Consider the following 115,343-nt stretch of genomic DNA (forward strand, 5'->3'; position numbering starts at 1 on the left):
TTATCCAGTAAAGAATATGTAGCACCCCGTAATGAAACCGAAGCGCAGTTAGCTGCAATCTGGCAGGAATTATTAGGAGTTGATAAGGTTGGAATCCATGATAACTTTTTTGAATTAGGAGGCCATAGTTTGTTGATTATAAAATTAGTTTCCTTTATTAATGACATGTTCTCGACAGATGTCAGTATAAATCTGGTATTTGAATATACTACAATTTCTGAGTTTGTAGATAAGATGTACTCAGTAGATCATTTTAAAAAAAATATTATGGTTCCTTTACGGGAAAAAGGAAGTCGAAAAGCTTTATATCTAACCCCACCAGGAAGTGGAACGGTTAATTGTTTTATTGAACTAACAAAACAATTGGGAAAGGATCAACCTGTTTATGCATTTCAATGTTCAGGATTATATGGAGAATCTCCAATTTTAAAGTCTATCGAAGAAATGGCCTCAGTTTTCATTGCAGAAATGCAAAAAAAGGATCCATATGGTCCCTATCGACTTGGAGGATACTCATTCGGAGCAACCATAGCGTATGAAATGGCGTTGCAATTAAGAAATAACGGATTTGAAGTAGATGAGCTATTAATTTTTGATGGAAGAGTTTCATTTGAAGATAATAGTGAAATGGATGAAGATAAGATGTTTCGAGAATTTTTGAAAAAACAAACTGGAATATTTGGGGAAGACTTCAATTTTTCGGATTTAGCTATTGAAGATAAATCTAAGGAAGAACAACTTGAAACAGTGAGCAAATTGCTAAGGGAGTCAGAATTTAAAATAAGTGATCAGGAACTTAAAGGGCGTTTAGAAGTTAATTTCTACAATGAAAATTGTTCTTATTTAAATAAAGTTGAAGATAAACTGAATGCAAAAGTTATTTTATTTAAAACAACATATGCAAAAATGGATGGTAAAATAATTTTTACAGAGAATGATATTTATGAGTTTGACTACGGATGGAATAAATACACTAATAAAGAAGTATTAGTTCATTCAATAGCTACAACCCATGATGCCATTTTAGATAGAGAGAATGTTGAGCAAATTTGTAGTTTTTTAAATAGTAAGAATAATAGTTAAATTAAAGTAGTAAAATATATGGAATTTGGAATTATGTTTTTCGCGAGTAGTGAAGATTCTTTATCTGGAAATATTTATGATTTGGTAAAAAAGTGTGCCATTTATGGTGATGAAAATGATTTCTCATCAATATGGGTTCCAGAACGTCACTTTACCGAATTTGGTGGGATATTTAATAACCCAGCAGTGCTTCAAGCATCTCTGGCCAGTATAACTGAAAAAATACGACTCAATAGTGGAAGTGTGGTTATGGCACTTCACGATCCTATACGTGTAGCAGAAGAATGGGCAATGGTTGACAATTTATCCAATGGACGTGTTGGATTATCAGTAGCTTCAGGATGGAACCCAGATGACTTCGTTTTTTTTTCTCAAAATTATAAAGATAAACATAAGGTGATGTATGAAGGAATAGATACAGTCAAAAAGTTATGGAGAGGAGAATCTATAGAGCGATTAAGTGGTAATGGGAAAAAGGTAGCTGTTAAGATATATCCTGCTACAGTCCAAAAAGAAGTGCCATTTTATATAACGATAAGCGGAAGTTCTGAAGGATTTAAAAATGCCGGAAAGCTAGGGTTTAATATACTTACTTCAGTTTTAGATCAAACAGTAGAAGAGTTGGCTGAAAAAATAAAGCTCTATCGACAAGAACGCAGTGAGAATGGTTTTGATCCTAAAACAGGTAAAGTAACCTTGATGTTGCATACATTTATTGGATTGGATAATGATTACACAAAAGAGGAAGCAAGAAAACCGTACTGTAATTTTTTAAAGCGAAATAAAAAATTATTTGAGGGCATGGCTTACAATAGAGATAGTGGTTTTTCATTGGATTCTTTATCAGAAGAAGATTTGGATGATTTCTTGAATTTTCTATATGAAAGATTTGCGAATACCAAAGGACTAATAGGCAGTAAAGAATCTTGTATGGATATGGTGCGGAAGACAGAAGAAGCAGGAGTAGATGAAATAGCATGTTTACTTGATTTTGGACCACCTTCTACTAGAATATTGGAAAGCTTAAAACACATAAATGAACTAAAAAATATCTGTTAATTGTTTTTTATTATAGTTATTCAAAAAATTGTAAAAGTATAAAGCAAAGAAAATTCTCAAAATGTTAAATTGTATTTTACTTTGCGAAAACTGTTTGGAAAAATACTTTTTTTAATGCAACATTTAAGTAGCTTAAGTATTTTAAGAGCATTTGTTAGACTTTTGAATAATTGTAGTGAATTTTATTAAAAATTATAAATTTTTATAAATAATATTTCAATTTTAAGTTAAGGATAAAATTTAAATAAAATAATAATTTTGGCAAAATGAATAGAAAAAACGTGTTAAAAAAATTAGGTTTTATAAATGTTAATTGTTTTATTTGTAGGAGTATAAATAATACTTTTGTAAGTAAAAAAAAATGAAGAAAAGTCAAATTGAAAGTTACCATGAAAAAGGATATATTGTAGTTGATAACATGTTTACACTTGAAGAAGTAAATATGTATAAAAATGAAATATCTAATTTTGAAGACCAAAAAGAATTACCGAACGTTATTTGTGAGGATAATAAGATTCGTTCCATTTTTGCACCTCATATGCATTCACAAATATTTTCAGAATTATACAAAGATTTACGACTATTGTCTATAGCTCAAAAATTGGTTGAAGAAAACTTATATTTATATCAATATAAATTAAATCTTAAAGAGCCATTTTTAGGAAAATGGTGGGAGTGGCATCAAGATTATCCTTATTGGCACATAGATGATGGAGTTGCATCACCGGATATGATTTCAGCAATGATCTATTTAGATGATGCAAAATCGTTTCAAGGACCTTTAATGGTAATTCCTAGATCACATAAAGAGGGTATAGCAAAATTTAAAAAGAAGGATACTATTGATAAAAATGATATATTAAATTCACTAAATTCGAACTTGAAGTTTACTGTAGATAATAATATTGTTAAAGCATATGCTGACCTAAATGGAATTGAAGTTTTAGAGCTGACAGCTGGATCAGTTGTTTTTTTTCATCCAAATATGTTTCATGCTTCAACAGGTAATTTATCTCCCTACGAGAGAGATACTGTTATAGTAACATATAATAGTATTAATAATTTACCACTTTCAGAAAAAAAGAGACCGGAATATATTTGCTCTTCAGATCATACTATTTTAATTAAAAGTGATAAATCATATAGTTTATGATGCAATAAAGAACTGAAAAAATCAGCATAAAAAGAAGGCAATATGTTTTATTTAATTGGTTAATCCAAAAAACAAATATTTAAATGGCGAATAATGTAAAATATTTAAGGAATTGCATGTGCATCTTTTTGGAAAACAGATACGTTATAATGATTTGATTTTTAATTATTTATGCGCATTTATAGTTCATTTTTATTGGTTTTAAAATCTTTAAATTTATTGTAATACTTAGTGATGCGAAGAAATGTAAAATTTTATTTAAATATTCATTTGTTAAGATTAGTTTGCTTCACTAGAGACTTAAAGTATCTAGTGAAACAAACTCTCTGCACTTTTAGTGAAGAGTTAGTATCGACTTCCAGCCTCAATATAGGGATCTTGTATAATTGTTAATTATATTTTAAAAAATTTTGTGCAAATCATATATTTATTTTTTTAATAATAAATACTAAATGCTTTGTACTAAAAAAAAAATTTACTAATTAAAGTTTCAAAATGTATATAAAAAAAAACAAAATAAGAAAAATTTATACTTTAGCATTCCAAGGAAAAAAAACTAAGAAATCTATAGTAACTAAAATTCGAGATATGTTGAATTTACCTTTATTAATAAGAAGACATTATTAAGATTTATAATTGAGAATATATTTACTTATTCATTATCATGCGTTTCTAAATTATATTTCTTTAGATTAAATATCGCTTTTAATTTGTTAAAATAAAATTAACAACAAGCCCGCATGTAATAGCCTCGGGTTTTTTTGCATAAATAATATTTTTTGCTTTTAATGCTTTAGCGCCTATCAGTGAATACAGAAGGATCTAAAAAAGATTGGAGTAAAAAGAAATATTATTTTAAAAACATACAACAAATCAAAATGAATATAAATATAAATCAAAGTAGTAGTTGTAATACTTATATCTTTTGCTTTTACAAGTTGCAATAATTCAAAAAGCGAAAAAGAATTAGAACTTAAAGAGAAAGAATTGTCTATAAAAGAAATGCAAATTATTAGACATAAAATATCAACAAATGATGCAGTAAGACTTGCAGAAAAGCAATTCAAAAATTATTTTCCTAAAATTTTAGAATCGCACGATGCAATACTTGATATTCAAGAATCATATACAGGAGATTTTACAGGTGATGGTATTGAAGATGTTTTAATATACTTTTCTCTTTCTCCAAGCGGTGGAGGAAACGCACTTGTTGGGCAAGGTTTAACACTCTATCAAAATAACGGATATGATGTGAAGGTTATTGCTGGATATGAATCTCATAATTTGTTTCAATTTGACAAAATCAGTAATGGTAAGATTTATGTTGAAAAATTAGACTACGCAGAAAATGACGGTCACTATTGTCCTTCAATACATACAGAGCATATCCTTACAATTTCAGGAAGTAATGTCTACTAATTTTAAAATAATATTATCAAGAATTACTATAACGGATTTTCGGAATAAATTTAATGGAAAAAGTGGTTGGTTTCGGGATTTCTGGTTTAGAAGACACCTATTTTCCACGATTCTTCCATAAAACTTAGATGGGTGAAATAACTTTAAAAAACACCATAAGCTTTTTGGTAGAAAAGGTATCCGCTCCATGGATTTTTTGCCACGATTTTGCTACGAAACTCAAAACACCCCTTATACGTACTTTAAAAGTATGATTTATCGTTAAACTTGTTTATAATATATGTTATAATTCATGTTGTAAAAAAGTAAAATTAAGTAAAAAAAGAAAATCTACAAGTCTTAATGGGCTTGTTGGGCTTGGGACAGTATATGTATCCTATGGGGCTGGTAAGTATTTTGATTATTTAGTACCCAGTGGCGTTACTAATCTTGCAAATGACAAACTGGAGATGATTTTTGGAACGGCGCGTTTGCTTTATATATTTAGCAGACTTGCGCCTGGATTTATATTTAAGCAATTTAGTAAAGCCGGTGCTAAACGAATGGCGGGCTGAATCAATTTTTACTGACATCTTTCTATGGAGTGCAGGTGAATAATTGCGAAAGAGTAGCAATGATTCCATTCTGCTGCAATTCCTATAGTATTTGCCTTAAGTTTTTGTAGCAAAAAAAGGTATCCATTCCAAAAACCTAGTGCCAGGATTTTGCCACAAAATTTTAAACTTATTTATGGTACTATTTTAGTAGCGGGAACGGGACTCGAACCTAGTAACGAAATGGAATAAATAAAATAAAAACAGCCTAGTAATGTTTCGAACTTAAGTCTTCAAGTGATTGTAGAACAGTATTTTAAATTTGTTCTTAAAAGTGATGCACCGATTCTGCACCTAGATTCAAATATATCTTTTTTCAATATTTTTATCAGTCTAAAAATATTACACATTTGAACATGAGCATCTTAAGTATTATTTTTTTAGTTTTTTTTTCTAAATAAATTGTACAAGGATTTTATCACAAAATTTGGATGGTTTATTATCTTTAAAAAACGCTTTTGCTTTTTTTGAAATTGTAGACAACTCCAAATCCGGCTGCCTCGTCACGGATTAATACAGAAAATGACTTTTTAAGTTTAATACTAAGACAAGTACAAACAGCAGTAATATCTTTAAGAGCCTGAGAAACTTGTTTGTATTCACGCCATGCAGTAGTGTCCGGCATTTAATAAATTGTGTTGGTTGATAATTATTTCCAGCTTTCGAAATAACCCATTTCTTAAAGTTAAAACACTCCATTCACAATTCCGATTTTCTGCTATTTTTCTTTACCTAGGATTTTATTTTAATTTCTTTTAATTGTACTGCTGAATTTCCCTGTACTGTTTCAATAGCCATATCAGGGCTATTAACCTGTCTAGTTAAATATTCCCTTTCCAGTTTTAATTTTTCATTTAGATGATTATATTTGATTTCGAAGTCTGCAAAAATCTCGCTCCAGGTTTTTGCATAAACTTTTATCCTCCCTTCTTCTAAATGCATAATTAATGAACGGGTGCCATGAGGTTTGTTTGTAATTATCTGATTCTGAATAAAATTGGTGGAATCAAATTTGTTTCCAATAAGATAAAACTCCCAAGACATATTTGGCGCATTGAATTCCGGTTGTTTTTGAATTAACTCCAAATAGTTATAAACTTGACTATATTGGCTGTTTCCAAGATTGATCTGCGGATGTTTAAGCTCAACCACTATATTTTCTATTCGGTCCAATAGGGTATTCTGTCTGCAGGCAAAAATATCCATTTCCTTAAGTCTATGCGGATGATCTATTTCTACCGCAGTATCCTTATCAGTCAAAAGATAGATATATCTTCTCAAAGCTTCCTCAAATTTAGGTTCAGCGGCAGTAACTAAATGATATTGTTCTCCAAAGATCCAATAGTGGCTTTCAACTAATTTCTGTAAGTGATCGACCTCATTGGCTTTAAGGTCTTTATTATAGACAAGCTCTTTGAGAATATTGACTGTCTCGTATCTGTCCTGAATTAATTTGAGAGTTTCAATAACCCTGTTCAGTTTTGTGGTCTTGAAAATTTTTGCAAGATCCTCTCTTTCCTTGGCTGAAAGATCAAGAATTTCATCAAGCACTTTAAAGATATCTTCTCTTTCATTGGAGTCAAGCAGCAGGTCAAGAAACCTGACAAATGTTTTCTTTTGATTTATGCTAAGGCTGGTAAATAATTTCGGCTGGATTTCATACAGACTTTTCAGGGTCTCAATTAAATCTTCTTTTTTAAATCTCTCTTCCCATTCTGTCTTATAAACAGGAAGGATACCTGTTTCTTCATAGTTCTCAATAAGTTTATCGGCAAACTGTCTTAGGAAGGGTTTTCTTTTATCCCTTAATACCTGATTGATTATTTTTATTAAATAACGATATTCAGGAGATGATTTAGCTTTTCCAAATAACTTGCCCTGAGTTTCATTCTCTGAGCTGTTGAAGTCAAAATCATTAAAATAGCCGCTTTGTATATAAACGCTGTGAAAGAATTCATCTCCTTTTTTATTCAGTGTTGTATGATCTTTGTAGACCTCATTCTCTTTATCATTTAAAAAGTAATATTTTGAATATTCCTGGTGCAGCGATTCTTTCCACTGAATAAATTTAATATTAAATACTGTCTGCTTTCCGGATTTACTGTCCGAATAAGTAATTGATATTTTTTCATCTCTTTCGGCTACATTAAATTCGTAGTCTAAGGGGATATTGTTGATTTTGATCTGGAAATTTTTGTGCTTGTTTAATTCCAAGAACCAGCAGAACTCCCTGATAAGAAAAGGAATAATTACTTTGTCCATTTGATTCTCGGAAATCTGTAGATTGGTAAAAGTAACTATAGTGCCTGAAAAATCGGATTCATTACCAGCCTTTTCAACTTTATAATCAGTAAGCTCGCTGCTGTTTATTATTATAGTATTGGTTTCGAACTGTTTTCCATTCAAAAAAGTTGTCATCCATTTTGCACTTTTGGCAAAGGTGAAAAAAGTCAGCCTGCCGACCCCGTTTTTACCATGCATTGCAGATGTGTGTTTTGGAGCAGAAACTTTTACAGCTTTTTCAGATTCATAAAAAGGCTTAAATTTTGAGTTCAATTTATTTTGATTGATACCATAGCCATTATCAATTATTTCCAAGTATTCCAGTGATCCAAAGTTATCCACTGAGTAGTTTATGGCGACAGTATTTGCTTTTGCATCAAATCCATTCCAGATATATTCTGCAACAGCACTGGGAGTTTCATAATTACTGAGAATTTTTTTTATTCCGTTAGAAGTAACATTTACATTTCCTGCCATAAATTTCTTTGTTATACTTTTTTTGGTTGATACAATTGCACCGCTTTTAAGAATGTGTTGCCACTGACAAATCGGCGTAATTGTAAAGATAGTTTTTTTCCAGTTATTGTTGGAATAATTAAAATCGTACACTCTGCCTAAATATTATGTTTTAACATTACAGAGAATATGAGTAAAGGGCTAAATTGGTATATTTGACTACGGATTCATCAATAAACTAACCTGTAAATCTTTCACAATGGAAAAAGTAATACAATTAAAAGTTAGAAAAGATTTGGATGCCCGGCAGCAGCTCACAGTCATTAAACTCAAGGGAAGCCTGATTTCAAAAGGGTATACTGAGATTATTCATATTCTGGATCAGGATGACGAATTTCATATCAATACTTTTGAGACCGATTCGGATAAGCGTAATGAAGTCCAGCAGTATATCGCTGCGTTTATCGATCAGGAAAACCTTGTGGACACTATTATTGCCATTAAGTAATCCAATTTCCAAATTTATTTACAGCCAAGCCCGTCTGCTCAACAGCAGGCGGGCTTCTGAGGTTTATTTTTATAGAGGATATTGTGTCTTTAAGGTATTTAAAAAAGGTATTCAAATTCATTAAGAGCACTGTTCCAAGTAATTTCATGGATATCCCATGCACCTCTGTCTGCGGGGGCTTCCAGTTTTTGGGCAATAATAATCTTCTCGCCGTCGGTACGCACGTTTATCATTCCATAAACAGTTACCAGACGTTCTTTGGTAATAGGAGCAGATGTGTTGCTGTTTTGTGTCTTTTTTAAGAATTCAGGTGTAGACCGTGCCAGTTCGGTTGAAAATATGAGTGATCGCAGCCCTCTGCTGTATTTTCCGATAGTCCCCAGAGTATCCGGGCGGGGATGACAGTGCGGTTCCTCATCACCGCTTGAGATAACAGTGGCAATAGGGTTCAGGGCATCCATGAATTCACTGGTGAAATCAGAAGAGCCGTGGTGGCAGGATTTGGCTATATCGGTTTGGAAAACCGTCCTTGCCTGAAGGACAGCAGCCCGGATTGCATTGCCGGCATTAAGTCTTTTAACAGGATCAGCTGATTTTAATCCCTTTCGCAGCAGAGGCAGATCGGCTCCGGTGTAGTGCTTCATGAGATGGTCTTCGGCAGGTTCATTCAGGTCACCTCCAAGGAGCATTTTCACTTTTCCCACGGTAAGTTTTAAAATGACCGAATGTCCATTTTTAGTTTTTCCCTTATTGCTGCCAAATACAGGCAGCCCAGGCTTACCCAGTACGTCTTGTGTCACCGGCCCTAGAATTTCCATTTTGGTGCTGTCGGTATCCAGACCGGGAAGCCCTGCCCAGATACCTATTTTGTCCGCTGTGGTTTTTTGCAGCATTTTGATGTACTGTCCATGTTTCAGGGGCTGGGAGGTGACCCTGGCCTGATAATCGGCCTCTGACTGGCATAAATCGGTAATGTAAGATTTATTCTGGCTGGTTACCAGTGTACCGAGGGTGGAAGGATGGGTGCCGCTTTTTTCAACCATGCCATTGTGGTACACATTTTTGATATTGAAAGTTTTGCGGCCTTCTTTTGTATGCTCAAATATTTTAGTGAAGCCCGCATAATGGTCTTCGTCAGAATGCGAGATTACGACGTCCATCGGCGGAGGGAAATTACCTGCTTTATTGAGATTGAACCTCCATTTCAAATAACGGAACATGTTGTCGGAGGCGCCGGCATCAATGATGTAATGTTTGTTTTCGGGCGTCACTACGTGGCAGCCGTCCCCTTGTCCTACATCCACAAAATTAAGTTCAAGTATCCTGTTGGGCTGTATTTCATGCGGTTCTATAAGTCCGCTGCAGTTTCTGCCCCTGACACTGACATACTGGATATTATTGTGGACTTCGAAAACAGGCTGCCCGTCCGGTCCCAGATTAAGTCCTATCCAATCCCCGAAAATCAGGTGTTTGATCCATTTTAGTGTTTTGGTGCCATCATTGTCTGTGACAAAATTCATGATTTTCACGGATGGAAAAATGGCAAATCCATGCTTGTTGTCGATAATTTTCTGATTCATTGTTTTTGGGCGTTAGTTAGAATTATTGATTGCTTTATGAATTGCTGTTATTTTATCCTTACATGTTGGTCAGTACTTGATTAATATCATTTATCATTTTATCGGCTTGCGGGGTTTCAATATGCATCATCTTTTTGCGGTCGATTCCTCTTTGGATGAGTTCGTTGAAAATTGCTTTTTTGGCTTCGGCGGGAACCCTGACCCTTATCATCATATCTTTCCAGAATTCTTTTTGGTTCATCGGGATATGCAGATCGGCATCGGATGAGGCGAACAGTCTTCCGTGCTGGCGGAAAAGCCTGAATTGGTAAGTCCTTTGGTCAATATCGGTAATATAGGTCGGTACGTTGCAGATAAAACCGTTTTCCAATGCGAAAGGATCGAACTCAGGGTACAACAGTTTATCATAATCGGAAGTTTCGTTATAGATAAAATCGGAAGGCACCAGTATTCCCCAGAGCTGTCCCTCCGCCGCATCAAAGCGGGGGTCAGGTTCGCACATAAAAAAAGATGAAGAGATACTCGAGGTGGAGAGGTCTAAAAGGTTTGTTTTTAAGGCTGCATGCTGCGCCTGAAACAATAAGTCCCAAGTCTCACCATAGGGTTTTATGCTGTGTTTGAAGAGCTGGTTTTCCCCGTAATTTTCAATTACTTTTTCTTTGAAAATCTCTGCGCCTTTTTTCTCAATTTCCCTGGCTTTTTTCAAATCCATTGTTCCCGAAAAGGGAGGCCTGAATATTCCGGGAAGAATATCCCAGCCATAATTTTGTTCACCCCTGTAGTGCGGCATTACATCCAGTCCTACTTTGAATTTGATTTCTACCCTGATGCGGATCAGCTCATCATGAAATCGTTCTATATCACTTAAATTTTTGATTTCAAAAGTTTCCAAAGGTTTAAGGTAAGTTTGCTGAATGTGGGCGGCTGCCTGTTGGTAAGTCATAGAATGTTCCTGTATTTTATAATTGATATGAATTTGTATTTTTTTAATGTCCTGCATTAGATAGGCAGGTTGTGCTGTTTGAAAATTAGAATGTTAGGTTTTGATTTCTGCCAGATAAACAATGAAGTAAATTTATCTAAATTGATGCTTATGATACTAGGTATAATTACCTGAATGTCAGAATTTAAATCTAAATCAAACCAAATAAACTTCTTGGCCTCAAAAACATTTAAAGTTTGAAGTGTCTGCGCGGCGAAAAAAAAACCGGCAGTAATGCCGGCTTATGATAAAACTCTTGTTTTGTTTCTTTTTTTCATCCTGTCTTTAATCAGGGTGAGGTTTTGACTAAGCAGATTCAGAATCTGCCTGTGATGTTTTGACGGCTTGTTTTTTAAGCCCCTGCATTGCAGGATTTCCATTTTAGAGAGAGAGATTTCAATGGTTTCCACGGATTTTTCGCCGACTTTCGCCGAGAGTATAAGCGAATCCTTTCTGTCGTAGTATTCGTTTGTAAATACACAATGTCTTAAATCATAACCCTCCTGCATAAAATCCTTTACGTTTTCGATTACGGAGATAGTAAGTTCTTTTTCCTTAAAAAGCAGTCCGAAAAAGCGCTTTTTGTCGCTTTCGTATTTTTTCTGCGCTTTTTCGATTTCAAGGCGCAGGCCCTGGAGTTTTTTCTTTCTGAGCAGTTCCCTTTTTTTCTGTACCAAGTGGTCATGAGCTTCACTTAGATTTTTGGGACAGACGTAAAGAGGGCATGAAAGGTCTTTATTGATATAACGAAGCAGTTCGAGATAATCCTCACAAATCTGCACATCTGAAATCTTATAGCCATTTCTGATGACCGTTTTGACCGCCTGCCAGTTTCGGCGGATGTTCTGTCTTGAAGCGCCTATATAGTACTGCAATAGGTTCAGCTGACAAGATTTCAAAAGGGTTTCTGCGATGGGGTCGGATAAAAGTGATGAGAAGAGCAGGTGCGGTGCAATGTTATAGACCGAACTTTTAAAGCCATTTCTTTTTAAAATTGGAAGCACTTTAACCTGCGGATAGACTTTATAAGGATTGATAAAGTACTTGGCGTTACGAGAGAAATCCTTTGGTTTGATTTCAAGCGGGGAATAGAATTTCCATGCATCTAGCGTACTTGAAAACACATTGGTGCTGAGTGCGAGCGTTCGGACTTCGCCTTTGGGATTAATCCAATGCTGCATGACTTCCTTATGAAAATAGGTCGGCGTGAAATTCTTTTTCATGTGTTTGTGGCTAATTATCATGCGCACGACCTGAAACCCCTCACAGCTATCCACAACGGCAGAGTATTCAGTTTCTTTAAAATGCACCTGATTATAAGGCATCATTTTAAGTTTTCCTGCGCAGGCAGGGCAGGAAGTGAACTTAGCGCAGGTACTTTGGCAGGAGGGTTTCCAAACATGGGTGCACTGCAAACAGTAAAATTTGGAGCGTGACAATACGCCCCATTTGATTCCACTGTAGGCACTAGGAAACGGTGACTTTAAATTCCATAATTCTATCATGACAATAAATATAAATGATGTTGAAATTCTGCTGAGTTTGGCTGAGGAATTTGCAGAAGCGGGCTATGCCTATAGTGCCTTTGAAATGGATCGAATTTGTGATGCTGATAATATCGAGTTTTTTAGAAACACTTGGGACGCACAAGAATACTGTTTTATTATGACTAATGATGCAGACTATTTTAAGAGTATAACTACAGAGTCACTTATAAATGATTTACGGGTTGTTCTGCAGAGCGGAATCGATATTTCGCAGAATGAGGCATTTGATCTTACCGGATTTGCCAATCGGGAAAGGGAAAGAAAAGAATTGTTAGAAAATAACTTAAATATAAATATTATGAATCAGAAAAATTTAGAATACCTGAAAGACCAGTTGAAATATACTGGATTTGGAGAGACGTTCGATCAAGACCTGAAAGAAAAGATGATGCAGGGTGAGAAAGAATTTAAGATTATGAGAGAAGGAGTATACGGTTCAGATTCTATGAATACGGTGCTGAATTTTAAAAAGTCAGATCAGAGTGATATGTATTTTTTTAATTCGTACCATGTAAATCTTCAAAAAGAAAATTCAAAAGAATCTTTAGAACAAACCTTTTATATTAACGGCAGCGGTGGTAATATTACGCTCAAAGAGGCTTACAACTTAATGGAAGGCCGTTCTGTAAATAAAGATCTAAAAAATAAGGACGGAGAACTTTATAATTGTTGGATTCAAATAGATTTTAAAAATAGTGATGACGGCGGTAACTTCAAACTTAATCACTATCATCAAAATTACGGCTACGACTTAGAAGCCAGTGTTGCTAAGCATTCAATCAAGGAATTGGAAACCGCTAAGTATAAAGAGGATTTGCTGAATTCCCTTAAGAAAGGAAATCTTCAGTCAGTCACCTTTGTAGTCGGCGGTGTTGAAAGCAAGATGTACATCGAGGCAAATCCTCAATTTAAGACTGTAAAAGTTTTTGATGAAAACATGCAGAGAATAAATCACCGTGAAAGTAAAGACGAGAAGAAATCAATACTTGAAAATCAATCTGTTTCAAAAGAACAAAAAAAAAATCTTGATACTAATTCAGACTCGTCGGAATCTGATAATAAAAAAAACAGTAAAAAAAGTAAATCTCATTCAATATAAGAGTTATGGAAAGTTTAAAGCCATTGTATAATTTCTTTACTGCGATCGAAAATGATTTTCGTGTCAGTCCAACGCATATAGCAATTTTTGCGGCTTTATTACAATTCAGAAACAGTAATGGTTTTACAAATCCAATTGAAGCATACAGATATGAAATCACTCCAGTTGCTAAAGTATTATCAGCTTATACATATCATAAATGTATTCGAGAATTGAGTGAGTATGGTTATTTGAAATATGAGCCTTCATCAAAAAAGACTTTTAGAAGTAAAATTTACTTTTTCGATTAAACTAAAGTGAATCAAAAGCCCAATAAGGGCTTTTTTTATTAAATGAAATGAAATGGATAATGAAGATGAAATTAATAGAGGAAAAATTACTCCAGAGAAAGCAATGCAAATGTTAAACTCTGAGGGTATGAATGTTACGATTGAGGAAGCAACTGAAATTTTATTATTTTTACGAAAAATCGCGCATGCGGTTGTATCTAAATTTTTAGAATCATGAGTATTATTGCAGATTTATACATACGCGTAAGCACAGATGAGCAGGCTGAGAAAGGTTATTCCCAAAGAAATCAAGAAGAAGTTCTTCGTAAATATTGCTCGATAAATTATATCGAGGTTCGAAATGTTATTTATGAGGATCATTCTGCTAAGACTTTTAATAGACCACAGTGGAATAAGATTTTAATTAAGTTGAAAAAGGAAAAAAATAAAACGGATCTTATCTTGTTTACAAAATGGGATCGTTTCAGCAGAAATGCAGGTGACGCATATCAAATGATAAGCACTTTAAGAAAGTTAGGAGTGGAACCTCAGGCAATTGAGCAGCCTCTTGACTTGTCAGTTCCAGAAAACAAAATGATGCTTGCTTTTTATCTTGCAGTTCCTGAAGTTGAAAACGATAGAAGGGCGCTTAATACCTTTCATGGAATGAGAAGAGCAAAGAAAGAAGGAAGATATATGGGTACTGCACCATTTGGATATGCCAATAAGTCAAAAGAAGATGGCACAAAATATATTGCGTTGGTTGAACCCGAAGCTTCTGTTATGCGTTGGATATTTGAGGAGATTGCTAAGGGGATCTTTAATACTGAACAAATATATCATATGGCTAAGAGGAGAGGATTTAAAAGAACTAAAGCTAATATGTGGGGCTTGATACGAAATCCAATATACTACGGTAAAATTTTTGTTCCGAAATATAAGGACGAAGAAAGCATGTTGGTTAAGGGACTCCATGAACCGCTTATTTCTGAGGGATTATTTTATAATGTTCAGGATGTTTTAGATGGCAGAACACGTATTTACAGGCCTAAAATTAAGACCGTTGTAGATTTTCCTCTAAGAGGTTTTTTTATCTGTCCAAAGTGCCAGAAAAAACTACAGGGAAGTAAATGCAAAGGGCGACACAAGCACTATCACTATTATCATTGCGAGTCTATCTGTAAATTCAGAATAAACTCTGAAACAGCAAATAATTTGTTTGTTGAAAACCTTAAAAAGTATCAGACATTCCCTGAAATTAGAAAACTTTATAGTTCAATTTTGTACGAAACCCATCGGGAACTAGCTGATAATGCAGGTGAGCAGAAAAGAAGGCTTTTAGAACAAATTAAGGACTATGAATTACGATTAAGCAATGCGAGAGATTTATTGCTAACATCAAAAATTGACCCAGATGATTACAAGCTTATAAAAGAGGACTACGGTTTACGAATTACAAACCTTGAGAGAGAATTATCATCAGTAACAAAAGATAAACATAGTATCGAAGAGCTTTTAAATAAAGGAATTGACAATTTAATTAAGATGAACCAAGCATATGTAGACATGGATTTGTCAGAGGCTCGCAGCCTAATTGGTTTAGTTTATCCCGAAAATTTTACAATTCAAGAAAATAAAATACAAACCGCTAGAGTCAACTCAATTGTGGAGTCTATCTATTTGATTAATAAGGATTTAGAAGATAAAAAAAACGGAACAAAAGATGATTTTTATCTTTTGTCCCGTAGAGTGACCTCGACTGGATTCAAACCAGTAACCTTCTGAGCCGTAATCAGATGCGCTATTCAGTTGCGCCACGAGGCCTTGTATTTTTATTAAGCTTATTTTATTAAGCTTAATGAGGTTTGTTTGCGGGTGCAAATATAGGGATAAATGTGAGATATACAAGCGAAAAATAATATAAAATTTAAAAAAAATAAAGTTGCAAAACTAGATACATGATATTCAATGGTTTCCTAAAGAATTAATTTTGTTTGTAGATATCACTGTATTATTAAATGATACAAATGAAAGGAAAGAAAACCTGAAGTTTTTTATTTGAATTCATTTAACTAGACATAAAAATGAAATAGTATTTTGGAGAATCGACAAATCGCCAAAGTACTTGTATATTTAATAAATGCAGTGGATGGCAAAATTATTCAATTAAATTTTTAAAATATAACTTGATTTTGTCAATTATCTATTAAGACATAATAATTTATTTAATTCCTAATCTAGATTTTAGTTTTAAAAATAATAAAGAAATTCTGTAAGCATCTTCTGCAGATGAATTTCTGTCACTTTTTGGAATTTTATATATTTCACATAATTCATCCAAAGAAAATTGTTTGTCATTAATGTCTTTTAATTTTCGATACATGACATCAATATCCAATGCTTCATTTTTTAATCTGCCGCAATCTAATCTTTCTAATGCAGCATTAATCATTTCAATATCGAAGTTAATATGATGACCAATCAAAACAGCATTTCCCAAATACTCTATAAAAGTTTGAAGAGCTTCATTTTCCTGAAGCTTTTTCATTTTACTTTCGATTATAAATTCATTTGATAAACCGTTATCATGCAAATACTTATATTGCAATAAAACGGCTTCAAAATTATCCTGTATTATGATGCTGTCATCAATTATTGCAAAAGACCCCAAAGACAAAATTACATCTTTCAAGGGGTTCAGACCTGAAGTCTCGGTTGATATAACTACAAACCTGTTTGGCTTAGTTTCAAATTTGCTAAGGTATTCTTTCCAAAACTCAGGATATTCTTTATTAATATTTTTTAGCCAGTCAAGCATATTATGAAAATTGTGTAAGTTGAAATTTACTTTTGATTAACTCTTCCAAGTCACGCATAGGAGCTAATGCATTTTTTAATTTCTCTTTGTCTGTTTTAGATAATTCTTTTATGTTTATATATTGACCGGAATCATCATTTATCAATCCTTCGACTGTTCTAAATTTCAATAAGGTCAAAAAAGCTTCCGCACAACTTAAATATATCTCAGCATTTTTTGAATCTGAAATCGCCAGTTGTTTGAATCTTAAATATGTATTTTTGATTCCTTTAATATTTGAACTTAATATTAATAATCTAGCAGCATCAATTAAAGGCATCAATGCTCTTGTTTTAATATCAAACTTCATTTTATGAGGGCCTTCCTCTTCTAAAATGAATTTCTTGAAAAAACTTAATGGCGAATTTCTTTTTAAAGCATCATTTCCTAAAAAATCAAAAAACAATGGGTTATTTATTGCATTTTTAAAGATAACATTTTCAATAGCTTCTTCAATTTTTGGCTCACCAAAAACAATTTCATAATCAAAAAAAATACTACTCAAATCATTACTATTTTCACCTGGAGTATTCATCCAATTGTTGTATTGTTTTATCCAGTCAGTCAGTGATTTGCACCACAACATATTACTTGCCATATGTCCGTTTGGACAGAATTCATAACCTACTTTTTCTAAAAGAGATGTAGTTCTTTTTGCAAGCCTCAAAAAATAATCTTTTACTTCTCTGTATTTTTCAGGAGTAACGTCTTCAAAAATCAATATACTATCCTGATCCGTAAGTAAAAGCTGTTCTTTTCTTCCCTGACTACCAATACTTAGCCATGCAAAACGGGCAGGAGGGGAGCCTAAATCCAATATTGTTAATTCAACAGCACGCTTTATAAGTGCTAAGTTAATTTCATTGGCAATATTACAGACATGTGAAATTGGAATATTTTTTTGAATGGAATTCTGAATTAAATCAGATAAACGATCCCTTATTTGTTTTAAATCTTTTGGCAATTGTGAGCGTTTAATTTCTTTAATTAATACACCCGGATTACTTGCCTGAGCTACAATTAAATCATGCTCTGAAATAATACCTTTAACAACGGATTTATTTGTACCATCTTTTGTAACACATAAATGTGTAACATTGTGTTTTAACATTAATAACTGGGCTTCTGCAAGGGAAACGTTTTCAATAACTGTTACAACAGGAGATGACATAATTTTATCTATTGTTTCAGTAATTCCATAACGACCTGTCGCTATTTTTGAAGACAAATCTGCATCTGTTAAAATACCAATTGGGTTATTATTTTCGCAAACAACAATATTATCAACCATTGAATCAGTCATTAAAATGGCAATATCTTTAACAATTTTATCTGCTGTGGTTGTTAATGGTGAATTATTATAACTAAGAGACTGAATGTATTGCATTTCTGATTGTGTATCCGAATAAAATCCGTTATCAGAAATCAGTTTACCACCTGAATTTGAATTATCCTTTGTATGGCGCGAATTAATTGAAAAGCTTTCTAATAAAAAGTTTAAAACATCAGAATTATTAGCCACAAATGGCCTAAAAACAGCAATTGGTACAGCATAAACAATACTTTCTTCACGCGCTTTAGCGGTCATCATGTAATTGTTTTTTGCGAAAAAAGGACGCAATCCAAAAATATCACCTTCATGACATTTATTTATTATTGTTTCTTCAGCATCAGCAATTGTGGTCAAGTTTATAATACCCGATGATACAATATAAAAACTGTCATGAAGTAAATCATTAGTTTGAAACAAAACGGCATGTTTCTCTAAATTTATTACACGGATATTGGTTGCAATATTAAAGAGTTCCTGAAATGTCAAATTATCGAATGGCGGATATTCTTTTAAAAAATCCGCAATATGTTCAGCAATTGTATTCATAGTAAATTTAATATAGTCAAATGTAAAAATAATAAAATAATAAATCACTATGCCATAATGTTACAGCAAAACTATTGAATTGTGTAATTCTAAATTTTTTCTTAAAATTATTATTAAATATATTAATTTAAATTCAGTATTTCATTCATTATCTTGAGTTTAAATATTCATTTTTAATAATATATTAATTTTCTATTTTACATAATATAAATTATAGTTCATTTGTAAGGTAACTTATTAACAAAGAAACCTATGGCTTTAAAACGCTCTTCATTAGAAAATTATGTGCTGTTGCTTGTGTTTGTAGATTCTATGCGCCAAACAACATTTAATGCTAAAACCTTTTTAAAAAAAATTCGTCCGTTTTGTCAAACTGAACACTTAGGCTTTAAAATCTTGCACATTCGTGTTAGAGGTTCGAAAGTAGGAATTTCAATCCATATAGAAAAGGATTGTTTTATAATTCGTCAAAATCAGGCATTGCATGAATTTATTTTTTATTGTGATAGCTCTAAAACGTTGCTCAAAAAGCTATTAAAACATAATCTTTTAACTCATAAATAATATGTCAGAAATTCAAAAATTACTTGCAAAAAAAGATGGCTTACTAATTGAAATTGCTTGCATTGTAGAGGATTTAAACGAGTATGTAAATTATCCTGTAGAAACTGTTTCTGTGGATCAATTGCATTATCAATATGATTTTATCATTAAAGAGATTGTGAAAATTAACAGAGAAATTAATTTAGAACATATTAAACATGCGCTGTCTTTTCATTCTCAAAATGTTGAATTAAAAAAACTTACTGAAAAAGCTACGTCAAGTATTGTTTTTACTGTAAAAGATTTACCAAAACTTCATTTTTCAATGTTTGAAACCCCTAACCTTTTATAAGTCCAAATTTTCAATCGTTGCCGTAGGGTATAACGGCAGCCAACTCACTCAAACCTACGTAAAAACTATGATTTCATACAAAGAACGACACAAAACTAAAACTAAATTTAAAACTGACAAATTAAAAACAACGCTTATAAATATTGACTACTTAATACTTAATTTGGAAGGTCAGCCGTTCGGGGAGTTTCCCGAAGATTCAGAATTTCGTTTAAAGCCTTATGATTACGGAACTAAAATTTTTGAAATTCGTGCAGACCTTTATTATCAGGATTTAAAAATTGGTATTTATACCGCTAAGCCTCGAAGTGCAATTATAAGCGAACAATTAGCACAATTACAAATCGAAAACAATTTATTTTATACACTCTCAAATAATGAACTTAAAAATGTTATTGAAAAATTTTGCGATGAAACTTTATATAGCTTTAAATCTGTTAATCGCCTTGATATTTGTTTGGATAAATGTGATACACATCACTCCTATCGTAATTTATATTCTAATATGGTTAGCGGTAATTTTCTTATTAGCGGTCGTCCTAAGAATATACAATCGTACTTTGAAACTTTCAAAGGGAAATCCATCCTCAATGGCTTCCAAATCGGAAAAAGAACATCCGACAAAATTATAAGATGCTATAACAAAACTCTTTCTCTTCAATTAACCGAAAAGCCTTATATAAATGAGTATTATGCAAATAATAACCTAAAAAATGATAATGTTTGGCGTTTTGAATTTCAACTAAATTCTGCGTTTTTCAGAGGTTTAAATGAACATTCAAAAGCAAACGAAAATGTAAGTCAGTCAATGACTTGGGGTATTTTTGATAAGGCAAACTTATACGAATTATTAAAAATTGCAAACAAAGGCTTTTTTGAATTACGAGAGAATACAGGTAAAAGTCAGGTAAACAAAGAAAACTTAATACAGCTTTTCGATTTTGATTATTTACAGTCTCAAATTTCAAATTTCAATCCTATAATTAAGCGTTTGAGAAAAGATACTCTTTCGAGTACTACAATTAAAAAACGTTTGGCAAAATCCCTATTTAGGGAATATTACGCAAATAATCAATGTGTTAGTTACATTGTTGCGCTTAATTTATTGCTCGAAGATTTGGACTTGCTTACGGAAAAATCGCTTTTAACTTGGTTCAACAACAAATTACATTTCTATCTGCACGAGTTTAGAACAAAAGAAAAAATAGTCAATCAATTTGATTATAGTCTATTTCATGAACATCAACTTTTATTTTTATAAGCCATGAAAACACAAAATACAAGCCAAAAAGTTTCAAAAACTGAGTTAATGTATTTACTCGGTGTGAGTTATCCGACTGCAAGGAAAGAGTATCAAACTATTTTAGATAGCCTACAATTGAAAAGAACTTATTTGATGATTTCTGACCTTATAGCATATAAAATATTGACTTAAAATAGAAAGAAATCGAAAAAATTAGAAAGAAATCGAAAAAAATAGAAAACCTTCTTTTAGAACTGTAATAATCTTTGTGAAAGAAATTTAATAACTAAAAATTATAAAAATGAAAATTGCATCTATTACAGGGGTTAATAAATCGCCTGAATTACAAGTAACAAAATCAATCGGTTCTTTAATCGTGTCAAGTGATTTGGCTTTATCTGAATTGAAGACTGAAAAAATCAGTATTTATATTGAGCGTGGAAATGGTTCGAATGTTATTTTGGCTAATAAGATTCCTTTAAAGGATTTCATTCTAGCTAGTACTTACGGAACTGAATGCACTCAATCTGATGAAGATAATGCGCTTATTGCGTTGTGTGAATTATCAGAGGGTGGTTCTATTTTTCTTGCTGAAAAAGAAAGTATCAAAATTACTTTAGAAGATTTAGTTGATACAAAATTGTATGAATTACATGGAATTGAAGAGCCAGAATCTACAGATTCAATTTATTTCTTTGAACAAAAAACTGTAGCATCTGAGGAGTTTAATAAAAAGATTGATGTTAACGGTTTTGATTTAGCAATTATGACTGTCGATCCTTCTGTTTCTGATTTGTCATATCAATTTGTAAATGGTCAAATTGTTAAGTATCTGCCTTTTGAATTACAAACTTTAAGTCGTGACATTGACCCTGTTCAGGCTATTTTGAAAAATGGTTCTGTTGTTCAAGGGCTAAATGATAGATTAACATTGCCTTTAGTGGCTGTTACTGCCTTAGAAATTAATAAATCTCAGGGTTCTATCATCAATTTTGTTGTAAGAACCTTAAAAACTGTATAGGCTATGGGATTTTTTAAAAAAATAGGTCAGTCAATTAAGAAAAATGTTTCTTTCAAAAATTTGGTAAAAGTAGCCACAACTGCTGTCGGTTTTGTTCCAGGTGTCGGTGGAATTGCTCAAACTGTAATAGGAAAAGTTACTGATGCTGTCGAAGCTAAAAAGCTTGCAAAAGAAGCAGAAGCACAAGGAAAGCAAGCTGAAGCAGATTATTGGAACGCTCAAACAGCTGCTTTAAATCAAAGTACGGCTAAAAGTGTTGGAGCTGTTGCGAGTGCTGGAACAAGTGTTTTAACTAATGCTATATTGACAGGTGTAAATGATGGTCTTTCCTCAGGTGTAGTAACTGGTAGTGGTCAAATTGGTTCTACTATTCTTAGTAGTACTTTAAAGGTTTGGTTTACAAAAAACTGGAAAATTTTAGTTGGTGCTGTAGTTGGTTTAATCGGTTTGATTTGGCTTTTAAAACACAATGGAAATAGCCGTTCTGCTCGTGTCAGAAAGCGATAAACCAAAAAATTACAGTCGGATTTATTTATATGTATTCTTGATGGATTCGGCTGTAATCATCTTTAAAAAGTTTGCAGAAATAATACTAATTATTAAAAACATTATAAACTAATGGGAAAATATAATCAAGGTTACAATAATCAAAATCAAGGTTATTCTAACAATAATAATAATCAAAATAAACAAAAGGTTAAGCACTCAGGTGCTAAGCATACCACTTATTTTCCTGATTCGGGACCTAATAAGGGAGTTGAACAACATCTTACTACAGGGTGGCGATTATCTAATAAAGAATTGATTTCGATAAAAGCTGTAACTACGTCAAAATCAAATCTTTCTGATAAAGGTTGGTTCGGTTCAATCGCTGTGACTTTTACTAATACTAAAACTGGTGTTCAACAATTTCATTGGGGAACTATGCAGAAAAGTACTGGTAAAGTAGTTGTTGATTCAATGGCAATTGTTATCAATCCAAAGGCAAAAAACGGAGGGTATGCAGGAACTTTTTTACGTTCAAATTAATGTTTAGGTTTTTATTAAAATTCCTCCCTCTTATAATTCATGAGGGTGCGGATTACCTAAAAGAGTATTTAGAAAAAAGAAAACAACTTAAATAAACTAAAAATGAAAAGTTTAAAAACAATATTATCCGTAATTGGAATTATAGTAAAATACGGTGCTGTAGTTACTGCAATTTTAAAAGGTATTCAGGTTGTATCTGATGAGTTGAGTAAATTGGATTTAGAAAAAGAAGATGTTAAACCCTCTACCCTACCAATCGACCAATCATTAAATACCTTAGAAAATGAGTAGTTTTTTAGGTAGAAAGGATCTTACCAGAGGTGTTAGGAATAACAATCCGGGCAATTTGGTTTTAACTTCAATTGCTTGGCAGGGAAAAATCCCTAACAAACAAAATACTGATGGTCATTTTGAGCAATTTACAGAGGTTAAATATGGAATTCGTGCAATGTTAAGAGATTTAACAAATGATATTTCTAAGGGTAAAAATACTATTAGAAAATTAATTACTGAGTACGCTCCGCCCTCTGAGAATAATACAGAGCAATATATAAATATCATTTGTAAAGCTGTCGGCTTATCTGCTGACCAAACTATTCAAATTATTGATGCTAAATTTTATTTAGTTATTGCAAGGGCAATTATTAAACATGAATGCGCTCCTAATCATGATTTGATTTATGATTCAGATATTCAGGATGCTATTGACATTATTGGAGATTATAACTTGAACAATGTTGTTGTTACGGCAAAGAAAAAGTTCAATTTTAATTATCTACTAATACCTTTTTTACTTTTTTGCTATACTGTTTTGAGCGTTACAGTCTAAACAAACGAACAAAAAAAAGAAGATAAATTAATTATAAAAAATAAACATCATGTTAGAAAAAATTAAAACATTTTATGCGAGTAACAAAGCTATTGCAAATATTGTACTTGTTGCTTTGGCTGGATTTTTAGCCTACAAACTTTTAAAAAAGAAGTAAATGGCTCTTGTGAATAGAACTAAAAACCAAGCTAATACAGTTTGGTTTTTTGACTTTCTTAGGCAGTATTGGTTAGTAGTTCTTATAATCATTTTTGGTTATCCATTGTTAAAAAAATGGTATGATAAATTTAGTATTGACGAAGACCAAAAAGCTTTAGAGAGTGCGGAAAACGATTTAAAAATTGCTGTAGCTAATCCAATTACAAAAGAATATGAACTAAATAAAATTACAACTCGAAAAGAAGTTCATGATATAGCTGAAAGCTTAGCTGTTTGGTTAGGTACAAATAAGCAGACAAAAGATGCTCCTTGGTACACTTGGATAATAGAGCCTTTTTCAAATTTTGAAAATGAAAAAGAAACAATAAATGAACTTTTAAAAGTGAAGCAAGTTACTACTGTTCCATTAGTTATAGCCTGTTATTATGTTATTACAAGACGAGATTTAAAAGCTGATTTAAAAAAATATTTATCCACTTCGGAACTTAAGCAAGTTCCTTTATTTAATTAATTATGATAAGTTCAGATAATTATGTTCTTTACATGGATTCCACTTATTCCATTAAAGTAAAGTCTATTAATGGCGAAATGTCAGGCGGTCATTTTAATGGTCGAAGATACGTTTTAGAAGGTATTGATACAGAGTTTTTTATACTTGCTGTATTTATAGAAAACAAAAGACAAGACGGATTTGAATTTGATAATACTCATGTCGATAGCGATTATCATACTGATAATTTATTTATGAAATCAATTATAAATGATTTGGGTATGACTGATTTAAATATGATTCCAATGAATCATTTTTTACAGGCAAATAAAAAGGTTGTGTTTAGTATTAATAAGGCTGTTTTTAGTTCTCCAACTGTTGATATCTATCAGGGAAATTCTTTTCTTAATGTTAAAAATCAATATTTTTATGGTCATGTTAGACCGACTTTTAAAATTGTAAATCCTGATTATGTAGCACAAAATTCATTTAGAGTATTAGCTATTAACCATATGTATACAGGTTTAACTGAGGCGGTTATTTTCCCCTCAGGTTTTCCATATGGTGGTTTTATAGATCAATTTTTTTCTATCAATGATGGTTCTGGTGGTTCTTTTCAGGAATTGCCATCAGGTTCAAGTGTTTTTCAGATAGATGATATTTATTTAAAAATTGACTTTAAAAGTGATTTTAGTAATTATTTTCAGTTTAGAGTTGAGTGTGATATTGATAATAATTTTGTCAATCTCTCTTTGGATTCTAATTACAGAGTTAATCAAGTTGTTCCAAATTTTGGAGGAAAAACTGCTTGGCTGTATGTTATTGATGCTTTGAATAATGATGGCTCTTTAAGACGTTCTTTTGATGTTTTAATTGATTGGAAGAAAATTCCAGAATTAGATTTTGGAGCATAAAAATGGCTAATACTACTCCTACTCCTTACAGTTGTACGGCTTTTAATAAAGACAAAAACATTAAGCCTATAAAAATTGAGTTTTGTAAATCAATATTTTACCTGCATAATTGGTTGTTAAAAGATATCGGATTTGATTATCACTATATAAACATTTATAACCGAAAAACAGGTAAATACATTTCTCGACAATATGTTAATGATTTTGTTATAGATAAACCTTTGTATTAATTTACAAAGGTTTTTATATATAACAGTATAGCTAGTACTAGAGTATAATTAGATGTTAGTTGTGTAGAATAATATAGATCATTAACAATATAATATATATGATTGAAAATAAATACATACTAACATATATCAAAAAGTGGAAACAAAAGTTTGCATTATGTATATAGTTACGTATATTTGCGTAGTAGATTTAAGCATTGAATTTACATATAAAAGAAAACCTAGCAAAATAGCTAGGTTCTTTAGTAGATTAAAGTACTTGTAATACTTTTAACTACAGTTAAATAAAAAAACGAATTATTTCCCAAGTAACAACAATCGTGGAAATAATGATTTGGAATTTTTCCCAATTAACTGGTAACTTTTCCATCTTGAAAATTCAGAAAACTTTTATCCCTGAACACACCTCGTATTCAGGGTGTTTTTCTTATTTGTAAAAGTACATATTCTACTTCATAAAGACAAGGCTTCAATATTACCTAATTTAAAGACTTATTAACAACTATTTTCATTAATTCCTTTTTTAAATAGGTATAATTATTTATTCTTTTATAGCAATTTACAAAGAGAGGTTAAATTATTGGCACTATATTTGAAAATCTTTAATAATTATAAACTCACAAAAGCTATATGAAAAAAATTACTTTGTTACTTATTATAATACTTTGTTTCTCTTCTTATTCTCAGGAAAAAAAGACATTCACTTCTAAGTCTGAATTATTAAATTCCGCTCAATCTTCTTTTATTAGTTCAATACATAATTATTATCCTGAATTTATTTTACCAATGAAAGTTTTAAATGTTTATGGTCAGGATAAACAAATAGCAGAAAGTTATATAGAGTATAGTAAAACTCCAAATGATTCTGATGAGTATCTAATTGTTTTGAATTCTGAAAATAATCGTTTGGATTATGAATATGTTTATGCTGAGGGAAATGGTAATTTAAAAGTAAGAGGTTCTTATTATATTCTTGGTACTGATATTTATAAGGTGGATTTATCTATCAAGGGTAAAAGTAAAAATTTCTTTATATTGTATAAGAATGGAAAAGAGGTCTTTGCTGACAACCCCTATAAGTCGTTATTAAAAGCAGATAAATAAGCGCCAATAAACGGGGCTTTTTTTTTGTTCCTATTTTTTATTTACTTTTAGCTAAACTTTAAAGAACTGAATTAAATACATTGTTAATAAACTTGTTAACATCTTGTTGGACGTTCTGCAATTCATACTATAAATTATAGTTCAAAATATAGTGTATACAAATAAGGCTATTACTTAACATAATAGCCTTAAAAATTTACAATTGAATTACAGCTTTTTTAAGTATACAGCTTTACCATTCAATGATACTTCAATTTCATTGGTTTTTTCTGAAAAAGTAGTTCTTAAAGCATTTCCATTAAAAATAGTAACATCTCCATAAACTTTACCAGTTTCAGGAGATATATATTCAAACAATAATTTTTTATTATCTGGTTCTATACCTAACTTATAACTTGAAAATTTTGATTCTTTTAAATCAAATTGCTGTTGTGAATCAATAATTTTTCCATCAGCATAAAAATTAGTGATGGTTTTGTTTAATGTAATGTCAGGATAATACTCATTTACTTTTGTAAGCAGTGCATATTGCGCTACATTTGCATCTTCTTGTTTTGAAGTGATTGTTTGAGCAAAAGAAATTGTTGTAAAAATAAGAGCTAATAGTAAAGTGAATTTTTTCATAATTAAAATTTTAGAGTTAAAGTTTCAAAACATTTTTGAAAACTTACATAATAACCATTTTTTGCATTAAAATAATTATTACATTCAACAAGATAGTAAATTATTACCATTAAACTAAAATTTAAGAAATATTTTAAGAAAATGACAACAAAAAAATATATCAAACTTATTCTTGTTTTAGGTTCCTTAACAGCACTTGGTCCTTTTTCTATTGATATGTATTTACCCGGATTTTCAGGAATTGCTAAAGATTTGAATACAACAGTTGCAAAAGTTTCGATGAGCTTATCAAGTTATTTTATCGGAATTTCAGCTGGACAGTTACTGTATGGTCCTTTATTGGATCGTTTTGGACGAAAGAGACCTTTGTTTATTGGTTTAATGGTTTATATTTTGGCGTCATTAGGATGTGTATATGTTGCCGATATTGATACTTTTATATTCCTGCGTTTTATTCAGGCTGTTGGTAGCTGTGCTGCAACAGTAGCTTCTGTAGCAATGGTAAGGGATTTATTTCCCGTAAAAGATATACCTAAAGTATTTTCATTATTAATGCTTGTTCTTGGACTTTCCCCAATGCTGGCACCAACAATTGGTGGTTATGTAACTGAAGATTACGGTTGGCATTCAGTGTTTTTAATCTTAATGTGTATGGGAATTGCTATTCTGACAGCTTCACAAATAGGTTTGCCAAATTCTTACAAACCTGACACCTCAATTTCATTAAAACCAAAGCCAATTATTTCAAACTTTTTAAAAGTACTCAAAGAACCTCAGTTTTTTACTTATGCTTTTACCGGGGCAATAGCGTTTTCTGGATTATTTTCTTACGTAGCGGCCTCTCCTATGATTTTTATGGATATTTATCATGTTAATGCAAAAACATATGGATGGATTTTTGCGTTCATGTCGGTGAGTTTTATTGGCTCTAGTCAATTAAATTCGGTTTTATTGAGAAGGTTTACAAGTGAACAAATGATTTTTAGTGCTCTAATAACTCAATCCGCAATAAGTATCACTTTTTTGATTCTTTCTTTGAACAATCTTTTGGGTTTATACGAAACGATTGGAATGTTATTTTTGTTTTTAGGCTGCTTGGGAATTTCAAATCCTAATACTGCCGGACTTACAATGGCTCCTTTTGCTAAAAATGCAGGAAGTGCTTCTGCATTGATGGGAGCGATTCAGCTTGGTTTAGGCGCTTTGGCTTCTTTTGCCATCGGGATTTTTGTTAAGGATTCAGTAGCTCCAATGGTTGCCATCATGACTGCTACAACAATTTTAGCATTTATTATTCTCAATATAGGAAAGCGTTTTATCAAACAAAAAGTAGAAATATCATCCGGAGACGAAATTACCATTGGTCATTAATTAGGTATAAAAAAATCCGGAATATTTAATTCCGGATTTTTTTATGTCTTTACTGTTGTTTTTTATCTGGTCTGATTATCATTCTGAGAGATTGATCACTGGCAAAATAAGCAACCATCCAATTGTAAAAAGTATTCAATCGGTTTCTGTAAGTAATCAATGAAATTAAATGAACAAATAACCAAATAAACCAGGCAAAGAATCCTTTAAAGTGCCATTTAGGACTTGGTAAATCCACTACTGCTTTGTTTTTTCCAATGATCGCCATTGATCCTTTATCGTTATAAACAAAAGGTTTAAGTGGTTTGTTTTGAAGTGAAGCTTTAAAATTTTTAGCCAGATTTATCCCTTGTTGTATGGCAACCTGAGCAACCTGCGGATGGCCGTTAGGAAAGTTATTATCAGCAGTTAAAATTGCTGTATCCCCAATAGCATATATATTTTGTGTTGCATTTACTTTATTAAAAGCGTCAGTTGCCATTCTTCTTCCCCGTCCATAACTTTCAGCAGGCATTCCATTAAAAACTTTAGCAGTAACACCGGCTGCCCATATTAAATTTTTAGTTTTAATTGTTTCTCCATTTTCAAAATATACAGTATCATCTACATAATCCGTTACCTTACTATTTAATTTAACGACTACACCTAATTTTGTAAGTGCTTCTAGAGTATCTCTTTGAGATGCTTCACTCATTGGAGCGAGCAATGCATCTCCACCGTCAACCAAATATATATTACTTGCTGTAGTATCTAATTCAGGATATTCTTTTAATAAAATATTTTTTCGCATTTCAGCAAACATACCGGAAACCTCTACTCCTGTCGGTCCTCCACCTGCTACGACTATTGTTAATAATTTTCGGCGTTTACGTATTTCTTTGCAAATAGCTGCTTTTTCTAAATTCTTAAGCAATGTATTTCGCATTACAATGGCATCATTTAAGGTTTTCATCGGAATGGCATTTTTCATTACGTTTTCCATACCAAAGTAACTAGTTTCAGCACCTGTCGCAAAAACCAAATGGTCATACGATAATTCACCATTACTCAAAATTACTTTATTTTCTGAAGGAAGAACTGAAACTAATTCACCTAACCGAAATTGAAGGTTTTTTTTACCAGCAAAAAACTTCCTAAAGGGATAACTGATGCTTGAAGGCTCCAAAAAAGCTGTAGCAACCTGATATATAAGAGGGGGAAAAAAATTATAATTGTTTTTATCTACAAGTGTAACTTGTATTTCAGGATGATTTAGAAGTTCTTTCGCCAGATTTAATCCCGCAAAACCACCTCCAATAATAACTATGTTCATATATATTATTTTAATAAAGTTGTATAGAAACTATCGTGCTTGTATCTACTGTATAAATTTAACACTTATAATTCCAAGTACAAACTCATCTTTGAAATTTATTTAAAATTAAATCTAAGTCCGGATTTTTATTTATTAATCAATTTTAGTTTCATCATAATATCTGTCTGCTCATCATTTCCTAATTTAAAAATATGTTTGTCAAATTCGATAAAGCCATTTTTCTTATAAAAATGTATTGCTCTATGGTTTTCTTCCCAAACACCTAACCATACATATTCTAATTTTTTTTGGTTTGCTATTTCTACCGCTTTAGCATAAAGTGATTGTCCTATATTTTTTCCGTGAAATTCTTTTGAAACATAAATGCGTTCAATTTCAAGAGCTTTATTGTCTTTTAATTCAGTTTGTGATTCTCCAAAGTTTATTTTTAAATAACCAATCAATTTACTATCCAACATTGCAAAATAGAATTCTGAATTTTTATCGGTAAGTTCCGTTTTTAGTTTTTCTTTAGAAAATTCTTCTTCCACATAACTTTTCATATTCTCTTCAGAATTTGATTTTGAAAATGTTTCCTGAAAAGTCTGTCTACTGATTTTTTGTAGTTCATCAATTTCTTTAAGCGAAATTCTCTTTATTTCAACAGTATTCATTCTTAATATTTAAAGTTTTTAGATAATTTATAAAGTAAATTAAAACCTATTTTTTTAACTTTTTAACTGGCTTTTCAGCTATTTCAACCTTATTTTGTAAGACATAGTTAGCTAACAATTTTTCGATTAATTCCTCTTTTGTAAGATGATGAAAAACAGTTTTCACTTTAGTTTTTAAATCAGTTGAAATATCATGGTTAGGTTTGGTTTTGAAGATTTGTTTTGCCCATAAAAGTGTATTATTTTCTTCTAGGCTTGCAACAGAAGGTTTTTTGAATTCGGAAAATTTCAAACCTAATTCTCTTTCAAATTCAGGGATTTCAATTAGTTCTTCCTGTTGTAAGACAGTTAAAGAAAATCCCTTTGCTCCTGCCCTGGCTGTTCTTCCGCTTCTATGAACATACGTTTCATAAACATCCGGTAAATGATAATTGACCACATATGAAATTTCTTTTACATCAATTCCTCTCGCAGCCAAATCGGTTGCTACCAAAATATTGATATGACCTTCACGAAATTGCTCCATAATTCTGTCTCGAATTCCTTGTGATAAACTACCATGAAGAGCTCCTGAAGAAAAACGATTAATAGCAAGATTTTTAGCTAATTTATTGACAGCCGCTTTTGTTTTACAAAAAATAATACCGCGTTCTCCATCTTTAGAGTTTAAAAAATGCATTAAAACATCTAATTTTTCAATCGGATCAACCAAAATATATTCATGATTAATTCCTTGGTTACCAATGGTTTCCATATTAACACTGATTTGAACTACATTTTTATTTAAGTAATTCTGAATGAGTTGTTTTATAGTTCCTGGTAAAGTGGCAGAAAATAATAAGGTACGATGCTTTTTAGGAAGCTGGGCAATAATTTCATCCAGACTTTCTTTAAGGATAGAAACCATTTCATCTGCTTCGTCTAAAACAAGATATTGAGTTTGTTTTAAATCGACAGCTTTACGCTGAATCAAATCGATTAAACGGCCCGGAGTTGCCACGAGAATGTGTGTTGGATTCGTAAGTCGTTCGATTTGGGGCTTTATCGGAATTCCACCGCAGGTTGCTGCGATAGAAATGTTTGGAATGTGCTTTGAAAAATCTTCCAGATTTCTGAAAATTTGCTGACCAAGTTCTCTTGTAGGCACTAAAATTACCGCCTGAATGATTGGTGAATTGGTATCAATTAACTGTAATAAAGGCAGTCCAAATGCAGCAGTTTTACCGGTTCCTGTTTTAGCTAAACCAACCAGATCGTGATTTTCAGATAAAAGTAACGGAATTGTTTTTTGTTGAATTTCTGTTGGCTCAACAATATTCAATTCGCTTAATGCTTTTAAAATTGGTGCTGAAATTCCTAATGATGCGAATTGTTTAGACATTGTTTTTGTTTTAGATTTTAGAGTTCCGGTTAAAGATAAAACAGATTTACAAAAGTTTTAATGTTGTTTATCATAATTAAGAAACATCCATTTTAAGCATTCTTATGAAAACTGAAGCCCTAGCCCTGATGGAAACGGTATCCTTTTGTGGCGGGGTTCGGCACAAAAGATATAGTGTACAGCAGGAAAGAGCTTCTTATTTTAAAAATATATTCAGTTTATAATTCGATAGATTCTCCAATTTTGAGAAGCATTAAGTCTTTTCCTTTGTCGAAAAATTTGCGAATAGATTCTTCATGATTGATTTCGATGTATCCAAAAGTATCAAAATGGTATCCTAGAACTTTATCACATTCTACAAAATCAGAAGCTATAATGGCATCTTCGACATTCATTGTAAAATTATTCCCAATTGGCAAAATGGCCAAATCTAATTTCGTGCGCATTGGAATCAATTTCATATCCATAGTCAGGGCTGTATCACCGGCAATATAGATATTTTTATGTTCCCCTTCTATAACGAAACCTCCAGGATTTCCGCCATAACTCCCGTCAGGAAATGAGCTGGAATGAATGGCATTTACATATTTAACTTTTCCAAAGTCAAAATTCCAGCTTCCGCCATGGTTCATTGGGTGTGCTTTTAAACCTAATTTCGCATAATAACTGGCAATTTCGGCATTTGAAACAATTGTAGCTTCAGTACGGTTAGCGATTGCCTCTACATCCAGTACATGATCACCATGTGCGTGAGTAAGCAAAATATAATCTGCTTTTAATGTGTTTATATCTATTGACGAAGCTTGCGGATTTCCCGTAATAAAAGGATCAACAATAATATGTTTTCCTCCTACTTCAATTCCTAAAGATGCGTGACCGTAAAATGTAATTTTCATTTGATAAAATTTTAAAGTGAAATAATTATCTTCCTCCTAAAAAAAGATTAACAATAATATCAGAAATTAAAGATATCATACAAATCGTTAGCAAGATGGAAAGTAAAAAAGTACTAAGTGCCAGTTTTTTTAATTCTGGATCTAATAGCTTGGGGTTTTGATTTTTATAAACAGTAATTAAATGTTTTATTAAAGGTATAAAAGCTACTAAAAACAAATACTGATCGAAATTATAATCGCTTAAAACCGCAAAAATAATGACCAAAAGCATCGCTGTAATAATTATTGAAAAATGATAAATTTTAGCATTTGCTCCGCCAATCTGAACTACAATAGTGTTTTTTCCGGATTTTCTGTCAGAGTCTTCATCACGCATATTGTTCAGGTTTAAAACACCTACGCTTAATAAACCAATTGAAATGGCAGGTAAAATCAAAAGTGGATCAACTTCTTTAGAATATAAAAAATTAACACCTAAAGTACTTACAAGTCCGAAGAATACAAAAACAAATACATCTCCAAAACCTTTATAGCCATATGCGTAATTACCTACTGTATAACGAATTGCAGAAGCAATTGCTGCGATTCCAAGTACTAAGAAAAAGATTGAATACCCAAAATTATTTTCTCCAAAAGCAAAATATATTAGAATAATTGCAGATAAAAGTGTTAATAATGATGTGATTATAATGGCTTTTTTCATGGCCTGAGGTGTAATTACACCACTTTGAATAGCTCTTTGTGGTCCTACCCTATCCGTATTATCAGTTCCTTTAACGCCATCTCCATAATCATTTGCAAAATTAGACAGAACCTGTAAACCTAATGTTGTTAAAAGTGCAAAACCAAAAACCTTCCAGCTAAATACTTCTGTTGGTGTATTAATTGTTTCTGTTGGGTTTGATAAGGCGTAAATACTTCCTACTATAATTCCGGAAACTGATAAAGGTAATGTGCGCAATCTGGCGGCTTCAATCCAATGTTTCATTATATTTTGTTTATTCGATTAAATTTTTGAATCGTTAAAGAGATTCTTTGTAGTGTTTATTTATTATGTTTTTTTATGGAAGCCATTTATTTTCGCCAAAATTAGGCTTTCTTTTTTCTAAAAAGGCATTTCTTCCTTCTTTTGCTTCTTCGGTCATGTAAGCAAGACGTGTTGCTTCTCCAGCAAATACTTGCTGGCCAACCATTCCGTCATCTGTTAAGTTCATGGCGAATTTCAGCATTTTTATAGATGTTGGTGATTTTTGAAGGATTTCCTGAGCCCATTCATAAGCAGTAGCTTCTAATTCATCATGTGGAATAACGGCATTTACCATTCCCATATCCATAGCTTCCTGAGCTGAATAATTCCTTCCTAAAAAGAAAATCTCCCGTGCTTTTTTCTGTCCGACCATTTTAGCCAGATAAGCAGATCCATATCCACCATCGAAACTGGTTACATCGGCATCTGTTTGCTTAAAAATGGCGTGCTCCTTACTGGCTAATGTCATATCACAAACCACATGTAAACTGTGTCCGCCACCGACAGCCCATCCCGGAACAACCGCAATGACTACTTTTGGCATAAAACGAATTAATCGCTGAACTTCTAGAATATTTAATCGATGTTGTCCATCATCTCCAACATAACCCTGATGTCCACGTGCATTTTGATCTCCTCCGCTGCAGAAAGAATATACTCCGTCTTTTGTTGAAGGACCTTCCGCAGAAAGCAAAACCACTCCTATCGAAGTATCTTCCTGAGCATCATAAAATGCCTGATATAATTCGGATGTGGTTTTGGGACGAAAAGCGTTTCTAACATTAGGTCTGTTAAAAGCTATTCTTGCAACTCCGTTACATTTTTTATACGTTATATCTTCGAATTCTCTGGCAGTTATCCAATCCATTTTCTATTTATTTTGTTTTAAACAATTATAGTGTAAAAATAAACCATTTTTACATTTTTACCTACTCAATTGACATCAAGTCTTTTTTCTAAATTAGATTCTGTGCATAATTATACTCAAAAAATAAAAAATAACACTTTTTAACACTTGCTTTAAAAAAATATAAGTAATTTTACAACCTAGAAATCAATGAGATACATTTTATTTATTGATTTAAAGATTGATTTTCTTTCACTGATTTATTAACCTAAAAAATGACTTTTTTTGAGAAAAATTAAAAAATTTGTCGCTCATTTTTTTACGGTTTTTAATTATAAAACGAAAAATAATGAGCAAATGATTTATTCATATGTTTCAACTTCAAGAAAAAGATAGTAACACCGAGGGTTAAATACTAGAATTGTTTATTCAATTTATCAAAAAGATTATGATAGTTGAGAATTTAAATTGAAAACTTTCTATAATACATTATCAAACCAAAGGGTCTGCCGTGAAATTGATTGATTGTTTTTGACATAAATGAATTGATTATTTAAAAGACATAAGCTTAAAAAAAGAGTAATTCTTAAAATTCGTAAAAGTTTTACTTTTTTAAATTACATTAAAGATTATTTTATTTCTGTTTTTTTTTAATTACAATTTTTTAAAACTAGAATAAAAAGAGAAAGGTTATTCGTAATGAATAGCCTTTCTTATTTATATGCTTTCAATAAATAAAAAAAACAAAGATTTCCGATAAATCGAAAAGCCTTATTTAGATGTGATTTTTTTTGATGGTAAATTCGTTATTTTTAATAAATAAGTACCTTCTGGAAGCTGATTTATATTTATTTCCTGCATATTATTACTTAATACTCTTTGTCCCTGAGAAAACACTTCTATTTTTTTTGTAGCTAAAACAGTTGGCTTTACAATTGAAGTCCCTGAATCAGGACTCTTTTTTTCATTTTCTTTTTTTGTGGTCGCAACAACAGGAAGTGACTGTTTTGAAGTATTGTATAAAGCAGATATATCCTGATCAGATAAGGGAATATTATATATTTTTAAATCATCAATATCTGCATTGATGCCTATTGTTGTATTGATTTCACCTAATTTAAAGACCGTTCCTTTTGTATCACGTGACAAACCCTTTATATATTTTAGTAATTCTCCATTTCTGTATATTTTCGAAGTATTGCCATCAAAAGTAATACTGTATTGATACCAGGTATTTTTAACTAACGGAATATTGATTAAAAGGTCATTTGAAGCTCCCCAACCTGCCAGACTCAAATCGGAATTTGAAGTTGTTGTACCTTGTTGCAACAGTCCAAAATATTGCGTATTGTAAGCTGTACCATATCCCCAAATATAATTAGCAGAACATATATCGTTCATTTTAATCCAAATCGTTATGGTTCGTGGAGCATCACTTTGCGGAAGATTATCAATAACCGCCTCTAAAGCCTTATTTGTTAATCTTTGTGCACTTTTTTCATTTCCCATTCTATCCGTTACATAATTTTCTGTTCCCATAAACGATATGGTATTTTCTGTATTATGCAATGTTCCGTTAAAATTAAATTCGTGAATAGGCGCCTGTGCATTAAGATTTATCGAAATGAGTATCATCAACGTAAGTAATGTTTTTTTCATGATATTCTTATATTAAAATATTTAATCATTTTAATACTACTAAAATAGATTTAAACCTATTTTTAGAGAAATTTACTCGATGAATAACTTAAATAATCGTTAAAATACATTAAAATTAAGAATTTCTTACTCGTTATTTTGTGTTTTTCTTATTAAATTTAATAAATTAATATTTTTTAAGTACTAAAAAAACAATTTTCTTACGTATAAATAAGGTTAATTCAATAAATCACTTAAATTTTATAAATTTAAACTCCGAATTTATTTTTCTATTTAAATAAATCTCAAATTCAATGTTAGTTTTTACAAATCAAAAAAAAATAATAAAATATCGAATTTTACTTTATTCAATACCAATGAATTAAAAAATAACTTAAAATTAAGTTGAATTTTAGTTTGCAAACAACAAAAACGTTTATATATTTGCAACCGCTTAGAACAACAAAGCACATAAATACAAAGCTGAGGGGAGATACTCAAGCGGCCAACGAGGGCAGACTGTAAATCTGCTGTGTGAACTTCGCAGGTTCGAATCCTGCTCTCCCCACGGAAAGGCCGAAAAGCCGGAAAACTTAAAGTTTTCAATCTTTTCAAAAAACCTTAAAAAATGTCTTAAAGCCAGTAAATCCGATGATTTACTGGCTTTTTTGCTTTATGGCCTGTTTTCAATATTTATAAATGCTCACAAAATTAAAGGTGCAGAATCGGTGCACTTTCCGGCGCGCAGAAAAGTGCACCAGAAACAGCAAAAATCCCTTACTTTATAGGGGTTAACGAGATTAACGACTTGATTTGGAAGTGATATTATTCTACATTTATTAATTTAAAAAGTAGGATTATGTTGGAAAGCAGTTTTGGTTTGGGATTCTTTTTAAAAAGACCCAAAATAGAAAGTAAAGAATGGATCGTATATTTCAGAATAACTGTTGACGGTATCCGTAAGGAAAGTTCAACTAAGAGAAAATGGGATAATACACGATGGGATCAAAGGTTCGAAAGAGCGGTCGGCTCAAAGGAAGATGCAAAGTCTCTGAACTTCTTTTTGGATTCGCTGACTTTAAAAATCAATGAAATCAAAACCGAAATGATGTACAGCGGCAAAACCATAACCGCTGAGAAAATTATGGACGAGGTCTTGGGAAGGACAGCGCCAAAGATTAAGGTGCTCGAAGAATTTCAAAAGCATAATGATGAAATGGAGGCGCTTCTTGGAAAAGGCTATGCAAAAGGCACCCTTGACCGGTTTACCATTACTAAAAACCATTTAACCGCTTTTATCAAGTTCAAGCTTAAAAAGCACGATCTTGAATTTGCGGATTTGAATCTTGAGTTTGTAAAGGACTTCGAGTTTTACCTTGGAACTGTACGCGACTGCAGCAACAACACCACCCTAAAGTATATTGCAAATTTCAAAAAGATTGTAATCCGCGCCATTGATAAGGAGTTAATCACCAAGGACCCATTTAAGAACTTTAAGGGACGTAAAACAAAACTGGTAAAAAAAACACTCACCGCACAGGAATTGTACGAACTTGAAAGTCATTATTTCACAACTGACAGGCTCAATGTCGTAAGGGATGTATTTGTATTCCAATGCTACACCGGACTGACTGGCTTACATCGATGCATACCAATTAAAAAAGACTGATATCAAAAAAGGTATTGACGGAAACCTGTGGATTATGTCTGAAAGGCAGAAAACCAATTCATCATTTAATGTCCCTCTTCTTCCTCAGGCACTAAAATTAGTTGAAAAGTATAAAGACCATCCTCTCTGTATTCACCGCGGTACGGCCCTTCCAGTTTCTTCAAATCAGAAGATGAACGAGTATCTGAAAGAAGTTGCAGTATTGTGCGGTTTTCCTTTCACGCTCAACACGCATATGGCCCGTCGGACTTTCGGAAGCACGGTAACCCTAAATAATAACGACCCTATTATTTGGATTGGAATCTATTGATTTCTTTTAAAAAAAACGCAAACTCCTGTGTGATACGAGTTCCTTCTGCTACTAAATTCCAATCCCTGAAAACGATGTTTCCACTGTCCTCATTAAGCCTTATTCTGCGGGTAATATAAGACATACATGATGTCCACGAATAGGAAAATCCTGAACCGTTATCTCATCGAAAAATCCTTTTGAACTTAATTTAAAGCTTCTGTATTCTTTAGATTTCACAAACACTATAATATCCATAAAAACAATTTCTCATCATTACATTATAACATAAAGGCACCTGCTAAGCAGGTGCCTTTATAAGTTAACTGTCTGATAGTATTTTTATGCTATGACTACGTTTACTGCGTTTGGACCTTTACGGCCTTCTTCTACGTCATATCGTACTGCATCGTTTTCACGTATGTTTTCTGATAGACCTGAAGCATGAACAAAAACTTCGGCTCCTCCATTATTAGGAGTTATAAATCCGAATCCTTTTTCTTCATTGAAAAATTTTACTGTACCTTCTTGCATTTTAATGTATTTAATAGCACAAAGATAACTTTATAAAAATAGAAACCTATTCATAATGAGTATTTTATTTATTAAAATTAAATAAATATCTTCATAGTTAAAAAGTAGATTTATGTCGCATCTGTCAGAATCAAGAATTTAAGTAATTTAAAAGTTAATCTACCTATTTACAGAATGTTTTAAACATAGTTATCTCTGATCTAACAATCTGGTTTTTCCTCAGCATATACACAACTTCAATTTCACTCTAAGGTTTGTTTGGCCAATTCAAAACTTTTAAAGCCTAATCCGTTTTGTATGCGACACTTGATAAAACGATAATCTTGTTCTACAATAGTGTTGAGATATTTTACACTGTAGGATTTTAATCTTTGAGAACGAATGCTTGTTATAGGCTTTGATAGCGGGAGTATTAGAACCACTTTTATAAATGTTTATGATTCTTGGCCTGTAGTTATCTACCGCTCGATATAAATAAAACAAATACCTTTTGCTTTAATATATGCCTAATCCAATCTCCAATTCGCCCCCACTCTGACTTTTCTCTTCTTTATCTCTGACTCAATCGAAGGTTTAAACTTATAAACCCAAAGCTGAATCATTGCATGATCCACAATCACTCATCTAATCTTCATTATTTCTTTACATCGCGGTAACTACTTGTAAATCTTAATTTTAAATATATTGCCAGAAGGATTATATATTTTGGATACAATGACCTTTAGTATTCATTTTTTTTAAAGTGTACATTATAAAAATAAAAGTTATTCCCCAGATGCGACAGAAAATTTGTGTAGAGTATTCAAGAAAACAAAGTGAGGGCTTTGCTAATATATATAAATCAGTATACCCAAATATACTTTATTCTCTAATTGTGAATATATTTAAAAAAAACATTATACATTTAGATACCCTTAAAATTAATAAAATGAAGAACGGTAATATTCTAATAATAGAAGATGATGCAGATGATAAGGAGATTTTAGAAGATGTAATTGTATCTCTTGGCAATACTAACAAAATCGTGTGGAAAATTAATGGAGCAGAAGCACTTTCATACCTTTCTGCCAGCAACGAAAAAATGTTTATCATTTTTTGCGATATGAACATGCCAATTATGAATGGGCTGGAATTAAAACGACTTATCGATGCTGACCCGGTTCTCAGAAAAAAAAGTATACCGTTCGTTTTTTATTCCACAGCAGCAACGCAAAATGCAATTGAAGAAGCTTACACAACACTTAGTATTCAAGGCTTTTTTAAAAAAGAAAATGACTATCATAAAACAAAATCAATTGTCAATACTATACTTGAGTACTGGAAAAGCTGCATTCATCCAAATGCATAAATTTTGATCTAATTTATTTTCAGTTCTTTCATTTGTTTATAAATTTCAATTTTCCCTATTACATCAAAATCCAAATTATAGTCAATAATAAATTCATAATTTTTATCCATTAGCAGGATGTTCATCGCTTGATAAATTTGATTATTCAATTCTTTCTTTTTTGATAAAATAAGATAGGATGGCAAGGAGTATTGAGAAAAATCATTTGTGACAAACAGATCAAATCCTTCCTTTTTAGTTTCTTCAACAAAACAATGACCAGGAAAATTAAGCAAATTTTTAGCTATGAAATCCTTAAATTGTTCAAGATCTGATTTAGAATCATTCTAACGGCTATACTTTGAGAAGGAAAGGTATTTTCAAGTAATTTTATTTGGAATTATTAACAGTGAAAATGAATGTTATTAATAAAGAGTTCTTGACCAATAGCTAAAGCATAGATGAAAAGATTGACCGGTTAAACAATCAAAAAATAAAAGCCTTCTTAGTCTCTGGGGCTACATGAACGAAATGATACTGCTAAAGATTACTGAGCTAGGAAAAAATAATGATTGTGGTACCAAGCCGTAATATTTAAATGAAGTAAAAAAATATAAATATTCAATATCCAGAATTTCATTTCAAAATAATACGCATGCAACTCAAATCAATCCATCTCTATGATTTTTACTGAGTGGGAAAATGATACCAAAAATAAAACACAATTTCAAATTAGGCAATTGCTGAAAACTAATTTTGGAGGTGTAAAAAAATTGATAAAAACTGTAACTGGACTAAATTAACATTAAAATAGAGCTATGCACGTGGAAAACCATTACATCAATAGAAGCGGGTGGTTGAGAGCGGCCGTTCTTGGCGCGAATGACGGGATTCTATCTACCACTAGTTTAGCCATTGGCGTGGCGGCAGCAAGTGTTACAAGAGAATCTATTTTACTGGCTGCAGTAGCTGGTTTAGTTGCCGGCGCTCTTTCTATGGCGGCAGGTGAATATGTATCAGTAAGTTCTCAGTCTGATGTAGAAACTGCTGATCTAAAAAGGGAAAAGCTTGCACTTGAAACACTGCCTGAAGAAGAATTGGAAGAACTGGCAGACATTTATATTCAAAGAGGTTTGAATAAAGAGTTAGCCAGACAGGTTGCTATCGAATTAACTGCTCATGATGCTCTTGAAGCTCATGCACGCGATGAACTTGGTATTAATGAAATTTCGCAGGCAAATCCTCTGACAGCAGCTTTTGCATCAGCAATTTCTTTTATTGTCGGAGGCTTATTACCGCTACTGGTAGCTATATTTGCTCCTATCAAAGAAATGGTATTCTATCAATATGGTTTTTCAATACTTTTTTTAGCATTATCAGGAATACTAGCCGCTAAAACAGGCGGATCAAAAACCCTAAAAGCAGTATTGCGTATTTGCATCTGGGGCACTTTCGCAATGGTAATGTCGGCATTAGTAGGTTATATTTTTGGTGTTCAGACTGCTTAAAAAAATAGCTTTTTATTTGATTTAAAATTTAATCAGATCTTAAGCAAGTAAAAAAAGAAGGATACCTAACGATTCGCTATTTCGCATAGACCTAAAACAAACGTTTGTTTGGCCGATTTAAAACTTTTAAAACCTAATCCGTTTTATATGCGCCACTTGATAAAACGATGTCTTGTTCTACAATAGTGTTGAGATATTTACACTGCCGGATTTAATCTTTGGGAACGAACGCTTGTTACAGAATTTGATAGCGGCAGTATTAGAACCGCTTTTATCAATGCTTATGACTCATGACTTGTAGTTATAACTAATTGCTTTTATTAGAAAAGACTGCGCGCTCATGCTCTGTCTTTTTCTGGTCAATAGAAAATCTACTGTATTACCTAATTTATCTACTGCTCTATATAAATAATACCAAATACCTTTTACTTTGATATAGGTCTCATCTAATCTCCAGTTCGCCCCCACTCTGCCTTTACGCTTCTTCATCTCTGGCTCAATCAAACGTTTAAACATATAAACCTAACGCTGAATCGAGGCAGATCAAAATGAACTCCTCGCAATTTTCAATCTCTCCATCATCGCGTAACTAAGTGTAAATTTTACTTTGAAATATACTGCCTGAAGAATTATGTATTTTGGATAACAATGATCTTTAGTATTCATTTTTTTTAAGTGTAAATTCTAAAGATAAAATGTTATTCCCAGATATGACAGGACCGAGGTAATCAATACTTCTTCTAATTCTGAAACTATTGAGAATAATACTTAAATTTGTTTAAAAATAAACTTTCAAACTTGAAAAACATTTTAATTATAGACGACGAAGAAAAACTTAGAAGTCTTTTGGCACGTATTGTAAAATCAGAAGGATTTGACGTATTTGAAGCGAAAGATTTAAAATCTGGTTTTAAAAAACTCGAACAAACCGATATTGATGTCGTTTTATGTGATGTAAAATTACCGGATGGAAATGGCGTTGATTTCCTTCAAAATATAAAAACGAGTTTTCCTTTAACGGAAGTTATTTTACTCACTGCTTTTGGAAATATTCCTGATGGTGTCCAAGCTATGAAAAATGGTGCTTTTGATTATATTGTAAAAGGTGATGATAACGATAAAATTATTCCGCTTTTGTACAAAGCAATTGAAAAAGCACAACTACAAAAAAAAATAAAACAACTTGAGAAACGCATTGGCGATAAATATTCGTTCCATACCATTATCGGAAAATCAAAAGGAATTGAGCAAGTTGTTGACCTAGCCAAAAAAGTAGCCAAAACGGAATCTACTGTTTTGCTTACTGGAGAAACGGGAACAGGAAAAGAGGTTTTTGCGCAAGCCATTCACGAAAATAGTAGTCGTGTTGGCAAATCATTTGTTGCTTTAAACTGCAGTACTTTTAGCGCAGCTATTTTAGAAAGTGAGCTTTTTGGTCATAAACAAGGAGCTTTTACGGGAGCTTTAAAAGATAAAAAAGGTTTTATTGAAGAAGCAAATGGCGGTACTTTATTTCTTGATGAAATAGGTGAAATGCCCATCGAATTGCAAGCTAAATTATTGCGGGTTTTAGAAACAAGTGAATACATTCCGATTGGAGATACTACGCCTAAAAAATCAAATTTTAGGTTAATTACTGCTACAAACCGTGATTTAAAAATCGAAAGTGATGAACACCGTTTTCGTTTGGATTTGTATTTTCGATTGAATATTTTCGAAATAAAAATTCCATCTTTAAGAGAAAGAGTCAAAGATATTTCCTCATTAACAGACTATTTTGTCAAACAATTCTCTGAAAAAACAAATAAAAAAACTTTACAAATTGATGATGATTTTCTTTTGAAATTAGAAAATTATTCGTGGCCGGGTAATATTCGGGAACTTAAAAATGTTATTGAAAGAGCTGTTATTTTAAGTAACGGGACAATCTTAACAACCGATCTTTTACCTTACGAAATGCAGCATCAACCTGAAAAAGCTACCAAATCAATGTCGGCTTTTTCTATGAATAGTATTGAAAAACTACACATTCAAAAAGTTTTAAACTACACCAAAGGAAATAAAGCCGAAACTGCTCGTCTACTCGAAATTGGTATTGCCACTTTATACCGAAAATTAGAAGAATATAGTATTCAATAGCAATAGATAATTAACAATTAACCTTATCGTTTCAATAAAAGCTTATCATTTTGATAGGCTTTTTTTATGCGTTGTTTTTGGTATAATACTGCAATCGCTTCATTTACAATGTATTAAATAATTTTTTGCGTTTTCGGAATACATTTTGGCATAAAGAGGAAGAACACAAAATTCATTTAACATGAAAAATCAAGTCTCCTCAATCTACAAGCAAGCCGAACGCTTTGCTGAGATTACCAAAAAATCTATTATTTCTGGAAATATATTCCGTGCAAAAAGATGTTTGGCACTTGCAGAACGTTTGTTTATTTCTGGAAGTAACGAAACTAAAAACGCTATTTCTAATGTTTACGTTTGCTCAGTTTCAACCTTTCTAGAAATACGTCACTGTAGTATTTCAAATCTTTTTCCGCAAACACTTAAAGCGGAATGCATCAAACAAATTAACACATCTGGACTATGATGACTATAATCTTAACTGCAGTTGGGCTGATACTTTTTGCCAGCTTTTATAAAATGATTTCCATTTTCGAAAAAATCTAAATTATGACACTACTTTTTATCATCGCCATTGCCGTTTTTATTTACATCGGCTATGTGCTAATTAAACCCGAAAAATTTTAATTAGAAAATTTAGAATGATGATTTCAAAAGAAAAAGCAAAGTAAAAATCTGAACTCTAAAATCTCAAATCAAATTATGAATACAGAACTATTAGGAATTATCGTTATCTACGGAGTAGTGCTTCTTTTAGCAATTCCGTTAGGCCGTTATATCGGTAAGATTTTCAATTATGAAAAAACTTGGCTGGATGCAATTTTTGATCCAATTGACAAACTGTTTTTTAAAGTTGGCGGTATAAATCACAACATACCAATGACTTGGAAGCAACATTTAACTGCACTTTTATCTATTAATTTAGTTTGGTTTGTTCTTTCAATTTTAGTGTTGACCAATATGCAATGGTTGCCTCTAAATCCTGATGCAAATCCATCAATGTCAGCTGATTTAGCGTTTAATACAGCAATCAGTTTTATAACTAATACCAACTTACAGCATTATTCGGGCGAAACTGGCTTGTCTTATTTAGGGCAGCTTTGTTTGATGCTTTGGCAATTTATAAGTGCGGGTTGTGGTATGGCCATTTGTGCAATGGTTTTTGTGGCTATGAAAGAAAAAACGACCACTGAATTAGGGAACTTCTATAGTTTTTTCGTGCGTTCTTCTACACGAGTACTATTGCCTTTAGCCGTAGTTGTGGCTTCTGTTTTGGTTTTCAACGGAACGCCAATGACTTTTGAAGGAAGAGACAAAATTACTACGCTTGAAGGTAACGAACAAAATATAAGTCGCGGCCCCGTTGCGGCATTTGTAGCCATCAAACAATTAGGCACAAACGGCGGTGGATTTTACGGTCCTAACTCAACCAATCCGATGGAAAATCCGAATTATTTGACCAATATGGTTGAGAATATTTCGATTGTTTTAATTCCGATTTCCATGATTTTTGCGCTGGGATTTGTTTTAAAACGAAGAAAATTATCCTATACCATTTATGGTGTAATGACTATGGGATTTTTGATTTTACTGATTCCATCTGTAATTAGCGAAACGAAGGGAAACCCAGCTATTTCTAGTATGGGAATTGCCCAAAACTTTGGTAATATGGAAGGAAAGGAAGTCCGAATAGGATCGGCAGCCGCTGCAAATTGGGCGACTTACACTACTTGTACCAGTAACGGCTCGGTGAATGCTATGCACGATAGCTTAAATCCAATTGCTGGAATGACTACACTTTTAGGAATGATGATTAATTGTTTCTATGGCGGAATTGGTGTTGGTTTTTTAAACTTTTACATTTTTATAATCCTTGCCGTTTTTATTAGTGGGCTAATGGTGGGGAGAACTCCTGAATTTCTAGGGAAGAAAATAGAAGCGAAGGAAATGAAAATTGCGATGATGATTGCCCTTTTACATCCCCTTTTAATTTTGGCAGGAACTGCCCTCGCTAGCTATTTATATGTAGGTAATCCCGAAGCTTTATCCGATTGGTTAGCAAATCCTGGTTATCATGGTTTCTCAGAAATGTTGTATGAATTCACTTCTTCATCAGCGAATAATGGTAGTGGTTTTGAAGGTTTAGGGGACAATTCGTCTTTTTGGAATATCTCAACTGGAGTTGTAATGCTTTTTGCACGCTATTTACCCATTATTGGGCCAGTAGCCATTGCGGGAATATTAGCTTCTAAAAAATATATTCCTGAAAGCAACGGAACTTTAAAAACGGATACAGCAACTTTTGGTTTATTGGTTTTCGCGGTAATCTTTATCATAGCAGCTTTATCGTTTTTCCCTGCTCTAACATTGGGTCCAATTGCTGAATACTTATCTGTAAAATAATCTAAATAGTAAAAATACCATGAGTGCAACTCAAAATAAATTATTTCAAAAAGAGTTAGTTGTCGAGGCTTTCAAACAGTCATTCGTGAAACTAAACCCCCAAATAATGTTCCGTAATCCAGTTATGTTTACTGTCGAAATTGGGACGCTCATTATGTTTTTTGTTTGTCTTTGGATTCTTTCCGGGGAACACTCACAAGGAAGTTTTGGTTATAATTTTACCATCTTTTTAATTCTTTTAACAACACTACTTTTTGCCAATTTTGCTGAAGCCATTGCTGAAGCCAGAGGAAAAGCGCAAGCTGATAGTTTAAGAAAAACCAGAGAAGAAACTCCTGCAAAGCTTGAAAACGGGCAGATCATTTCTTCATCTGAATTAAAAAAAGGAGACATTTTTGTTTGCGAAGCGGGCGATATTATTGCTACTGACGGTGAAATTGTCGAAGGTTTAGCAACTATTGATGAAAGTGCCATTACGGGTGAAAGTGCTCCTGTAATTCGAGAATCTGGTGGGGATAAATCATCGGTAACTGGTGGAACTAAAGTCTTGTCAGATAAAATAAAAGTAAGGGTAACCTCCGAACCTGGTGAAAGTTTTTTGGATAAAATGATTGCTTTGGTCGAAGGAGCAAGCCGCCAGAAAACACCAAACGAAATTGCTTTAACTATTTTGCTAGCTGGGTTTACATTAGTCTTCATTATTGTAACGATAACACTAAAACCATTTGCCGATTACGCAAATGCTCCTATAACCATCGCAGCTTTTATTTCGCTATTTGTTTGTTTAATTCCAACTACTATTGGCGGTTTATTATCTGCTATTGGAATTGCAGGAATGGACAGAGCTTTACGTGCTAACGTAATTACAAAATCAGGAAAAGCTGTTGAAACTGCAGGAGATATTGATGTTTTGCTTTTGGATAAAACAGGAACTATTACGATCGGAAATAGAAAAGCAACTGCTTTTTACCCAACCAAAGGAGTTTCTAAAAAGGAGTTTATTCAATCAGCTGTATTGAGTTCTTTAGCAGATGACACTCCCGAAGGAAAAAGTATTTTGGAGTTGGCTGGAGCCGATGTTACCAATAAATTATCAATAGAAGGTGCTACTTTGATAAAATTTACTGCAGAAACCAGAACTTCCGGGGTGATTTTGAAAGATGGAACTAACATCCGAAAAGGTGCGCAAGATGCTGCTAGAAACATTGCGCAGCAAGCAGGAAATCCTTTTCCTGAAGATACTGCGCAACAAGTTATTACAATTTCTTCGAATGGAGGAACGCCTTTAGTTGTTGTTAAAAACAATCATGTTCAAGGTGTCATAGAATTGCAGGATATTATTAAAACAGGAATGAAAGAACGTTTTGAACGCTTGAGAAAAATGGGAATCAAAACGGTGATGGTTACAGGTGATAATCCGTTAACTGCGAAATTCATTGCTGAAAAAGCGGGTGTTGATGATTTTATTGCGGAAGCAAAACCGGAGGATAAAATGAATTATATCATCAAAGAACAGGCAGAAGGCCGATTGGTTGCGATGATGGGCGATGGAACAAATGACGCTCCTGCGCTAGCGCAAGCAAACGTTGGTGTGGCAATGAATAGCGGAACGCAAGCGGCTAAAGAAGCGGGAAATATGGTCGATTTAGACAATGATCCAACCAAACTGATTGAGATTGTTGAAATTGGAAAACAGCTTTTGATGACTCGTGGAACCTTAACGACTTTCTCTATTGCGAATGACGTTGCTAAGTATTTTGCTATTATTCCAGCCTTATTTATTACAGCGATTCCTGCTTTGCAAAGTTTGAATATTATGGGATTACACAGTCCTGAAAGCGCCATTTTATCGGCGGTAATTTTTAATGCGATAATCATTCCATTTTTGATTCCGCTAGCGCTGAAAGGAGTTGCTTACAAACCAATTGGAGCATCAGCATTGCTTCGAAGAAACTTATTTATTTATGGACTTGGAGGCGTTTTGGTTCCGTTTATCGGAATCAAATTGATTGATATACTGGTTACTATTTTCTTATAAACATTTCACAAACAACATCTAAACACTAAAAAAGATGAAAACAAATATGATTCCCGCTTTGCGTTTAACACTATTTTGCGCTGTATTTTTCTCTGGAATTTACACTTTGATTATTCTCGGAATAGCGCAATTTTCACCCAATAAAGGAAAAGGTGAAATCGTGACTTCAAAAGGAAAAACCTACCACATTAATGTGGGGCAAAAATTTACTAAAGACAAGTATTTCTGGTCACGTCCGTCTGCAGTTAATTACAATGCTGCAAGCTCAGGAGGTAGTAATAAAGGTCCAAACAATAAAGAATATCTAGCTGAAGTTAAAACAAGATTAGATTATTTTATGAAAAAAAACCCAACAGTGAAATGCGAAGATATTCCTTCAGATTTGCTTACTGCTTCAGGGAGTGGAATTGATCCTGACATTTCTATCGACGGTGCAAAAGTACAAGTGGAACGCATTGCTAAAACTCGAAATCTAAGTATTGATACTATTATAAAAGTAATTAATGAAACTAAAGAACGTCCCCTTTTTAGAATGTTTGGCCCTGAGAAAGTGAACGTTTTGGCTTTGAATATAGCTCTAGATGAGATTTCTAAATAAGATTCTGACATACAGAGAAACAAAGGTGCAAAGTTTTATGTACTAACCATTTCGACGGAAAAGAAGTCATACAAGTAGAGTTTGCATTGTTGTCGAATATTAATACAATTAGTCTTTGTATCCAAATGATAAATTGCTTGAGAAAATAATGACAGATAGTTTCCCCTGATGCCCTAGCCCTGATAGTAGTGAAAATCCTTTTGTGCCAGTGTTTGGCACAAAAGATTGTAGCGAATAGCAGGAAATTGCTTCTAAAAAAAGAATTGGTTTAAATTTTACATTGACAATGGATCAGAAAAAAGAAAATAATGCACGGCACTTTCTCGATTTAATTCAGAAATCACGAAAAGGAAAGTTTAAAATCTACATTGGGATGAGCGCAGGTGTGGGTAAAACGTACCGAATGTTGCAAGAAGCACATTCGTTATTGAAAAATGGAATTGATGTGAAAATTGGCTATATTGAAACGCATAGTCGGAAAGAAACCCACGAACTGTTGTTTGGATTACCATTGATTCCGCGTCGGACAATTTTTTATAAAGGAAAAGAACTGGAAGAACTCGATGTTCAGGCGATTATCAACCTCAGACCCGAAGTGGTAATTGTGGATGAATTGGCACATACTAACATTGAAGGAAGTAAAAACGAAAAACGTTGGCAAGATGTTTTAGAGATTTTAGAAGCTGGAATCAACGTGATTTCGGCAGTGAATATACAGCATATTGAGAGTTTAAATTCGGCTGTAAAACGCATTACAGGAATTGATGTTCAGGAACGAATTCCAGACAATATTTTGCGATTGGCTGATGAAGTTGTGAATATTGATTTGACATCGGAAGATTTAATTGCACGTTTGAAAGAAGGAAAAATTTACACAGAAGATAAAATCCAGACTGCTTTGTCAAACTTTTTCAAATCAGAACAAATTTTGCAATTGCGGGAATTAGCATTAAAAGAAGTGGCCAGTCAAGTGCTGCGAAAAGTTGAGAATGAAGTGTCTAAATTGCACGCTTTAAAACCCGAAAAATTATTAGCTTGCATTAGTAGTAATGAAAAAACAGCAAAAATTGTGATTCGCAAAACAGCTCGTTTAGCTAGCCACTACAACGCAAGTTGGTGTGTTTTGTATGTAGAAACTCCCAAAGAAAGTAATACTAAAATAACACTATCAAAACAACGTCATCTAATTAATAATTTTAAATTAGCCACTCAATTGGGTGCCGAAGTCATTAAAATAGAACATCAAAATATTACGGATACGATTTTAAAAACTGTTGAAGAAAAACAAATTACAACTGTATGCATCGGAAAACCACATTTGAATTTATTTAAAGTAATTTTGTCTACAACAATTTTTAGACGACTGTTAAATCAGCTTTCTTTATTGAATATTGATCTTGTAATACTTTCATAAGAGTAAGAGCATTTTTGTGAAATGTTTAGATGTTTGGAAAATCCATTTTACATTTTACAAAAAAATAATCAATTAAATACTGAGGATGAGATTGCTTCGTTCCTCGCAATGACATTATGAGAATTAAAACCAAACTAAATCTGGGTGTTGGATTATTGTTTATACTGATAATAATACTCTCCTTAGTGAGTGCTTTTTATGTTTTTTCAATAAAAAAAGACACTGAAAATATTCTAAAAGCCAATTACAATACTTTAGAATATTCCAGAAATATGCTTTTGTCTTTAGACCAAATGACGATTGACAAAGAAAAGGCTACTGCTGTTTTTAGACAAAATCTTCAAAAACAAATTCAAAATGTAACTGAACCTGGTGAAAAAATAGCCAATGATAATCTTAACTACCATTTTGAAATTTTGAATAAAAATTTTACAAATGAACTTTTAAAAACAGAAATAAGAAAAGACATTTTTGCCATAATGAAACTTAATATGAATGCTATTAAGCAAAAAAGTGATATCGCAAAACAAACTGCAGCAACAGCCAATTTATGGATTGCCATTGTGGGAACTTTATGTTTTTTAATTGCCTTTAATTTACTAATTAATCTTCCAAATAATATTGCTAATCCGATTCAAGAATTAACCAGAAGTATTCAGGAAATTGCAAACAAAAATTATTCAAAACGGGTTCATTTTACAAATCATAATGAGTTTGGTGATTTGGCCAAATCATTTAATACGATGGCTCAAAAACTAGAAGAATATAACAGTAGTAATTTGTACAAAATTTTCTTTGAGAAAAAAAGACTCGAAACACTAATCAATAATATGCACGATCCAATTATTGGACTGGATCAAAATGGGGTGATTTTGTTTGTAAACGATGAAGCCCTAAAAATTATCGGAAAGAAAACTGATGAAGTAATTGGAAAATTCTCTACTACACTCGCTTTATCCAATGATTTGATGCGTTCCTTACTTTTAAAAGATTTAGTTCCGGAATCGAACAAAAAGCAACCAATGAAAATTTTTGCCAACGAAAAAGAAAGTTATTTTGATAAAGAAACCATCAATATTACCATTACACCAACTGGTGAAGAAAAAGAAATTAATATTGGTGATGTCATTATTTTAAGAAATATTACTCTTTTTAAGGAACTTGATTTTGCTAAAACAAACTTTATTGCCACCGTTTCACACGAATTAAAAACGCCAATTGCTTCGATAAAATTAAGCCTGCAATTGCTTGAAAATGCCAAAACTGGCACTATGAATGACGATCAAAAACAATTGGTTGAAAGCATAAAGGACGACAGTGAGCGCTTGTTAAAAATCACGGGAGAATTACTGAATTTATCGCAATTAGAAACAGGAAACATTCAGTTGAATATTGAGAAAAGTGATCCTGCTGAAATAGTAGGTTACGCGGTAAATGCGGTAAAGGTAAAAGCAGATCAAAAAAATATAAAACTCGTTTTAGAAATTCCAAGTCATTTACCAAAAGTAAAAGCAGACAAAGAAAAAACATCCTGGGTTTTAATTAATTTTTTGACTAATGCTATTACTTATTCTTCAGAAAACAGTACTATCATTATAAAAACAACTTCTGAAAACGATAAAATTACTTTTTGTGTAATTGATTCTGGAAAAGGAATTGATGCTCGTTATAAAAACAAAATTTTCGACAAATACTTTCAAATTCCAGGAAGCAATAAATCAGGAACTGGTTTGGGTTTGGCTATAAGTAAAGAATTTATTGATGCTCAAAACGGAAGCATTTATGTTGAAAGTGAGTTAGGTTTGGGAAGTACATTTGGAATTATCTTAAAGTCAGCGGTATAAAATTAGTAATTCAAAGTTTTGCTGTAATTTCAAGAGTGAAAAAATTGTATTGCCAGAGCATCTAAGACTTTGCAAACTACTAAGGTTTAATTCGATTTCAACTTCCAAAAAAACTCTGTTCTTAACACGACAATTTAATAAATAAAGGTATCATATAAGATAGTAGATTGAAGTCATTATAATCTTTAAACTGTTTTGTATCCGTCACTTAATAAAATGAGGGCCCTGTTCTTTATTATAGGTCTCATTCAATATCAACTAGCTACAAATCTGCCTTTTTCTCCTTACATCTCTAATTCAATGAAAGGTGTAAATTTTTAAACCCAGCGCTGAATCGCAGCATGATCCACACTTACTCCCTCTACTCTTCATTATTTCTTCAACATCACGATAAATAAGTGTAAATCTTGATTTGAAATATATTGCCTGAAGAATTATGTGTTTTTGGATAACAATCACCTTTATTAGTATTCATTTTTTGATCGGTTTAAATTCTAAAAATAAAAGTTATTGCCAGATGCGGCAGAACAGTACTATAAATACATTATGAAATAATTTAAAACAACAATCAGATTCAGAAAAATTTTAAAAAAGAGCCTTGATTATTTGGGTATGAATTTCTGTGTTCTGATAAACACCTGAAAAATTTTGAGCTCCCGGACCATAAGCAAAAACAGGAACAGGTATGGCTGTATGGTCATTGGTGCTAAAACTTCCCTGAACATATCCTTTTTTTATACTGCCATCGATTAATGATAGTCCGCCAGTTTCATGGTCAGCTGTAACAATTAAAAGGGTGTCTGGGTTTTTATCTATAAATTCCATTGCCTGTCCTATTAACTTGTCAAAATCAAGCATTTCACGAACCACATATTCTAAATTATTTTTATGTCCGCCATAATCTATCTGAGCACCTTCGGCCATGATGAAAAATGGATTTTTTGTTTTAGAAAATACTGTTGTAGCTTTCGCTAAAGATTTGGTTAAAAAATCTCCTCTTCCTTCTTTCATAGAAACTACTGCCGAATCATCTAAAAGAACTATTTTATTGTTTTTAATGGTATCCAGACTACTGAATCTGTCAGAAAAAGTATACCCTTTTTCTATCAATAATTTAGAAAGATCTTTACCGTCTTTTCTGGACTTAAATTCTTTTAATCCTCCACCGATTAAAATATCAGACGGATTGATTAAAAAATCATAAGCTATGGGCTCGCTGTAACTTCTTTCAGGCTGATGCGCGTAAAAAGCAGCCGGAGTAGCATCTGTAGTATTTCCAGCAGAGATAATGGCTGTTTTAAATTTTTTATTTGCCAGTTGTTGTGTAATTAATTTTAACGGTTTTTCGTTTTCATCCACACTAATAAATCGGTTATTGGTTTTATGTCCCGTTGCCATCGCTGTTGCTCCTGCTGCCGAATCGGTAATATAACTATCAGAAGATTTGGTTATTGAAAGTCCTTGTGTTGGAATGTTAAAAAGGTTTAATTGTCCTTTGTTGGCGGTGTAACCTGCGTAAATCTGAGCTAATCCCATTCCGTCACCAATAAGTAATATTACATTTTTTGGTTTTTTATTTTTGAAAGAAACCGATGTGTTTTTAGGAGTGTAAACTTGATAAAATTCTGTATTCTGATAAAATGTTGTCTTTATTTTTTTTAAGAATTCACTTAGTGCCGCCACATTATCGGTACCAATAAAATCAATTTTTAAATTCATCAAAGTCATCCAGGTATTCACATTGTCCTGTGTAGCCCAGAATCTGATTTTTTTATGCTGATCGTGTACTTTTTTAATTGCAGTTTGAATTTTTTGTAAATCAGCTTGTGTTAAAACACCTTTACCATTCCAAACTGTCAACTCTTTTAAATCCTGACTGATTATTTCGACGCGGGACAATTCTTCTGGTAAATAATTTTCATTCAGTCTTCCGTCAAAATAAATAAATTCCGGATATGCTGCCCACTCAGAAGGCAAAGGCCTGTTTCCTGAAATAACAACTTTAATATTTTTATTAGAAGTAATTTCCGGAAAAAATTTTAAATGCTGTAGAATTGCTTTTAGGGTAGCATCAGCATCAGATTTAATGTCTATCATTAAAATCAACGGTTTATTATCCGGATAAGCTTTGCCTTCTAAATTTTTTAATTTTAAAGAAAGGGGTTCCAGATATAAACTTTTTAGTGTATTGTGCGGCGCAATTTCGTTTGAGCTATGAGCGACAAACAGTTCATTATTAATTAAAAAAACATCTGCTTCTATGATACCGGCTTCAATAGAGTAAGCTCCATAAAAAGGAAGCGGACTGGCATAATCATTATGCGAATGGATATTCGAAGAATTGTATTCCTGTGCTTGTGTAAACAGGAAAAATTGGAGGCAAAAAAGGGTTATTATTTTTTTCATTGAAATTGAAATTTATTTCTTTGCAAAGCTGTAGGTAACTTTAGATAGAATTTTATTTATCACTTTTGTCCTGTCTGCTTTGTTGTTTCTCTTTTTAAAACTGCAGACTTTGGGGAAGCCTGCAGCGTAAAAAACTAAAAAACATGAAACTAACTATTAATTGATTTGACTTCTACCGGTTTTTCTTTATTTGTTACTAGAAAAAAATGAGTTGGAGTCAATAAAAGTTAAACAGATTTAATGGGATACAGTTTATTTTTTTATTTCGGTAGTATAGATGACTTCTCCTTTTTCATTAACAGCTTGCAGATACAAAGTGTCAGCTAAAACTGAAAATACCATAAAACCATATTCTGAAGCTGCCAGTTTACTAAAAGGTAAACGATCGATTGCTGTAACTTCAGAAGCGGATCCTGAAACAAAATAATTGGTTTTACCTTCTGGCAGTAAATGTTGCAAATCATGGTCGTGTCCAGCGATATAAGCATCTACTTCGTACTTATCAAAGAGGGATTTCAATGATTTTCGTACCGCTTTGGTATCATAACTTTCTCTTCTTTTTAAAGTTGCTGTAAACAATGGGTGATGTCCAACAACTAATTTCCACTTCACACTTTTAGGAGCAGTTGTTAAGGTTTTAATAAGCCATTTTTTTTGTGCGGTGGTATCCTGTGAAATAACATTTTTACCATACACTTCATTTTTATAAAACTCCGGAATTAAAGGATTGGTATCTATGAAAGCAATTAATACCTGCTGATTAGGATCTCCATTTATATTAAAAGTCTTGCTGTAATATCTTGCAGGCATATTCCAGCGGCGGCTTATTTTGGAATAGGCAACCTGCGCATCGGGATTACCGGCATAATCATGGTTTCCTAATACCGAATACCAGTTCCAGTGGAGAGAAAAATCAGTATAAATATCTTCAAAAGAGGATTTCCACTGTGGGTCATATTCACTTGCTACCCCTACCGGATAGAAGTTATCACCGGTAGAAATGATGAAATCACGATTGATTTCTTTAGCACTAACAGCCATTTGCTTAGCTACAGGAATTTGATGGTCTTCGCCAAATCTGCCCCAGTCACCCATGACGATAAAATTTAGCGCATTCGGATATTTTTTGATACTGGTATCTTTTGTTTGAGCCGAAGCAAAATTTAAACAGAGTACTATGCAAATAAAGCCTATTAATCTATTTTTTTGTAATACTGGTGTTTTCATTTTTCTAATAATTAAAATTGAAGACTGCTTTAAAAAACCGGCAGCCTTCAAAATATAGAATCCAATTGGAATTAATTAATATCCCTTATTTTGCACTAAATATCCTGGAACATTGGATGCCCCATCAATAGCTACCTGAGGTATAGGAAAAAGTCTGTGATCTACATTGGTGTCCGATTTTTCTGTCCATTTATCTTCATAATGTCCAAAGCGAATCTGATTGGTTCTTCTTAAACCTTCCCAGTAAAATTCAAAACCATATTCTCTGTATAAAATATCCAAATTAATAGCAGGAAGTGCTGCAGGAATTGGAGCGCGGGCAGTTCTCGAAGTTCTTACTGTATTCATATCAGCCAATGCACCTGCATTATCTCCTTTTCTTAATTTAGCTTCAGCACGCATCATAAAAATTTCAGCGTATCTTAGTAATACAATGTCTACACTGCTAAAAGTATTTCCATCTGGAGAAGTATGACTGAATTGATATTTGGATACTCGGTATCCAGAATAGTGCATGCTGCCGTCTTTAGTGAAATCAACTTTCTCGGTAAGGTTAACATAGCCTACATTTAAATCTGGCCCATTTCCTTTAATTTGTTTGACAGGGTAAATTCTATATCCTCCATCACATTTAAAAAATGCTCCATTGGCATCTTTTCTTGCTGCCCAGGGAATACCTCTCATGATTCCTCTGTCAATTTCAAAATCTTCAGCTTTTACACAATAGTAATGATCCTGATCGTTTAACGGTGTAAACCCGGTAAGATCTTTCAAGTTATCTGGTACTTTTGCATTGTTTTTGTAAAATCTGGAATCAGCATCAGCAGGATCTACATCCCCATAAGCATCAACCCATGTCTGGTAAAAATCTGATGTGATAGCCGGGCCATCAGTACCATCCGCATTAATGGATTCCGGTCTTGGAAACATCGATCCTGGTATTGACCAGTATGCCCATCGATTATTTTCGTCTTTTAAAACACCACGCTGATCTAATGCAAAGATTAATTCCTTATTTGAGTTATTGTTATCATTAAACAAATCAAAATATTCAGGAGACAGGCTGAATTTACCTGAGTTTATAATGTTATCAGTATATTTAATAACCTTATCCATATCAGCAGCAGCAAATTGAGGTGTTCCATAAGGATCACGGTAAACAGCGGCATTTAGATATAATCTGGAAAGGAGTCCCCAAACCGCACCTTGTGTCATTCTACCCGGCCCTTTATCATTATTAATTACGTCAGCAACAGATAGTAATTCACTTTCTATATAAGATACTGCATCTTGCCCTCTAAGGATTTCAGAAGTACTTGCTGATGACTCCTTTTTAAACACAAGTCCCCAGCTGTCTAATGTCATCATATTTAAATAAGCTCTAAGCGCTTTCATTTCGTAAAGTGCTCCCTGAGCTTCTATATTTCCGCCTTCTGCAAGAGGTTTTAAAACTTCAATGGCAGTTAATGTTCTGGAAATATTTATAGTAAGCTCATTCCATGTAGTTTTAACAAGGTCATTAGTAGACGTCGTTGTGTGTGCTTGTACTGCTAAATATTTGCCTCCGTCGTACCAGTCAGTTCCACCTCTATAAGGTAAGATTCCTTCGTCACTGGCAATCAACTGTAATCCGAAATTATTGGTATGATACCAAGTTGATTTAATTTGACCATATGCTGGAGCAATCGCACCGCTAATTGCTTCTGCCTGTCCGGCGCCGTCTAAGGATTCATCAAGGACCTTTTCTTCTAAGTCAGTACAGCTCCAGTTAAATAATAAACTAAATGCAAGAGCTGCAACTATTATTTTATTTTTCATGTTATGTTATTTTTGATTAAAATGCAACGTTTAGACCAAATGAAACGGTTCTGCTTCTTGGGTAACTGAAGTAGTCAATTCCAAAAGACTGAATTTCTCCAACTGAAGTTCCGGTATTAATTTCAGGATCATAGCCACTATACTTCGTGATTACAAATAAGTTTTGTCCGGTTACCGAAACACGTATGTTATCCATTACATTTTCCAGTCCAATCATTTTCGGACTTAAATTATAGCCCAGCGTTGCATTGTTTAATCTTAAGAAACTGCCATCTTCTAAATATCTCGTAGAAACGGTATTTGAATTTGTAGCAGCTTCATCTAAAAATTGGGAAGCTCTGTCTGTGGTGTTAAAAGAATTTGCAAGCTGGCCTCTGTTGAATGAAGTCATTGCAACGTGGTTGTAAATTTTATTTCCGCCGGCACCATTAAAATTTAATCCTAAATCAAAATTCTTGTATTTAAAGTTTAGATAAAAGGCATAAATATAGTCTGGTATTGCACTGCCTGCTACAATACGATCATCGTCCTTGATCTCACCATCTTCATTTATATCTCTAAATTGATTTAAACCGTCAGCACCAATTCCAGTAAACTCAAGCATATAAAAAGAACCTATCGAATGTCCATTAAGTGCTCCGTTTATCGTTGCTCCTGACTGTCCTCCTCCTTGCGCTCCCCCTGTTGTTAATATTTTATAAGGTGAGTCCTGTACTTCATTGTTTGTAAAAGAAATATTTCCTCCGATGCTATAAGAAAAGTCTTTGCTTTTGTCACTACTGTAATCTAAAGCAAGTTCAACCCCACTGTTTTTTATCTGCATATTAGGAATGTTCGTCCAATATTTTGGTGCGGGCTGAATAGGATCTACGGGTGCTACTTCTAATAAAATATTATCCGATACTTTATTAAAATAGTCAACAGTACCTGACAATCTGTTATTGAATAAACTAAAATCTAAACCTATATTGGTTTGTGTTGAAACCTCCCATTGAATGTCTGGATTAGCCAAGCGAGTAAAAATTGATCCATAAGGATATCCGCTTAAATCTGTAGCAGATGGATCTAATGGATACGTATTGTTTCCTGTGTTACTTTCTGTATAACTTGCTTTGGTTATTTTTGAAGGGATCTCCTGAGACCCGGTCTGACCCCAACTTGCTCTTAGTTTAAGATTATTAACAACTTCAGAATCTTTTAAAAAATCTTCTTTTGTAATGTTCCACCCTAATGCAACTGACGGGAAGTAACCGTATCTATTGTTTTTACCAAATTTAGAAGATCCGTCAGCACGCATAGTAGCTGTAAGCAAGTATTTATTATCGTAACCGTAGTTTAATCTTCCGAAAAAAGACTGAAGCTCATTTTCAACCGCAGATGAATAATGACCTGTAGATAAAACAGCTGTTTCTATTTGATTTTTTGGTTCTATACCATTATCAGGAAATCCTTTAAAATTATAGTTCTTTTGATTTACTTGTATTTTCTGGTAAGACTGCCCCGCTAAAATTGTAAAATTATGAGCCTTTGTACTAAAATTATAAGTTAAAGTATTTTCATATAAAATATTATTATTAGTCGTACTAATATTGTTCAAAGTACTTTCAGTTTGATTAGTAGCCGATGTATAAGGCATTACCTGAACATCTCTTTCAGACATGGAATAATCAACTCCAAGGTTAAATTTATAAGTCAATCCTTTTATAAACTGGTAAGATGGTGCAATGTTAGCTAAAATACGATTGTTGTTCGTCTCATCAGAATAAATTCTCTGGCTAATTAAAGGATTCAAAATATTATTGCTTAAATTAGTATTAGGCTCTCCATCAATTGAAATCGCATCAGTAGGGTTCATTGTCAGCATATTCCCCACTATACCTCTTGCATCTGGTCTTGAATTTTCAAGTTTTGTCGCTGTCATATTAAAAGCAACATTAAACTTATCGTTAAGCGCCTTTTGATTTAAGTTCAAACGTCCAGAGTAGCGTTTTAAATCGCTATTTTCAAAAATACCCTCTTGATTATCTATTCCTAAAGATGCTGCATAAGTTGATTTATCAGTTCCTCCACTCATCGATAAATTAACATTTTGAGAAACACCGGTTCGGGTTAATTCATCCTGCCAGTCTGTACTTGCCCCACCATCAATTAGCTTTCCGTTAATAGCAGTGATTTGTTTTCTAAATTCATCTGCACCAAAAACATCTACTTTGTTGGCTAACGTTGAAAATCCGGTAGTCATATTAAGATTAATTTGACTTCTTCCATTAGATCCCTTTTTAGTTGTAATTACAATTACACCATTAGCAGCTCTAGAACCGTAAATGGCAGAAGCAGATGCATCTTTAAGCACATCAATACTTTCGATATCCTGTGGGTTGATAAAGTTTAACGGATTTGAAGCCACACCATTATTGGTATTGTCAAGAGCGAATCCATCTACTACATAAAGTGGCGTTGTTCCCGAACGCAAACTTCCAACCCCACGAATAATAATATCTTGTGAAGCACCTGGTTCACCACTTGCAGCTGTGACGTTTACACCAGCAACTTTACCCTGAATAAGCTGTCCGGTATTTGCCACCACTCCTTTGTTAAAATCTTCACTTTTTACAGAAGAGATTGCTCCGGTTACATCAGATCTCTTTTGAGAACCATAACCTACCACGACTACTTCATTTAAAGTACTAACCTCTTCAGTTAGAGAAACAGTCAGTTTTTGTGTCCCTGAAAAAGAAACTTCTTTTGTTTTAAATCCTACATAAGAAAAAACTAAAATACCTTCTTTTTGTTGTACTTTAATTTTAAAATTACCATCAAAATCTGTTGTAACAGCTCCTTTTGGTTCTCCCTTAATATAAACAGAGACTCCAGGTACGGGTACTTTTTCTACATCAGAAACCACAATTCCTGATACTGATTCCTGCGCATACGAATATGACATACATCCTAAGGCAAGAATTAACAATGCATAAATTTTTTTCATTTAAATACTATTTTATGTTTTGCCAAAAGTATTTTAAGCGGCTTCCTAAATGGGGTAATTTTGATTCACAAAAGAGGATTTTTGATTCAAATTAGGGTAAAATTAACAGCAAAAAGGATGATTTTTGTTCATTAACATTGGGCTAACTTTTAGAAAATACAATGCTAACAGAACTCTAAACAGTATATTCTTTATATTCCTTTGGACTTTTTCCAAAATACTTTTTAAAAGAACGTCCAAAATACTTTGGGTCATTGTACCCACACTCAAAACTGATCTCAGAAACATTCAATTTTTTTGTTTTCAATAGTATTTCTGCTTTTTGTAATCTAAAAGAAGTGATGACATCAGAAGGAGATTGATTCAATGCTTCTTTAAAGATGCGGTAGCATTTTACTCTCGAAATTCCAAGACTCTCTACAAGTGTCTCTACATTAAAAGAGGGATCCTGTAACTCTTTTTTGATTATTTCTAAAGCTTTTTTTACCAGCTTATCATTATTTGTTACTACGGGGTCATCTTCAGTTAAGATTTCAAATATTTTTTGCTGTATTTTATTTTCCTGCTTTATTTCTTTGTTTTTATTAATTAAAGAAGTAATCTTTTTGATTATAAATGAGGAGCTGGCAGGTAACTGAATGTGAGTATCAATACCTAACTCTAATAATTGTTCATGTAATTCATAATTAATATCTTCAGATATATAAATCATTGGTATTTTGATACCTGAAGTTTTTTTATTTGACTCTAAAAAATGAACAAGCTCTGTTGAAAATATTGCCTGATAAAATACCAAAGCGGAAAAGTTTATTTGTTTTGTTGCGGAGTTTAAATTAGCAACCGAATTTTCGAAAAGTAAATGATAGTTATTATTTTCTAATACCTGATTTGCTGCCGTAAAATCAGATTGATCGCTAAAAACTAAAAACAGTTCTTTATCCAATGAGAGTTGCTCCTTGTCATTGAAATGTTTCCAGGAAATGGTTTCTTTACTTTTTAAATTTTCGGAAGCTAATTCTAAAGGAATTTGTAAAGTACTTTTAAATTGTTCTCCAGAATGATCGAAAAAATCCCCATTCAAATCTTCGAGTAATACATTTAATGCTTTAAAATAAGGACTGTAATGCAAAATATTGTACCAGTTGTTTTTTAGGATTACACTATCAGAAACTACAGTAACTTTCAAAAAGTTATTTTGATACGCCATTGCAATATGTAAAGTACTGTTAGTTTCAGAATATTTACTGATGTCATTGAAAAAATATTGCAATAATAACTTTAAACGTAAAACATCTATAGCAATAAAATAAGGCGAATTGTCTATTTCACAATTAAAATTAACCTGATTGCGCTGTAGCTCTTTTTTTAATTTTTCAATACTGCTCTTTAAAACTGAGAGCAAATTAATTGCTGATTTTTTGACGGGACCAATATCTTTAACATAACTTAAATAATTCCATCCCGAAATAAGATTTGCCAGTTTACCGGATTGCAAAAGTAAATCGCGTTGCACTTCGCTATCTTTTTTGTGTGTACTTGAAATTCTGATTATCCTGGCTATTGGATCCTGAAACTCTGCCAACATGAAAGTTTTAAATTTTTCAATTTCAAAATTCTCGTTTTTAAGATTACTGTGTAGTTTTAAAAGTTTTTCTTTCTGTTCCGATATTTTTTTATTCTTTTCATCCAGTTTTTCATTAATGGCCTGCAAGTCTTTTTTCTGCTTTTCAATGACAGCAGTACGACTTCTTATTTTTGAAATTAGATACTTTTGCTGAGATGCGGCAGTTTTATTTTTAAAATAAATCAAAAGCATACTGCCAATTAGTATAGAAACTGATAATAAAATATAAAACAGAATTGTTTCATAAAATGCTTTAGTGATGTGAAGGCTAAAAAAAAGTGGTTTCACAGTTCCATTTTTACCATGTTTAATCATAAATTGGTAATTCCCCGAAGATAAATTGGCGTATTCTATTTTTTTATTTTCTTGAAATAAGATCCAGTTTTTATCTCTTCCTTTTAATTTAAAATAAATTTCAGATTTACTTTCTTTAGGAAACACAATAGGGGTTATTTCAATTTCTAATTCATTATCAGTAAAGCTCTTTTCTATTACAGGTAAGTAGTTTTCGTTGCCATCTACTCTCAGTTTGATTTTTGGATTAGAATTAGCAACATGAATAGTGTTTGGATTGAAATAATTAAGTCCGTTTACACCCCCGAAATATAAATTACCTTTTACATCCTTATAATAAGCCCCTTCTGAGAATTCCGGCGCCTGCCATCCGTGGTTTGGGTTATAAGATGTAATTCTAAAAGTCTTTATGTCAATAGATGCAATTCCTTTAGTGGTACTAATCCAAATCTTATCTCCATTATTGATCAGACTATACACCATATGACTCGGAAGGCCATCTGCTTCGGTAATATTTTTGATCAAACCCTTTTTTTTGTTATAAATGCTGACACCGCCTAAAGAAGCAATCCAATAATCTTCAGCAATAGGATCTATCAGGACTGCATAAATACTATTGCCCAAAATGCCTTGGTCGGTTGAAATTTTATCAATCTTGTTCGTCTCTAAATCAAAGACGATCACCCCATTATTTTCAGTCGCTAAAATTAAATTCTGTTTGTCTTTTTTAATACATCTGATATGGTATTTGTTGAGTGCGTTTTGCCCATTAAAAGACTCGAATTTTTGAGTTCCCAAATTAAATTTAGCTACACCTCCCCAACATCCTATCCAAAGTTTTTTATTTTCATCCTCATAAATAGAATAAGATCTGTTATTGGGCAGTTCTTTAATTTTTTCTGCCTCGTACGTAGTGTATTTTGTTCCTGAAATACGTATTATTCCTTTATACGTTCCTGCCAAGATAGTTCCGTCACTCGCTGTAAACAGACTCCTGACCCTTTCCCAATCCGAATTTATTGCTGCTTCATTTATTTTATACTTTTCATATGAAAGACTTTTTTGACTATAATAATAGAGTCCACTTGTGTAATAACCTAACCAGTTTTTTCCATTTAGATCTTTAGTAATAGCTCTAATGGTTTCAGTTGGTAAATGTGGCTCTTTTATGGGATGGGGTATTATGGTTTTTATTTTTTCTGAGCCAGTATAGGCCATGCTTAGTCCACCATCTTTTTGGCCAAGCCAAATGTTCCCGAAATCATCTTGGTGCAACGTTTCTATTTCATCACTCTTAAATGAATAAGGAGAATATAAATCAGAAGTAAAATGCTGAATGTTTGTACTACCATCATTAGGGATAATATAAAGTCCATTTTTTTGGGTAGCGTACCAAATATTTCCTTTTTTATCTTTTAAAATATCATTGATAGTTAGTCTAGGATACTTTCTTAGCAAAATGTTTTTTAAATTGTTAAGATCTATGTTTTTTAAAGAATTAACAGTTATCTCAACAAAAGCTTTATTTTTAAATTCATAATAAGCAGTGTTAGTCTGCACTAAAATGTTTCCTTTTGGAGAAACTTGAATATCTTTTGGAATGCTTTTAAAACTAAATTTTACAAATTTACCGTTTTTAATATATCTGTTTACCTCACCTTCTTTAGTTATGAGCCAGATAAATCCTTCCTTATCTCTTTTCAGCTTCATAATATAGTTGCCAGAGATACTATTACGGTTATTAAAATTGTGCTTGAAATTTTTAAAATTATTTCCATCATAATAATTCAGCCCATCCCAGGTAGCAATCCAGAGTCCTCCATCTTTGTCATTTTCAATATCAATTACCGAATTATTTGATAGTCCCTGGTTTGTGGTAAAATTCTCAAACTTAATTTGTTGTCCCAACGACTGTAGTGTAATAAAGCACACTAATAATAACCTTGTAAGCATTTATTTGTTTTTACGAACAAGGATACAATCAGAAGTTTACCTGAACATAAATTGTATGTTAAGTTTAAAGAATCCTTAGAATATTTGATTTTTCAAAATTAATCATTAAGACTATTTTGCCCTTTTCATAGACTGATAATTTTTAAGGTTCTGTCTCATCTCCAATTCACCCCCACTCTGCCTTTTCTCTTCTTAATCCCTGACTTAATCAAAAGTTTAAACTTATAAACCCAATCCTGAATCATTGCATGATCCACAATCACTCCTCTAATCTTCATTATTTCTTTAACATCGCGGTGACTAAGTGTAAATCTTAATTTGAAATATTTTTCCTGAAGAATGATGTATTTTGGATAACAATGAACTTTAGTGTTCATTTTTTTAAAGTCTAAATTATAAAGATAAAGTTATTCCCAGTTGCGACAGAACCGTCAAAATCAAGCCGAAATTTTGAAAAACGTGTCAATTTCATCTTTTAGAACAAAATCAAAAAGTGCTTAACAGACCCGTTTTAATCTGTTAAGCACTATTTGGCCTTTTAACATGTAAATTATCCTTTGGAGTAATCGCTAAGCGTTGTTGGTTCCTAATTAAGCTCTACCAGATCAGCTTTATGCATACAATCGAGTGAAATATTTTGAAGCATCGTCAACACATATCTGTTTTAAATTTATTGAATTAAGAATTTCGTTTTATAAATCTTATCCGCTTTTTGCAATATTAAAAAATATACCCCACTTGCTTTTAGAGGCGTATGAATTTCTTTACCGGAGTTGCTACCGATTTCCAATGCATTTTGTTGGTATACCAATTTTCCATTGACATCAAAAATATGTAATGAAAAAATTCCATCATCTCCGGACAAGATCAACATAAATGTCCCGTTGTTTGGTATTGGTGAGATTACCAAACCCTTTTTATCTAAAATAGTATTATCATCCACAGCTAAAGTGGATTTTACTAGTACCTGTATTGATGTTGAATTACTGCAAGACAATGAAGTAAAATAAGTCAGTGAAAGCTGGTTCAGTCCTTTTTCTGTCCATTTAATGGTTACTGTATTATTAAGTTGCTCTATAATTTCACCCCCGGTTACATTCCAGTTATAAACCTGCATCAAATCAGTTGCTGTGTATGTAACTGTAGTATTGTCTTCAGTTATTATAAGATCACCTTTTATTTCAGCAGTACTTTTTTCTGTAGCTTCTACATTAGAATAAATCACACTTTTGCCCTGTATACCACTTGATTTCTTGCTCAGTTTGGTTAAATCAATTCCGAATGTATGATTACCATTTAATTTATCAAGATTTCCAATTTCAAATTCTTTATCAGTTATTCTTAACAAAGTTATATCATCATTTGAAACTAAGATACCACCTGATTTTACGATTAAGTCATCTTTGGTAAAAGCTGAAGCCAAAATGTCGTCAGTAAATCGTATCTGTAGAGCATCAGTTGCTGAACAATTGTCGTTTACACTTAATGGAATAACTGTACAGGTCAAAGCGACTACATCGATGTACGTTTCTACACTTACGGCATCACTGGCATTTCCGAATTCGTCATACACGATTGCTTCAAAAGTATTTTTACCACTATATCCCTTTATGGGAATCAGGAGTTCTTTTGCTGTTTCCTGATTTTGTTTACTAATCAACGTTTTTCCTGTTGGTGTGATTGTGTATAACTCTACAGTTTGTTTATTTTCCGTAGTAGTTAATGCTATTGATAAATCGGTTCCTGAAGTGATATTATCTATCTGCGAGATTCCTCTGTCTGGTGTAATACGTATATGAGTTGGCGGGGAAGCTTTTTTAAATTTCACTTCCCACATAGTACTCGAAGTTGCTATACCAAAATTACCGGAAGTATCACTAAAGCCAGACTGATCTACTACCACTTTATAACCGCCTGTAGTTTGCGTATATTCACCCAAACCTGAAATTAGGTAATGTAAATCATCTTGTTTAACTACAGTAACATTAGCACTTAATTTTATACTTCCTTTGTATAGCGTAATCCAGTTTTTATCAAAACTTGTAACTGGTTTATTTAAAGTCATTAATATATCAGTAACGTTCTGGCTGTTTATAGCTCCTTGATATTTCAGGGTAAACGTTTCTATTTCAGGAATTACAATATCAACTTTCCATTTTTGTTCTTGTGCAATTAATCCTTGCGTATTGTCTTCTGCTTTTATGGATTGTAAATCTATAGAAAGCTCATAATTACCACTTTCTTTATTATACTCGTTTAATCCTACTATCGTATATTTCAAATTATCATCTGTAACCAAAGAGATATTATCTAAAGTTTGTCCGTTCAGGGTTAATTTCTCTTTCGTAAACTGAATAGGTTTAACCGGCTTATTGAACATTATTTCTATACTATTTACAGACTGGGCCTCGATTTGATCTGTTTTAAACTGAACAATTCCAAGTTCTCCTATAATCTGTATCCATGAAATACTTTTACCCTCAACTCCTTCATTACCTTCCAGATCTTTTATTCCGGCACATTGAACAGTAAGTTCATAATAACCAGAAGCAATAGATACTGTTTTGATGTTTAATACATAAGTTGAATCGTTTACTTTACCAATAAAACTATCGTTGAATGGTATTTTGTTTCCCTGATGGATTAAAGTAATATTCTGAGCAGTAAACGTGTTCGGATTGATCGCTTTATTAAAGTTTACCTGAACAGATTCTATTGCTTTTGTTGTGGTGGATGGTAAATCTTCAAATGACTCCACTTTTGGCACATTTGTATTTATAGGTGTATAATATAATGTAAAACGTTCTAATCCAGATATCCTATCAAGGAAATGAAGGTTATTTTCGTACTTAGGTTCAGCTCCGTCTCTTAATGTTACATGTGTCTGCCAGAAATTTTCTATAGGCAATTCCAGATTATCATTAATTCGAACAACTCTTTCTAGTTTATATTTGTCAGAACCCGGATCAGCTATATTACCATAATTCCAGCCTGTTTTAGAAGAATTCATAGTTAAAACTGTTGTAAGCTGATTTGGGGATATAGCATTTGAAACTGTTCCTGCAGCCACTTTAGACACCTCCTCGATTTCTCCATTTGAAAAGTAAATCGCATCCGGAGTATCCCTAAGATCGGTAATATCATTTACCAGAAAATCGTTTGTATTGTCATGTCCGGTTCCGTAAGCTTTTACACTTTTTACTAATTCATGAACATACGAAGCTTTTATTAGGCTTAGGTTTTTATTTCCGTAGCTGCTTAAATGCTTGATTTTTAAATCATATTCTACAAAATGACCTAATAAGGTACTTGTAAACCACCATTGTCCTAATGCTGCTTTTTGAGGTTCAATATTTCCAAAATCTACATTAAGTAAACCTAATTGTTTTGGCCCGTTGTTGAAGTTGCTTCCCACAATTTCAAAATCAATTAGTAATCCTTTTTTGTTTTCGATAATTTCCGGTTGTACAGATTCTACCTGAACATTCTTGGCAATTCCATACCCTTCATTTTTGATTAGTAAAGCCATTTCCGCAGGAACAATCGGTTCTACTTTATCAGTAAGCGGATCATCTCCTAAAATATCACGCTGCATAAAATAATGCATCACTAAATCGGGACTAGGATTTACTTCAAGAGTTACAGGATAGAGTTGTGTTGTAACTTTTTCACCTGTATTTGGATCTGTATAAGACAATGTTCCTCCAAATGAATAGGATTTAGCAACCGTAGGCGCGGCATCTTTTGTTGGAATGAAAATTGCCGTTCCTGCCTGACTGTTTTGCGGACCTACAAGTCCAGTACCACTTAAGAATGCATCTTTATTAATCTGGAATAAATGCGTCTTGTCTTCCCCCGCCTCATCTTTAATTATTAGATCTAAGTTGATGTCTTTTATTGTGTTGGAATCACTTCCGTTGTTTATCGTTAAAGTCCCCTCAAAAGCTTCTCTGGTCATCGTTATTTTCTGTGAGAATTTCACAGTGACGGTTGCGCAAACTGAAGATTGAGAAGCCAATCCATCAATATATTCTTTTAAATCTGTCATGTCCTGATTATACATTTTTTCAGCAGATTCAAAGCCTCTGTTTTTTACGAGATCAACTAATAATTGTCTTACTCTGTCATATTCTTCTATCTCATTTTTGTTGATGATATCAGGATATTCAGCATTCGGAGCATTAATATTTTTATTCCATGCTTCTGTAGTTTTATTCCATCTATTGCAGAACGTTTCAATTTCCTGAGCTGTTATGTCACTGGCAGAAAGATTTGCTTTAATTCTTGTAATATCGGTGGAAGAAAATGCTTTTTGAGTATCCAAATTTAAAGCAACTTCTTTCATGAAATCATGAAAATTAGGACTCTGTAATATCTTGTCATTACTTAAATAAGCCTTTAATCTTTTATCTAAAGCGACCTGCGCATTATCCATGACATAAAAATCATTATACATTGTATCAAGGAAACTGTTTTGTGCCTTTTTGCCTGTTGCAAGCGGATCATAAATACATGCTTTTAATGTCCCAACCATACTTGCAACGCAGCCTACAGGTCCGGGAACACAACCTGCAACCGCAATTGCCTGATTAATTAACTCTCCATTCATGGTTGCAAGACCAAGCAGACACCCTGCTACAGTTCCTGCCGGACCACCAGCACAACCAATAACCATCCCGAATACTGAAGTTAGACAAGGATTAGTACATATAGTAGGAAGTGCAGTAACAATATTTCCAATCGCAGTTCCGATGGGTACTAACGGTCCAAAACCTCCTCCGTTAAAATTAGGACTTCCTCCTCCCACAACTGGTGTACTTGGTGTTGAACAGGTCAATACATAATAAGGCTTAAAAGCGGCAAGATCCTGTTCTGTTTCACAAACATATGTTCCTTTTGTTATTAGGTTATAAGTACAGTTTTGATTAGAATTGGCACTCTTTCCAGTTGAAACTGTTCTTGTAATAAGTACAGGGACAATAATAGTTGATTTCGCATTTAATACATCCAGTTTATCAATCATCAGTTTGAACTTATAATCTCCCTGACTGTCTACATTAAAAGTTACTTTTGATAATGCAATTAATCCATGATTCGTTACGGTTGCATAACTCATTCTGCTTTCTCCCGGGTTTAAATTTAAAACCGGATCATCAATATCAATAACAATTACCGGCTTTGGCACGTTTGTTTCAAATTTAACAATCAGATCAGATTGATACTCATCCTGAATTTCGGTAGGTTTTACAACCCATTCATAACTAACAGCCTGATAGGAAATAAATACTCTTTGTGTCGTAACTTTTCCCGGATCTACCAATATATTATTCTGATATGACTCATGCTTATCAGCTGTAACAGTTACAGTATAATAACCTTCCGGAATTTGTGGTGTTGAGAACAATCCATTTTCATCAGTAATTCCTTCAGCAACAATAGCTCCTGAGAAAGGATGGCGAACAATAACTTTTGCTCCCTGAAGATGTGGTGCTCGCTCTGTATTATAGGTGTATTCATCTACTACATCAATCAATAAAGATCCTGTTACTTCTGAAACTGTCTCAATTTTAAAAGGAACAGTTATGCCGCCGCCATTTAAAGGATTTAAAGCCAGGCTTCCTGATAAAGGAACATTTAGTTGCTGCCTATCTGTAGGAGCTAATTCTAATATTATTTTTACAGATTCGTTTGGCGCTATTTTATCTATAACAGCTGCACTTTTTAATTTCATCCATTCAAGTGCCGGCAATTCTACTTTTACTTTCTCAGCATCAACTGCCCCGCCGTTGTGAATTGTCAATTCATAAAAACGAGAACCTCCTTTAATCATTGTGGTATTAATGCTTACTGGATTCGCAAGTAATCTCGGGGTTTGTGCCTTAGCATGATAATACGCTAAAATGGGTAATTTTGCTCCTTCATCAGAAGTAATATTAAAATTGATCTGATAGTACTTTTCTTCTGCCGAAGGTGTATCTGCCAGGATGGTATATTTTAGTACAGCTTCCTGACCAGCAGCCAATGTTAGCGGTTCAGTCTGAATTGCAAAACCAGCATCTGATGGCAATTCTATTTTTACATTCGTTAAAGCAGTTTTACTATTATTTTTTAATTTAAATTCTCCTTTAAACGGTACTTGTGTTACTACTTCCCATTTTAAATAATCCGAAGGTTTGTTGGTCCATTCAAAACCAACAATATCAAATTCTGCCTGAGTTGCATTTTTTGTTCCCGGATATCCTGCACTTACGGTATAATGCCCGCTTTCTGCCTGTAAAGGTTCAAAATCGTATGCAAAATTTCCGGCTACATTTGTTTTAACTAAAAAGGTACGAACAAAACCTTCATTCGAAATCGTAATTTCAACATCTTTGTTTGCAGCTGCTGTATCATTAGACATCTTTGCTGATCCCGTTATACTAACCAATTCGCTTGATTTGTAAACCGATTTTCCAACTGTTGCTGTTGCAGTATAACTCGATAATAATTTTATTGCAGAAAATGACGCATTATTAGTATAGGACAGTTCATTTATTTTTTGATCTGCATTAACAGAGACTACTAAAAAATAATCGCCCGCTACTTGCGGAAGCTTTATTGATTTTACTACATTTATATTTTTCCCGGTTTCGATGTCATTATCGATTTGTGAAGTTGTTATAAGTGTTGCATTCTTTGCTGAATGATCTTTAGAAAGATAATATTCGATTTTTGACCCTTTAGGTAAAACGGCAAAACCCTGATTTGCAATAGAGGTCGTAACTTCTATAACATCTTCCCCATTTGCTTGTGCCAATGTGTTTACTGCTGTAAGAACTGCGTCAGGCTTGTTTTGGTCTGTCACTAAAATCCAGAAAAAGCCAGCACTGTAATTAGATGCTTCTGCCTGAATACGGACCGTCTGATCACCTGTTTTAGTAGCATCGATACTAGTATTTATAGCTACTTCTGTGCTTTTACTGCCTATAGGAATTGTTACTTCGGCGGGGATTGAAACGATTGTAGGCGAATCAGAGGACAACTTCACTAAAATTGCTGTTGATGTATCAACAGTATTTCTTTCAATTGTAATTTTTGCCGCATTTTCGATTCCGGATTTCACTGTTGACGGATTTGCCTTTACGGTCAATGCCGGGCCATTACTGTCCAAAATTGTAATGTCTTTACTTAATGGACTCCCTCCGCTTCCGGCAGGAACAGTACAATTACAGGAAGAAATATAAACTTCTGCAGCCACGTTTACCGTTTTTGTCCCATCGACAATTCCGTTATTTACGGCACCAATATTAAATTTCTTCTGATTTAAATTCGCAGGAAAATCAATAACATCAGGAAGTATTAACGCATTTGCAACGTTTGCTTTTAAACGTACTGCTGTACTAATATCAGATTTGTCCAATCTTTTAATTATGGCATAAGTGGCATAAATTCCATCTCCTTTTGAAATAGTTTCGGGTGCAATTTCCAATTCAAAAGTCGGAACATTTGAACTTTTTAAAGTAATCTCTGTATTTCCTGCCTGAAAACCTTCGGCCCGTAAAATTAATTTACCGATTACTGTTGGTTCAGGAACTTTATTGTTTTTAACTGTAATGGAAAACGAAGTGGTTTTACTTCCTGCAGGTAATATAACTTCTGCCGGAACTGCCCAGCGTGAATTTTGATCTGCCGTAATAACAAATTTGGTGTCTTTTGTTTTTGCAAAATCAGTTTCCAAAGTCACCGTAATAATTTCCCCATCTGTTGCAGCAACTTTTGAAGGCGTTAAGGTAACTACTGAAAATTCGTTATCAACTATTTCAATAGTATCTGAAAGTGAAAGATAATCATTTCCGGAAACCGAAAGCGCTATGGTTCTGTTTCCGTCAGTAATAGTATTATCTAAAGGTTTAATATAAAAAACTACTGAGGATTGGTCTTTTAATATTTTAACATTTGAATCTAACGAAAGTTGTGCAGCAGGAGATGCTGATAGTGCAAATGTCTTGTCCAGGCTTCTGTCACCACTCTGGGTTAAGGTTGCCCTGATCACTTCTGTCGAATTTTCATCTATGCTTTTTTTATCCAAAGTCAGATACAAAAGTTTTTCAAGCACAATAGCTGTCGCAGCAGTAATTTTATTGTTGTTTTTTAATGCTTCAGGTTCTTTTACGGCTGTATTCGCTACGATATTGATTTTGATTTTTACATTGCCTTCAATTCCTAAAACTTTTGGGAGATTAAAAGTGGCGCTTCGGCTCACGGATTTCTTTTTATCCAAATCCTCATTATACGAAACTGTTCCAAGATTATATTCTAATCCGGTTTGCTCTGAAACAATACTCACCTGCTCTACCCATCCGCCAGAGGCAATACGTTCGCCAGTATTATCTACGCCCCATGAAGCGTTGATTTTTCCGCCTGGGGTAATGTTAGTTTCGTTTGATGTTATACCCGAAATTGTTAAATCGGGAAATTGAGCGGTTGCGATATTCAGGATTCCGTTTGTATGATTTGAACCTATGTCGACCGCGTTTTTAGAACTTAATACAACTTTTGACAAGCTTAAATTATGAGTTTGTCCCGAAGTATAATTCAACGGAATCTCAATTGGAATTTCTAATAAACCTCCATTGTTTCCTTTAAAAGAATTGCTCGTCAGCGAAAGGACTATAAAATGATAATTTCGTGGATTATTATTTTCGATATTCACATAAATAGCATGATCCCCTTTTCGGCTTTCCAAAATTTTAGCCTCTTTTTCACTTACAATTAATCCCTGAGGAACAGTTAAAGTAAACTCTGCTCCCACTACTTCCTCGGCATTAGCCAAATCAATAGTGATAGTTGCCTTTTCGCCTGGTCCGGCTGATGTATTTACTACTTTCAAACTATTTTGAGCCTGTATAAATGTTCCCAGCAAAAGGAAGATAAACACCAAAAATGATTTTATTTTCATTGTTTTTAATTTGTTAGCTATCATTATAATAAGTTTATTGTATTAACATTTTTCCTTTTAAAAGTACAGGGCCTGCCGAAGTCTGGACTTCAATAGTATAAATATAAACTCCCGAAGAAAGATCATTCTTAAAGAAGTCTAATTCATGATTACCTGCTGAAGTTTCAAGATCTGATTGCACACGCACAACACGTCCATGAAGATCAAAAACTTTCAGCGTAGCTTTGTCTGCCTTTTCAGATAAATGATATTTGATAGCGGTTTGATCCTTAAATGGGTTCGGGAAATTTAAAATTTTGTCTGTTTTATCCTGATTTGAATCAGGATTGTCAATGCCTAAAGTTCCTTTTGAAATTTTATAGCTCAATTCCTCTGCATTTTCATTGGCAATCATGGCAGAAACTACCTCAGCTTGAGCAGGAACTTTCGCAATCGCCTGTTTGCCGGACAGAAATTTATCCATAGTAAAACCAACGATGCTTATTTCTCCTTCATGTTCTGCAACAGAAACGGTGTATCCCGCATTAGACAATACTTCTTCTACTTCGTTTTTATTTACCTCTTTTAAACGAATGTCAAATGCTGCTGTAGAACCCGACTGATTGTCAATGTACAAAGTATCATCTTCGATACTTACAACAACATCTGTTGTATTTACTGCTGCAGGACGTTTGGTATTGGCTGGTCTTTCTTGCGATCCGCTTTGAATTTTATTGATCAGTAAGATAATATCCAGAAGGTTTAAGTTTTTGTCTTTATTGAGGTCTGCCGCGCCGTAATTAAAAAACTTAGGTTTCTGGCTCAAAGTGTAATTCAAAGAAGACTGAATATCCAGAATATTTACAATTCCGTCTAAATTAGAATCTCCGTCTCTATAAGTTATGGTATAGGTCAGAACACTATTTCTGGCAGATCCTGCAATTTGTCTCAATTCAAGAGTTTGGTTGTTCGGTACATTCCATTCACTTAAAATATTGATCAGCTTAATACCATCTTCAGGAACCGTAACCATCTGAAAATAGTCTTTTAATGTCATATTATAAGATTGTGTTGCATTAAACAAGGAATTGGCATGATCGTAATGATTGATTTTTTGGTCTTTTAAAACCGCGTTCAATGTTAATGGCAGCTCGCCGAAATTAATTTTCTGACGGTCAATTTTAAAACTCACAGTCGCTAAAAAAGCTGCATCAATACCTGTCAGTTCATTTTCTGAAAGATCAACCGTTTTCAGTTTTATTACTTTTGATAAACTCTCCGGAATCGATCCTGATAATTTATTCTTGGCTAAATTCAGGTTTTGTAATTCGATAAACTTTCCTAATTCCGCACTAATGTTTCCAGTTAGATTATTATCGATAAGATTTATTGAAACAACATGACCGTCATTTGTGGTTACACCTTTCCATTTCTTTTCATGAAGATTATTTGAAGATACATCCCATGTTTCTTTCCAGCCCGAACCTCCGGCACTTTGGAAAAAAGCGACCAAAGCATCATATTCTGCTGCAATTAATGGCGTTTCAGATCCATCTGCGATGCCTTTAAATTGTAAGTAAGTTCCCTGCGAAGTCCCGTTTTTCTGCCAGATGGCAATTTTAGCGCCTGCCGGAATACTTGCTACAGAAATATTTGGGAATGTAATCGTATTGTCTACAGCTGTAGCCTCAGAAATTTTGAAGTTGTTAGCCTGCAATTCAAACTGATATTGTCCGCTATAATCCTGCTGTGTTTCGTTATATGTATTGATAGACGGTAAATCAACAATTATTTCATCGCCTTTTAGATACAGAAATTCATCTTTTACAATCACCTGTCCGCGCACGTTTACGTATACACTGCCTGAATCGTATGTAAATGGTTTTTCTAGTGAATCGAAACCATTATTAGAAAGGTCAAGCTGTTCGATATTCTCAAAATCATTTAAATGTCCCGGAATTGTTCCTTTAAACAAATTACCTGAATACGATACTTTTTTCAGTCCTGAGATCCCGTATAAAACCGGTAATGTTCCTTGTAATTTATTTGATTGTAAATTAAGGGTTTTCAAATTTGAGAGATTTCCTAAGTTGGATGGAATTACTCCTTCAATGGCATTCGACTGCAAATTTATAGTCTCCAGATAAACTAAATCAGACAATTCTGCCGGAAGGGTTCCTGACAGATTATTTCCTGATAAGCTCAATGATACCACATGTCCATCCTTTGTTCCTACTCCGTACCAGCTTACTTCATGGAGTTTATTTTGTGAAACATCCCATTTTTGTGTCCATTGTTCTCCATTTGTACTGGCATAGACTTTTTTAAGGATTTCGAATTCTTCATCTGTCAATGGCTTACCAAAAATTACTTGTGTATAATTGATTGCTGTTCCCTGTGCGGTTCCGTCATTTTGTACAATTCTGATTTTATCGCTTAGTTTTATTCCCAGCAATGCAATATCCTTAAAGATTAGTTTCCCTTCATTATTCGAATAATTTGAAGCTTTGTTTGCCCCATTAACAAAAAGCGTAAAATGGTTTTTGTTATTAATACCCCCGCCATTTGCATTAAATAAGAATGTTGATAAAGTGGGCAGGTTTATAACCAATTCGTTTGCTCCAACTTCAATTGTTGGAATTGTGATGGTCTGGTTAGAAAAATCAACCGTCTTTAAAAGCGGTAAATAGGCTAAAGCTTCGTCTATATCTTCTATCGTATTATAACTTAAATACAACGTTTTTAAAGCCTGTAATTTATTCCATGAAGACGGTACAATGCCTTTTAATTTAGTATATCTTAAGTCCAGGGACTCTAACGATTCTAAACCGGAAATAATTCCTAGGTCGGTCGTGCTTAAATTCTTTGAGTAGCTTCCTCCATATAGAGAAAGATTTTTTAAGTATTTTAAGTTGGCAAAAGATGCCGGAATTGTTCCTGAAACATTAGAATTATTATTCAGGTTTAATCCCGTAATATGTCCGTTTTGAATGCTTACTCCATACCATGCGCCTTCATGCAGATTGTTCTCTGCCGTTACCCATTTATTGCTCCAGTTTACACCATTCATCGCGTTATGAAAATCGACTAAGGCCTGATATTCTGCATCCGGAATTTTAGGCTGGTCTACTTTTACATTGGTAAAATAAATTCTGGAATAATAGGACGTTGCTGCACCGCCTTCGTATTCCTGATATAAATAAAGTTCATCCCCAGTTTTTAAAGTCGCAAGATAATCTGCAGGAATAGTTAATGTTCCATCTCCTGCAACCCTTAAATTATTTCCTGTCTGATTCCCTTTTACATACAATCTAAATGGCCTTTGTGCAGAGAAATCATTGGTTGCTTTATTATAAAGTACAACATTTGGCAGATTGCTTACTTTTACATCATTTCCTTCATATAAAAAATTTTGAATACTTAAGGTTTGTGAGTTCAGTTCTAAATTTACCTGACCCAATAATAATCCCTCGATAGTAGCAACTTTATTAGCTGAAAGATCTAATGTTTTTAAAGCAGTGTTTTTTTCTAAATCTTTAATGAGAACTTCTATTTGGTTAGAAGCAAGATTTAAAGTAACTAGTTTATCAAGGTTTCCTGTAGAAACCGGAATTGCTTTTATTTGGTTAGAAGATAAATTAACCGTTACTAAACTTTCCATTCCGCCAAAATCTTCAGGTAAAGCAGTAAGCGCATTGTTATTTAAATACAATGAATTTAATTTTTTAAGTTTGTTCCATGTTGCTGGAATATCACCTTTAATCTTCGTATATCTTAAATCTAAATACTCCAAAGATTCGAGTTCTGATAAAACGCTTAAGTCGGTAGTGCTTAAATTTTTGCTGTAGCTTCCGCCATAAAGAGACAGTGTTTTAAGGTATTTTAAATCTTTTATTGATGCGGGAACAGCACCGATAACCGAACTATTGTTGTTAAGATTAAGGCCTGTAATGTGTCCGTTTTCTATACTTACACCATACCAGGCTCCTTCATGCAAATTATTAGTAGAAACATCCCATTTATTTGTCCAGTTTGTCCCGTTCATTACAGTATAAAAATCAACTAATGCCTGATATTCTTCATCTGGTATTTTCGGCTGATCTACTTTTATATTCACAAAATTAACTGTAGAATAATACGAAACATTTCCTGTTGCTGAGTCATACTGTTGATATAAGTAAAACTGATCCCCGGTTTTTATTGAAGCCAACGAAGAAGCCGGGATAGTAATACTGCCGTCCGTAGCTGCGGTTATATTACTTCCTATTTGACTTCCCCCCACGTAAACTCCAAATTGTCTTCTGGCCGAAAAGTCATTCTTTGTCCTGTTGTAATAAACGGTATTGGGCAGTGTTTCAATTTTCACATCAGAACCGGTATAAATAAGTCCTTCAACATTTATGGTTTGATAGTGCAATGCCAGGTTAACCCCGCTGCTAAGCAATCCTGCAATATTTGAAACACTGTTGCTTGCAAGGTTTAACGTTTTTAAAGTTGAAATGTTTTCCAGTTCTTTTACTAAAACCTCTACTTTATTATCGGATAAATTTAATGTTACCAGATTGGTAAGATTACCTATCGATACCGGAATGGCTTTTATTTGGTTGTTAGGAATTTCCAGCGTTACCAGACTTTCCATTGTTCCAATGTCTTCCGGTAAGGCAGTAAGTGCATTGTATCCTAAATAAGCTGTTTTTAACTTTTTTAGTTTGCTCCAGGATGCCGGAATATCACCTTTAATTTTTGTATATCTCATATCCAGCGATTCTAAAGCCTCTAATTCGGCGATAACATTTAAATCGGTTGTACTTAAATTTTTACTGTAGCTTCCGCCGTAAAGAGAAAGATTTTTAAGATATTTTAAATTTGAGATTGAAACCGGAATTGCTCCCGAAACATTAGAAATATTATTAAAGTTAAGACCTGTGATATGGCCATTTTCGATACTGACCCCGTACCATGCCCCCTCATGCAGGTTATTTTCGGCGATATTCCATTTATTATTCCAGTTCACTCCCCCCATTGCATTGTAAATAGCTACCAATGCCTCATATTCTAATTCAGGAATTTGAGGCTGGTCTACTTTTACATTTACAAAATTAACTTTTGAATAATAGGACACACTTCCTGTAGATGAATCGTATTGCTGGTATAAATAGAACTGATCCCCGGTTTTTAATGAAGCCAGATAAGAAGCCGGAACTACTACGCTTCCATCTGCATCTGCCGTCACATTATTGCCTATCTGGTTTCCTCCCACATAAACTCCAAATTGTCTTCTGGCAGAAAAATCATTTTTTGTTCTGTTATAATAAACCGTATTGGGCAAGCTTTCGACCTTTAAATCAGAGCCTGTATAAACAAGACCATCAACATTTATGTTTTGATAATGAAGCTGCAAATTAACAGAACTGCTAAGCAATGCGGCAATATTGGAGATATTGTTGTTTGAAAGATTTAAAGTTTTTAAAGTCGTAACATTTTCTAATTCTTTTATCATTACTTCAATCTGATTATCTGATAAATTCAACGTAACCAGATTCTCAAGATTACCCACAGATACAGGAATTGATTTGATTTGATTATACGGAACTTCTAAAGTAACCAGACTTTCCATTTCACCTAATTCTTCCGGCAGGCCTTTAATTGAATTATTGTTAAAACTGATTGTTTTTAGTTTTTTCAATTTACTCCATGATGACGGAATAGCACTTTCTATTTTGCAATATCTCATATCCAGCGTTTCAAGAGACTGTAATTCTGATAAAACATTTAAGTCTGTTGTACTTAAATTTTTAGAATAACTTCCTGCATAAAGTGAAAGATTCTTTAAGTATTTTAAATTAGCAAATGAAGCGGGAATTGAACCTGAGACATTACTTGTATTATTTAAGTTTAAGCCGGTAACATGCCCGTTTTCTATACTTAATCCAGTCCATGCTCCTTCATTAAGGTTGTTTTCGTTAATATCCCATTTATTATTCCAGCTGCTTCCGCCCATTGCATTATAAAAATCTACAAGAGCCTGATATTCAATATTTGAAACAGCGGGCTGACTTACTTTTACATTTGAAAAATAAATACGGCTGTAATAAGAAACATTTCCTGTTCCTGAATCATACTGCTGGTACAGATACACTTCATCCCCATTTTTTAAAGTTGCCAAATAAGGTGCAGGTATTGTCAGACTGCCGTCAGCAGCCATTGTTACATTTACGCCTACATCACTTCCGCGAACGTAAACGGAAAATTGTCTTCTGGCAGAGAAATCATTTTTGGTTCTGTTGTAAGAAACAACATTTGGCAGGTTTTCAATTTTTAAATCGACTCCCTTATAAGTTAAATTTTCAATACTGGTTGACTGATAATGCAAACTAAGACTGACCGAAGCCGGCAATAAACCTACAATACCTGAAATCTTATTATTGGTTAAATTTAAAGTTTTCAGAGCCGTTAAATTTTCTAACTCTTTTATAAGAACTCCTATTTGATTTTCAGACAAATCAACAGTAACTAAGCTTTCGAGTTCGCCAAATTCTGCCGGCAGCCCTGTAATGGAATTACCAGTCAAATAAAGTGTTTTGAGTTTTTTAAGTTTATTCCATGATGCAGGAATATTACCTTTTAATTTACAATATCTTAAATCAAGGGATTCAAGTTCTTCTAACCCTGAAAAAACATTTAAATCAGTCGTAATTAAATCTTTAGCATAACTTCCACCATAGAGCGAAAGTACTTTAAGGTATTTCAAATTACCGAAAGAGGCAGGAATTGAACCTGATATTCCACTTGTATTGTTTAGATTAATACCTGTAATATGACCATTTTCGAGTGTTATTCCATACCATGCCACCTCATGAAGATTATTCTCTTTGGTATTCCATTTATTACTCCAGTTAGATTCTCCAGTTGCCTTATATAAATCAACCAATGCCTGATATTCAGAATCTGGAACAGGAATATTAAAGTTGTTTGTTTTTGCAAATAACGCGAGACTGCTAAAAAGACAGAACAGCCCCATAAGTAGTTTTTTATTCATGTGTAACAATTTAATAATCAGATAATTACCGTAAATACGCTTTGATTTTAGTACAAAAGTAAGAAAAATATTGTATTTTAAATGTTAAGTTTTAAAAAAAGGGTGCTGCCGGATATTTAATCTATATGCGCAATAATGGGTAGTAGCTTTTTTAAGATAATCAACAACTTTAAAACTTCAGAGTTAAAGTTGTTCTGAGTTTAAATCTAATATATTATTCATTTTCATTTAGGTATACCAACATAGCCATTTACTTGTCCTATTTTATGGTTCCTCTGAAGAGCTCTTCAGAAATACCTGCAGCTGAGTTATGGTCTCTAGTTTTTTTATAAGCAATTGTCTTTCCTGTTTTTCCTTTGGGAATGGAGAAATACTAAGGATAACTCCACTACCTTGTATGGTAAGAGCTTTGATGCGGGGAGAATCTTTACTATTTTCAAAAACGGATTTTGCTTTTTTATAAATTGAACCTTGAAATTGGTCGTCAGAATTAAATTTTTTATAATTTAAGGCAAGAGGAGTAATCATTCCCGAACCGACTATAAGTATAACAACAGTACCTATATAAAACCATCTTCGGTTTCTTTTATGTTTAATGCCCAAAACGAAAAACATAAAAAGAGCAGCAAATGTTATTCCTATAAAATTAGTTGTAAATAACAAAAAACTTCCGGCAGCCAAAATAAAATACCCATGTTCGAGCATTAATCCACAAACACAAAGGGGAGGAACTAAGGCTACGGCAATGGCAACACCTGATAAAACAGTCGAAAACTCACTTCTGTAATATCCGTAAGCTCCTGCAGCACCAGCTAATATGGCGATTCCGAGATCACGAAAATCTGGAGATGTTCGGATTAAAACCTGCTGATTTGGTATCACATTAGGGAGTGTAAAACCAATAAAGTAAGCTATCATGACGCAGCCTAAAGCGCCAAGAAAGATAATACCCAGCATTCGAAATGACTGTATTCTCCAGTCTAAGGCAATAGCACCTCCAAAGGCGATGATGGGCTGTCCCAAGGGAGCTATAATCATAGCGCCAATTACAGTTGCTGATGCATCTTCGGAAAGCCCTAAAGTGGCAATGCTTGCACTTAAAAAAAGCATCAGGGCAAACGAAAGCTGCCAATTCTTTTTGTAATGAAAAAAAAGACTATTAAAAACAGCGGCTCTTTGGTCTATAGGAATGTCTTGCGAAAAGAAATTCTGTTCTATAAACACATCTTTTGCATTTGGGTCAGTTTGCACAATTCACCTATTTAGTTTCTTCGTTAAATATTACATTATTTTTTTTAAAAAAATGGTCAAAAGATTTCATTATCTTTTGACAACAAGGTTCCGCGGGATTGAAAGATTAGTTGATTCTATGTTTCTGTAAGTCTTTCTTTTCCTGAAACCCATAATTTTTATTTTTAATTGTTTCAACTCTATCAGTGCTTTAGTAATTACTGCATAGCTTAAATGTTATTGCATCTTGTACATCTTTTGTAAATCTTGATTCGTTTTCATTATAAGTTATTTAATGAACTTACTCTAAGATCTTTATCTGTAATTTATTAAGGCAAAGTTGGTCATATATTGCTATTAATAAAATGACACATGTCACTTATCTTTCTGATTTATAACATATTTTATTTTGATGGGTTTTGAATTTATAAGAAAATAGTAATGTAGATAATGTAATTGTATGTCTTGTAAGGTAAAAAGGCAATATAGGATTACTTTTTTGCCAAATCAGATTAAATAAGAATATTTTTTGCAAATTTTGATCGGTCTTTAGTTGGTCAGTTTCCCAATTTCGTGGAGAATGTGAATAAGCATATTAAACAAGTTGGTCGGTATTAAAAGCCTTAGTAAATAAACGATGGTTAATTTCTGTATTATAAAAAAATGATTCAAATCACTTTTAAAAGTGCTGAGCATCATTTGCTCACTTCATAACTAAATGCACCTTTACAATAAGAAAATTTAAGGTTAAAAATTAATTGAATCAGAATCACCAAAAGCTCAAAACAACTAGAGAACAACACCTGACCGTAATCCAATAAAAACATTTCGGGCTTGGAGATTCTATGCTTACAACTGACATTGGAAAGAAATTGTCTGAACTCGGAATTAATGAATTTGTGAATAAGAAACTTATTCGCGTGAGTGAACTCTCTGATCCTTTTTGAATCGAACACTTCTTATAAAGATACATTGCAAATTTTAAAAATATACCCTATGAAAACGAATGAAGAATTACAAAAAGATGTACAAGATGCCATTAAATGGGAACCGCTTTTGCATGCCGCAGAGATTGGTGTGATTGTTAAAGACGGAATTGTAACCCTTACTGGAACTGTAGATAATTATTATAAAAAGACAGAAGCCGAAAATGCAGCCAAAAAAGTCGGTGGTGTTAAGGCAGTAGTCGAAAAAATTGAGATACAGGATGCTCGGCACTTTATAAAAAACGATACTGATATCGCTTCAGATCTGGTAAAATCCTTTTCGGACAACCTCATTTTTCCTTATAATAATCTAACTGTTAAAGTTGAAAATGGATGGGTTACACTTGAAGGTCAGCTGGGATGGAATTATCAAAAAGAGATGGCCAGAAAATTAGCAAATGAACTCTGGGGCGTTAAAGGAGTTATCAATAACATTGGCATTCAGTCAGAATCTAACAGTACTATTGAAAAAAAACATGTAGAGAATGCCTTAGCGCGCCACTGGGCCATTAATGCAAAAGATATTACTGTATCAGTATCTGGAAGTACAGTAACGCTTTCAGGTGGCGTTACATCGCTCTACCAAAAAGAAGAAGCAGCCAGAATTACCTGGAATACACCTGGGGTTTCCTTTGTGAAAAATGAATTGACAGTCGACTACAATTATAGCTTTACCGATTAAAAATCGGGACTAATGTTCTAGGTAAAGGGCAGAAACACAAAACACCTTCCCTGAATATCCTATGACATTCAGGTTTTTTTTGTCCAATATTCGCAATAAAATGTAATGAAGGTCACTCCCAGCAATGATATCCATCATTTCTAATGAAACAATAACACGTCACCTTTGTCTGAGAAATAAAATAAATATTTAAAAGTAAAACAAATGAAAAATTATAAAATTTTATTAGCCTCTGTTGCAATTGCAATAGGAATAAATGGCAATGCGCAAATTCAGAAAGGGAACATTCTAATTGGTGGAAATCTTGCCAATGTCAATCTTGGGCTAAACGGTTCAAAGATAATTAGCGCAGAAATTACACCTAAAATAGCCTGGTTCATACAAGACAATGTTGCACTTGGAGGTTATGTGGATTTAGGGATTCAAACAGCAAAAAATTCGGGAACCACTACCAATTATGGTGTTGGAGCCTTGGGTCGTTACTATGCCGGAAAAGAAATAGAGGTTATCAAACACAGCCGCTTTTTTGGAGAAGCAACTGTGGGTCTTGGAGGTGTTAATGTAAGCGATGCAGATAATACTAACGGAATTAATATCAGTGCAGGACCTGGTTTTGCCTATTTCATAACACCAAATATTGGATTTGAAGTCCTTTTAAAATACAATGCACTGGTTGGACTGGGTAGTGCTCCTTATCAGGGAAACCTAAATGCTTCGCTTGGTTTTCAAATCTATCTGCCGGGAAAAAGTACTGCGAGAAAAGTACATAATGACACTACTCTTCTCACTAAGTAACAACTGTAACAGATGGTTATGACAACTGTCTTTTTGGTCTGTCTTATATAACTTAAACTTAGCATGGAAATCAGCAACTTTAAAAAATGAATATAAAAACTTGCACATTACAAAGAGTCTATATGAGAAAAATTACTAAAAAACTTACAAATATTCTTTGTGATGAGTATTTGCTTTTAATCAAAACTAATAATGTAAGTTCAAATCTACAATATATTGACTTTCAGGATAAGTTTCATTTTTTCAGTGCTCAATCCAGTGAAATTGATAGAATAATTGAGCACATTGAAAAATGTGTTCATACCTCACATTATGCTGATGTCATGCTGAAGGCTTTTCTGAAGGTGACAAAATTTAATAAAAAAAAGAAAAAAATAAATGATCGAACTGGCTATATTAATGAATTACTCGATGACCACGAAAACCTGATTGCCGTACTAAAAAACAATACATCGCTACTGGAAACGGTTTCTAAAAATAGTAAAACAGACGATTTTGTCACTACACTAACCGAAAGTCATGAGAAAATGGCTTGGTTCCTTCGCTCCTACTTAAAATATTGCCTTTATTAAATTAAGAACAATTATGAAAAATAAAATAAAATTCGGCCTACTGCTTTTGATTGTAATCTTCTCAGGTATCAACCAGATGATTCAGGCACAATCTCATTTTAAAATTGAAAAATCCAAGGATAATGAAATGAAGATATCCGGAACTTCAACCTTTCACGACTGGACGATGAAAACGGCTGCTTTTTCGGGAAAAGCGACATTTGATATTGGTGTAGAAAATCAAATTACCAAACTCAATACAATCGAGTTTAACTTACCTGTACTTACCCTCAAAAGCGGTCAGAAAAAATTAGATAAAAATGCCTACAAAGCTTTGAAAACCGATCAGTTTAAAGAAATTCTATACAAACAGGTTTCCGCCGAATTAATGAGTGTAACCAATTCTAAATTTCATATCAAAACAGCAGGAAAACTTACCATTGCAGGTGTTACAAAGGACGTTGTTATTGATTTGTACTGTTTTATAAATCAAGACGGAAGTATCAGCTGTGATGGCAATTACCCGATAAACATGAGTGAATTCAAGGTTACGGCACCTGTTTTTATGGGCGGAATCATGAAAACCGGTGATTCGATCAAACTTGAATTCTCTTTCCTTTTTGAAAAATATTAATTCAAATGAAAAATATACTATCGCTATTATTGTGTCTTTGGATAACATTGGCACAAGCACAAAAAAAAACTATGCAGTATTTTAGGTACAATGATCAAAGAGGTCTGAATGTATTTGAAACCACCAAAAAAGATACTGCTTCCTTTGAAGGTTTTAAAGTAAAAATGGGTGGTAATTTCACGTTGGATTTTCAAGGACTAAACCATCAAAATTCTGCAGTTCCCGTGCTGGCAGACGGTATAAACAGCAATGAACTTATTTCTATTACAAATGGCTTTAATCTCGCTATGGCCAATCTCAACCTCGACACACAGCTCGATAATGGAATACGGATGAACCTTACTATTTATTTATCTTCAAGACATCATGAGGAGACCTGGGTAAAAGGAGGCTACATACAGTTTGATAAACTCTTATTTTTAAAAAGTGATTTTATCGATCGGGTGATGGAAAATGTAACCCTGAAAGTAGGTGCCTATGATGTTGATTATGGTGACCAGCACTTTAGACGAAGTGACGGAGGAAATGCCATCTACAACCCTTTCATCGAAAATTACATCCTGGATGAATTTGCCACTGAAATTGGAGGAGAAGTCTATTTTCAGGACAGTTCAGGATTGATGGTCATGCTCGGGTTGACAAATGGCGCCCTGAATCCAACTGTGGTAGTTTCTACTAAAATAGATGCTGCTACCGGTGAATTAAACAGACCTACGCCGGCAATGCATGGCAAAATAGGTTACGATAAACAAATAGACGAAGATTTACGACTACGACTTACCGGCTCATTTTATCATGTAAAAAGAGCTTTGAACAATACTCTTTTTGCAGGTGACAGAACGGGTTCCCATTATTTTTATGTGATGGAAAATACGGCCGCAACAGCAGTTGATAATTTCAGATCTGGTCGATACAATCCGGAATTCAGCCAAGAGGTCACCGCCTTTATGTTTAATCCATTTTTGAAATTTAAAGGCTTAGAACTCTTTGGTACGTATGAAGTTGCTAAAGGAAGAAAAATTACTCAGACCGATACACATCAGATCATTCAATCAGCTCTTGATCTTATTTACAGATTCCCTGAAGGAAAAGAAAATTTCTGGATTGCGGGCAGATACAATACGCTTACTGATACCCCACAAAATCAAAATGACCAGAAAATCAATCGGGTTACAGCTTCTGCCGGGTGGTTCTTAACTAAAAACATCCTGATGAAAGCCGAATATGTAAATCAGAAATATAAAAACTTTCAGGATTCGGATATCAGACATGGTGCCCAATTTGATGGTTTCATGTTAGAAGCTACGGTGGGATTTTAAATCTATTCAAAATATAATTAGAAAAAAGTGTCTAACATCAAGAATCAAAATAAGCAGTGTCATTTCCTGTGGCAAAACTTCTTCTCAATTTTGTAACACTATAAAACTTCCAGTTTATTTCTAAAAAATCAGATATCAAACATCAACATTTATAAAATTTAAAAACATGAAAACAACTTCAAAAAAAATGACTGCAGAAATTACAACTGCGCTTACTTCTGCATTAACCGCAAAATCAAACACAAAAAAAATTCTGAAAAAGATTGACAATACAGCCAAAAAAATGGCTAAAAAAATCAATAAAAAAATCGTGGAAACTGCTGCGGGCCCTAAAGGAAAGAAAATAGAAAAAGCAGCAAAAACAAAGAAAAGTGACAACGGTATACTGACTGAGGTAAAAAAAAATAAATTACTCACAGAGATGTCAGCCGACGAAATTAAAGCTAATTAAAATATTCGCAATGGTAGAAAAACAGAGCATGGCAATATACATTGCTATGCTCATATTACTTTAAACAAGTCCTAATGGAAATCAAAGTTAATACTGTTTCGACAATTAGCTTTATGCGTTAACATTTTAAGAAATTATATTAATTTTTCATCTTACTTATTTTTATATAATCCAGAATTTTAAGCTGGCTGCCTTTTTTTTCTATTAAACCTTCATTTCTAAATTCGGTTAAGGTTCTACTTACTGTTTCTGAGGCTGTCCCAGACATTGCTGCCAAATCATCCCTGGTTACGTTGATGCTATTCTCTTTGGCTACTTGTTCCTGACGAAAAATTCTCAGCAAAGATTCTGCTATTCGTTTTCTAACCGATTGATAGGCCAATTGTAGCAAATGTGTATCTTTGATCCTGATTTCATTCGATAATATTTTAATGAATTTCTCCCCTACATCAGGATATAATTTTAGTAATTCTTCGAGTTGTTCTTTTGGAAAAAAACAGAGCTGACTATCTTCGAGTGCTGTTGCAGTATCGGTATAGGTTTCGTCACAAAGAATGGTACTGACACCTAAGAAATCATTCGCATGGTACATACCGGTCATGAGTTCACGCCCGTCTTCAGACATCTTGACGGTTTTAATTTTACCTGAGATAACTAAATAAATGCCTATCGCACGATCCCCTTCATAATGAACAATCTGGTTTTTCTTAAAAGGTCTGTGGATATGCTCTTCTATCATTTTTTTCAGTTCAGAAAGCCCTTCCTTATCCCCTACTAAATTCTCAAGCTGTACGAGGGACTGACTGTAAAAGTTCATTTCAGAATTCTTTTTGTTGAGCCTGCCTTCAATTGCCTGCAGCAGCTCCATATCATCAAAAGGTTTGGTCAGGTAATCATCTGCTCCCATTTCCATAGCCTTTCGCAAATCAGGTCTTTCAGATTTTGAAGTGATAAAAATAAAAGGAATCGTACTTGTTTTCGGATTTTTGTTAAGCATATACAAAACACCGTAACCGTCGAGCTCCGGCATCATAATATCACATAAAATAATATCTGGCAGGTTTACAACAGCAGATTCAACTCCTGCTTTGCCATTATTTGCCTGAAAAACGGTATAATTGGCCAAAGTAAGAATTTCAGCAATGTTTTCCCTAATGTCGTTATGGTCTTCAATAATTAATACTTTGCTCATGATATGGGAAATGTTAAGGTGAATAATGTTCCTTCCTGTTGATTACTTTTAAAATCTGATGTTCCTTTCATCAAGGATACGTATCGGCTTACTATATTCAGACCTAAACCGGTACCAGGTATGCTGCCTGTGTTGTGCGCCCTGAAAAAAGCCTGAAACAAATGCTTTTGTTCATCTAGGGGAATACCGATTCCATCATCATGAACTGAGATAATATAATTGAAATCATTAATTTCAGTCGTAAATTCAATACAGCAGCTATCTCCAGAATACTTTATAGCATTTCCAATCAAATTAATGGCACAATTTTTTAACAAATTAGCATCAAGGTATATCATGGTCTGATCGCCTAAATGTTTGCATAGGATATTTTGGCTGGGTTTTGACAGAAGCTGCATTTCTTCGGTTATTTCTTCACCAAATTTAACCAGATCGAAGCAAGTATAATTAGCTTTTATTCTGCCTGTTTCTAATTTTTCAACGTAAAGAAAATCATTAAGTATGGCTGTTAAACTTTTTACTGAATTTTTAATCTTGCCTATATGCTTACTGACAGACTCGCTTTCAAATGGTATTGCATATTTTTCTATTAAGGAAGCTGATAAATGTACGGTACTGAGCGGTGTACGAAATTCATGAGAAGCCATTGATAAAAAGCGATTTTTTAATTTATTAAGCTCTTTTTCTTTTTCCAGTGAGATACTCACTTTTTCTTTAGCTTTTTCCAATGCAAAAATAGTATCGTTGAGTGATTTTGTCCGCTCTTCTACAAGTCCTTCTAATTGAGAAGCATAATTTTTATAACGTTCCTCATCCAGTTTTTGCTGCGACAGATCATGAATAAAACCGGCATAAATTGTCCTGCCTGAATAATTTACCTCACTTACTCCAAGTTTCATAGGAAAGAGATAACCTCCTTTCCGCATGCCTGTCAGTTCGCGTCCCACGCCAATTATGCTGGCTTTTCTAGTTGTTTTGTACTTACTTAAATAGTGATTGTGTCTTTCCTTATCCGGTGAAGGCATTAAGATTGAAATATTTTTACCTATAACTTCCTCTTGCTGATAACCAAAAAGTAAGCAGCCGGCAGGATTAATAGTTTCTATAGTGCCAATATCATCTATAGTTATGATACCATCCAAAGCATTCTGTACAAGAGCATATAATAGTGCGGCATTTTCCATCATCAAATCGATCAAATTATGATGATCCTTATAAAGGTCGGCTATTTAAAAATGGAAAATTACATTCTTCCTGGATTTCGCACTACAATTAGCATATTATCATTTATTTAACAGCAAACAGCACTTATTGTGGTCGTTTTGACTGCTTTATATAGTATTAAAGATTTTAACTGACCGCGAGTCTGAACAAAATGACATACATCATGATTTGTAATGCTGTAACTCATTTCAGTTTAAATGATTATATCGCTTCTTTGCCATGAAAACCTAAAATAAAAAATGATGCGATACAACTCCAGACCAGTATACATGCTACTTATAAAAGAGGAATCTCAAACAGTAGATGCCTTTCAGACCGCTTTGAAAAATTTAGAATCTAAAAACTCTGTTACAACATTTAAAAACAGTAAGTTATGTATAAAACATTTAAAAGAAAGAGCGGGTCTCACTTCCTCTATCTTATTTTTTAATTTAAATGATGACGGTTGTAAATGTTTAAATGAAATAGTGTCTATAAGAAATGATAAACAAAATAAAAATCTGTCCATTGTTGTGTATGATCCTAAGGCAGTACTGTGTGATGAAGATACATTTATTGCGGGAGCCAATATTTATATTAAGAAATCAAGCGACGCAACAGAACTAAAAAAAGTGATTAAAAAGGTACTTGATATGGATTGGTATTGTAAGTCCGGAAAATTTAATCAGGAAACTTTTTTTGTATCAGTTTAGCAGCCTTTATTTTTTAAAAAAGTAATCTACATCATTTTTATTGCTGTACTCTGTCATTTCCAGTTGCTTGCTGATGACTCAACTTTGTATCAGTAAGTATCTATTTCATCTTTTAGCAAAATTAAGGAGAAGCCACTGTAACGAAAAATTAAAAAGAACATAAATTTTAAACCTCAAAAAAAATGAAAACTATAAAAAAATTAGGCATTTACTTAGATCATGCTGCTGCGAATCTGATTGATTTTATAGATAATGATAATGAGGCTCAAACTATAGTCTCTGACTTTGGTATTAAGGATAAAAATGAAACCCTGCATCGTAGCGAAAATGAAATGCATAACAAGGAAAAAGACAAACAAAGGTATTATTTTAATAAAATTGCTGCCATTGTTCTTGACTTTGATGAAATCATTTTATTTGGTCCTACGACCGCTAAAATAGAATTACTTCACTTTTTGCAGAAGGATCACAAATTTGACCGTGTCAAAATAGAAACTAAAAACACCGATAAATTGACCATCGGCCAACAAAAAGTATTTGTGCAGGAACATTTTAAAAAGGTAAACTTCAAAACGAATGAAAATGGAAAAATTACTCTTTAAAGTTAACCGCTATACCCTACAAAAGGGAATTGTAGTTAAAGCTATTTCTGTTTATCAATTTATTCAATATTACTTGGGAGTTGTATATCCAATCTGATCAATATGACATTTTTCTCTTTATATGAAGTGTTTTTTCTTGAAGAATGTTACTAAAAATAATTATAAATTTTAATTACATACATTATGAAAACCAACCAAGAATTACAGAAAGATGTTCAAAATGCCATTAAATGGGAACCGCTTTTACATGCTGCAGAAATCGGCGTAACAGTAAAAGATGGTGTAGTAACCCTGACGGGTATTGTAGACGGATATTATAAAAAAAAGGAAGCCGAAACAGCAGCCAAAAATGTATCTGGGGTAAAGGCCGTTGTTGAGGAAATAGAAATCAAATACACCAATACCTTCACAAAAACAGACAATGATATTGCCAATGAAGTTTTAAAAGCTTTAAAAGAGAATTGGGCAGTTGCTGAAGATCATGTAAAGGTAAAAGTCGAAGACGGCTGGGTCACTTTAGAGGGAGAATTGACATGGAATTTCCAAAAACAAGACGCAAAATCTGCCATTAGCTTCCTTCCTGGAGTAAAAGGTGTTACTAATGAAATAAAAATTAAATCGGACATCAAAGATGCTATCGAAAAAACGGATGTTGAAAAAGCACTGGCAAGGAGTTGGTCGCTAAACGCTAAAAATATCACCGTAACAGTAAATGGAACCAATGTAAAACTAAACGGTTTTGTAGATTCTGTCTATCAAAAAGATCAGGCCGAGAAAATCGTCTGGAAAACGCCGGGCATCTGGTCTATTGACAATGAACTTGTAGTGGAATACGACTATGCCATGTTGTAAACTCAATTAATAAAAACAGGGGAAATTATCCTCTGTTTTTATTTTTAATAATTTTTTATGGTGATTATGATAAATCATTGCTCTTAGCCCTGAACGCCAAGAGCAGGAACGATCCTACTAAAAATGACTCATGATTCCTGCTTCTAAAAATAACAAAATTCAATTTATTTCAACAAATTCAGCAAAAGCTGCTGCCCTACAATATTTGCTTTGTTTTTTGCAGAAACGTTAAAAGTATTCATAGCGGCATTTTCTCCATCACCTTCTGCTTTTTTAACGTTTTCGTTTTCTTTTATAGCGCCAAATATATCCAGCGCGCAAAGAATAATTTTTCCACGTCCATGCTGAATTACGCTCAAGGCAGAATAAACTTCCTGCTTATGATCAGAAACGCATCCAACGATAGTTTCACCATTAAACATTCGCAGTCCAATCCTATTTTTGTTGTAAGCCGCAAAACATTGATACTCCCAATTGAATACACAGGATTGTGGCAAACCATCGAACCATTTTGTATCCTTGACAAAATAATTTCCGCCGTACCAGGAAGTTCCCAAATTTTTGAATCCTCTGTAATCAACGACTTCTTTTTTAGCAAAATAGCTTGCCCAGATATCTATATCATTAACTACAACAATCGTGTTTCCGTTATTTACCCATTCCAAAAGGTCTGTTACCAATGGATTTCCTGTTTGCTGTGGCTTAAAACATCCAATTACAAGACAATTTCCTGATGGGGTTCCGCTTTTATAGTTTTTGTATTCTATCTTTTCGAAATCAAAATATTTTCCAAGGATTCCCGTAGTATCCGCAACTATTATATTGGAAGTAATTTTTTCCTTGTTTAATTTTACAGCAAATAATTCGTCGTTTCCAGTGGCAATTACAGTATTATCTTTTGATATCAACTCGGCAGAAATCTTTGTATAGCCTTCTTTTTGAGGCGCAAATTTATTGTTAGATGACAATAATTCCCCAAATTTTATTCCTCCTGTTACGGTTACAGATATTGTTTTTGTCCAGACTGTTTCTTTCTTATCGTTTGTTGCTTTAACATTCAGGTCAAATGTTCCTTTGATATCTTTTTCGTTTACAATAAAGAAATCTATTGTCGTGGTATCTTTTACTGATAAAACCTTATTGGTCAATTTTACAGCGACATACAACGGCTTATTGTATCGGGCAATCACTACGGCATCACCTTTAAGATTTCGATAATTATCAACTATTCCGGAATGATTTTCGAGCTTCATACTCTCCCACCCGTTTACTGCATAACCATCAATTGTATTATTAATTCGTACATTTTCGATTGTTCTTCCCTGATAATAATAAGCTACGTTGCCCATTTGTCTGGTTAGGCTGTCTACATTAGGAAATGATTTTTGGAAATCACTCTTTTTCAGAAAATTATCATAAGCATCATACCATTTTAAATAATCGTCACTTTCCCAGCCGATATTTTTACCTCTTTTCAGAATTTCATCTCTGATTAACTGCAATCTTGGCGGCGTTCCTATTGCTCCTTCTTCTCCGTAATAAATAATCTCTGCTTTATTATCGGTAAACTTGGCGTAATTTTTAGGATTGCTGTATAAATTATCATGATACACACCCGGGCCTCCTGCGTGATGCTGATCAAACCAGCCATAATTATAAAACTGATTGCTATAAGGCAATAAATGCAATTTAAAACGTGAATCTACTCCCATTTTTATTGGGCCATTACTAGAATTATAAGTTATAATTCTAGTTGGATCCAGCTTGTGGCCTGCCAGCATTTGAAGGCTATCTATTTTCTGCGGCTCTGCTCCTCTTTCGTTGTGCATGTTATAGATCACCAAAGATGGATGGCTTCTGTCACGTTTAATCATTCTAAAGAACTTTTCATCTCGCGCTGCAAAATAAAAATCTGTTTGTTTTTTTTGTAAATCATTTTTAGGCTTGAATTGCTTGGCCGGAAACTGATTACCACCCGGTTCCTGATAATAAAGCAAACCCATTTCATCAGCATAATCCAAAACATTGGTTTGTCCAATAGTTCTGTGGAAATTAAGCATATTCAAACCAAGTGCTTTTGCATCCATAATTTGCTTTTTAGCCAGTTCATCACTTGGTGCTATTCCGTTTACGGGCCAAAAGCCCCAGGAAATTGCCGTTCTTACTACAATACGCTTATTGTTTAAGTAAAACTGTTTGTCGCCATCAACTTCTTTCACTTCAAACCAACGGAAACCGAACTTTTTCGCTACAATATCTTTTATTTCTTTCTCGCTTTCCAGTGACGTTTTCAGTACATATAAATTAGGATTATCCACATCCCAAATTTTAGCATTATCTACTTTAACAACAAATGATTGCGGATCATTATCTCCAGTTATAATTTCAATTGGAAAGCTTTTTTTCCAAACGGATTTTCCTGACATTCTTTCGCTTACTTCTAATACAATATTTCCTTTAAAAGTTGTTGAAGAATTGTTTGTCAGCGAAATTTCGGCGTCAATTTCATTCAGATTCGGTTTGTTTTTGATAAACACATCATTCACAAAAACATTTTCAGTTGCCATAAGAGTAACTTTTCCAGTAATACCGCCAAATCCGTGCGTTGGGTTGGTACGATAATCTCCCCACATGTAATTGGAACTGTCTCTCCAATCGAAATTACCGTTTGGATCTGTTATTCGAACAGCAATAGAATTCGCTTTTCCGATAGTCACATAATGGGTAATATCAACATCGAAAGGAGTTCCGTTAATTAGATCATAGCCCGCTAATTTTTGATTTACAAATACCTCTGCCCTGAAACGTACACTTTCGAAATGTAAAATAATTCGCTTTCCTTTCATCGATGACGGTACTTTTACCTCAGTCGTAAACCATGAAATACCAAGATAATTCCCCGCTACTCCAAAAGGATTTTTATTGATTCCCCAATTAAATTCTTCAACCGTTGCCGGAAGATGTACCGTTTTGTTTTCTCCTTTTTGAAGTGCCTGCCAGCCACCAGTTGGAAGATTGACAGGTAATTTTTTTATCTCAACAGGAGGTACAAACAAAACATCGTTTTGCCATTGGGCGATTGGATCCAGCCAAAGCTTCCAGTCATTATTGGATATATCCTGTACTATTCTTTGCTTTTGGGCAAATGAAGTTGTTGCTGATAGAATCGTAAACAAAACTGCAGAGACAAATCTTAACTTTTTTGGGGAGTTTTTCATAGATTCTATTTATATAAATCAATCACTTTATTCGGATTCCAATTATCAACAACCGGAGGATTTGCATACGTTGTCTTTAAAACATTTTTTACTTTGTAAACCTTTGCCTGATCTGATGTTAGCTTTTTCATCCATTTTACCCTTTCATTTGGATAAGCACCAGCACCTGAAGAATTGTATTCGCTATATCTGGCTGTGGATTCATTTACAGTTTTACCCCAGTTATTCCAGCCTGCTGATTTTATGGCATCAGACATTTGGGTGTTGATAAAAGCAACAGCTGCATAAGGCCTCCAGGGTCTTCCCAATGTGGTAATATTTTTTCCGGTTCCGGTAATTTTACAATTGCTGAATACATAGCCAAAATTCACATATTCTTTAGTCGAAGCTGCCGTAATAGCACTTCCGCCTTTGGTATGTAAGGTACAATTATCAAAAAAAGCCGTAGAACTTCCGAAGATAAAGTCTGTTGAGCCTTCGATATAACAATCCTTAAAATATTGGCGGCCATCTGCTCCATACACAGTATCCTGAAAACCTAAAAATTTACAGTTGTTAAATACGGCTTTATCTCCATGAATACTAATTGCCAATGCCTGGCCAACCGGACCTGAAGCGTTTTCGAACGTTATTTTTTTGGCATAAAATCCAGTCCCCATAATAAAACAGCTTGAAGAACCGCTTGTACCATAGCCTTTATTAGTTGCCGGATTTATTTTGCTGGAATAATTATCATAAGTGATGATTACTTTGTCTGCATCCTCTCCAATTAAAGTGACGTTATTTTTATCCGCTTCTAAAGTGACAACCTCTTTATAGGTTCCGTTTTTTACAAAAATAACGGTTCGGTCTTGCTTTAATTTTGGAACAGCATCAAATGCTTCCTGCACCGTTTTGTAATCACCGCTTTCGTCTTGTGCTACCACAAAATAGTATTTGTTTTTTTTAGATTTGGAAGTTTGTGCAAAAAGGGGTTGAAATACAATCAGGCATAGTAAAATGTATTTTAAAACAATAATCTTATTCATTATTTTTTAATATTAGAATTCAATTGCTTCATCCCTTCAAAGACAAGCCTGGCTACTTCTATTCCTCCTTTCGTTTGGAAATGGGTATTGTCTTTTTGACCTTCAGGGTATGCTTCGTATTTTCCTGCGGGTAAATTCATAAAATAATTTTCGGATACAAAATCTTTTCCTTTTTTGGTAAAAAATTCTCTTGAAGCTTTGTTCAGATCTATTAAAGGCACTTTCATCTCTGCCGCAACATCTTTTGGCGCTTTGTCGTATTCTCCGTGGACATCATTTAAAACATTTTCTTTCCATGGAAAATTTCTTGCTACTGGTGTCAGGATGATTGGAGTCGCTCCTTTTTCACGTGCCTGCGATACAAACAGTCTTAAAAATTCTTTATAGCCTTCGATATCTACATATCTTTCTGTTTTATCTTTTGCTCCGTCATTATGACCAAACTGCATCATAACAATATCTCCTTTTTTAAGATTTTCATAGACCGATCTCCAGCGTCCTTCCTGAAAAAAAGTTCTGGTGCTTCTTCCACCCCTTGCTCTGTCATCCACAAAAACACTATCTTTTTTTATCAGATTCTTTATTTGCTTCAAACTGTCTTTGGCAAAAAATGGCTGAAAAACCTGTCCCCAGCCTGTAACCGGATATCTGGTTTTCATATAGTCTTTTCCCGGTTCATAATTATTGGCATAATCAGCCATAGTCGAATCGCCAATTAAATAAATGGTTGTTACATTGGATTTTTTTGTAGTGAAAGCCATAATCATAAAGCTTGCAGCAACACAAAAAATAGAGATTGCAAATTTTGATTTCATATTTGTTATTTCGAATGTTAATTTCATTATTTATTCAAATTTTTAATTAAAAAATTATAGATGTGATTTACGGTAGGATCTACCCAGGGTTCAAACAGCCAGAAAGGATGTATTTTTACATCAAATTTATGGACTTCGGTATTTATACCCCATTCTTTCATCATTCCGATTAGCTCATCCTGTCCTGCATGAAATCTGGAAAAACCGCTATTGATGAATAATATGGGACAAGATTTTTCATTCGCCCAAAAAATACTGGAAGCATCTTTCCATACTTCCGGTTTTTCAACGAAAGTACCACCCAACCACTCTACATCAGGTGAATTTGGTTTTCTGTTTAAATTAAGAGAAGAAGGTGCCATGAAATCAACCACTCCGTCAATATCAACAATAGCGTTTATTTCACTTGAAAAACCTAAATTGCCCTGATCGCCTTCTTTGGAGGCTACACCACTTGTAAGTCCCACAAGCATAGCCAGCTGTCCTCCGGCCGAACAGCCAGAAATAGCAATTTTGTTTGGATCAATATTGAATTTTTCTGCATTTGCCCTTGCCCATCTTACCGCTGATTTAATGTTATAAACTGCTGCGGGATATTTTGCTTCCATCGAAAGCTGGTATTCCACACATATTGTTACGATTCCTTTGGCTGCCAGTTTTTGCGCCATTGGCACCTGCATTGTTTTATCACCAGATCTCCATCCGCCACCATGAACCATAATCAGAGCGGGATATTTACCGGATTTCTTTGGAGAGAAAACATCTACATGTAAATCCCTGTCTCCAAAAGGGGTATTTTTTAACGTTGTGTAAACCAGATTTCTGTGTTCTGCAACTCCGGCTGGTAATAGGTCTTTGGCTATTTTTATATCCGGAAAACGTTTTTTATTCTTCCTGAATTCATTGGCTACATTATAGGAAGTATCCTTTGGAATAACCCGCACATTATCCTGAGCCCAAATCTGGAAACACAGGAGAAAACATAATCCTAAAACAGTTTTATCAAACAATCTCATCTTTTTTTTTTTATTAATCTTATAAGCAAAGAAACAGCTATAAATTGAGTTTTTACCTTAAGGCATTATTAAAAAAAGGGATTGTTATGGTCATCCTAGAGCCAATAACAATCCCAAAATTTGAAAACTTTATTTCACGATTATTCTGGTCGTCAATCCTGTTTTAAAGCTTTTGATGATGTAAATTCCATCAGACAAATCACTTACAGAAATAGTGGTTTCCAGATTCGTTGTATTAACTTGTTTTACTACAAGCCCGGCAAGATTAATAAATGCCACAGTATCAGTATCAACAAATGATTTCAACGTTATTTTATTTTTACCCACTGTTGGATATGCGTAGAACAAATTGCTTTTGTTTTCATATTCAGGTAGAGCAAGAGTCCCGTTTTGAGTATCTGTTATTTGTTTTACGATATTATTAATGTAAACTTCTATGTTGGTATATCCTGCATCCAGTGTTTTCAAATTTCCATCGGCAGCATTAGCAGGATTTAAACCTTTTTCTGTTTCCCATGCATCCGGCATACCATCTCCGTCAGTATCGTCAGGCGCTGGTGCAGTAGGTAATTCCGGCCATCCACCGGCAGCCGTTGGCGTATCAATATAACCGTTTGTGCTTCCGTTACCCCCATTCATAATTGATGCAGTTCCGGATCTTGTATCGTTAACAGCTCTTAAGTCAACAGCATCCCTGAATAAATTTGCTCCGGCATGGTCTAAAACCAATTCGTATGCTTTTGTAGCGTTGTGTGTTGTAATTTCTGCAAAAGGATGTGGCGTTTCAATTTTTAATTCATCTTTGTTGGCTTCTGTTACGGGTAACTGACTGCTGTGAAACTGACTAAAAACACCATACGTCCAGTTATCTTGAGTGGCTCTTGGAGATCCGTCAACATAATTACCATCTACATAATATTTTCCCCAAATGTCGTACAATGGTGAAGTTGAATCTAGAATTCTTCCTGTTGATAGAATACGCTCTTTAGTATTTTTAGAAGTTCCTGGCCCTGGTTTCCAATAATTATTTACCATATTTACATTCATTCCGTCACCACCGTAGCAGCTGTTGCCTCCCCAGTTGTAAATCACATTATTACGTACATCAACCAGATCCGTCAGGGCAAAAATATCATTTGCATATTCGCCAAGCCTTGGATTACGGCTATCATGGTGTGCCAATAAATTGTGATGAAAGGAAGCATTTCTACCTCCCCATACACCGCCATAACCATGAGAGCCTTTATCATGAACAGAATTTTTAAGACTTTCGGAAATAATACACCACTGAAGCGTAAAATTTTCATTCTGATAAAAAGAAACACATTCATCAGTTGACCAGCTCATCGAACAGTGATCTACTATAATATTGTTTTGAAAACGTCCGCCCAATGCATCATTCTCGACTTTTTTAACATCTCCCATTCTAAAACGCAGGTAACGAATAATTACATTATTACCTCTTACCTTCACATTATAATCTCTCAGGGTAATGCCTCCGCCCGGAGCAGTTTGTCCTGCGATTGTAATATTGTCCGTAATATTCAGCTCACTTTCCAGTATAATGGTTCCCGACACCTTGAAAACAACAATTCTGGGACCGCTCTGCGCTATTGCAGCACGAAGGGAGCCTGGTCCTGAGTCATTCAAATTGGTTACATAAATTACTTTTCCGCCCCGGCCACCGGTAACATATTTTCCATAACCTTCTGCTCCCGGAAAAGCGGGTGTTTCTTTATCATTTCCTCCTGCCGCTCCCCAAAAAGCGTAAAATATTTGATTACCAGTGGTAGTTGTTTCAATTTTTTTAATAGTGTTCGGTACTGTCAGCGATGTTGACCATCCGTAAAAAGTATAACCAAGCAAAGTTGGAACAGGTAAAGGTACTGAAGTTCCTTCGGTGTATGCTGTTGGAGTTAAACCTGTTAATGCTGTTCCGTCAATTGAATTTAGATACGATATCGTATAGGTATTAACGGCTTTAAATTCTGCTGTATAAGTGCTGTTTGCAGTAATAGCAAAAGTAACCGGATTAGCTGTTGAAACAGGAGTTCCATTACCATCTACCCATCGTAAAAAGTTATAACCAAAGTTAGGAGCTGCTGTCAGTGTAATTTGGGTCTCTTCAACAAACTGGCTTCCAGGATGACTTGAAGTTATGGTTCCCGATGAAGTCGGACCCACATTTGTTGTTAGAGTATAAGTTACTGCTGAGGCATTGGTCACTTTTTCAAAATAATCAAAATTGCCTACATAGTTATTTCCAGTGACTGTTTTAAACACGAAATACAAATCATGTGTTCCTGTAGTTTGGGCTATAGGAGCAGAAACAACTTGATAGGTTGTCCAATTACCTGTTGAAGTCGCATTAATATTGGCTGTACCAATTAGAGTACCATTAACTGCATCGATTCTTATTTCTACCGTTCCGGCCAAAGACCCAACTGTTGGTGATCCTGTTTGTGTTCTACTAGCTGCTGCTATATCAAAACGCGTATCGTATTGATTAAAGACATGTCCTGCGAAACTAACCCAATATCCATTCTTACAACTTCCGATATTTTTACCACCGGAAAGGGCAGCATTAGTTTCTGTGGCTACTCCATTGAAGGTAGTAAAATTTTCGGCTTCTATTCGCTGCACTGTTTGCGAAAATCCTATTACTGAAAATAATGTCAGCAATGCGGAAATAAAATATTGTTTTTTCATTTGACTTTTTTGTGTTACTACTATTTTGTGTTCCTACTGTTTTGTGTTTAGCACATCAAAAGGCTAATGTCAAATTTGAGAGACGAATAGTTCATTTATTTAAGTTTAAAAATTTCATTATTTGATAGAAAAACATAGCTATGCGAACAGGCGAATCATTGAGCTATCCAACTCTTTTTTTCTATGGTTCAATGCGTTTCATTTTTTATTTTTCAAGAATTATAATTACATCCCACGGTTTTATTTAACTATCTTCACTACTTCTGTTCCGTTATCTGAATTAATTTTCAACAAATAGACACCTGAAGTCATTCCAGATACATTTACTTCTTCTACTTCATTTCTGACTGTTCTTTTCATCAACTCTTTTCCATCTAATCCGAATAATTCTATCGTGGCATTTTCAACTGTTGCAGGAACAGACACAAAAAATTGGTTATTTACTACCGGATTTGGATATACCTTGACACCTTTTATTTCATTTTGCTGAACAGCTAAAGTCGGTACGTTAATTGGATTGGAATCCAAACCTAAACCTCCCATGGAATTCGCAGCTCTAACTTTATAAGTTCCCGTTGCAGTGAAATTATAACTATTGGAAGTCACGAAATCAACAAAAATATCATCCTTAAAAATTGCCCAGCCTAAAACGTAGTTATTGTCTGCCCATGTTAATGATGTTCCATTATTAGTCACAACTGGCGCCGAGATTTGATCCGTATAAAGTCGAGGCTGCCATCCGTCACTGCCCAAAACATTTTCAACAGTATAATTGGCGACTTCTGTTGCCGTAAGTACCGGATTAAGAGTTACCGAACCGCCACTTCCATTAGTATAATTAGTTTTTCTGTTGGACAAATCGACAAGACCGCCTGTGGCATTCACGCTATTGTATTCTGCATAAACTTTAGGCAAGGTGCCCCATGCAGACCAACCTTCAGCCTTAGGTACTATATTCATTTTAGTATTGATAAAAACCACTTGTGGTGCATCATGCCAAGGACGACCCAAGCTGTATGTTCCTTTGTTAATATCGGCTCCATCAATGGTACAGTCACTAAAAACAAATCCCCAACCAGTTGCAGGAGTTGATGCAGCTGTAATCACATTACCGCCTCTGTTTTCTAAATAGAGTAAACATTCTTTGAAAAAAGCATCGCTACTTCCGTATATAAAATCTACCGTACCGTGAATTTCACCGTTTTCAAGATATATCTTTTGGCCTGCTGTATAAAAGGTGTCTTGATTTCCCAACAGTGCCACATTTTTCAAAATATTTTTATTTCCAACATTTTCAAGAGCAAGCCCACGTCCACCATATTCACCTGAACCATAACTTAATTTATTCATAAGAGTTAAATCCTGCATGTAAATATTATTTGCAGTTTCTGTTAAATTAATTGTTGAAACGTCAAAACCTTCATCAATCATTTGAGGCTTATTAAAAAGGATTGTTTTATCCATACTTTGTCCAATAAGAGATACATTTGGAGTTGAAATCTTGGTTTCTTTTTTGGCATCTCCAGTCAAAAGACCTAAGTCATAATTTCCATTAGGTAAAAAGATAAAAAACCTGTTTCCGCTTGGAGCTGCTGCGATAGCCGCTGCCTTTGCTGCAGCAAAATCGCCATCAACACCCACTATAAAATCGTATCTTTTTTTAGTTACTGTTGGTTTATTCAGAGTAGTGAAATTAAAAGAAACAGGCGTAGTCAAGGTGTTTCCTGACAAATCAGACACCTTGCTTCCAGCAAGCGTAAAAGTATAATTGGTATTGTAATCCAAGCCCACGTAAGGAAAACTAATTGTTTTTCCCACAACTTCAGGAGTCAGGGTTTTACTTCCCAATGTTGCTGTAGTCCCTTGTGCAATTTGAACTTTCTCATCAAAAGTCAGAATAATTTTTCCATTGGTACCAACCGTAGTTGAAGCTGCCGCAGGAAGAGTGGATTGAAGAATTGGAGCAATGGCATCAATAATCAAAACTTCATCAGCTTTTACCATAACGTTAGATAAAACCGTTGCTGTAACGTCAAATGTGATTCCGTCTGCGGGTAATCCATGTTTTGGACCAGCAACATTAGGAAACCATCGGAGATATACTTTTGCTTTTCCTTCTGCCTCAACCGGCAATGTTCCGCCAATTGGTGTAATTGTACTTTTATTTATGGTAGTTAAGCTAGAAATATCTACAAAGTTCACGCCATCCAGCGAATATTGGAAAGTCCACTCGTCACAACCGTAATAGAGACCAATAAGTCCAGACGAAACATTAATATTTTTATATCCAACCGTTGAAAATGAAGTCATGAAATAGAAAAAATTCCCTCTATCAGTATTCCAAACGCAAACCCCATTTTTTCCACCCCTGTTTTGAAGTCTCACGCTGGGAGCAAACACATTGTCTGAAACATTATAAGCAGATATTTGTGGTCTATTATCAACATTAGAATACAACTCGGCGACCCTAGGATTAGCATATTGGTCATTCATGAATGTCCAGCCAGCTATAAAGGATACATTGTCATAAGTACCCGTAATACTTTTATTTCCATCCATTGTTACAGAAGTACTCAATGCTGTTGAGCCATCAGACCAGTTGTAAAATTTAATAATATCATTTTCAACAGCCGTAATGGTAACATTTGTTCCTGTTTCATAAACAGAAAACGCACCATCTTTACCAGTCGGAGAAACCATATATTCACCTAAGCCGAAAGCGCCTGCTACGTTTACGTTTAAGGTATAGGTATTCACTGCTTCGTATTCTGCAACAAGAGTTGAATTTGTAGTTATAGTAAAAGTATATGGATTTGCTGTTGAAACAGGATTTCCGTTACCATCTGTCCATCTCACAAAATTATATCCAAAGTTTTTATTTGCGGTTACCGTAATGGCGGTTCCATCAACAAAATTAACTCCTCCGGGATTCGAAGAAACTGTGCCCGATGCAGCAGGGCTCACACTAGTTGTCAGCGTATAAGTAATAGCACCCGGAATAGTCGTTACTTTTTCTAAATAATCTAAATTGAACAGGTATCCTGTATTTGTTGGATGCTTAAAAACCAAAAATAAATCATGTGTTCCGGTTGTAGGAATGATTGTTGTCGAAAACATTTTGTAATCGCTAAATGATGTCGATCCGGATACTGTGGCTGTCCCAATTAAAGTTCCTGTTGAAGAATCCAATCGCAACTCAATCGTTCCTCCGGTTGCTCCGGCTGCCGCTATATTAAAACTAGTATCGTACTGATTAAATACATGCCCTGTAAAACTAATCCAGGTATTGTTTTTAATATACCCAACATTTTTTCCTCCGGAAAGTGCCGCATTATTTTCGGCTTTTGCACCTGAAGCTGTATTAAAACTTTCTGCTTCAATTTTTTGAATTGTCTGCGAAAATCCCATTACTGAAAAAAGTGTTAGTAACAAGAACATAAAATATTGTTTTTTCATTGTGGTTTGGTTTTGGTTAGTAAGTTATTTTTTCCTGCTCCAATTTTAATTTTGGAGAAAGGGTCATGCTATTTAATTTTTCATATATATAATTAGTTTGATGCTAAATTTTTATCAGTTCGAGTAATCCCGCCCAAAAGCGGGATTGCATCGGGAACAGTAAACTATCAAAACGGTCCCGCTACATTTTTTTCTATATCTATTACAGAAAAACACTCGAATTGATCTTTTTAAATATTTTTTATGACAATCCTACACTTTAGAACTAATCATTAAGGACTAGTGATTAAGAACTTATTATTCAATTAGTTTTACCTCGTCTTTAATTGATTCAAGCACTTTTATATCCTGATCAAAAGCCATTTTCTGGCCATTTTTCTTCAATGATATTTCTTTTGTGGTAGTACCTCCAACCCAAAACAGTTGATTTTCTCCGGCAGATTTAAAAGTTCCGACTGTTATATTTTGAGTGTTTGAAAAACTTGCTGCAATACCAGGCTTGTCAAGTTTTATCTCAACATTCTCAAAATCAATTTTACTGGCATAATTCATTTGAATACCAACATCTGATCGAATAATCATGTTTTTGAATTGTAAATTATCAACAGGCATTTCCGGGATACCCATAATTTTCAAGGCTTGTTTAGCTCCATCAACATAAATATTCTTGAAATACATATTTTTGAATGCCGGAGTTTCTACAGATACAGCTTCTTTTTTTGCAATCATTTCACCAGTAACCGGATCTTCAACTGCTCCCTTAACAAAGTAGTACAGATTAAAGTTTATTGCACCACCAGGTATATCTCGCATTCTAATGTCTTCCATCCAAATATTTTCTACTACCCCGCCTCTGCCTCGAACAGACTTAAAACGCAATCCACTATCCGTGCCGATAAATGTGAGATTCTTGACAAATAGGTTTCGAACTCCTCCTGACATCTCACTCCCAATTACAAATCCTCCATGACCATGATAAACAACACAATTTGTAATTACAAATAGCTCCGTTGGCTTTCCGCGTTCACGCCCTTCTTGATCTTTACCCGATTTTATACAGATAGCATCATCACCTACATCAAAACTGCAGTTGGTTACCGTTCCGATTCGGCAGGATTCTATATCAAGACCATCTCCGTTTTGAGAATACGAAGGATTACGGATGGTAAGATTGCTTATTGTTACATTTTCACACATTAACGGATTCACATTCCATGCAGGTGAATTCTGAAAAGTAACCCCGTCCAAAAGCAGTTTTTCACAACTAACAAGGCTTACCATAACTGGACGTAGTATATGTTTATAAGGTTTCATATTTTCAACTGTACGCATTTGAGGAAGTTTATCCTTTTCTTCAGTACCTATAAAAGAACCTTCTGAAGGATACCATGTTTTACGGTCTTTAGATAGAATTCCACCAGATTTAATAAGATCCTTCCATTGCTCATCGCCCATTTTTGACATTTTTACAGGTCTCCATTTGGAACCATTTCCATCAAAAATTCCCTGTCCTGTAATCGCAATATTTTCTAAATTAACTCCCATAATTGGAGATTCACAGCGAATAACCTTATTTCCTTCAAAATAAGTATCAATAAGTTTATATTGATCTAAATCGCTGGTAAACAAAATATAAGCCCCGTTTTTAGCATGCAAATTGACATTGCTTTTCATATAAATAGGCCCTGTAGTCCACATTCCAGAAGGGATAACAACAACTCCCCCTCCAGATTTCGAGCATTTTGCAATAGCATCATTAATCGCTTTTGTACAAAGCTGTTCTGTATTGGGAACAGCCCCGAAATCAACAATATTCAAAGTGTCTTTTTTAAATGTTGGAATCTGCACCTTAGGCATATTGAAAGGAAGCTTATTGTCTGTTGCTGCTTTATTTTTTTGTTTAGACACATTTTGAGCAACTATCTTGTTTCCAGAGAAAATAAGGGAACACATTACTAATCCGATAAGGGAAACTGATTTAATTTTTATCATATTAATTATATATTTTAAGGTCTTTCATAATTTTTTGAAGTAGAAAAACTGGGCATTTTCAGCCGTCATACTCCCGCACACGAGGCTGTAAGCCGAACTGGCGAAGCAATACGTTACAATCTTTTATGCCGGACCCCGGCACAAAAGGATTTCCACTGCTATCGGGGCGAAATGGAAATTTTTGTTTCTGTCAGTGATTAGTCAGATTGTTTCTTATCCAGGACCTTTTGCAATTCGATACCTGCCATAATAAACGGACCAACTGCTTTGGCATCATTATCACCAATCGGTTCAGAAATATAGTATTCGAATGAACCATCACGATCCGTAGGTTTTTTACCTCCTAATCCGGCAACAGAACAGCATCGTGTAATTGTAATAGTGCCATCTGCATTTTCTTTGATGAACTCTTTCTGAATTCCGTTAAAACCAATTTTGGCCGATTTTAGAAATTTGGATCCAACATATCCCATCCGATACGCTTTGGCAAATGAATACACAAACATAGTCGAGCAGGTTGATTCCAGATAATTGCCTTTGCGTCCCGGCTGATCCATTACCTGCCACCAGACTCCTGAATCTTTTTCCTGAGCATTGCGGACAGCTGTGAATACTTTTTGGAGGATTTTAATCAACTCTTTTCTCTTTGGATGATCCAGCGGAACATAATCTAAAATATCCACCAAAGCCATACAATACCAGCCCTGAGCGCGTCCCCAAATATGAGAAGAACGTCCTGTTTCCCTATTCGCCCAGTATTGTGCCTTCTTCTCATCATAACCATGAAAATTCAATCCGGTTTTTAAATCAAAAGTGTGTTTTTGAATCAGTTCTGCCTGTAAAATGGCGTCATCAATTGACTTTGGAACATTGAAAACAGCTCCATATTGGGCAGAAAATGGATCTGCCATATACACACCATCCAGCCACATTTGCCACGGATAACTTTTTTTGTGCCAATAACCACCATCAGAATTTCTCGGATGACCTTCCAACTGTTTGTGGAGTGTATCCATTGCTATTTTGTAGCGCTCCTCACCTGTATTCTTATAAATTTCAAAAAGTATCTTTCCTGAGTTTATCAAATCAAGGCTATACTTTTCCACTGCGTAGCCTCCCAATATTTTTCCGTTCTGATCAATCAGCTGATCCGCATACGAAACCCCATAATCCCAATATTTTTGCTCTTTGTTATAATCATACAGCTTCTGATTGGCAAGCGTTACCAATCCGTTTGTATAATTCCATTTCGGAAATTTCACTCCATCCAGAAATACAGGATTCGGAATCCTTTTTTGATCAGAATCAGCCATTTTTTTAGCCCATTCGATCGGTGAAATTGGATTGTCTTTTGGTTTCGCTTGTCCAAATGAAACCAAAAGGCAAACAAACAAAGAGAGAATACAATATTTGATTTTATTTATCATTTTTTATTGGAGTAAAGTATATTTATACTTTTTTAATTTAATGTCACCCTGAGCGGAGTCGAAGCCCTTTACGGTTGACTAGCCTTCGACTCCGCTCAGCCTGACACCTTTTTTTGATTATAGTTAATCTTCTTCTACCCTAAACCAGTCATAATCTGCATAACTGCTGTCATTAACAGCCTTAGTTCCTGTTGCAAAAAGCCCGATTTTTGCTCCTACCCAACGACCTGCGCTTGGTTTGAAAGATTTCCCAAACTCTTTGAATTTTTTGCCATCAGTACTATAATAAAAAGTAACTTTAGCATTATAAGGCTCTATGTTTTGTATCATTTGAACTTTGGCACGGAAAAACACATTTTTTTGATTAACAGGAATAGACGTTAATTCTGTTTCTATATCTTTAGAAGTCCTGGCGTTTATCATCTGGCGCTGTACCAATCTTAACCCTCCATCTTTACCCTGCTCTATTGCGATATAGGAATAATCTTCGCCAAATACAATCAAGCCTGTGCCTGATTCTTTTGCATCTGGATGGTTTTCGAAAGTAAGTTTTGCTGTAGCTGTAAAATTGGCACCCGGAAATTTTTGCAAAAGCAAATTCGGCATCATCCACATGGTTTTCACATTTTCATCACGCGGAATACAGTTTAGGCGCATAAATCCAAGATTTGCCGATGACCATCCCCAGTGTTTTGCCGGATTCTGATTGGCCTGCCACTGCCATTGCAAACCGAATTGATATCCATTGAATTCATCAGAAGAAACCAAGGGAGTGGCAGGATAATTTTTACCAACATTAGGTTTTGTGTATTCCATAACCGGTTCTCCAATACCATCATTGTTGCTGTCTTTTCCCATAACCGGCCAGCCTTCTTTCCAGGTAACTGGCTGAAGATTCACAACTCGTCCGTATGCCCAACGATCCTGAAAATGAATAAACCATCCATCTCCATTAGGCGTTTCAACATATCCTCCCTGATGTGGTCCATTCATTTTTGTATCACCCTGATGCAACACAATTTTTGACTCATATGGTCCCCAAACATTTTTAGAACGCATAGCCAGCTGCCATCCCGGTTTTACGCCTCCGGCTGGAGCCATAACCCAGTAATAGCCGTCTCTCTTGTACATTTTAGAACCTTCGACAGTTGTATGACCATTATGTCCGTCAAATACCATCGCCGGATTACCAATTAATTTGGTACCATCTGGCGCAAGTTCTGACAACATTAAAACAGTTTTTACAGCAGCACGGCTTCCTGCAAATGCATAAGATAGATAAGCTTTTCCATCCTCATCCCAAAACGGACAGGTATCAATGATTCCTTTTGCTTCTTTTACCAATACCGGCTCTTCCCAAACACCGGCAGGGTCTTTAGTTTTAACCATATAGATTCCAAAATCAGGATCACCCCAATAAATATAATATTCACCATTATGATAGCGAATTGATGGAGCCCATACACCATCTCCATGATGAACAGTACGATAATGTTCTACGGGAAACTGATTTTGTAATGCATATCCAATTAATTTCCAGTTTACCAGATCATATGAATGAAGAATAGGAAGCCCGGGAGAACTATTAAAACTGGAAGCGGTCATATAATACCCTTCTTTCCCCGCACATACATCCGGATCTGAATAATCAACATGTAAAATAGGGTTCTTGTACTTTCCGTTTCCTAAGTCACCATTCCATCCCTGAGCATTTGCTCCTAATCCATAAACTGTCAAAATAATGGACAGCAGTAATTGTTTTAATTTCATTTTAAATAATATTAATCAACATGTTTTTACTAAAAAACATTTATTATAAGAGCACTGATTATCTTCAGACTAAATTCCCTGAACTATAAGCGTTAAAAAAATTGGATAGGAAAAAGAAGTATCCGGGGTTGGGATACTTCTTTTTTTAACTAAACAATTAACCAGCAGGAATTAAGGAAGCCATCGAAGATCGCCTACCTTGTTTGTAACAATTGGAGAGTTTGAATCTTTTATTGTTAAATCTCCTGCTTTTGGATTTACGAACAAGTTTTGTGCACTTATTCCTAATGCGGTTCCCTGAATACTGGTTGGGCCAAGTAAGTAATCTGTAGTGGTGTAATTATTACTATATGTAGCTGTACTACCTGCTGCTATTGCCTGAATTAGTTTACCACTAGCAGAAGCTAATAATACATTCTTGAAAACTAATGTAGATCCAACCGCATTTTTAAGATTAATCAATGAACGATTATAAGCATAATCATAAATTGTTACATTGTTATATTCTAAATAAATTGGATAAGCTGAATCACCATAATCAAACAAATTCTTGAAATTTTGCGTATTGTTAGTTGTACCATAATAATCTTTCATAAAAGTACAATTAGAAAAAACGGCTTTCTTGAAATTATCTTGTCCCCCAGAGCCAAGAGCAAAGGTACCATAAGGCCCAGTGTGCCCTCCTACATCTTGTAACGTACAATAGCTCATCTCAAAGTTTCCTACTTCTTTGTATTTTCCATTTCCTTGATGTCTCCAAAAACCGCGTTTAAAATAATTGAATACACAGTTATAGAAAGTAATTTCGTCAATTTTCCAAGAATTTCCGCTGTTGAAAAAATAACCGGCATCGATGGTTTGATAGAAACGAATATTTTCGAATGTCAATGAAGTTAAAAGTGATCCTTCTGCAATATTCCAGTTTCCGTTCATTTCAATTTGAGGCATTGCCCCCTGTGTTCCACCCGTAAGTTTAAAACCTTTTGAAATAGTAAACGGGGTAATTTTAAATAACGAACCAGCTTCAAGGAAATATTCTGTTCCTTCCGGAATGGCAGCGTCGTCATTATTAGCTCTCAACAGTGCATCTAAATCATCCCCTTTCATTACCAAAATTTGCTCTGGTGATGGTCCTGCCGAACGAAAACTTACCTGATTGTATGGTTTGTCATAAATACGTGGCTTGTTAGTGTCATAAACATTTACATTATAGGCAGTACTTTTTTCCAAACCTTCAATTTTAGCTTGTCCAATAGCTTTTTCTGCATCTGTCAGCTTGCGCCCGATAGCAGGAATTTCCTTAGACTGTGCCGGTGCGACAGAAATACTATCTACCGGATTAGCCGCATCGATTATCCAGCTTACGGTTACTTCTGTTTCAGTAATACTTACCTTTTCAACCGGTTTCAATATTTGAGCATAAGGCGGACGATCTTCAGTCAAAGCATTTGTGTAAGCCCATTGCGAATTAAATTTAGTATTATCGCTGTTCGCACGAACCCTGATATAAAATTGCGTTTTATACGGAATATCATCCATGAAAATTTGCGTTTCTGTAGTAGTATACGATTTGAACAGACTGGAGTAATAATTGTCTAAATGCAATTCTACTGTATAGGAAGCGGCATCATTTACCTTGTACCATACTACAGCAATTGAATTACTTTCAACCTTAGGCTCAGTAAGCACAAACTTGGGCTGAAACAAATCGCCAACCTTTGCATAAGCAAATTCGTCTTGCTGGCAGGAGTTTAACATTGCTCCAAGCAAAATTATGCTGAAGAATGCTAAAATATAAATTGTTTTTTTTGAATTTTTCATCTTAATTCAATTAATAGTTAAAACCATAATAATTCTGAATAGCTCCACGATGATCCGAAATCACTTTGGAAGGATAAGGACATAAATAACGTAATGGGTCATTTGGAGATTTACTGGCAGCATTGTTGAAGTTTATAAAACCTCTAAAACTCCACTTAATGTCATTGTTTGGCTCATAAGCCTGAGTGTCACTATTTAAAGCATACCATTTTGTTGCAAAAATTGTCTCTGTATATCCTGCTGGTTTAGATTGTAAAACAGGATCAATTCCTTTGATATCTAAAATTATTTTACTTGGGTTATTAGTGTCGGGATTCGGGATTTCTTTCCAAAACACACTTCCGGGAACATTCTCTACACCAGGAACATAAGCCCCATTGGCAACTTTTCCCCAGTTAACAAATTTGTTATATTGGTTGTAAATTACTTCACTGTATTTATTCCAACGGGCTAAGTCAAACTTACGTTTGCTTTCTCCGCCAAGTTCCCAGGCACGCTCATCCATAACAGCCTGAAAAAATAAATCAGGATTTGATTTGGAAGAAACATAGCTATCTACTTTTACAGCCCAGTCTGCCTGATCAAATGCTCTGCGACGAACTCTTTTTAAAGCTTCCTGAGCATCCTGACGCGGTCCAAATCTTTCATTTACAGCTTCTGCATACATCAACAGTACATCGGCAAATCGCATCCATGAGTAGTTGATACCTGTTCCTTTTTGACTTGTACTTCCTTGTGGGTCTCCATAAAGCTTTGACCATTTTCCAACAGCCAGCTTAGCCAAGTCCAGACGAATCACTTGTTTTAAAGTGGCATCGTATGAATAAGGCGCACAAGTAATATCACGTCTCAAATCTTTACTATCAAACGAGTACAAATAAGTTCCTGCCAAATTAACGTTTCCTGAAGCACTTCCATAAGGATGACTTCCTTCTACAATTGGAATACCAACAATATAGCCATATTCTCCTGAGACACCTTTTAATAACGGCAATGAAAATATTACGTCATCATTAACCGGTGTTACCCAATTGTTTTGTTTAATCCAAAAATCACGGTAACTCAATTTGAGGTCATGTTGTCCTTCATTAATTACTTTTCCTAAATATTGTATAGCAATATCGTAATACAATTCATGATTTTCTCCACGAACCATATGACCAATATTGGCAGGATCACTATCAGGACGTAAAGTCCATCCTCCGCGGGTAAGTGCAAGTAAACCAATCAAACCCTGGTTAAAGCTTCTTGATGCACGTTCCGGACCATAATCCAATGCATTTGCATATTGCATTAACGGCTCAACTGACTTTAAATCATCTATCAAAAATTCAAGAATTTTGTTTCTATCCGTTACTCCTACCCTAAAATCCTCATTACCGGTTGATGATGTAGTACGAAACACCACATCTCCCCAAATGCGGATCATATCTAAATATACCATTGCACGAAGTGTTTTAACCTCTCCATACATCTGTGTAATATTTGAAGGTTCTGTTTTACTTGCATTTTTGTAAACATCTGAACCTTCAATTCCCTGAATAACATCATTGGCATTATTGATAATCTTGTACATGGCATTCCAGGTAGAATTCAAAGTTGTCCAATAAGGTTTCGGTTCAAAACAGGCAATGTCAGAACCATTCACATTTACTGTATTAGTACTAACCCCCGCCATCTCTACATCGGTATTCGGATTAAAAACAAAAGCAAGTCTGTTTGAATAGGCTTCGTCTGTCAGCATCAGTGTATACACTCCTGCAACGGCAGATTTTATTTCACTTTCAGAACTAAAAACTTCAGCTTCGGTAAAACCGGTTGCAGGATGTACGTCTAGATAATCATCGCAACCTGTCAAACACAGTACGAAACTAAATAGCATACTTAATAATATCTTTTTATTCATGGTTTTAAGATTTAATTTAATTAAAATGACAGCTGAGCTCCCAAAGTGTAATTTCTTGTTCTAGGATAATCGTTATGATCAATGTTAGGTGTTAATCCTGTTGAAAGGTTAACTTCCGGATCATAGCCTGAGTAATTCGTCCATACAAATAAATTAGTCCCGGTTACATACAAGCGTACTCTGCTAAATATTAATTTTTTGGATATATCTATTGGAATTGTATATCCTATAGAAAGTGTATTCAATCGCAAAAAAGAACCATCTTCTACAGCATAAGACGAGGCAATAGGACGACCTATTGAAGTTGGATTCCACATAGTGGCATCTTTATTAAAATCAGCCAAAAGTGCCGGTGAATAACGAAGATCATTCCCCATATCATCAAAATTTCTCCAACGATTCTCCAATGATACTTCCATCCCTAAATTATTTTGGGAGTTTCTATTCCAGTTAGTCATTACTACTTTGTTTGCGTTGAAAACATCAAACCCACTTACAAAGTTGAAAAAAGTAGAAAAATCAAAATTTTTCCATACTGCATTCAGTCCAAAACCGCCTGAATATTTTGGGTTCGTATCACCAATAACTTTTCTGTCATTCGCACCAATTACATACGTATTAGAATCGGATTCATCAACAGGTGTCAATTTTTTGAACTTAGCATTCCCAGGACGCGGTTCACCAGAGAGGTTTTTGGAGTTGGCAACACCCTCTTTCAGTTTCCATGTTTTGGTTAACGGATCAAATGAATCGAAATCATCCATCGTGTAAAAACCATCATTAACGAAACCGTAAATTAAACCTTTAGTACCTCCAACATAGGCACGATAATCATCATCATTTAGCAAATCTGTTGATGCCCATCCAGAACTAAGAATCCACTCGTTCTCTCCACTTGAAAGTGCTTCGATTTTATTTTTATTATGTCCAATATTGAAATTTACATCCAGGTGAAAATCTTTTTGCTGAATCAGATTAGCATTAATGGCAAATTCAATTCCTTTATTTGATGTCTGTCCTACATTAGTCATGATTTTACTAAAACCTGATGCACCCGGAATATCAGAAGGCACTAACAAATCTTTTACCGTGTTTTGGTAAAATTCTATATTACCTGTTAGACGTTCTTTAAAAAAACCAAAATCCACACCTAAATTAGCCGTATAAGTTGTTTCCCATTTTACATTAGGGTTATTTAAATAAGTAACCTTGCCATTGGGATTATAAAAATTATAATAATAATGACTTTCTTCTCCCCAGCCTACTGATCTGTCTTGTGAAACACCATAATATTTAGCATACAAATCGCCATCAATTCGGTCATTACCCGAAACTCCATAACTTAAACGCAATTTTAAATTTGAAATAGTTGTACTCTCCTTTAAAAATTTTTCATTTGACATTCTCCATGCAATTGCTGCAGCCGGAAACACTCCCCAACGATTATCAGGGCCAAATTTTGTCGAACCATCTGCACGAATGGTAAATGTTGCCAGATATCGGTCATCAAAACCATAATTTACACGGCCAAAGAATGATGAAATTTTATTAGGAGAACCTTCTTTTGAATTGTTTTGGAAAGCTGTTCCCAAAGCAAGATTATCCAATGCTTTTTCTGCAGTTATACCTTCAGGAAAATAACGAGTGGTATACGTTTTACTAGAGCTTCGCTGATCCTTCATTTCCTGACCTACCATGACCTGAAAATCATGAAGGGTATTGATTTTAAAGTTATAATTAAGCACATTATTTAATTGTGTACGAGGGCTTTGTTTCATTTGCCAGCCTACGACTGGAAGTCCACCATTGGCATTTGCAGTACTCGTTTCCAGACCCCAAAAACGGCCGTCTTCTTCATACTGGTATTCGAAACCGAATGAGCTGCGAAGACTTAATCCTTTCATAATATTCCACGTTAAGGCTCCAACTGTATTGAATGTACGTTTCGTACGATTACGATAATTCCTTTCAGCTTCCTGTATTGGATTAAAACGTCTCACAGGCTCATAGTCTTCCGGATCAAAATAAGTTTCGTCCTCAGGTAATGTCATATAATCCTGTAAGCCAAGTGTAGGTGCCTGACGTAGTGCACTAAGCAGACTGACCCCTTCAGTACCTGAACCCTCGATTGTTTGGTTTATAAAACGGGATTGGAATTCAAAAGTAAATTTATCAGACAGTTTCGTATTAAGGGTTAGGTTCATGTTGGTTTGTTTTAAACCGGTTCCTATTAATACCCCTGGCTGATCCTGATTGGTAACAGCAAACTTAAATTTTGTTTTTTCATTACCGCCATTCATACTAAAATCAAGGTATTTAGTAATTGGGTTGCTGCCAAAAATTTCGTCCTGCCAGTCTATTCCTTTGTCTCCCTTGTAAATGTACATCTCATACGCCTGTCCGTAACGATTGTAAAAAGCAGTCGGATTAGAACTTCTTCCTCTTTCGTACTCATATTGCATCATAACATATTCATACGGATCCATTACATCCAGATGATTTGCCAATGTTTTGATTT

Annotated in this window: 84 protein-coding genes and 2 tRNA genes (1 of these 86 running past the window's edge); 44 read left to right on the forward strand and 42 right to left on the reverse strand. The window is 34.0% G+C overall.

The genetic code is table 11. The features are described 5' to 3' along the window. The 4 genes from ACEN2I_RS01915 to ACEN2I_RS01930 form a co-directional block, all read left to right on the forward strand. On the forward strand, nucleotides 1-1,083 hold a 1,083-nt coding region (locus tag ACEN2I_RS01915; RefSeq protein WP_441764433.1), incomplete at its 5' end, for a thioesterase domain-containing protein. An 18-nt stretch (nucleotides 1,084-1,101) separates the two neighbouring features. Continuing rightward, a complete protein-coding gene (locus tag ACEN2I_RS01920) occupies nucleotides 1,102-2,142 on the forward strand; it encodes a MupA/Atu3671 family FMN-dependent luciferase-like monooxygenase (protein ID WP_441764434.1) in 1,041 nt (346 codons plus the stop codon). Nucleotides 2,143-2,503: 361 nt separating this feature from the next. Then, on the forward strand, nucleotides 2,504-3,295 hold the full coding sequence (locus ACEN2I_RS01925; RefSeq protein ID WP_441764435.1) for a phytanoyl-CoA dioxygenase family protein: 792 nt from the start codon (nucleotides 2,504-2,506) through the stop codon (nucleotides 3,293-3,295). A gap of 1,002 nt (nucleotides 3,296-4,297) precedes the next feature. Beyond that, the gene (locus ACEN2I_RS01930) at nucleotides 4,298-4,714 is read left to right on the forward strand and encodes a hypothetical protein (RefSeq protein ID WP_441764436.1); all 417 of its coding nucleotides are present in this window, start codon (nucleotides 4,298-4,300) and stop codon (nucleotides 4,712-4,714) included. A 1,038-nt stretch (nucleotides 4,715-5,752) separates the two neighbouring features. Here the strand turns inward: ACEN2I_RS01930 and ACEN2I_RS01935 are convergent. Next, nucleotides 5,753-5,932, reverse strand: a complete 180-nt coding sequence (locus tag ACEN2I_RS01935) for a hypothetical protein (RefSeq protein ID WP_441764437.1) — start codon at nucleotides 5,930-5,932, stop codon at nucleotides 5,753-5,755. A gap of 107 nt (nucleotides 5,933-6,039) precedes the next feature. After that, entirely contained in the window at nucleotides 6,040-8,067 is a 2,028-nt protein-coding gene (locus ACEN2I_RS01940) for an ATP-binding protein (RefSeq protein ID WP_441764438.1), read from the reverse strand. Nucleotides 8,068-8,305: 238 nt separating this feature from the next. Between ACEN2I_RS01940 and ACEN2I_RS01945 the strand changes: the two genes are divergently transcribed. After that, the gene (locus ACEN2I_RS01945; protein WP_441764439.1) at nucleotides 8,306-8,554 is read left to right on the forward strand and encodes a hypothetical protein; all 249 of its coding nucleotides are present in this window, start codon (nucleotides 8,306-8,308) and stop codon (nucleotides 8,552-8,554) included. A gap of 98 nt (nucleotides 8,555-8,652) precedes the next feature. Here ACEN2I_RS01945 and ACEN2I_RS01950 read toward each other — a convergent pair whose 3' ends face one another. From ACEN2I_RS01950 to ACEN2I_RS01960, 3 genes are all read right to left on the reverse strand, one after another. Further along, complete coding sequence (locus tag ACEN2I_RS01950; RefSeq protein ID WP_441764440.1) at nucleotides 8,653-10,134, reverse strand: ComEC/Rec2 family competence protein; 1,482 nt, start codon at nucleotides 10,132-10,134, stop codon at nucleotides 8,653-8,655. A 58-nt stretch (nucleotides 10,135-10,192) separates the two neighbouring features. After that, nucleotides 10,193-11,134: an FRG domain-containing protein gene (locus tag ACEN2I_RS01955; protein ID WP_441764441.1), complete on the reverse strand. Its 942-nt coding sequence runs from the start codon at nucleotides 11,132-11,134 to the stop codon at nucleotides 10,193-10,195. A gap of 224 nt (nucleotides 11,135-11,358) precedes the next feature. Further along, nucleotides 11,359-12,621 carry a PcfJ domain-containing protein gene (locus ACEN2I_RS01960; protein ID WP_441764442.1) on the reverse strand — a complete coding sequence of 421 codons (1,263 nt, stop codon included), beginning with the start codon at nucleotides 12,619-12,621 and terminating at the stop codon, nucleotides 11,359-11,361. On the opposite strand from ACEN2I_RS01960, the gene ACEN2I_RS01965 reads away from it, so the two are divergent. The 4 genes from ACEN2I_RS01965 to ACEN2I_RS01980 are packed head-to-tail and all read left to right on the forward strand — an operon-like array spanning nucleotide 12,620 to nucleotide 15,816. Then, nucleotides 12,620-13,762: a hypothetical protein gene (locus ACEN2I_RS01965; protein WP_441764443.1), complete on the forward strand. Its 1,143-nt coding sequence runs from the start codon at nucleotides 12,620-12,622 to the stop codon at nucleotides 13,760-13,762. The genes ACEN2I_RS01960 and ACEN2I_RS01965 overlap by 2 nt on opposite strands. 5 nt (nucleotides 13,763-13,767) lie before the next feature. Next, the gene (locus ACEN2I_RS01970; RefSeq protein ID WP_441764444.1) at nucleotides 13,768-14,052 is read left to right on the forward strand and encodes a hypothetical protein; all 285 of its coding nucleotides are present in this window, start codon (nucleotides 13,768-13,770) and stop codon (nucleotides 14,050-14,052) included. A gap of 52 nt (nucleotides 14,053-14,104) precedes the next feature. Continuing rightward, nucleotides 14,105-14,269 (forward strand): hypothetical protein, encoded by a 165-nt coding sequence (locus ACEN2I_RS01975; RefSeq protein WP_198855757.1) that lies wholly within the window; start codon nucleotides 14,105-14,107, stop codon nucleotides 14,267-14,269. After that, nucleotides 14,266-15,816, forward strand: coding sequence for a recombinase family protein (locus tag ACEN2I_RS01980; RefSeq protein ID WP_441764445.1), 1,551 nt, complete (start codon nucleotides 14,266-14,268; stop codon nucleotides 15,814-15,816). Before ACEN2I_RS01975 ends, ACEN2I_RS01980 begins: the two co-directional genes overlap by 4 nt. Here the strand turns inward: ACEN2I_RS01980 and ACEN2I_RS01985 are convergent. The 3 genes from ACEN2I_RS01985 to ACEN2I_RS01995 all read right to left on the reverse strand — a co-directional run bounded on the left by ACEN2I_RS01985 (nucleotide 15,782) and on the right by ACEN2I_RS01995 (nucleotide 18,767). Next, nucleotides 15,782-15,855 (reverse strand) — tRNA-Arg (locus tag ACEN2I_RS01985). The two genes, ACEN2I_RS01980 and ACEN2I_RS01985, sit on opposite strands and share 35 nt — an antisense overlap. Before the next feature lie 397 nt (nucleotides 15,856-16,252). Further along, nucleotides 16,253-16,849, reverse strand: coding sequence for a 3'-5' exonuclease (locus ACEN2I_RS01990; RefSeq protein WP_441764446.1), 597 nt, complete (start codon nucleotides 16,847-16,849; stop codon nucleotides 16,253-16,255). A 1-nt stretch (nucleotide 16,850) separates the two neighbouring features. Next, complete coding sequence (locus ACEN2I_RS01995) at nucleotides 16,851-18,767, reverse strand: DUF294 nucleotidyltransferase-like domain-containing protein (RefSeq protein ID WP_441764447.1); 1,917 nt, start codon at nucleotides 18,765-18,767, stop codon at nucleotides 16,851-16,853. Nucleotides 18,768-19,019: 252 nt separating this feature from the next. On the opposite strand from ACEN2I_RS01995, the gene ACEN2I_RS02000 reads away from it, so the two are divergent. The 12 genes from ACEN2I_RS02000 (at nucleotide 19,020) to ACEN2I_RS02055 (ending at nucleotide 26,681) form a co-directional block, all read left to right on the forward strand. Beyond that, nucleotides 19,020-19,331 carry a hypothetical protein gene (locus ACEN2I_RS02000; protein WP_441764448.1) on the forward strand — a complete coding sequence of 104 codons (312 nt, stop codon included), beginning with the start codon at nucleotides 19,020-19,022 and terminating at the stop codon, nucleotides 19,329-19,331. A 1-nt stretch (nucleotide 19,332) separates the two neighbouring features. Then, nucleotides 19,333-19,662 carry a hypothetical protein gene (locus ACEN2I_RS02005; protein ID WP_441764449.1) on the forward strand — a complete coding sequence of 110 codons (330 nt, stop codon included), beginning with the start codon at nucleotides 19,333-19,335 and terminating at the stop codon, nucleotides 19,660-19,662. A 67-nt stretch (nucleotides 19,663-19,729) separates the two neighbouring features. Next, on the forward strand, nucleotides 19,730-20,923 hold the full coding sequence (locus ACEN2I_RS02010; RefSeq protein WP_441764450.1) for a hypothetical protein: 1,194 nt from the start codon (nucleotides 19,730-19,732) through the stop codon (nucleotides 20,921-20,923). Between the two features lie 283 nt (nucleotides 20,924-21,206). After that, nucleotides 21,207-21,926, forward strand: a complete 720-nt coding sequence (locus tag ACEN2I_RS02015; protein ID WP_441764451.1) for a hypothetical protein — start codon at nucleotides 21,207-21,209, stop codon at nucleotides 21,924-21,926. Nucleotides 21,927-21,929: 3 nt separating this feature from the next. Continuing rightward, nucleotides 21,930-22,433 carry a hypothetical protein gene (locus tag ACEN2I_RS02020; RefSeq protein WP_441764452.1) on the forward strand — a complete coding sequence of 168 codons (504 nt, stop codon included), beginning with the start codon at nucleotides 21,930-21,932 and terminating at the stop codon, nucleotides 22,431-22,433. A gap of 111 nt (nucleotides 22,434-22,544) precedes the next feature. Further along, nucleotides 22,545-22,955 carry a hypothetical protein gene (locus ACEN2I_RS02025; protein ID WP_441764453.1) on the forward strand — a complete coding sequence of 137 codons (411 nt, stop codon included), beginning with the start codon at nucleotides 22,545-22,547 and terminating at the stop codon, nucleotides 22,953-22,955. A 102-nt stretch (nucleotides 22,956-23,057) separates the two neighbouring features. Then, nucleotides 23,058-23,246, forward strand: coding sequence for a hypothetical protein (locus tag ACEN2I_RS02030; protein WP_441764454.1), 189 nt, complete (start codon nucleotides 23,058-23,060; stop codon nucleotides 23,244-23,246). Beyond that, nucleotides 23,239-23,784 carry a hypothetical protein gene (locus ACEN2I_RS02035; protein ID WP_441764455.1) on the forward strand — a complete coding sequence of 182 codons (546 nt, stop codon included), beginning with the start codon at nucleotides 23,239-23,241 and terminating at the stop codon, nucleotides 23,782-23,784. Before ACEN2I_RS02030 ends, ACEN2I_RS02035 begins: the two co-directional genes overlap by 8 nt. Nucleotides 23,785-23,941: 157 nt before the next feature. After that, a complete protein-coding gene (locus ACEN2I_RS02040) occupies nucleotides 23,942-24,454 on the forward strand; it encodes a hypothetical protein (protein WP_441764456.1) in 513 nt (170 codons plus the stop codon). 2 nt (nucleotides 24,455-24,456) lie between these two features. Continuing rightward, a complete protein-coding gene (locus tag ACEN2I_RS02045) occupies nucleotides 24,457-25,347 on the forward strand; it encodes a hypothetical protein (protein WP_441764457.1) in 891 nt (296 codons plus the stop codon). Between the two features lie 2 nt (nucleotides 25,348-25,349). After that, entirely contained in the window at nucleotides 25,350-25,577 is a 228-nt protein-coding gene (locus ACEN2I_RS02050; RefSeq protein WP_441764458.1) for a hypothetical protein, read from the forward strand. A 630-nt stretch (nucleotides 25,578-26,207) separates the two neighbouring features. Beyond that, nucleotides 26,208-26,681, forward strand: coding sequence for a hypothetical protein (locus ACEN2I_RS02055; protein ID WP_441764459.1), 474 nt, complete (start codon nucleotides 26,208-26,210; stop codon nucleotides 26,679-26,681). Nucleotides 26,682-26,888: 207 nt separating this feature from the next. Here the strand turns inward: ACEN2I_RS02055 and ACEN2I_RS02060 are convergent, their stop codons facing one another. Further along, nucleotides 26,889-27,305, reverse strand: coding sequence for a hypothetical protein (locus ACEN2I_RS02060; protein ID WP_441764460.1), 417 nt, complete (start codon nucleotides 27,303-27,305; stop codon nucleotides 26,889-26,891). Nucleotides 27,306-27,446: 141 nt separating this feature from the next. On the opposite strand from ACEN2I_RS02060, the gene ACEN2I_RS02065 reads away from it, so the two are divergent. Then, complete coding sequence (locus ACEN2I_RS02065) at nucleotides 27,447-28,676, forward strand: multidrug effflux MFS transporter (RefSeq protein WP_441764461.1); 1,230 nt, start codon at nucleotides 27,447-27,449, stop codon at nucleotides 28,674-28,676. Nucleotides 28,677-28,725: 49 nt separating this feature from the next. Here the strand turns inward: ACEN2I_RS02065 and ACEN2I_RS02070 are convergent, their stop codons facing one another. From ACEN2I_RS02070 to ACEN2I_RS02100, 7 genes are all read right to left on the reverse strand, one after another. Continuing rightward, nucleotides 28,726-29,988: an NAD(P)/FAD-dependent oxidoreductase gene (locus ACEN2I_RS02070; RefSeq protein ID WP_441764462.1), complete on the reverse strand. Its 1,263-nt coding sequence runs from the start codon at nucleotides 29,986-29,988 to the stop codon at nucleotides 28,726-28,728. A gap of 128 nt (nucleotides 29,989-30,116) precedes the next feature. Then, nucleotides 30,117-30,644, reverse strand: a complete 528-nt coding sequence (locus ACEN2I_RS02075; RefSeq protein ID WP_441764463.1) for a GNAT family N-acetyltransferase — start codon at nucleotides 30,642-30,644, stop codon at nucleotides 30,117-30,119. A 46-nt stretch (nucleotides 30,645-30,690) separates the two neighbouring features. Beyond that, a complete protein-coding gene (locus ACEN2I_RS02080) occupies nucleotides 30,691-32,025 on the reverse strand; it encodes a DEAD/DEAH box helicase (protein WP_441764464.1) in 1,335 nt (444 codons plus the stop codon). 218 nt (nucleotides 32,026-32,243) lie between these two features. Continuing rightward, on the reverse strand, nucleotides 32,244-32,921 hold the full coding sequence (locus ACEN2I_RS02085; protein ID WP_441764465.1) for a metal-dependent hydrolase: 678 nt from the start codon (nucleotides 32,919-32,921) through the stop codon (nucleotides 32,244-32,246). A gap of 25 nt (nucleotides 32,922-32,946) precedes the next feature. Next, the gene (menA, locus tag ACEN2I_RS02090; protein WP_441764466.1) at nucleotides 32,947-33,909 is read right to left on the reverse strand and encodes a 1,4-dihydroxy-2-naphthoate octaprenyltransferase; all 963 of its coding nucleotides are present in this window, start codon (nucleotides 33,907-33,909) and stop codon (nucleotides 32,947-32,949) included. A gap of 73 nt (nucleotides 33,910-33,982) precedes the next feature. Continuing rightward, nucleotides 33,983-34,816 carry a 1,4-dihydroxy-2-naphthoyl-CoA synthase gene (locus ACEN2I_RS02095; protein ID WP_070908004.1) on the reverse strand — a complete coding sequence of 278 codons (834 nt, stop codon included), beginning with the start codon at nucleotides 34,814-34,816 and terminating at the stop codon, nucleotides 33,983-33,985. Between the two features lie 750 nt (nucleotides 34,817-35,566). After that, nucleotides 35,567-36,454: a LamG domain-containing protein gene (locus tag ACEN2I_RS02100; RefSeq protein WP_441764467.1), complete on the reverse strand. Its 888-nt coding sequence runs from the start codon at nucleotides 36,452-36,454 to the stop codon at nucleotides 35,567-35,569. A gap of 466 nt (nucleotides 36,455-36,920) precedes the next feature. On the opposite strand from ACEN2I_RS02100, the gene ACEN2I_RS02105 reads away from it, so the two are divergent. From ACEN2I_RS02105 to ACEN2I_RS02115, 3 genes are all read left to right on the forward strand, one after another. Further along, a tRNA-Tyr gene (locus tag ACEN2I_RS02105) sits at nucleotides 36,921-37,001 on the forward strand. A gap of 291 nt (nucleotides 37,002-37,292) precedes the next feature. After that, nucleotides 37,293-38,102, forward strand: a complete 810-nt coding sequence (locus ACEN2I_RS02110) for a phage integrase SAM-like domain and Arm DNA-binding domain-containing protein (protein WP_441764468.1) — start codon at nucleotides 37,293-37,295, stop codon at nucleotides 38,100-38,102. Nucleotides 38,103-38,274: 172 nt separating this feature from the next. Further along, on the forward strand, nucleotides 38,275-38,412 hold the full coding sequence (locus ACEN2I_RS02115; protein ID WP_441764469.1) for a hypothetical protein: 138 nt from the start codon (nucleotides 38,275-38,277) through the stop codon (nucleotides 38,410-38,412). A 321-nt stretch (nucleotides 38,413-38,733) separates the two neighbouring features. On the opposite strand, the gene ACEN2I_RS02120 is transcribed toward ACEN2I_RS02115, so the two are convergent. Further along, complete coding sequence (locus ACEN2I_RS02120; protein ID WP_441764470.1) at nucleotides 38,734-38,925, reverse strand: cold-shock protein; 192 nt, start codon at nucleotides 38,923-38,925, stop codon at nucleotides 38,734-38,736. 928 nt (nucleotides 38,926-39,853) lie between these two features. On the opposite strand from ACEN2I_RS02120, the gene ACEN2I_RS02125 reads away from it, so the two are divergent. After that, complete coding sequence (locus tag ACEN2I_RS02125; protein ID WP_441764471.1) at nucleotides 39,854-40,273, forward strand: response regulator; 420 nt, start codon at nucleotides 39,854-39,856, stop codon at nucleotides 40,271-40,273. 8 nt (nucleotides 40,274-40,281) lie between these two features. Here ACEN2I_RS02125 and ACEN2I_RS02130 read toward each other — a convergent pair whose 3' ends face one another. Beyond that, nucleotides 40,282-40,548, reverse strand: coding sequence for a hypothetical protein (locus ACEN2I_RS02130; RefSeq protein ID WP_441764472.1), 267 nt, complete (start codon nucleotides 40,546-40,548; stop codon nucleotides 40,282-40,284). 522 nt (nucleotides 40,549-41,070) lie between these two features. Here ACEN2I_RS02130 and ACEN2I_RS02135 point away from each other — a divergent pair. After that, entirely contained in the window at nucleotides 41,071-41,760 is a 690-nt protein-coding gene (locus tag ACEN2I_RS02135; RefSeq protein ID WP_441764473.1) for a VIT1/CCC1 transporter family protein, read from the forward strand. Nucleotides 41,761-42,048: 288 nt separating this feature from the next. Here ACEN2I_RS02135 and ACEN2I_RS02140 read toward each other — a convergent pair whose 3' ends face one another. Then, entirely contained in the window at nucleotides 42,049-42,249 is a 201-nt protein-coding gene (locus ACEN2I_RS02140; protein ID WP_441764474.1) for a DDE-type integrase/transposase/recombinase, read from the reverse strand. Nucleotides 42,250-42,558: 309 nt separating this feature from the next. Here ACEN2I_RS02140 and ACEN2I_RS02145 point away from each other — a divergent pair, with 309 nt between their 5' ends. The 8 genes from ACEN2I_RS02145 (at nucleotide 42,559) to ACEN2I_RS02180 (ending at nucleotide 52,193) form a co-directional block, all read left to right on the forward strand. Further along, nucleotides 42,559-43,899 carry a sigma-54-dependent transcriptional regulator gene (locus tag ACEN2I_RS02145; protein ID WP_441764475.1) on the forward strand — a complete coding sequence of 447 codons (1,341 nt, stop codon included), beginning with the start codon at nucleotides 42,559-42,561 and terminating at the stop codon, nucleotides 43,897-43,899. Between the two features lie 181 nt (nucleotides 43,900-44,080). Beyond that, a complete protein-coding gene (locus ACEN2I_RS02150; protein WP_441764476.1) occupies nucleotides 44,081-44,362 on the forward strand; it encodes a DUF7674 family protein in 282 nt (93 codons plus the stop codon). Between the two features lie 83 nt (nucleotides 44,363-44,445). Next, nucleotides 44,446-44,523, forward strand: a complete 78-nt coding sequence (locus ACEN2I_RS02155) for a potassium-transporting ATPase subunit F (RefSeq protein ID WP_081491444.1) — start codon at nucleotides 44,446-44,448, stop codon at nucleotides 44,521-44,523. A gap of 75 nt (nucleotides 44,524-44,598) precedes the next feature. Beyond that, on the forward strand, nucleotides 44,599-46,299 hold the full coding sequence (kdpA, locus tag ACEN2I_RS02160; protein ID WP_441764477.1) for a potassium-transporting ATPase subunit KdpA: 1,701 nt from the start codon (nucleotides 44,599-44,601) through the stop codon (nucleotides 46,297-46,299). 19 nt (nucleotides 46,300-46,318) lie between these two features. Further along, nucleotides 46,319-48,337, forward strand: coding sequence for a potassium-transporting ATPase subunit KdpB (gene kdpB / locus ACEN2I_RS02165; protein WP_441764478.1), 2,019 nt, complete (start codon nucleotides 46,319-46,321; stop codon nucleotides 48,335-48,337). A gap of 34 nt (nucleotides 48,338-48,371) precedes the next feature. Continuing rightward, a complete protein-coding gene (locus ACEN2I_RS02170) occupies nucleotides 48,372-48,935 on the forward strand; it encodes a K(+)-transporting ATPase subunit C (RefSeq protein ID WP_441764479.1) in 564 nt (187 codons plus the stop codon). Between the two features lie 286 nt (nucleotides 48,936-49,221). Further along, nucleotides 49,222-50,349 carry a sensor protein KdpD gene (locus ACEN2I_RS02175; protein WP_441764480.1) on the forward strand — a complete coding sequence of 376 codons (1,128 nt, stop codon included), beginning with the start codon at nucleotides 49,222-49,224 and terminating at the stop codon, nucleotides 50,347-50,349. Nucleotides 50,350-50,465: 116 nt separating this feature from the next. Further along, nucleotides 50,466-52,193, forward strand: a complete 1,728-nt coding sequence (locus tag ACEN2I_RS02180) for an ATP-binding protein (RefSeq protein ID WP_441764481.1) — start codon at nucleotides 50,466-50,468, stop codon at nucleotides 52,191-52,193. 585 nt (nucleotides 52,194-52,778) lie between these two features. On the opposite strand, the gene ACEN2I_RS02185 is transcribed toward ACEN2I_RS02180, so the two are convergent. The 9 genes from ACEN2I_RS02185 to ACEN2I_RS02225 form a co-directional block, all read right to left on the reverse strand. Next, nucleotides 52,779-54,599: an alkaline phosphatase gene (locus ACEN2I_RS02185; protein ID WP_441764482.1), complete on the reverse strand. Its 1,821-nt coding sequence runs from the start codon at nucleotides 54,597-54,599 to the stop codon at nucleotides 52,779-52,781. A gap of 252 nt (nucleotides 54,600-54,851) precedes the next feature. Further along, a complete protein-coding gene (locus ACEN2I_RS02190) occupies nucleotides 54,852-55,826 on the reverse strand; it encodes a purple acid phosphatase family protein (RefSeq protein ID WP_441764483.1) in 975 nt (324 codons plus the stop codon). A gap of 75 nt (nucleotides 55,827-55,901) precedes the next feature. Continuing rightward, nucleotides 55,902-57,644, reverse strand: coding sequence for a RagB/SusD family nutrient uptake outer membrane protein (locus ACEN2I_RS02195; RefSeq protein ID WP_441764484.1), 1,743 nt, complete (start codon nucleotides 57,642-57,644; stop codon nucleotides 55,902-55,904). Nucleotides 57,645-57,660: 16 nt separating this feature from the next. Continuing rightward, nucleotides 57,661-60,630, reverse strand: coding sequence for a SusC/RagA family TonB-linked outer membrane protein (locus tag ACEN2I_RS02200; protein WP_441764485.1), 2,970 nt, complete (start codon nucleotides 60,628-60,630; stop codon nucleotides 57,661-57,663). A gap of 175 nt (nucleotides 60,631-60,805) precedes the next feature. After that, complete coding sequence (locus ACEN2I_RS02205; protein WP_441764486.1) at nucleotides 60,806-64,501, reverse strand: two-component regulator propeller domain-containing protein; 3,696 nt, start codon at nucleotides 64,499-64,501, stop codon at nucleotides 60,806-60,808. A gap of 155 nt (nucleotides 64,502-64,656) precedes the next feature. Continuing rightward, nucleotides 64,657-64,878: a hypothetical protein gene (locus ACEN2I_RS02210; RefSeq protein WP_441764487.1), complete on the reverse strand. Its 222-nt coding sequence runs from the start codon at nucleotides 64,876-64,878 to the stop codon at nucleotides 64,657-64,659. Between the two features lie 293 nt (nucleotides 64,879-65,171). Continuing rightward, nucleotides 65,172-73,439, reverse strand: a complete 8,268-nt coding sequence (locus ACEN2I_RS02215) for a T9SS type A sorting domain-containing protein (RefSeq protein WP_441764488.1) — start codon at nucleotides 73,437-73,439, stop codon at nucleotides 65,172-65,174. Between the two features lie 34 nt (nucleotides 73,440-73,473). After that, the gene (locus ACEN2I_RS02220) at nucleotides 73,474-80,457 is read right to left on the reverse strand and encodes a leucine-rich repeat domain-containing protein (RefSeq protein WP_441764489.1); all 6,984 of its coding nucleotides are present in this window, start codon (nucleotides 80,455-80,457) and stop codon (nucleotides 73,474-73,476) included. 264 nt (nucleotides 80,458-80,721) lie between these two features. After that, nucleotides 80,722-81,708 carry a DUF389 domain-containing protein gene (locus tag ACEN2I_RS02225; protein ID WP_441764490.1) on the reverse strand — a complete coding sequence of 329 codons (987 nt, stop codon included), beginning with the start codon at nucleotides 81,706-81,708 and terminating at the stop codon, nucleotides 80,722-80,724. A 975-nt stretch (nucleotides 81,709-82,683) separates the two neighbouring features. Between ACEN2I_RS02225 and ACEN2I_RS02230 the strand changes: the two genes are divergently transcribed. From ACEN2I_RS02230 to ACEN2I_RS02255, 6 genes are all read left to right on the forward strand, one after another. Beyond that, a complete protein-coding gene (locus tag ACEN2I_RS02230; RefSeq protein ID WP_441764491.1) occupies nucleotides 82,684-83,355 on the forward strand; it encodes a BON domain-containing protein in 672 nt (223 codons plus the stop codon). Between the two features lie 204 nt (nucleotides 83,356-83,559). Continuing rightward, the gene (locus tag ACEN2I_RS02235) at nucleotides 83,560-84,150 is read left to right on the forward strand and encodes a hypothetical protein (protein ID WP_441764492.1); all 591 of its coding nucleotides are present in this window, start codon (nucleotides 83,560-83,562) and stop codon (nucleotides 84,148-84,150) included. A gap of 122 nt (nucleotides 84,151-84,272) precedes the next feature. Continuing rightward, nucleotides 84,273-84,722 (forward strand): ferritin-like domain-containing protein, encoded by a 450-nt coding sequence (locus tag ACEN2I_RS02240; protein WP_441764493.1) that lies wholly within the window; start codon nucleotides 84,273-84,275, stop codon nucleotides 84,720-84,722. A gap of 13 nt (nucleotides 84,723-84,735) precedes the next feature. Then, nucleotides 84,736-85,335 carry a YceI family protein gene (locus ACEN2I_RS02245; protein ID WP_441764494.1) on the forward strand — a complete coding sequence of 200 codons (600 nt, stop codon included), beginning with the start codon at nucleotides 84,736-84,738 and terminating at the stop codon, nucleotides 85,333-85,335. Between the two features lie 5 nt (nucleotides 85,336-85,340). Beyond that, nucleotides 85,341-86,654, forward strand: coding sequence for a hypothetical protein (locus tag ACEN2I_RS02250; protein ID WP_441764495.1), 1,314 nt, complete (start codon nucleotides 85,341-85,343; stop codon nucleotides 86,652-86,654). Between the two features lie 166 nt (nucleotides 86,655-86,820). Further along, complete coding sequence (locus tag ACEN2I_RS02255) at nucleotides 86,821-87,105, forward strand: hypothetical protein (RefSeq protein ID WP_441764496.1); 285 nt, start codon at nucleotides 86,821-86,823, stop codon at nucleotides 87,103-87,105. Between the two features lie 139 nt (nucleotides 87,106-87,244). Here ACEN2I_RS02255 and ACEN2I_RS02260 read toward each other — a convergent pair whose 3' ends face one another. Both ACEN2I_RS02260 and ACEN2I_RS02265 read right to left on the reverse strand, forming a co-directional pair. Beyond that, nucleotides 87,245-88,297, reverse strand: coding sequence for a response regulator (locus ACEN2I_RS02260; protein ID WP_441764497.1), 1,053 nt, complete (start codon nucleotides 88,295-88,297; stop codon nucleotides 87,245-87,247). Next, on the reverse strand, nucleotides 88,294-89,484 hold the full coding sequence (locus ACEN2I_RS02265; RefSeq protein WP_441764498.1) for a PAS domain-containing sensor histidine kinase: 1,191 nt from the start codon (nucleotides 89,482-89,484) through the stop codon (nucleotides 88,294-88,296). The genes ACEN2I_RS02260 and ACEN2I_RS02265 overlap by 4 nt, the downstream gene beginning before the upstream one ends. Before the next feature lie 306 nt (nucleotides 89,485-89,790). Here ACEN2I_RS02265 and ACEN2I_RS02270 point away from each other — a divergent pair, with 306 nt between their 5' ends. The 3 genes from ACEN2I_RS02270 to ACEN2I_RS02280 all read left to right on the forward strand — a co-directional run bounded on the left by ACEN2I_RS02270 (nucleotide 89,791) and on the right by ACEN2I_RS02280 (nucleotide 91,667). Beyond that, the gene (locus ACEN2I_RS02270; protein WP_441764499.1) at nucleotides 89,791-90,213 is read left to right on the forward strand and encodes a hypothetical protein; all 423 of its coding nucleotides are present in this window, start codon (nucleotides 89,791-89,793) and stop codon (nucleotides 90,211-90,213) included. 182 nt (nucleotides 90,214-90,395) lie between these two features. Further along, complete coding sequence (locus ACEN2I_RS02275) at nucleotides 90,396-90,815, forward strand: hypothetical protein (RefSeq protein WP_441764500.1); 420 nt, start codon at nucleotides 90,396-90,398, stop codon at nucleotides 90,813-90,815. A gap of 183 nt (nucleotides 90,816-90,998) precedes the next feature. Further along, nucleotides 90,999-91,667: a BON domain-containing protein gene (locus ACEN2I_RS02280; RefSeq protein WP_441764501.1), complete on the forward strand. Its 669-nt coding sequence runs from the start codon at nucleotides 90,999-91,001 to the stop codon at nucleotides 91,665-91,667. 164 nt (nucleotides 91,668-91,831) lie between these two features. On the opposite strand, the gene ACEN2I_RS02285 is transcribed toward ACEN2I_RS02280, so the two are convergent. The 12 genes from ACEN2I_RS02285 to ACEN2I_RS02340 form a co-directional block, all read right to left on the reverse strand. Beyond that, the gene (locus ACEN2I_RS02285) at nucleotides 91,832-94,885 is read right to left on the reverse strand and encodes a glycoside hydrolase family 2 protein (RefSeq protein WP_441764502.1); all 3,054 of its coding nucleotides are present in this window, start codon (nucleotides 94,883-94,885) and stop codon (nucleotides 91,832-91,834) included. A 5-nt stretch (nucleotides 94,886-94,890) separates the two neighbouring features. Further along, the gene (locus tag ACEN2I_RS02290; RefSeq protein WP_441764503.1) at nucleotides 94,891-95,913 is read right to left on the reverse strand and encodes a pectinesterase family protein; all 1,023 of its coding nucleotides are present in this window, start codon (nucleotides 95,911-95,913) and stop codon (nucleotides 94,891-94,893) included. Continuing rightward, entirely contained in the window at nucleotides 95,913-96,728 is an 816-nt protein-coding gene (locus ACEN2I_RS02295; RefSeq protein ID WP_441764504.1) for a rhamnogalacturonan acetylesterase, read from the reverse strand. Before ACEN2I_RS02295 ends, ACEN2I_RS02290 begins: the two co-directional genes overlap by 1 nt. Before the next feature lie 26 nt (nucleotides 96,729-96,754). Continuing rightward, nucleotides 96,755-97,744 (reverse strand): alpha/beta hydrolase fold domain-containing protein, encoded by a 990-nt coding sequence (locus ACEN2I_RS02300; RefSeq protein WP_441764505.1) that lies wholly within the window; start codon nucleotides 97,742-97,744, stop codon nucleotides 96,755-96,757. Between the two features lie 129 nt (nucleotides 97,745-97,873). After that, entirely contained in the window at nucleotides 97,874-100,453 is a 2,580-nt protein-coding gene (locus ACEN2I_RS02305; protein ID WP_441764506.1) for a carbohydrate-binding protein, read from the reverse strand. Between the two features lie 240 nt (nucleotides 100,454-100,693). Next, nucleotides 100,694-103,909: a pectinesterase family protein gene (locus tag ACEN2I_RS02310; protein ID WP_441764507.1), complete on the reverse strand. Its 3,216-nt coding sequence runs from the start codon at nucleotides 103,907-103,909 to the stop codon at nucleotides 100,694-100,696. A gap of 297 nt (nucleotides 103,910-104,206) precedes the next feature. Then, nucleotides 104,207-105,901 carry a glycoside hydrolase family 28 protein gene (locus ACEN2I_RS02315; protein ID WP_441764508.1) on the reverse strand — a complete coding sequence of 565 codons (1,695 nt, stop codon included), beginning with the start codon at nucleotides 105,899-105,901 and terminating at the stop codon, nucleotides 104,207-104,209. Nucleotides 105,902-106,098: 197 nt separating this feature from the next. Next, nucleotides 106,099-107,328: a glycoside hydrolase family 88/105 protein gene (locus ACEN2I_RS02320; protein ID WP_441764509.1), complete on the reverse strand. Its 1,230-nt coding sequence runs from the start codon at nucleotides 107,326-107,328 to the stop codon at nucleotides 106,099-106,101. Nucleotides 107,329-107,451: 123 nt separating this feature from the next. Continuing rightward, nucleotides 107,452-109,098 (reverse strand): glycoside hydrolase family 43 protein, encoded by a 1,647-nt coding sequence (locus tag ACEN2I_RS02325; RefSeq protein WP_441764510.1) that lies wholly within the window; start codon nucleotides 109,096-109,098, stop codon nucleotides 107,452-107,454. A 171-nt stretch (nucleotides 109,099-109,269) separates the two neighbouring features. After that, entirely contained in the window at nucleotides 109,270-110,919 is a 1,650-nt protein-coding gene (locus tag ACEN2I_RS02330; RefSeq protein ID WP_441764511.1) for a DUF5123 domain-containing protein, read from the reverse strand. 10 nt (nucleotides 110,920-110,929) lie between these two features. Beyond that, nucleotides 110,930-112,825: a RagB/SusD family nutrient uptake outer membrane protein gene (locus ACEN2I_RS02335; protein WP_441764512.1), complete on the reverse strand. Its 1,896-nt coding sequence runs from the start codon at nucleotides 112,823-112,825 to the stop codon at nucleotides 110,930-110,932. Nucleotides 112,826-112,845: 20 nt separating this feature from the next. Then, on the reverse strand, nucleotides 112,846-115,343 hold the 3' portion of the coding sequence (locus tag ACEN2I_RS02340) for a SusC/RagA family TonB-linked outer membrane protein (protein ID WP_441764513.1). Its footprint extends 712 nt past the window's final position; only the last 2,498 of its 3,210 coding nucleotides appear in the window; its start codon lies off the right edge, out of view — the gene reads right to left on this strand; it ends in the stop codon at nucleotides 112,846-112,848.

This window comes from Flavobacterium sp. W22_SRS_FK3 (assembly GCF_052113665.1).
Lineage (GTDB): Bacteria > Bacteroidota > Bacteroidia > Flavobacteriales > Flavobacteriaceae > Flavobacterium.

Excerpts from the sequence above, each read along its gene's own strand:
- ACEN2I_RS01940 (WP_441764438.1), bottom strand. The coding sequence starts at position 8,067 with ATGGCAGGAAATGTAAATGTTACTTCTAACGGAATAAAAAAAATTCTC.
- ACEN2I_RS02275 (WP_441764500.1), top strand. The coding sequence starts at position 90,396 with ATGAAAACTATAAAAAAATTAGGCATTTACTTAGATCATGCTGCTGCG.
- ACEN2I_RS02110 (WP_441764468.1), top strand. The coding sequence starts at position 37,293 with ATGTTGGAAAGCAGTTTTGGTTTGGGATTCTTTTTAAAAAGACCCAAA.
- ACEN2I_RS02100 (WP_441764467.1), bottom strand. The coding sequence starts at position 36,454 with ATGAAAAAAACATTACTTACGTTGATGATACTCATTTCGATAAATCTT.
- ACEN2I_RS01935 (WP_441764437.1), bottom strand. The coding sequence starts at position 5,932 with ATGCCGGACACTACTGCATGGCGTGAATACAAACAAGTTTCTCAGGCT.
- ACEN2I_RS01970 (WP_441764444.1), top strand. The coding sequence starts at position 13,768 with ATGGAAAGTTTAAAGCCATTGTATAATTTCTTTACTGCGATCGAAAAT.
- ACEN2I_RS02300 (WP_441764505.1), bottom strand. The coding sequence starts at position 97,744 with ATGAGATTGTTTGATAAAACTGTTTTAGGATTATGTTTTCTCCTGTGT.
- ACEN2I_RS01955 (WP_441764441.1), bottom strand. The coding sequence starts at position 11,134 with ATGCAGGACATTAAAAAAATACAAATTCATATCAATTATAAAATACAG.
- ACEN2I_RS02270 (WP_441764499.1), top strand. The coding sequence starts at position 89,791 with ATGCTACTTATAAAAGAGGAATCTCAAACAGTAGATGCCTTTCAGACC.
- ACEN2I_RS02335 (WP_441764512.1), bottom strand. The coding sequence starts at position 112,825 with ATGAATAAAAAGATATTATTAAGTATGCTATTTAGTTTCGTACTGTGT.
- ACEN2I_RS02005 (WP_441764449.1), top strand. The coding sequence starts at position 19,333 with ATGTCAGAAATTCAAAAATTACTTGCAAAAAAAGATGGCTTACTAATT.
- ACEN2I_RS02175 (WP_441764480.1), top strand. The coding sequence starts at position 49,222 with ATGGATCAGAAAAAAGAAAATAATGCACGGCACTTTCTCGATTTAATT.
- ACEN2I_RS02310 (WP_441764507.1), bottom strand. The coding sequence starts at position 103,909 with ATGAAAAAACAATATTTTATGTTCTTGTTACTAACACTTTTTTCAGTA.
- ACEN2I_RS02125 (WP_441764471.1), top strand. The coding sequence starts at position 39,854 with ATGAAGAACGGTAATATTCTAATAATAGAAGATGATGCAGATGATAAG.
- ACEN2I_RS02170 (WP_441764479.1), top strand. The coding sequence starts at position 48,372 with ATGAAAACAAATATGATTCCCGCTTTGCGTTTAACACTATTTTGCGCT.
- ACEN2I_RS02215 (WP_441764488.1), bottom strand. The coding sequence starts at position 73,439 with ATGAAAATAAAATCATTTTTGGTGTTTATCTTCCTTTTGCTGGGAACA.
- ACEN2I_RS01980 (WP_441764445.1), top strand. The coding sequence starts at position 14,266 with ATGAGTATTATTGCAGATTTATACATACGCGTAAGCACAGATGAGCAG.
- kdpB (WP_441764478.1), top strand. The coding sequence starts at position 46,319 with ATGAGTGCAACTCAAAATAAATTATTTCAAAAAGAGTTAGTTGTCGAG.
- ACEN2I_RS02095 (WP_070908004.1), bottom strand. The coding sequence starts at position 34,816 with ATGGATTGGATAACTGCCAGAGAATTCGAAGATATAACGTATAAAAAA.
- ACEN2I_RS01920 (WP_441764434.1), top strand. The coding sequence starts at position 1,102 with ATGGAATTTGGAATTATGTTTTTCGCGAGTAGTGAAGATTCTTTATCT.
- ACEN2I_RS02295 (WP_441764504.1), bottom strand. The coding sequence starts at position 96,728 with ATGAAATCAAAATTTGCAATCTCTATTTTTTGTGTTGCTGCAAGCTTT.
- ACEN2I_RS02155 (WP_081491444.1), top strand. The coding sequence starts at position 44,446 with ATGACACTACTTTTTATCATCGCCATTGCCGTTTTTATTTACATCGGC.
- ACEN2I_RS02180 (WP_441764481.1), top strand. The coding sequence starts at position 50,466 with ATGAGAATTAAAACCAAACTAAATCTGGGTGTTGGATTATTGTTTATA.
- ACEN2I_RS01930 (WP_441764436.1), top strand. The coding sequence starts at position 4,298 with ATGCAAATTATTAGACATAAAATATCAACAAATGATGCAGTAAGACTT.
- ACEN2I_RS02010 (WP_441764450.1), top strand. The coding sequence starts at position 19,730 with ATGATTTCATACAAAGAACGACACAAAACTAAAACTAAATTTAAAACT.
- ACEN2I_RS02035 (WP_441764455.1), top strand. The coding sequence starts at position 23,239 with ATGAGTAGTTTTTTAGGTAGAAAGGATCTTACCAGAGGTGTTAGGAAT.
- ACEN2I_RS02250 (WP_441764495.1), top strand. The coding sequence starts at position 85,341 with ATGAAAAATATACTATCGCTATTATTGTGTCTTTGGATAACATTGGCA.
- ACEN2I_RS02195 (WP_441764484.1), bottom strand. The coding sequence starts at position 57,644 with ATGAAAAATAAAATAATAGTTGCAGCTCTTGCATTTAGTTTATTATTT.
- ACEN2I_RS02055 (WP_441764459.1), top strand. The coding sequence starts at position 26,208 with ATGAAAAAAATTACTTTGTTACTTATTATAATACTTTGTTTCTCTTCT.
- ACEN2I_RS02210 (WP_441764487.1), bottom strand. The coding sequence starts at position 64,878 with ATGAACACTAAAGTTCATTGTTATCCAAAATACATCATTCTTCAGGAA.
- ACEN2I_RS02020 (WP_441764452.1), top strand. The coding sequence starts at position 21,930 with ATGGGATTTTTTAAAAAAATAGGTCAGTCAATTAAGAAAAATGTTTCT.
- ACEN2I_RS02290 (WP_441764503.1), bottom strand. The coding sequence starts at position 95,913 with ATGAATAAGATTATTGTTTTAAAATACATTTTACTATGCCTGATTGTA.
- ACEN2I_RS02140 (WP_441764474.1), bottom strand. The coding sequence starts at position 42,249 with ATGAAGAAGCGTAAAGGCAGAGTGGGGGCGAACTGGAGATTAGATGAG.
- ACEN2I_RS02245 (WP_441764494.1), top strand. The coding sequence starts at position 84,736 with ATGAAAAATAAAATAAAATTCGGCCTACTGCTTTTGATTGTAATCTTC.
- ACEN2I_RS02230 (WP_441764491.1), top strand. The coding sequence starts at position 82,684 with ATGAAAACGAATGAAGAATTACAAAAAGATGTACAAGATGCCATTAAA.
- ACEN2I_RS02260 (WP_441764497.1), bottom strand. The coding sequence starts at position 88,297 with ATGAGCAAAGTATTAATTATTGAAGACCATAACGACATTAGGGAAAAC.
- ACEN2I_RS02200 (WP_441764485.1), bottom strand. The coding sequence starts at position 60,630 with ATGAAAAAAATTTATGCATTGTTAATTCTTGCCTTAGGATGTATGTCA.
- ACEN2I_RS02220 (WP_441764489.1), bottom strand. The coding sequence starts at position 80,457 with ATGAATAAAAAACTACTTATGGGGCTGTTCTGTCTTTTTAGCAGTCTC.
- ACEN2I_RS01945 (WP_441764439.1), top strand. The coding sequence starts at position 8,306 with ATGGAAAAAGTAATACAATTAAAAGTTAGAAAAGATTTGGATGCCCGG.
- ACEN2I_RS02235 (WP_441764492.1), top strand. The coding sequence starts at position 83,560 with ATGAAAAATTATAAAATTTTATTAGCCTCTGTTGCAATTGCAATAGGA.
- ACEN2I_RS02135 (WP_441764473.1), top strand. The coding sequence starts at position 41,071 with ATGCACGTGGAAAACCATTACATCAATAGAAGCGGGTGGTTGAGAGCG.
- ACEN2I_RS02205 (WP_441764486.1), bottom strand. The coding sequence starts at position 64,501 with ATGCTTACAAGGTTATTATTAGTGTGCTTTATTACACTACAGTCGTTG.
- ACEN2I_RS02185 (WP_441764482.1), bottom strand. The coding sequence starts at position 54,599 with ATGAAAAAAATAATAACCCTTTTTTGCCTCCAATTTTTCCTGTTTACA.
- ACEN2I_RS02060 (WP_441764460.1), bottom strand. The coding sequence starts at position 27,305 with ATGAAAAAATTCACTTTACTATTAGCTCTTATTTTTACAACAATTTCT.
- ACEN2I_RS02115 (WP_441764469.1), top strand. The coding sequence starts at position 38,275 with ATGAACGAGTATCTGAAAGAAGTTGCAGTATTGTGCGGTTTTCCTTTC.
- ACEN2I_RS02025 (WP_441764453.1), top strand. The coding sequence starts at position 22,545 with ATGGGAAAATATAATCAAGGTTACAATAATCAAAATCAAGGTTATTCT.
- ACEN2I_RS02240 (WP_441764493.1), top strand. The coding sequence starts at position 84,273 with ATGAGAAAAATTACTAAAAAACTTACAAATATTCTTTGTGATGAGTAT.
- ACEN2I_RS02015 (WP_441764451.1), top strand. The coding sequence starts at position 21,207 with ATGAAAATTGCATCTATTACAGGGGTTAATAAATCGCCTGAATTACAA.
- ACEN2I_RS02190 (WP_441764483.1), bottom strand. The coding sequence starts at position 55,826 with ATGAAAACACCAGTATTACAAAAAAATAGATTAATAGGCTTTATTTGC.
- menA (WP_441764466.1), bottom strand. The coding sequence starts at position 33,909 with ATGAAACATTGGATTGAAGCCGCCAGATTGCGCACATTACCTTTATCA.
- ACEN2I_RS02120 (WP_441764470.1), bottom strand. The coding sequence starts at position 38,925 with ATGCAAGAAGGTACAGTAAAATTTTTCAATGAAGAAAAAGGATTCGGA.
- ACEN2I_RS01925 (WP_441764435.1), top strand. The coding sequence starts at position 2,504 with ATGAAGAAAAGTCAAATTGAAAGTTACCATGAAAAAGGATATATTGTA.
- ACEN2I_RS02065 (WP_441764461.1), top strand. The coding sequence starts at position 27,447 with ATGACAACAAAAAAATATATCAAACTTATTCTTGTTTTAGGTTCCTTA.
- ACEN2I_RS02050 (WP_441764458.1), top strand. The coding sequence starts at position 25,350 with ATGGCTAATACTACTCCTACTCCTTACAGTTGTACGGCTTTTAATAAA.
- ACEN2I_RS02085 (WP_441764465.1), bottom strand. The coding sequence starts at position 32,921 with ATGAAAATTACATTTTACGGTCACGCATCTTTAGGAATTGAAGTAGGA.
- ACEN2I_RS02040 (WP_441764456.1), top strand. The coding sequence starts at position 23,942 with ATGGCTCTTGTGAATAGAACTAAAAACCAAGCTAATACAGTTTGGTTT.
- ACEN2I_RS01975 (WP_198855757.1), top strand. The coding sequence starts at position 14,105 with ATGGATAATGAAGATGAAATTAATAGAGGAAAAATTACTCCAGAGAAA.
- ACEN2I_RS01965 (WP_441764443.1), top strand. The coding sequence starts at position 12,620 with ATGACAATAAATATAAATGATGTTGAAATTCTGCTGAGTTTGGCTGAG.
- ACEN2I_RS02325 (WP_441764510.1), bottom strand. The coding sequence starts at position 109,098 with ATGAAATTAAAACAATTACTGCTGTCCATTATTTTGACAGTTTATGGA.
- ACEN2I_RS02305 (WP_441764506.1), bottom strand. The coding sequence starts at position 100,453 with ATGAAAAAACAATATTTTATTTCCGCATTGCTGACATTATTTTCAGTA.
- ACEN2I_RS02255 (WP_441764496.1), top strand. The coding sequence starts at position 86,821 with ATGAAAACAACTTCAAAAAAAATGACTGCAGAAATTACAACTGCGCTT.
- kdpA (WP_441764477.1), top strand. The coding sequence starts at position 44,599 with ATGAATACAGAACTATTAGGAATTATCGTTATCTACGGAGTAGTGCTT.
- ACEN2I_RS02075 (WP_441764463.1), bottom strand. The coding sequence starts at position 30,644 with ATGAATACTGTTGAAATAAAGAGAATTTCGCTTAAAGAAATTGATGAA.
- ACEN2I_RS02265 (WP_441764498.1), bottom strand. The coding sequence starts at position 89,484 with ATGATGGAAAATGCCGCACTATTATATGCTCTTGTACAGAATGCTTTG.
- ACEN2I_RS02080 (WP_441764464.1), bottom strand. The coding sequence starts at position 32,025 with ATGTCTAAACAATTCGCATCATTAGGAATTTCAGCACCAATTTTAAAA.
- ACEN2I_RS01995 (WP_441764447.1), bottom strand. The coding sequence starts at position 18,767 with ATGAATACAATTGCTGAACATATTGCGGATTTTTTAAAAGAATATCCG.
- ACEN2I_RS02280 (WP_441764501.1), top strand. The coding sequence starts at position 90,999 with ATGAAAACCAACCAAGAATTACAGAAAGATGTTCAAAATGCCATTAAA.
- ACEN2I_RS02045 (WP_441764457.1), top strand. The coding sequence starts at position 24,457 with ATGATAAGTTCAGATAATTATGTTCTTTACATGGATTCCACTTATTCC.
- ACEN2I_RS02070 (WP_441764462.1), bottom strand. The coding sequence starts at position 29,988 with ATGAACATAGTTATTATTGGAGGTGGTTTTGCGGGATTAAATCTGGCG.
- ACEN2I_RS01960 (WP_441764442.1), bottom strand. The coding sequence starts at position 12,621 with ATGATAGAATTATGGAATTTAAAGTCACCGTTTCCTAGTGCCTACAGT.
- ACEN2I_RS02000 (WP_441764448.1), top strand. The coding sequence starts at position 19,020 with ATGGCTTTAAAACGCTCTTCATTAGAAAATTATGTGCTGTTGCTTGTG.
- ACEN2I_RS01990 (WP_441764446.1), bottom strand. The coding sequence starts at position 16,849 with ATGCTTGACTGGCTAAAAAATATTAATAAAGAATATCCTGAGTTTTGG.
- ACEN2I_RS02315 (WP_441764508.1), bottom strand. The coding sequence starts at position 105,901 with ATGATAAAAATTAAATCAGTTTCCCTTATCGGATTAGTAATGTGTTCC.
- ACEN2I_RS02320 (WP_441764509.1), bottom strand. The coding sequence starts at position 107,328 with ATGATAAATAAAATCAAATATTGTATTCTCTCTTTGTTTGTTTGCCTT.
- ACEN2I_RS02150 (WP_441764476.1), top strand. The coding sequence starts at position 44,081 with ATGAAAAATCAAGTCTCCTCAATCTACAAGCAAGCCGAACGCTTTGCT.
- ACEN2I_RS02330 (WP_441764511.1), bottom strand. The coding sequence starts at position 110,919 with ATGAAAAATTCAAAAAAAACAATTTATATTTTAGCATTCTTCAGCATA.
- ACEN2I_RS02285 (WP_441764502.1), bottom strand. The coding sequence starts at position 94,885 with ATGAAAAACTCCCCAAAAAAGTTAAGATTTGTCTCTGCAGTTTTGTTT.
- ACEN2I_RS02030 (WP_441764454.1), top strand. The coding sequence starts at position 23,058 with ATGAAAAGTTTAAAAACAATATTATCCGTAATTGGAATTATAGTAAAA.
- ACEN2I_RS01950 (WP_441764440.1), bottom strand. The coding sequence starts at position 10,134 with ATGAATCAGAAAATTATCGACAACAAGCATGGATTTGCCATTTTTCCA.